Origin of the sequence: Mycobacterium sp. IS-836 (genome assembly GCF_001954275.1) — a bacterium.
Taxonomy (GTDB): Bacteria; Actinomycetota; Actinomycetes; order Mycobacteriales; family Mycobacteriaceae; genus Mycobacterium.
Genome location: NZ_MBEU01000052.1, coordinates 1 through 84,903, shown reverse-complemented (window position 1 = coordinate 84,903; position 84,903 = coordinate 1). Strand labels below are relative to the sequence as shown.

Below are 84,903 nucleotides of genomic sequence, written 5' to 3'. Positions count from 1 at the left end.
CGCGGGCTGGCAGGGCGGCGAGAAGGTGGTCGGCCTGCTCGACGAGGAGGGCTTCGCGCAGGATTCCACCACCGAGACCTTCGCCGCCATCACGCTCGAGGTCGACACCCGCCGCTGGGCCGGTGTCCCGTTCTACCTGCGAACCGGAAAGCGGTTGGGCCGCAGGGTGACCGAGATCGCCCTGGTGTTCAAACGCGCACCGCATCTGCCGTTCGACGCCACCATGACCGACGAGCTCGGCACCAACGCCATCGTCATCCGGGTGCAGCCCGACGAGGGCATCACCTTGCGGTTCGGTTCCAAGGTCCCGGGCAGCACGATGGAAGTTCGCGACGTCAACATGGATTTCTCCTACGGCTCGGCGTTCGTGGAGGATTCCCCCGAGGCATACGAACGGCTGATCCTGGACGTGCTGCTCGGTGAGCCGTCGCTGTTCCCGGTGAACGAGGAGGTCGAATTGGCTTGGGAGATACTCGATCCCGTGCTCGACTATTGGGCGACGCACGGCAAGCCCGACTCCTATGAGTCGGGCACCTGGGGGCCCGCGTCGGCGTTCGAGATGTTGCGCCGCACCGGGCGGGAATGGCGGCGTCCGTGATCATCGATCTGCTGGACACCAGCACCACCGCGGTCAACAAGAAGCTCGACGAGCTACGCGAACAGGCCGGCGTCGTCACGATGGGCCGGGTGGGGACGCTGATCATCAAGTCCGACAACGACACCATGCTCGAGGAATCGGTCGAGGCCGCCAACGCCGCCAGCCACGAACACCCGAGCCGCGTCCTGGTGGTGACCACAGGCAATGCCGACGCCGCCGAGGCGCGGTTGGACGCCCAGGTCCGGGTCGGGGGTGACGCGGGCGCCGGGGAGGTCGTGGTGCTGAGGCTGTCGGGACCGCTGGCCGATCATGCCGAGAGCGTGGTCATTCCGTTCCTGCTCCCCGACATCCCGGTGGTGGCGTGGTGGCCCGACGTCGCCCCGGCGGTGCCCGCCCAAGACCCGTTGGGCCAGTTGGCGATCCGCCGCATCACGGACGCGACCAATAGCGACGATCCGCTGTCGGCGATCCGGGGCCGGCTGCAGGGTTACACCGCCGGCGACACGGATCTGGCCTGGGCGCGCATCACCTACTGGCGGGCGTTGCTCACCTCCGCGGTGGACCAGAAACCGCACGAGGAGATCGAATCGGCGCTGGTTTCCGGTTTGCGAGCCGAGCCCGCGCTGGACGTGCTGGCGGGCTGGCTGGCGAGCAGGATCGACGGGCCGGTGCGCCGGGTTGTGGGTGACCTCAAAGTCGAGCTGGAGCGCAAGACCGAAACCATCACCCTGAGCCGGCCCCAGGAGGGCACCACGGCCACCCTGAGCCGGACGGGTCGCCCCGATGCCCTGGTTCCGTTGGCGCGCAGGGAAACCCGTGAGTGCCTCGCCGAGGACATGCGGCGGCTGGATCCCGATGAGATCTACTTCGCCGCACTCGAGGGCATCGACAAGGTGCAGTACGCATGACCCGCGTCATCGACATCGTTCCCGACGGCGACGCCCTGGTCCGGGCCGCCGGCGCCCGGCTGGTCGCCACAATCGAGGCCGCCGTGACGGCACGCGGTCGGGCCCTAATCGTCCTGACCGGCGGCGGCAACGGCATCGGGCTGCTGAAGTATCTCCGCACGCAGCAGGTCGACTGGTCGAAGGTGCACCTGTTCTGGGGCGACGAGCGCTACGTTCCCGAGGACGACGACGAGCGCAACGAGAAGCAGGCGCGCGAGGCGCTGCTCGATCACGTCGACATCCCGTCCAGCCAGGTGCATCCGATGGCCGCCAGTGACGGCGAATTCGGCAACGATCTTGCCGCGGCGGCGCTGGCCTACGAGCAGCTGCTGGCCGCCAACGCCGCCCCCGGTGAGCCGGTGCCGACCTTCGACGTCCACCTGCTGGGCATGGGTCCCGAGGGCCACATCAACTCCCTGTTCCCCGACACTCCCGCCGTTCTCGAGACCACCCGCATGGTCGTTGCGGTCGAAGACTCCCCCAAACCGCCGCCACAACGAATCACCTTGACGCTGCCCGCTATTCAGCGCTCCCGCGAGGTCTGGCTGATGGTTTCGGGCGCGGGCAAGGCCGATGCGGCGGCCGCTGCCATCGGTGGCGCGCAACCGGTCACGGTGCCTGCCGCCGGGGCCATCGGGCTGGAGACCACGCTCTGGCTGCTCGACGAGGAGGCCGCGGCCAAGCTTTCCCGCTGACGCCGGGCGCATAATGACGTTCATGGCAGACAAAACCGTGCGCAACGGGCCCGAGCGAAGCCGGATCAAGACCCTCACCCAGGCGGCGCTCAACGCCGACAAGACCGTGGAGCAGGTCGAAGACGTCCTCGATGGCCTGGGCAGAACGATGGTCGAGCTGAACAGCTCGCTGTCGGCCCTCAACGCGACGGTGGAACGCCTGGAGGGCGGCCTGGATCATCTGGAGGGCGTGCTGCACAGCCTGGACAATCTCGCCCAGCGGCTCATCGCGCTCGTGGAGCCGGTGGAGGCGATCGTCCAGCGCATCGACTACATGGTCGGGGTGGGCGAAACGGTGATGTCCCCCCTGTCGGTCACCGAGCACGCGGTGCGCGGCGTGCTGGACCGGCTGCGGAACCGGACGGTGCACTAGGTTCCGCGGTCGACCGCGTCGAAAACGTCCACCGCGTGCCCGAACGGCTCCGACGTGATCGCGTGGTCGGTCTCGGAGGGATGGTCGAGTGAGAAGTCAATGCACAGCAGCAGGCCGAGGAGGACCGCGACCGCACTGGACAGGAGTGCCTGGCCGAGGGTGCTGCCCAGGCGCAGGAAACCGGTAAGGCCTACCAGGACAACCCCGCCGAAGATCAGTCCCAACCACAGCAGCGCCGGTATCCGCGGCTTGGTCGCGATCATGCGCTGGGTGCGATGGGACGACAGCACGCTCAACTCGCTGAGGAACTGGGAATTGATCGCGCTCGGCGCGGCACCCGGCGACTGACTGCCGGCGATGCGGTACATCTGCGTTATCGCGGCGCGCGCGCTGTCGCGGGCACCGTCGCCGGGCTGCTTGGTCGAATCAGAACCCGCCACGGCGGTCGCGTACTGGCGCAGCAGTTGTTGAATTTGGGGCCGCTCCTGTTCCGGCATGGCGACGGTCTGCCGGTACAGCGTCGTCAGTGCCGACGCCTCGTTGGCGACGATGACCTGGGTGGCGGAAAACTGTTGCCAGGTCACCACCACGGTGAACCCAAGCAGGGCCCCGTAGACAAGACCGACGATCGCGACGAACGGCGACATGGCCGAATCGTGTAGTTTTCCTTCGCCGGACAGGACACGATTCCCGAACCACACGCTGACCACCGCGAGCACGATCGCGACGGCGACCACGCTGACAAGAATCAACCAAAGAGACGGCGCACCCATCGCCCGAGACCTTACTGCGCTCTCGCGACGGTGACGGCCATCCGCGCGCGCATGTCGGCAATTACCCGCTGTTGCGCAGCGCGCTGGACAGGCCGTTCATGGTCAGCAGGATGCCGCGCTGCACCAATTCGTCGTCGTCGCCCGAACGGTAGCGGCGCAGCAGTTCCACCTGAAGGTGGTTCAGCGGCTCCAGGTACGGGAACCGGTTGAACACCGAACGCGCCAGCGCCGGGTTGTCGGCGAGGAGATCGTCGTGACCGGTGATGAGCTTATGCATCGCGATAGTGCGCCGATGTTCGTCGACGATCTTGTCGAATACCCTGCGCCGCAAGGATTCGTCGGACACCAGCTCGGCATAGCGGGCCGCCAGGCCCAGGTCGCTCTTCGCCAGCACCTGCGCCATGTTCGATAGCACGCTGGCGAAGAACGGCCACCGCTCGTACAGCTCGTGCAGCGTCGCCACCCGGTCGGCTTCGCTTTCCGGACCCGCCGCGATCCACTGCTCGAACGCCGATCCCGTTCCGTACCAACCGGGCAGCATGACCCGAGACTGGCTCCACGCCAGCACCCACGGGATGGCGCGCAGGTCCGCGATCGACTCGGTGGGCTTGCGCGAGGCGGGCCGGCTGCCGATGTTCAGCGACCCGATCTCGCTGACCGGTGTCGATGCCTTGAAGTATTCGACGAAACCCGGTGTGTCATGCACCAACTCGGCGTAGGCACGCCGCGCCAGGGTCGCCACCTCGTCGAGCACCGCATACGCCGGCTCGGCCGCCTCGCCGAGACCCTCGACGTCGAGCAGTGTGGACTCCAGCGTCGCCGCCACCAGGCTCTCCAGGTTGCGCCGCGCCAACTGGGGTTCGGCGTACTTGGCGGCGATCACCTCACCCTGCTCGGTGAGGCGCAGCGAACCGTTCACCGCTCCCGGTGGTTGCGCCAGGATCGCCTGGTAGCTGGGTCCACCGCCGCGCCCGACGGTGCCGCCGCGACCGTGGAAGAGCCGCAACCGAATTCCGGTCTTGCGGGCCACCTCGACCAGGGACAGCTCCGCCCGGTACACCGCCCAGCTGGAGGAAAGGTAACCGCCGTCCTTGTTGGAGTCGGAGTAGCCGAGCATCACCTCTTGCGAGTCGCCGCGCGCGGAGACGAGCGCCCGATAGACGGGCAGTTCCAGCATCGCGTGCAGAATCGCCGCGCCGTTGTGCAGATCGTCGATCGTCTCGAACAACGGCGAAATGCCCACCGGGCAATAGGGTTCCGGCGCGGAGGCGTCCAGCAGGCCGGCTTCTTTCAGCAGGATCGCGGCCTCCAGCACGTCCGACACCGACTGGCACATCGAGATCACGTAGTTCGGCACCGCGGCGGGTCCGTAGCGCCGGACGGCGTGGGCGGCGGCGGCCATGACGCCCAGCTCGCCGCGCGCCAGGTCGGACAATTCCGCGCGCTCGCCGAGCAGCGGGCGGCGGGTGCTCAGTTCGGCGGCCAGCAGCTCGACCCGCTCGTCTTCACCCAGCGAGCCGTAGTCCGGGTGCACGCCCGCCCACGCCAGCAGCTCGCCGACCACTTCCTGGTGCACGACGGAGTTTTGCCGCATGTCGAGGCCGCACAGGTGAAAACCGAAGACGCCCACGCCTTCTCGCAACAGGGCCAGCCGGTCGTCGGCCAGCAGCGCGCTGCCGTGGGCGCGCAGCGACGCGTCGACGGTGTCGAGATCGCTGCGCAACTCGGCCGGCGTGACATACCGCGTCAGGCCCAGGTCGAGCTGGTGTTGCGGTTGCCGGTCCAGGATCTCGGCGGCCGTCGCGGTGAGCCGGCCACGGATCACCCGCACGGCACGCCGGTACGGCTCGTCGGCCCGGGCGTTCTCCGGGCAGGCGTCGGCCAGCTCGGCCAGTTCGGGGGTGACGCTGACCAGTCGCGCCGACAGCGACAGCTCCTGCTCGAGGTCGGTGAGCTCGGCCAGGTAGTGCGCCACCGCGGTGAACGCGGCGCTGCCGGTCGCCCGCCTGACCACCTCGGCGGTGACGTTCGGGTTTCCGTCGCGGTCACCGCCGATCCAGGAGCCCGGTTGCAGGATCGGGTCGACGAGCAGTTCGGCGTCCGGCCACCGAGCGCGCAGCGCGTCGCGAACCTCGCTGTTCACTTGGGGAATCACCTCGAACAATGCGGCCGGGTAGTAGCGCAGGCCGACGTCGATCTCGTCGGTGATCTGCAGCCGCGAGAGCCGGATCAGCGCGGTCTGCCACAGCGTGAGGACCTGGCGGCGCAGCTCGAGTTCGATGTCGCGGCCGTCGTCGGTCTGGGTGTGACCCTCGGCGTGCAGTCGCATCAGCCCGGTGATCCGGTGCTGGGTGACGAAGACGGTGCGCCGGCGGGTCTCGGTGGGATGAGCGGTGATGACCGGGGACACCAGCGCGCCCTTCAGGGCATCGGCCACCGTGGCCGAATTCAGTTCCGCGAGATCGAGTTTCGCGTAGGTGGCGGCGAGACTGCTGTCTTGGGGCGGCTCGCCGGCGTCGACGTGAATGGCGCGGCGGCGTTCGCGGTGGATGTCTTCGGCGACGTTGGCCAGCAGCGCAAAATGGCTGAACGCCCGGATGATCGGGATCGCGAGGTGAATGTCGAGACCGGAGAACATGGCCGCCATCTCGGCCCGGTCGATCTCGGAGCGCCGTACCCGGAAGGATTCCACCCGGGCCCGTTCCACGAGGTCGAACACCTCGTCACCGTTCTGCTCACGCACGGTGTCGCCGAGGATCGCGCCGAGCAGCCTGATGTCGGCGCGCATCGGCTCGGTCGCCTCGCGACCGATCGCGGTCCGCTGGACGGCGCCGATCGGTTCGAGCGCGGCGTCGGGAGCCTCAGCCATGCGTCCCAGTATCGGTGGGGATCGCCGGTGTGTCGCGCCGTGGATTTCCCGCCGGGCGTTGTGACGAATGGCTAGTCTGCCGAAATGCCCTCACCTCGCTGGCCGGCCGCCTTGGCCATTCCCATGATTGCCGGCGCCGCCCTGCTGGGTAGCGCGGCGACCGCGACCGCCACCACTCCCGCCGATGACGCATACCTCGCGAAGCTGCGCGCCGTCGGCCTCACCTGGCCACCCCAGACGGAAGAGGCGCTCATCGGGGAGGCACACCTCATCTGCTACGACCTCACCTGGGGTTGGACGCCGCAGGAGATCGCCGACGACATCCACGCCCACTTGGACAAGAGGGGCGTGACGTTGTTGGACATCGGGACGATGGTCAACGCCGCACACTCGATCTATTGCCCCGGCAATGTGTGCGACGCGCCCAGCCTGTGCACCTGAGCGCGTCAGCGGTACTTGATCTGCAGGGCCATGCCGATGATGCAGACCAGCCAGATGCCGGTGATGAACAGCGTCAATCGGTCCAGGTTCTTCTCGACCACGGTCGACCCGGACAGGCTCGACTGCACGCCGCCGCCGAACAGCGTGGACAGGCCGCCGCCCTTGGCGCGGTGCAGCAGGACCAGCAACACCACCAGGATGCTGGTGACCACCAGGGTGATCTGCAGGGCCAATTGCATGACGTGCAGCCTACCGGCTTCGCGCGGGCATCACGGCAGCGGCCCGCCGGCGGCGATGGCCGCCAGCGTCGCGAACTGCTCGCCGTCCAGCGACGCGCCCCCGACCAGGCCGCCGTCGACGTCGTTCTGGGCGACGATTTCGCCGATGTTCTTCGCGTTCACCGAGCCGCCGTAGAGCACCCGGACGCCCTCGGCGATCTCTGCGGAGGCGAGGGACGCCAACTCTTTGCGGATCGCCGCGCACACCTCCTGGGCGTCGCCCGCGCTGGCCACCCGGCCGGTGCCGATCGCCCATACCGGCTCGTAGGCGATGACGACCCGGCCGATCTGCTCGGCCGAAAGCCCCGCCAGCGAGCCGCGCAGCTGCTTCTCGCAGTGGCCGACGTGCTCGCCGGCCTCCCGGACCTCCAGGTGTTCGCCGATGCAGACGATCGGCGTCAGCTCGTTCTTCAGGGCGGCCGCCGCCTTGGCGGCCACCAGGTCGTCGTCCTCGTTGTGGTAGGTGCGCCGCTCGGAGTGCCCGACGATGACGAAGGAGCAGCCCAGCTTGGCCAGGAAGGCTCCGCTGATGTCGCCGGTGTAGGCGCCCGACTCGTGCTGGGACAGGTCCTGGGCGCCGTAGGTCAGCCGCAGCTTGTCGCCGTCGACCAGGGTCTGCACGCTGCGCAGGTTGGTGAACGGCGGGATCACCGTAACGTCGACCTTGTCGTAGTACTTGTCGGGCAACGCGAAGGCGATCTTCTGCACCAGCGCGATCGCCTCGAAGTGATTGAGGTTCATCTTCCAGTTGCCGGCGATCAGGGGCTTGCGGGTCACGAGGCTCCTCCACTTGGCTGGGGCCGGCCCAGTACCTCGATGCCGGGCAGCGTCTTGCCCTCCAGGTATTCCAGCGATGCGCCACCGCCGGTGGATATGTGCGAGAACGCGTCTTCGGGGATGCCGAGCGCGCGCACCGCCGCCGCGGAGTCGCCGCCGCCGACCACGCTGAACGCGCCCTTGCCGGTCGCCGCGACGATCGCCTCGGCCACGCCCTTGGTGCCCGCCGCGAACGCCGGGAACTCGAACACGCCCATCGGGCCGTTCCAGAAGACGGTCTCGGCGTTGGACAGCAGCGCGGCGAACCGTCGCACCGACTCGGGTCCGACGTCCAGGCCCATCTTGTCGTCCGGGATCCGGTCCGCGGCCACGGTCTCCGGCGGCGAGTCGGCGGCGAACTTCTCCGCCACCACGATGTCCACCGGTAGGCGCAGCACGTCGGCGTAGGTCTCACTCAACCTGCGGCACGTGCCGACCATGTCGGTCTCGAGCAGGGATGTGCCAACCGAAAGGCCCTGCGCAGCAAGGAAAGTGAAGCACATGCCGCCGCCGATTACGATGCTGTCGGCCTTGGTCGCCAGCGACTCGATGACGCCGAGCTTGTCGGACACCTTCGACCCGCCGAGCACCACCGCGTACGGGCGCTTGGTCGAGGCCGTCAGCTGCTCGAGCACCCGGATCTCCTCGGCGACCAGCGTGCCTGCGTAGTGCGGCAGCAGGGTGGCGACGTCGTACACGGAGGCCTGCTTTCGGTGCACCACCCCGAAGCCGTCGGAGACGAAAGCGCCTCCCGGCGAGACCAGTTCGGCCAGCAGCTTGGCCAGGGCGAGCCGCTCGCCGTCGTCCTTGCTGGTCTCCCGCGGGTCGAACCGCACGTTTTCCAGCAACAGGACGTCGCCGTCGGTCAACCCCTCGGCGCGGGCCAGCGCGTCGCCGCCCACCACGTCGCCGGCCAATTGCACGTGCCGGCCCAGCTGTTCGCTGAGCGCGGCGGCCACCGGCGCCAGCGACAGCGCGGGGTCGGGTCCGCCCTTGGGGCGGCCCAGGTGCGCGGCGATGACCACCTTGGCACCGGCTTCGGCCAGCGCTCGCAACGTCGGGACGGACGCGGTGATGCGGCCCGCGTCCGTGATGACGCCCGCATCGAGTGGAACGTTCAGGTCGGAGCGCACCAGCACGGCGCGACCTGAAACACCTTCCGCCAGAAGGTCTTCGAGGCTGGGAACGGACACGGTCTACAGCGACTTGCCAACCAGTGCGACCAGGTCGACGAGGCGGTTGGAGTAACCCCACTCGTTGTCGTACCACGACACCACCTTGGCCTGGTTGGCGATCACCTTGGTCAGGCCGGAGTCGAAGATCGAGCTGTGCGGGTCGGTGACGATGTCGCTGGAGACGATCGGCGCGTCGTAGTACTTCAGGATGCCCTTGAGCCGGCCCTCGGCGGCGGCCTTGAACGCCGCGTTGATCTCCTCGACGCTGGCGGACTTGGACAGGTCGGCGGTCAGGTCGGTCACCGAGCCGGTGGGAATCGGCACGCGCAGCGCGTACCCGTCGAGCTTGCCCTTCAGGTTGGGCATCACCAGGCCGATGGCCTTGGCCGCGCCGGTGGAGGTGGGCACGATGTTCAGCGCGGCGGCCCGGGCGCGACGCAGGTCCTTGTGCGGGCCGTCCTGCAGGTTCTGATCCTGCGTGTAGGCGTGGATGGTGGTCATCAGGCCCCGGTCGATGCCGAATTCGTCGTCGAGCACTTTGGCAAGCGGCGCAAGGCAGTTCGTGGTGCACGACGCGTTGGAGATGATGTTCTGGCTGCCGTCGTACTTGTCGTCGTTGACCCCGAGGACGATGGTGATGTCCTCGTCGGTCGCGGGCGCGGAGATGATCACCTTCTTCGCGCCGGCGTCCAGGTGGCCCTTGGCCTTGGCCGCGTTGGTGAACAGTCCGGTGGATTCCACGACGACGTCGACGCCGAGGTCACCCCACGGCAGCGCCGCCGGGCCCTCCCGGACCTCGAGTGCCTTGATTTTGGCGGGACCCACGACGATGGTGTCGTCGCCTTCGAGGCTGACGTCGTGGGGCAGCCGGCCGAGGATCGAGTCGAATTTGAGCAGGTGCGCCAGCGTGCTGTTGTCAGTGATGTCGTTGACGGCGATCACCTCCACGTCGGCGATGCCCTGCTCCTGTTGGGCCAGTAGGGCCCGGTAGAAGTTGCGTCCGATTCGACCGAAGCCGTTGATGCCTACTCGGACCGTCACTTGTCTCTCCCTGTCTGATCGCTGATGAAACCGCTCGCCGTCAGCCTAGATCAGTAGCGACACCGGTTGCTGGGCCTCCCCCTCGGAGGTGACCTGCGTTACCCGCGCAGGCGCCGCAGCGCCGCGGTGGCGGCATGGTAGCCGCAGAGCCCGTGGATGCCGGCTCCCGGCGGCGCGGACTGCGAGCACAGGTAGACGCCGGGAACACCGGTCGCGTACGGGTTGACGGCGATGCGCGGGCGCAGCACCACCTGCAGGCCGTCGTTGGCGCCGCCGATGATGTCGCCGCCGATGAAGTTCGGGTTGTAGGCCTGCAGGTCGGCGGCGCTCTTGCTGACGGAGGCGAGGATGCGGTCGCGAAATCCCGGGGCGAACCGCTCGATCTGGTCGACGACGGCCGCGGTGGCGTCGCCGGTGTAGCCGAACGGCACGTGCGCGTAGGCCCATATCGGGTTGACGTTGCCGGCCGACCGGGACGGGTCGGCCAGGTACTGCTGCCCGACGAGCACGAACGGCCGGCGCGCCATCTTGCCTTGCGCGCGTTGACGTTCGGTGTCCGCGATCTCGGCGAAGGTGCCGCCGAGGTGGACGGTGCCGGCGCGACCGCAGTCGGGGTTCGTCCACGGGATGTCACCCTCGATGGCGAAGTCGACCTTGAACGCCGAGGACCCCTGGCGGTAGCGGCGGTAGGACCGTCTGATGCGGCCCGGCATCACGTCGCCGTAGATCGACAGCACCGCGGCGGGGCTCAGATCCAGCATGACGATGTCGGCGTCGGGGATGTCCCTGCGGCTCGACACCGTCACCCCGGTGGTCACGCTGCCGCCGTGCGCGGCCAAAGCCGCGGCCAGCGCGCGGATGATCGACCCGGACCCGCCCTCGGCGACGGGCCAGCCGTAGCGGTGCCCGGTGGCCAGAAACATCAACCCGAGTGCGGAGGTGAGCGGCCGGTCCAGCCGGGTGAACATGTGCGCGGCGGCGCCGCCGAACAACGCGCGCGCCGGCTCGGTGCGAAACCAGCGCGCCAGCACGGTAGCCGGCAGCACCGCGCGCGGGCCGAACGCCGCGAGGCGGATCGGGTGACGCGGGATGTTCAGCACCGGGCGGAGCAGATCCTGGGCCAGCTGGTCGAACCCGGCCGCGAGATCGCCGACGGCGCGGCGCCACCGGGTGCCATCGGGCCCCATGCGGGCGGTGGTTTCGTCGATCGACTGGTACAGCACACCGGCGCTGCCGTCGTCGAGCGGGTGCGCGCAGTCGATCTCCGGCCACTTCAAGGTCAGTCCATGGCTTTGGAGGTCGATCTCCTGCCAGAACGGTGAGCCGACTGCCCACGGGTGAGACGCCGAGCAGTGGTCGTGAATCACGCCGGGCAACGTCAGCTCGCCCGAGCGCGCTCCCCCGCCGATCGTGTCGCGGGCCTCCAGCACCTGGACGTCGACACCGTGGCGGGCGAGTTGGATCGCGGCGGCCAGGCCGTTGGGACCGGCACCGACGACTACCGCCTTGGTCATGACTCCGGATGAATCACGTTTTGCGTGGTGACGTGGACCGGGAACTCGTCGCCCGGCTCGGCCCACGGCTGACGCGACAGCATGTCCTCGATGGTGACGTAGCCCGCCTCGATCAGTCCGGTCTTGGCGTCGAGGATGCGGTACCACTGTTTCTGGATGTGGATCGGTTGGCCCTCCAGGACGATCACGCGAAGGTCGCCGTCCTCGAAGTGGCAGCGCCGCTGTACGGCTTCCAGTAGCTGCTCGTTGTGCAGATGACCCTCACCGAAGTTCCACCCGACCAATGGCCCGGCGACCACCTCGCCCTCGCGAATCTTGTAGTCGGCTTCGTTGTCGATCGCGCGGGGTAACAACGCGTTGAGCACCCGGCCGTGTAGGTGCATCGCCCGGAACGCCGCGACCTTGTCGGCCATGATTTCGGCCGTCGCCGGGCCATAGAGCTTGGCCAGCTGATTCACGACGAGCGCAGAGCTTTTGACGACGGAGGTCTCGACCTTCTCCTCGATGCCCGCGCGGAAGCACCACACGCTGCAGGCCCAGTTGCCGGCGTAGTAGCGCATGGCGGGGAGGAACGAAACCTTTTCGGGGAACATGTTTCCCACGATCACGACGGCCACCACAACGATCATGAGCGCCAGCAGCAGCGGCGAGGAAAGGTCGGTGGCGCGGATCGCGCCGTAGTGCCCGAACAGGTAGAACAGCGAGAAGATGAAGAACACGTTCCACTCCAACGGGACTCCCATCGGGAGGTTGGAAATGATGTTGAGGTGGAAGATCACCATGAACCCGATGAGAAACCACCGCCACGGCTGATCGCCGGCGACGAACACCAGCACCGTGGGGACGATGAACTCCGCCGTCGTGCCGCCGACGTGGGCCATGAGTTTCGGAAGCAGGCTCGGCCGTAGGTCGTTGACGTGGTCGCGGTAGAGCAGGTGCTTGATCGGCAGGAACAGCTTGGGCCGCAACAGCGCGTTGTTGCTTGTCATCACCGACACGACGTAGGGGAAGTGGTGGTTGAGCTTGGAAGTCGCCGCCCCCCACCAGAGCAGCAGCATGATGATCTTGAACGCCGCGATTTGATCGGTAAACGGAAAGAAGAACACGAACAGCTTCAGCCAGTAATGTTCCCCGCGCGCGGCCAGGAAGATGGTCTTGTCGCGCAGGCCCAGCAGCGCCAGCGCGACGATCGTGGGGATCACCACGACGGGGTTGATCAGGCCGACATCCCCGGCGCCCGTGACCGGCCCCCCATGCCCGGGTGACAGCAGGGCCCACACCGCGCCGATCAACACGATGGCATAGAGGCCGACGTCGGCGAGAGTGCGGGAATCACCGCGGGTGAGCGGGACCTTATCCGGCCAGGCCGGCAGTCGAATCGTGTTGGGCCGCAACCAATACAGGACTCCACCGATGGGAGGCATGAACCGCCCGGTCAGCGGGCCGGATCCGCAGCCGAGGCCAAGGACCTCGAACAGCAGCGTGAAGATGACGACCTTCTGATACACGATCGGTTGCGTCCACCAATCGCCGATGCGGCCCAGGCCGCCCAGGCCCGGGGTCAGCGAGATGATGGCGGCCGGGGCGGCGACGTACACCGCGATCTTGATCAGGTAGAGCAGATACACCGCATACGGTGTTCCGAAGCCGTGTTCCGCCCAATGCCGGGTCACGACCTGCAGCCGCGTTGCCCGTGACAGGGTCGGCCACGTGTCGTGATCGACGTCCGGAAGCTCCGGTGACATGAATCCCATGGCTGGCCTCTCTGTCGCCGAAAACGGCTGCGGCAAGCGCTATTTCACCCGAACCGCTGGCGCAGCCCTTCGATCATCCCGTCCAGTGATTGCCGTTCCTGTTCTTCGCCGCGCAGCATGTGCCGGAAGTTGGCGGCGCCTTCGGCGTCGCGGTTGGACTCGCAGACGGCGATCGCCTGGTGGTACCGGTCGATTCGATGCTCACTGAGCCGCCGGCTTTGGGCGAGCAGGCGCAGGAAGTAGTCGGCCTGCCGGCGATCGGCCATCGCGGCCGCGGCCGCGGAGAAATCGGCGTCGCGTTTGCCATCGACCGGCTCGGAGCGCCCCACGCCGCGCGGGGATGGACGTGTCCGTCGGTCCAGAGCGGTGCCCGACCTGTGGGCAGCGGCCGAGCGCGACGCGCGCTCGTCGGACGAACCGGCGAAGTCCATCTGTTCTCTCAACTGGACGTTTGGCGAAGGGATGGGCCGTAACCATACCCCGCCCGACGCCGCCCGGTCCACAAGCGGATTCCGGCCGCTCACACCGGGCTCGCTACCATCGAGGAACCTCAGCGCGGCAAGGAAGCCTCAAGGAGAACCGTGAGCGACAACGACAGCGACGACATCGGCAAATTCGACCCTGGCACCACCCAGCGGTTGATGAGCGCGATGCGCCCGTTCTTGAAGACGTATTTCCGCTCTGAGGTGCACGGGCTGGACGCGTTCCCGCCCGGCGGGGCGCTGGTCGTCGCGAACCACTCCGGTGGCATGTTCCCGATGGACGTCCCGATCTTCAGCGTCGACTTCTACGAGAAGTTCGGCTACGACCGGCCGGTCTACACGCTCAGCCACGACATCCTGTTCATGGGCCCGACGGCGCCGCTGTTCCGGCGCGCCGGCTACATCCGGGCCAACCGCGAGAACGCGGCCAGGGCGCTGCGGGCCGGCGGCGTGGTCGTCGTCTTCCCCGGCGGGGACTACGACGCCTACCGGCCCACGCTGTCGGAGAACGTCATCGACTTCAACGGCCGCAAGGGCTACGTCAGCACGGCGATCGAGGCCGGCGTGCCGATCGTCCCGGCGGTGTCCATCGGCGGGCAGGAGACCCAGCTCTACCTGTCCCGCGGCACCTGGCTGGCCGAACGGCTGGGCATCAAGCGCCTGCTGCGCAGCGCCATCATGCCGGTTTCGTTCGGCTTCCCCTTCGGGTTCAGCGCCGTGATCCCGCCCAACCTCCCCCTGCCCAGCAAGCTCGTGATGCAACTGCTGGAACCAATCGACATCGCCGCGCAATTCGGCGAGGACCCGGACGTCGACGAGGTCGACGAGCACGTCCGGTCGGTCATGCAGGACGGCCTGACCACGCTCGCGTCCGGCCGCCGCTTCCCGATTCTGGGCTGAGCCATGGCATCTCGTCTCAACCAGGCCCTCGGCATCATCACCACACTGAGGCGCGCCGGGATGATCGCGCCGATGCGGCCCGACCGCTACCTGAAGATCGCCGCCGCGATGCGTCGCGAGGGCCTGGGCATCACCGTGGGTTTCGCCAGCGCCGCGCAGCGCTGCCCGGACCGTCCCGGGCTGGTCGACGAGCTGGGCACGCTGACGTGGCGCCAGCTCGACGAAAACATCGACGCGTTGGCCGCGGCGCTACAGAAGCTGCCCGGCGGCCGGGTCATCGGGATCATGTGCCGCAATCACCGGGGCTTCGTGGAATCGCTGGTGGCCGGCAACCGGATCGGCTCCGACATTCTGCTGCTGAACACGTCGTTCGCCGGGCCGGCGCTGGCCGACGTGGTCAACCGCGAAGGCGTCGACACCGTCATCTACGACGAGGAGTTCACCGCGACCGTGGACCGCGCGCTCGCCGACAAGCCGGACGCCACCCGCATCCTGGCCTGGACCGACGAACAGCACGAGTTGACCGTTGCGAAACTCGTCGCTGATCACGCCGGGCAGCGGCCCGAGCGCACCGGCCGCAAGGGCAGGATGATCCTGCTCACCTCCGGAACCACCGGAACACCCAAGGGCGCCAACCAGACTGGCGGCAACGCCGGGATCGGCACGCTCAAGGCGATCCTGGACCGCACCCCGTGGCGGGCGGAGGAGCCCATCGTGATCGTCGCGCCGATGTTTCACGCGTGGGGTTTTTCCCAGCTGGTGTTCGCCGCATCGATGGCCTGCACGGTGATCACCCGGCGCAAATTCGACCCGGAAGCCACGCTGGACCTCATCGACCGGCACCGGGCGACCGGTCTCGCGGTGGTCCCGGTGATGTTCGACCGCATCATGGACCTGCCCGACGAGGTCCGAAACCGGTACAGCTGCAAGTCATTACGGTTCGCGGCGGCTTCGGGTTCGCGGATGCGCCCCGATGTGGTGATCGCGTTCATGGACCAGTTCGGCGACGTGATTTACAACAACTACAACGCCACTGAGGCCGGCATGATCGCCACCGCGACGCCGGAAGACCTGCGCGCCGCACCGGACACCGCGGGCCGGCCCGCGGGCGGGACCGAAATCCGGATCCTGGACCCGGATTTCAACGAGGTGCCCACCGGCGAGGTGGGCAGCATCTACGTCCGCAACGACACCCAGTTCGAGGGCTACACCTCGGGCACCACCAAGGATTTCCACGCCGGGTTCATGTCGTCGGGAGACGTCGGCTACCTCGACGAGGCCGGCCGGCTGTTCGTCGTCGGCCGCGACGACGAGATGATCGTCTCCGGCGGCGAGAACGTCTACCCGATCGAGGTGGAGAAGACGCTGGCGGCGCACTCCGACGTGGCGGAGGCCGCGGTGATCGGCGTCGACGACGAGCAGTACGGCCAGCGGCTGGCGGCGTTCGTGGTGCTGACCGCGGGCGCCCAGGCCACCCCGGACACGCTCAAGCAACACGTGCGGGAGAACCTGGCCAACTACAAGGTGCCCCGCGAAATATCGGTCCTCGACGAACTCCCCCGCGGCAGCACCGGCAAGATCCTGCGGGCCGAATTGCAATCGCGGGTCAGCGGCTGATGCGGCGGATGCTGAGGAAGCCGCGGCCGCTGGCCCGCGCCGTCGTCGAATTCGTCAACGCCGCCAACGGATTACGCCCGCTCGCCCGCAAGGGCTACCCCACCGTCGCGGTGTTCTGGTTCGGCTGGCCCACGTCGGAGGTGCCGGGCGTGTACTTCACCGCGTCGCTACTCGACGCGCTGCGCCGCGGCCGCCGCGGCGACTTCGCCGGGCGCCGGGGAAAGGCGGCGCTGGCACTGACCGCCGCGTCGTGGGCGATCCTGGGGGTGATCCGCTGGCGCGGCGTCACCACCCCGGGCCCGGTGCTGGAGGCCGGGCTACGCGAACAACTGGGAGCCGACTACGCCGAGGCGCTGGCCGAGCTGCCGCAGACCGAGCCCAAGCGCCGCGGGCGGCGCAACCTGCCGCTGGGCAACACCGTGGCCCGGCGGCGCTACGTCGAGAAGACGAACGTCGTGTCCTATGGGCCGCACGGCCGGGCGAACCTCGCCGACGTCTGGCGCCGCCGCGACCTGCCCCGCGACGGCAAGGCGCCGGTGCTGGTGCAGGTGCCCGGCGGCGCCTGGGTGATCGGAATGCGCCGTCCCCAGGCCTATCCCCTGATGAGTCACCTGGCCGCCCGCGGCTGGGTGTGCGTGTCGATCGGCTACCGCGTCTCCCCGATGCACACCTGGCCCGACCACATCGTCGACGTCAAACGGGCGCTGGCCTGGGTCAAGGAGAACATCGCGCGATACGGCGGGGATCCCGACTTCGTCGCCGTCACCGGCGGCTCTGCCGGCGGTCATCTCGCCGCGCTGGCGGCGCTGACGCCCAATGACCCCAAATTCCAGCCGGGCTTCGAGGATGCCGACACCTCGGTAGTCGCCGCGGTCCCCGTGTACGGGCGCTACGACTGGTTCACCACCGAGGGCGAGGGCCGTCCCGAATTCGTCCGGTTGCTCGAAAAGTTCGTGGTGAAGCGGAAATTCGCCGACCACCGCGATATCTATGTCGACGCGTCACCGATCCGGCGGCTGCGGGCGGACGCGCCGCCGTTCTTCGTCTTGCACGGCGCCGACGACTCCCTCATTCCGGTCGGCGAGGCCCGCGACTTCGCCGAGGAACTGCGCGGTGTGTCGAAGTCGCCGGTGGCCTACGCCGAATTGCCCGGCGCCCAACATGGTTTCGACATCTTCGGTTCGCCCCGGGCGCATCAAGCCGCCGAGGCGGTGGCGCGGTTTCTGTCCTGGGTGTACGCGACCGGCTACCCGGGCCGCGACTAAGCCAGCGCCGCCGCTTTCTCGAGTTCGGTCAGCGCCGGCTCGATGGCGTCGGCCATATCGTCGATGTCGTTGGCCACTTCGGGCGTGGTCACGAAGCCGAAGTCCAGGTAGTCGGTGTAGGAGAAGCAGGTGACGTTCAGCGCGATGTCCATGACCGGCGGTCCGAGCGGAACCAGCGAGTCCAGCTTGGCGCCCGCCATGTACAGCGGGAACGGCGGACCGGGAACGTTGGACACAACCAGGTTGAGCGGAGCCAGGTTTCGCGACAGGCCGGTGGCCGTGTAGGCACGCGCGGCCAGGTGTAGCAGGCCGGGCGGGGTCGTCTCGGTCAGGCCCATGATCTGATGCGCCGACAGCGCCTTGGCCATTCCCTTGGCGCTCTGCGTGCTTTCGTGGATGGCGCGCAGCCGCTCGGCGGGGTCGTCGATGTCGGTGGCCAGGGATGCGGTCATCGAGCTGATCTTGTTGCCGATCTCGTCCTTGTTCTCGTCGGTTCGGGTCGAGACGGGAATCTGCGCGATGAGCGGTTTGGTCGGCAGCTCACCGCGTTTCTGCAAATATTCGCGCGCGGCACCGGCGACCATGGCCAGCACGACGTCGTTGAGCTTGACGTCGTAGGCGTCCTTGACGGCCTTCGCGCGGGCCAGCTCGACGCGGCAGCCGGTAACCCGCCGGTGCGGGGACACCGGCGCGTTGAACCGGGTCTTGGGCGCCTCGAAGTAGCGCGGCGGCCGGCTGGCGATGCCCAACGCGGCGACCTGCTGGCGCACCGTCTGTTCGACCAGCCGGGCGATGCGGAAAGGCGTCTTGACGCCGACGTTGATGAGCGCGCCCACCGCGCGCCGCTCCAGGCCGGGAAGCTGGAAGCCCACCAACGATCCGACCGTGTCCTGTTGCGGCGGACGGGGTTCCGGCGTGACATCCAAAAGGATTTCACCCAGCCCGGCACCCGACACCCCGTCGACGATGGCGTGGTGCATCTTGGTCAGCGTGGCGATCCGGCCGCCTTCGACGCCCTCGATCACCCACAGTTCCCACAGCGGCCGGGAGCGGTCAAGCTTGTAGGACATCAGCCGGCCCACCAGCTCCTCGAGCTCGCGGCGGCTACCCGGGGCTGGCACGCCGATGCGGCGGACGTGGAAGTCGATGTCGAGTTCCTCATCCTCGACGAACCACGGCCGGTCCAACCCGAGCGGCGCGCCGGTGACCCGCCAGCGCAACTGCGGAATCTCGGGCAGCCGCTCAATGAGCAGTTCGCGGAGGCGCTGAAAACTGTAGTCGGGCGCATCGCTGGGATCGCAGATCGCCAACGCGCCCACATGCATATGCCAGCCTGAAGTTTCGGCCGACCAGAACGCCGCATCAACACTCGATAGCCGCTTCATGCGATGACCGTAGCCCTCCCCCACCCCTTGCGCCCAGCAATCCGCTGGTTAGCTAGGCATCTTCCAAAAGGTCTGGCGTTACCGCCGACTCGGTGTCGGGGATGCCTTCGACCTTCGCCTTGCGGTCGGCCATCGAGAGCAATCGCCGAATGCGCCCCGCCACAGCATCTTTCGTCATCGGGGGGTCGGCCAGGCGGCCGAGCTCCTCGAGGGAAGCCTGCCGGTGCTCGACGCGCAACTTGCCGGCCGACGCCAAATGGTCGGGGACGCTGTCGCCGAGAATCTCCAACGCCCGCTCCACCCGGGCCGCCGCGGCGACCGCGGCCCGCGCCGAGCGGCGCAGGTTGGCGTCGTCGAAATTGGCGAGGCGGTTGGCCGTCGCGCGCACCTCGCGACGCATCCGGCGCTCCTCCCAGATCAACCGGGTGTCCTGGGCGCCCATCCGGGTCAGCAGCGCGCCGATCGCCTCGCCGTCGCGCACCACCACCCGGTCGGCGCCACGCACCTCGCGGGCCTTCGCGCTGACGCCGAGCCGGCGGGCGGCGCCCACCAAAGCCAGCGCGGCCTCCGGGCCGGGGCAGCTGACCTCCAATGCCGACGAGCGCCCGGGCTCCGTCAACGAGCCGTGCGCCAGGAAGGCTCCCCGCCACGCCGCTTCGGCGTCGGTGATGCTGCCGCCCACCACCTGTGCGGGCAGACCCCGCACCGGACGGCCCCGCATGTCGAGCAGGCCCGTCTGACGTGCCAGCGCCTCACCGTCGTTGGCCACCCGCAGCACGTACCGCGTGCTCTTGCGAATTCCGCTGGCCGACAACACATGTACGACCGCGTTGTAGCCGTACAGATCGAAGATGTCCTTGCGCAGCCGCCGCGCGATGTTGCCCAGATCCACCTCGGCCTCGACCAGGACTCGCCCGCCCACGATGTGCAACCCACCGGCGAACCGCAATAGGGAGGTGACTTCCGCCCGACGCGCGCTGACCGATTTCACGACCAGGCGGCTCAGTTCGTCCTTGACTTCGGTCGTCATCGCCACGCGTCGTCACTCCTCGTATCGCTATCGACCCGAATCTCCGCGGTGGTTCTAGACGAAGGCACTCCCGGGGCCTTGGGGCCCCCTCGGACCCCGTCCAGGGCCGCCGCGAGCTTGCCCGGGTCATGTAAAGGTCTACCAGGTGTGGCCACGTCGGCGAAGTGGACCTCGGCCTGCAGCAGCGTCGCGGTGCGGCGCAGCTGCTCGCGTTCCCGCTCACTCGGCACCCGTTCGGCGTCGATGATGATGTCGTGGACGGTGAACCCGGGCGCATGCTGGGCGAGCACGTGCAGATGCCGTTCCACCGAGAATCCGGCCGTCTCACCCGGCTCCGCGACCAGATTGAGCACCAGGGCACGCCGCGCGCTGGTCCTGCGCAGCGCCGCGGCCAGGTCCGGCACCAACACGTGCGGGATCACGCTGGTGAACCAGGAACCGGGGCCCAGCACCACCAGGTCGGCGGCCATGATGGCGTCCACCGCCTGCCGGGTCGCCGGCGGGTCGGCGGGAAGCAGCCGCACCCGGCGCACCTTCCCGGGCGTGGTGGCGATCGCCACCTGGCCGCGGATCAGCCGGAACATCCGCGGGTCGGACTCCAGACCGGACACGTCGGCCTCGATCTCCAGCGCGATCGGGCACATCGGCAGCACCCTGCCCTTGACCCCCAGGATGCGGCCGAGCTCGTCGAGCGCGGCGACCGGATCGGCTAGCACCTCGTTGAGCCCCGCCAGCATCAGGTTGCCGATCGGATGCCCGGCCAACGCGCCGCTGCCGCCGAACCGGTGCTGCAGGATGGTCGCCCACAGGCGTCCATACGGGCTGTCGGATGCCAACGCCGCCAACGCCATTCGTAAATCGCCCGGCGGGATGACATCCAGTTCGCTGCGCAACCGGCCGGACGAGCCACCATCGTCGGCGACGGTCACCACGGCGGTGACGTAGGGGGTCAACCGGCGGGCCGCGGACAGCGTGGCATGCAAGCCGTGTCCGCCCCCGAGGGCAACGATGCCCTCGCTATTCGGTGAGCTCATTCGCGGCCCAGATCCCGGTGCAGCACTCGCACCGACAGTTGCGCATTGCCCCCCAGCAGCTGCATCAACGCCTCGGCGATCGCGACGCTGCGGTGCTTACCGCCGGTGCAGCCGATGGCGACCGTCATGTACCGCTTGCCCTCCCGGCGGTAGCCGCCGACGACCAGAGATAGCAATCGATGGTAGGCGTCGAGAAACTCGGCGGCGCCGGGTTGGCTCAACACGTAATCGCGCACCGCCGGGTGCTGGCCGGTGAGCGGGCGCAGCTCGTCGACCCAGTGCGGGTTGGGCAGGAATCGCACGTCCATGACCATGTCGGCATCCATCGGCAGGCCGTACTTGAACCCGAACGACTCGACGGTGACGCTGGTGGTCCCGGCGCCGTCGCCGCCGAAGGCCCGCTCGATGTTTTCCCTCAGGCCGCGCACCGACAGTGTCGACGTGTCGATGATCAGGTCGGCGGTGGCGCGAACCGGGGCCAGCATCGCGCGCTCGGCGGCGATGCCCTCGGCCAGGGTCTGCTCCCCCTGCAAGGGATGGCTGCGGCGGTTCTGTTCGTAGCGGCGGACCAACATGTCGTCGGATGCCTCCATGAACACCACGCGCGGCGTGATGTTGCGGGTGGCCAGTTCGGTGCGCACCGAGTCCAAATCGCCGGTGAATCCCCGTGATCGAACGTCCATCACCACCGCGAGCTGGGTGATCCGCGACCCGGCCGCCAGTCCGAAGTCCACCATCCGGGTGATCAACTCGGGCGGCAGGTTGTCGGCGACGTACCAGCCGAGGTCCTCGAGCACCTTCGCCGCGGTGCCGCGTCCGGCCCCGGACAACCCGGTCACCAGGACGACGTCGATGCCTGGAGCGTTCGTCATCCTTTCAATCCTGGGGTCGCAGCGCTTCGAGGACGGCCGTGGCGGTCGCCACGCCGATACCCGGGACGGCGGTGATCTGGTCGACGGTGGCCTCCTTGAGGCGGGCTAGCGAGCCGAAATGCGTTACCAGCGCCTTACGGCGATGTTCTCCCAATCCTGGCACCGAATCGAGCGCTGAGGCGGTCATTCGCTTGGATCGCTTGCTGCGATGGTAGGCGATGGCGAACCGGTGCGCCTCGTCGCGGACCCGCTGCAGCAAATAGAGTCCCTCGCTGTTGCGCGGCATGATGACCGGATCCGGCTCGGACGGCACCCACACCTCTTCCAGCCGCTTGGCCAGGCCTATCACCGCCACGTCGGTGATGCCGAGCTCGTCGAGCACGGCGCTGGCCGCATTGACCTGGGGCGCGCCGCCGTCGACGACGTAGAGGTTGGGCGGGTAGGCGAACCGCCGCGATTTTCCTTCCGGCGAAAGCATATTCGGGTCGTTCTGCTCACTCAGGTGGCGCGCGAACCGCCGTCGGGTCACCTCGGCGATGGAGGCGACGTCGTCGGAGCGTCCCTGTCCCGCGGCTTCCCGGATCCCGAAGTGGCGGTAGTCCGATTTGCGCGGCATGCCGTCCTCGAACACCACCAACGAGCCCACCACGTCGGTGCCCTGCACGTGGCTGATGTCGACGCATTCGATCCGCAGCGGCGCGTCGGCCAGGCCCAGAGCGTCCTGAATATTCTGCAGCGCAGCGGATCTGGCGTTGAAGTCACCGGCCCGCTTCAGCTTGTGTTGCTGCAGCGCCTCTTTCGCGTTGCGCTGCACGGTTTCGGCCAGGGCGCGCTTGTCCCCCCGGCGGGGCACCCTCAAGGTGACGCGCGAGCCGCGCAGGCCGGACAGCCAGCTGGCCAACTCGTCGGCGTTCGACGGTAGGCAGGGCACCAGCACCTCGCGGGGAACCGGGTTGGTGGATTCGTCGGCGGCGCCGTCCAGCTCGGCCTGTTCGCCGTAGAACTGGGTGAGAAATTGTTCGACCAACCGCTCCTCGCCGGATTCGCCGGGGTCCCCGGACTTTTCGACGATCCAGCCGCGCTGACCGCGCACCCGTCCGCCGCGGACATGGAACACCTGCACGGCCGCTTCGAGCTCGTCGTCGGCGAAGGCGACCACGTCGGCGTCGGTGCCGTCGCCGAGCACCACGGCCTGCTTCTCCATCGCCCGCTTCAGCGCGGACAGGTCGTCGCGAAGCCGCGCGGCCCGTTCGAAATCGAGTTGATCCGCCGCGGCGTTCATCTGCTGTTCGAGCTCGCGCGCAAAACGGTCGGTTTTGCCGGACAGGAAATCGCAGAAGTCCACGACGATTTGGCGATGCTGTTCGGCGCTGACCCTGCCGATGCACGGCGCCGAGCATTTGTCGATGTAGCCGAGCAAGCACGGACGGTCGATCTGCTTGTGCCGCTTGAATACTCCGGCCGAGCAGGTTCGCGCCGGGAACACCCGGGTGAGCAGATCCAGCGTTTCCCGGATCGCCCACGCGTGGGAGTACGGCCCGAAATAGCGCACGCCCTTGCGCCGCGGGCCGCGATAAACCATCAGCCGGGGAAACTCCTCGTTGAGCGTGACGGCCAGGACCGGATAGGACTTGTCGTCGCGGTAGCGAACGTTGAACCGCGGATCGAATTCCTTGATCCAGTTGTATTCCAGCTGCAGCGCCTCGACTTCGGTGTTGACCACCGTCCACTCGACCTTGGCCGCGGTGGTCACCATCTGCCGGGTGCGCGGGTGTAGGCCGGCGACGTCGGCGAAGTATGACGTCAGCCGGCTACGCAGGCTCTTGGCCTTGCCGACGTAGATGACTCGTCCGTGCGGGTCCCGGAATCGGTAGACGCCGGGCTCGACCGGGATGGACCCGGGCGCGGGGCGATACGTCGCGGGATCTGGCACGTATCCAGGCTAGTAGCCGCTAGAAGGGTGGCGGCTCGTCGGGATCGGCGGGTGGGGCTGGGCCGGTGGGCGCCGTTTGGGTCGCCAGCCGCGCCGCCCGGTTGTGGCGGCGCTCGGTGTTGATGCGGTGGGCCCGGTTTTGCGCGCGGGTGGTGCGGCGCCTCGGCATCATGGCGCTGCGCTCACCGCAGCGGTCCGCGGCCGGCACCGCACTGGGTGCGTCGCCCGCGGGTGCGCACAGGCTGGGGAACAGCAAGGCGCTGGCGGGGGTGGTGACGTAGCTGTGCCCGTCGGGCAGCGTCCAGATCACGGTGCCGTCGGGCAGTTGTTGGTCGCGCCAGCCCCAGAACGTTTTGAGCAAATGATGAAGCCGGCACAGACATTTCAGGTTCGACGGATGCGTGGCCCCGCCCTCGGCGTAGGGCACGGTGTGGTCGATATCGCAGTGAGTGGCCGGGCGATCACAACCCGGGGCCCGGCACGTCAGATCCCGGCACCGGATGAACTCGGCCAGCTTGGCCGACGGCGTGTATTGCGGCTCGGCGCCCGCCGGAGCAATTAGCGGCCGCAGCTTGGCGGAAGTGGCCAGCTCGGTGATCAGCTCGGCGGGGATCAATCCCTCGCCCCCGAGCAGCACACCGGGCGCCGACCCTCGGCCCTCGACGGTGGCCTGCTCGGCGATCACGTGGATCACCACACCGCTCTTCGGTTCCGCCGGGTGGCAGTCGGGGCTCCCGCAGGTGCACACCAGCGTCTCGGCACCGGCGGCCAGCGCCCCAAGCGCATCGGCGCGCCGCTGCGCCTTGGTGCGCGGATCACCCTCACACACCGTGCCCGCCAACTCATCCAGGCGGCGATCCAGCGCCTGGCCCGTGGTGGCGAACACGCTGGCTTCCACCCAGGCCATCCCCGACTCGTTGGCCCGCACGTCGACATGACGATCCTCGGCGGCCTTGACCGCCCGGCGCTGCGCATCGCGATCCACCTGGACCACCACCTGATCCACCGCGGCGGCCAAACCCCCGCGGGTCAGCGACGGCCGGCGCACCAGCAGCGCCGCCACCCGCGCATCCACTATCGCCAGCACCGCGGCGTCGGTGATCAAATCGGTGCGAAACACGATCGCCTGAAACGCCCGATAGTCGATCTCCCCGGCCGCGAACAGCTCGCCCACCCGCGGCAGCCGCTCGCGCAGCGCCATCGCATAGCGCAGGTAGCTGTGACCCATCGCCACACTGCACCCCAGCGCCGCGGCCACCTGCGCGGCCACCGCCTCCCAGGTATCGGTGGCCCAGTCGGCGTGCTCCCCCGTCGCGCGGCAGCGCAACACCAACAACTCACCGACGGCAACCAACCGCTCCGCGGCCGCCCGCGCCTCGGCGCGCCCCGCCTCGCGGACCCGATCGAGCAGCACCGCCGACTCCTGCGTCGGCCGCGAAGCTTCGAGGTATTCGAACATGTGTTCGAGCATAGCAGCACCCGACGACAAGAAGCCCCCACGTTCGCCGCCCGGGGTACACAGACCGACAATCCACAGATCAAGCAGGCATCGAGATCGTCCGCAGGGCACGCCCGGCTGTCGGCTATCGGGTGTAGTAGCAGCCTCCGACGACAACCTCAGGTGGTTCGCCGGTCGATCTGCGCACGACGTTTCGACGCCCAGCCCGTCATGGGGAATCCCGGCTTGACGTCGCAGGCCGACAGCATCAAAACGACCCGCGACAACGCCGCCAGTCCGTAGTCACAAGTCCAGTCCGGACGCGTCATGGTCCACACCAAGACGCCATCGTCGGTAGTGCCGAAGAAGCTGAGTCGCATCGGCCGAAACACCCCGCTAGGGGACACACCGATAGCCTCGCCGTGGCAATTCGACACGGCGGTAAAGCCTTTCGAGATCACGTCGCGGATCTTCAAGGAGCGGTCATAGGTGTCGACCGATTCGGCGTACAGCGCCTGGCCGCTGAATCGATACGCCGATTCGGCGTGGTCCGATGATCCGCCGGGCCGCAACGGCGAACCCCTGAACAGAAGTGCCGCCGTGCATTCCGGCGGCCGAGCGCCGGTGAAGTAGTTGGTGCCCACGGCGATCGCGGCCGCCGGTCCGAGCGGAGTGGGGTCCCCGTCCGCCAGAAGGAACTCATGCGCGGATATCGCCCGGTGCGAATTCGCGGGGGCCCCTGGCTCGCCGGGAGCCCGCACCGCTCTACCCGCCACCGAGGCTGCGCAACCGCTCGCCATCACCGCGGCGATGACGAGCGCGGCAGCCGCCCGCACGTGACGTGCCATCGGGCGATGGTACAGCGCTCAGCGAGCGGCCGGGCGATATCGCGCCAGCAGCGACCGCACGGTGTCCATGGCCTCCACCGCGCGGTCCTTGTCGACGGCCTGGATCGCCATCACCGGAATGTACTCGTCGTCCGGCAAATCCACTCGCGCCCAGCGGTGACCGGCGGGAAACGACACACCGACCACATCGGACCACGGAATCAGCCTGTAGCCGAACAGGTTTCGTACCGAAATCCCGGGCGGGCCCACCCGCAGTCGCGGTCGTGCGAACAACAGGACCCCGCCCGCGATGATGAGGCCCAGCACGGCGATCGCCACCTGGTCGGAGGTCTGGAAGATCACGCCGCTGGACTTCATTTTGAGCGCCAAGCCGACCGCAATATGCACGGCCGCGATCAGAAACGCTGCGATGTAAGCGAATAACGGTGTCCGGTGGGGGCGCAGCTCGACATCCCAGGCGTCGCTGTTCGGCGGAGTCACGACCCAGCGCGCAGGTCGCGCAGGGTGAGCGCGGCGGCCAGGGCCGCGCCGGTCGCCTGGGCCCCCTTGTCCTCGGCCGATTCCGGAAGGCCGGCCCGGTCCCGCGCCTGTTCCTCGTTGTTGGTGGTGAGCACCCCGTTGCCGACCGGCGTCGAAGCGTCCAGCGAGACCCGGGTCAGGCCCTGGGTCACCGCATCGCACACATAGTCGAAATGCGGTGTCTGGCCCCGGATCACGACACCGAGCGCGACGACCGCGTCATGGCTGCGGGCGAGTTCCTGGGCAACGACGGGAATCTCGATCGCGCCGAGCACACGGACCACCGTCGGGTTGCCGACGCCCGAATCTGCTGCCACTTTGAGCGCGCCGGCCAATAACGCGTCACAGATTTCCCGGTGCCAGGTGCTCGCGACGATACCCAGGCGCACGCCTGCCGCGTCGAGCGCCGGAATCTCCGGCACACCGGCGCCACCGCTCACAAAGCACCGCCGAATTCACCTGGCAAATGGACGGATTCGTGGAAGTCGTCGAGCCCCGCCAGGTCGTGGCCCATCTTGTCGCGCTTGGTCAGCAGGTAGCGGATGTTCTCCGCGTTGGCCCGCACCGGAAGCGGCACCCGCTCGATGATGTGCAAGCCGTAGCCGTCCAGGCCGACCCGCTTGGCCGGGTTGTTGGTCAGCAACCGCATCGAGCGGACTCCCAGGTCGACGAGAATCTGCGCGCCGATGCCGTAATCCCTTGCGTCGGCTGGTAATCCAAGCTTGAGGTTGGCGTCGACCGTGTCTTCGCCGGCGTCCTGCAGCTGGTAGGCCTGCAGTTTGTGCATCAGGCCGATCCCGCGGCCCTCGTGGCCGCGCATGTAGAGCACGACGCCGCGGCCCTCGCGCGCGACCATCGCCATGGCCGCGTCGAGCTGCGGCCCGCAGTCGCAGCGGCGTGACCCGAAAACGTCGCCGGTCAGGCACTCGGAGTGCACGCGCACCAACACGTCGTCGCCCTCGCCGCTCGGCCCGGCGATATCGCCGCGCACCAGCGCCACGTGTTCGACGTCCTCGTAAATGCTGGCGTAGCCGATCGCGCGAAACTCCCCGTGCCGGGTCGGGATTCGCGCTTCGGCGATCCGCTCGATGTGCTTCTCGTGCTTGCGCCGCCACTCGATCAAGTCGGCAATGGTGATCAACGCGAGGTCGTGCTCGTCGGCGAAGACCCGCAATTCGTCGGTCTGGGCCATCGCGCCTTCGTCCTTCTGGCTGACGATCTCGCAGATGGCGCCCGCGGGTTGCAGGCCCGCCATCCGGGCCAGATCGACCGCGGCCTCGGTATGTCCGGGACGGCGCAGCACACCACCGTCCTTGGCGCGCAACGGAACCACGTGGCCAGGGCGGGTGAAATCTTCGGCCAGGCTGGTGGGATCGGCCAGTAGCCGCATCGTGGTGGCCCGGTCGGACGCCGAAATTCCGGTGCCCACACCCTTTCTTGCGTCGACAGTGACGGTGTAGGCGGTGCCGTGCTTGTCCTGGTTCACCGCGTACATCGGCAGCAGGCCGAGCCGATCGCAGATCGCGCCATCCAGCGGCACACACAGATAGCCCGAGGTATAGCGGACCATGAAGGCCACCATCTCCGGTGTCGCCTTTTCGGCGGCGAAGATCAGATCGCCCTCGTTCTCCCGCTCCTCGTCGTCGATGACGATGACGGCCTTGCCTGCCGCGATGTCGGCAACCGCCCTCTCGACGGAGTCCAACCTCGTCATCTTGGCTACCTTGCTGTCATAAGGGCCCGCATGAGGAGCCCGGCGTTGCATTCAGTATGAACCACCGCCGCCCCACAGTTATTGCCACGGCTTTTCGGCGGGACGGGGGGACTCGTCCGGTGACGCCGAGCAACTCCTTCCGGTGACGCATCCGTCAAAAACGGTGTGCCGGCCAGGCTCGTCGGCGTGCCGGTTGACCAGGCAAGACATCATCGCGGGACGCCCACCGCGGGGCGCGCAACGTAAGTCCGGCGTAAGTCGCAGTTAAGTGCCAGATGTGAGATCGAGCCGAGATACCGGAATCGGTTTCGGGCCCCTTCCGGTCGGGAATTGCAGTGTCATGACTATCAACACGCAAACCAAATCGTGGCGTCGCTTGTGTACTGGCGCCCTCGCAGCCGGTGGCGTGGCGTTGTCCACTCTCGGAGTGACCTCGGGCGTTGCCCAGGCGGTGCCTCCGTCCGCTCCTATGAATCACCATCACTGGTGCCCTGGCGACCAGTGGAACCCGGGCTGGGGCCCGTACCAGAACTGGAATAACTGCCGCGACTGGGACGACAACTACGGTCCGGCCGGTTACGGTGCTCCTCCGCCGTGGGCGCGGCCGATGCCGCCGCCCCCGCCGTGGGCGCCCTGGGCCCAGGTCGTGTGGAATCCCGATGTGGACGACTGGGGATTCTGGAACGGGCCCGCCTTCGTCCGGCTCTAAACCAGCGACAAACAACCGAGAAAGCCTTGACCGCAGCCGCACCCACGCGCTGCGGTCAAGTGCTTTGGTGAACTCACGGCAAACCAGCAGTTAATTTCCAGGGCAGGGGTGGAAGCCGATCTTAGCCGCACACGTGTGGCATAGATCACTATTCACGACCCGTAGGGGGTCCTAGCAGAAACGGAAACCCCTGCCATGTTTACCGGCATCACGACACACGCCGGCCCCCTGGTTATCGCGATCGTTGCGCTGTCCGGCGCCGCGATTTCGCGCGGCGGCGCGGCAGCGGCCGCACCAAACCAGGACGACCAGTTCCTCGCATTGCTCAATCAAGAAGGCGTCCCCGCCATTTCCGGCATACCGGAGCTCATCAAAACCGCCCATGAGGTTTGCGGCCAACTAGACAGCGGCATTCCGGTCAATACCGTGGTGGACGAGCTGGTGGACTTCGCCAACACCGCCACCCCCGGCGCCGACCCCGGCCGACTCCGTCGCACCGAGACCCGATTCCTCATTGCGTCGGCCGGCGCCTACTGCCCGAACCATCAGGTTGGCTTCACCAACCGGAATGGGTCACGACACCGGGTGAAGTTGGCCGCCTTCGTCGAAGGCGCTAATCCGACAATTCCGCCACGCCCACACGCACCGGACGCCGAGATGCTGAAGCCGCCACCGGCGGCGGCACCCGCCGCGCCGAGGCAGGCACCCCCGAAGGCTGGTCCGCCGCCGGGCGCCAGTGGCGGAGGCGGCGACCACGGTGGTGGCGGTACCGGCGGCGGTGGAGCGCCACCTGCGGCCGGACCGGGCATCATCGCGCTCGCGCCGTAATGCTCAGCCTGGGCGGCTCATCAACCGCTCGACGTATTTGGCGATGACGTCGACTTCGAGGTTCACCCGCGCGCCGACCGGGGCGCGACCGAGGGTGGTCACCTCACGGGTCGTCGGGATCAGCGAGACCTCGAACCAGTCCCGCGGCGCGGCGCCGAGCCCGGACACCGTCAGCGAAATACCGTCGACGGTGATCGAACCCTTCTCGACGACGTAGCGAGCCACCGCCTCGGGGACCTCGATCCGGACCACCTCCCAGTTCTCCGAGGGCGATCGGGAGACCACCTGACCGGTGCCGTCGACGTGGCCCTGGACGATGTGACCGCCGAGCCGGCTGTTCACCGCCGCGGCGCGCTCCAGGTTCACAGGGCTGCCCACCTCGAGTGCGCCCAGATTGGACCGGTTCAGCGTCTCGGCCATCACGTCGGCGGTGAATTGCCCGTCGCCCAGCAACTCGGCGACCGTCAGGCACACGCCGTTGACGGCGATGGAATCACCGTGGCCGGCATCGGCGGTGACGAGGGGTCCGCGAATGGTCAGACGCGCCGCATCGGCGAGGACGTCTCGGCTGGTCACCTCTCCGAGTTCCTCGACAATTCCGGTGAACATTGCACCAGGCTAATTGGCCACGGGCCCTGGCGTTCTCGAACCCGGTCCGCGGCACCCTCTACGATGCAGAGTATGCAGACCCGCCACCGTGTATTGGCCGTCCTCGCTTCCCTAAGCCTCACCACCGCCCTGATTGCCGGTTGTTCGTCGGGCTCGAAACCCAGCGGCGCGCCGCTGCCCGATGCCTCGACACTGGTCAAGCAATCCTCCGACACCACCAAGAACGTCAAGAGCGTGCACCTGGTGCTGTCGGTCCAGGGCAAGGTCCAGGGGCTGCCCATCAAGGTGCTCAACGGTGACCTCACCACCACCCCCGGCACCGCCGCGTCTGGCAATGTCCAGCTGACGTTGGCGGGCTCCGACATCGACGCGAACTTCGTCGTCTACGACTCGGTGCTGTATGCCACGCTGACGCCGAACAAGTGGAGCGATTTCGGCAAGGCCTCCGACATCTACGACGTCTCCGCAATCCTGAGTCCCGACAACGGCCTGGCCAACGTGCTGGCGAACTTCCGCGACGCCAAGGCCGAGGGCCGCGAAACGATCAACGGCCAGAACACCATTCGCATCAGCGGCAACGTCCCGGCCGACGCGGTGAACAAGATTGCGCCGCCGTTCAATGCGACGCAGGCGCTGCCGAGCACCGTGTGGATCCAGGAGAGCGGCGACCACCAGCTGGTCCAAGTCAACCTGCAGAAGAGCCAGGGCAATTCCGTCCAGATGACGCTGTCCAACTGGAACCAGCCGGTCACCGTCACGAAGCCCCCGGTCAGCTGATGGGCATGCGGGCGGGACGCGGCGTCGCGATCAGCGCGGGCAGCCTGGCGGTACTGCTGGGCGCCCTGGACACCTATGTCGTCGTCACGATCATGCGCGACATAATGCGGGACGTTCATATCCCGATCAATCAGCTGCAGCGCATCACCTGGATCGTCACGCTGTACCTGCTGGGCTACATCGCCGCCATGCCGCTGCTGGGCCGGGCCTCCGACCGGTTCGGGCGCAAACTGCTGCTGCAGACCAGCCTGGCGCTGTTCATTGTCGGCTCGGTGGTGACCGCGCTGGCCGGGCATTTCGGCGATTTCCACATGCTGGTCGCCGGCCGCACCATTCAGGGCATCGCAAGCGGTGCCTTATTGCCGGTCACCCTCGCGCTGGGCGCCGACCTGTGGGCCCAACGCAACCGCGCCGGCGTGCTCGGCGGGATCGGCGCCGCGCAGGAACTCGGCAGCGTGCTGGGTCCGCTGTATGGCATTTTCATCGTCTGGTTGTCCCACGACTGGCGCTACGTGTTCTGGATCAACGTCCCGCTGACCTTGATCGCCATGGCGATGATCCAGTTCAGCCTGCCGTCGCACGACCGCGCCGACGAGCCCGAGAAGATCGACCTGGTGGGTGGTCTGCTGCTGGCCGTTGCCTTGGGCCTGGCGGTCATCGGGCTGTACAACCCGCAACCCGACGGCAAGCAGCTGCTGCCGAGCTACGGGTTGCCCCTGGTGATCGGGGCGATCGCCGTCGGGGTGGTCTTCGTCATCTGGGAGCGCTTCTCGCGCACCCGCCTGATCGAACCGGCGGGCGTGCATTTCCGCCCGTTCCTGGCCGCGCTGGGCGCGTCGGTGACGGCGGGTGCGGCACTGATGGTGACCCTCGTCGACGTCGAGCTGTTCGGCCAGGGCGTGCTGCAAATGGACCAGAACCAGGCGGCCGGCCTGCTGCTGTGGTTCCTCATCGCGCTGCCGATCGGGGCGGTGCTGGGCGGCTGGATCGCCACCCGGATCGGCGATCGGGCGATGACCTTCATCGGCCTGCTGATCGCCGCCTACGGGTATTGGCTGATCCATTACTGGCGCGAGGATCTCTTGGAACAGCGGCACAACATCTTCGGCCTGATCACGTTGCCCGCGATGCACGCCGACCTGCTGGTGGCCGGCTTCGGACTCGGCCTGGTGATCGGGCCGCTGACGTCGGCCGCCCTGCGCGTCGTCCCGCCCGCCCAACACGGCATCGCCTCGGCCGCGGTGGTGGTGGCCCGGATGACCGGCATGCTGATCGGGATGGCCGCGCTGAGCGCCTTCGGCTTCTACTCGTTCAACCGGAAGCTGGCCCACCTGACGGCCGAGATCCCGCCCAACGCCACCCTGATGGAACGCGTGGCCGCCCAGGCGACCCTGTTCCTGAAAGCATTCGCCGAGATGTTCGGCGACATCTTCCTGATCACCGTGGGCATCTGTGTCGCGGGCGCGCTGCTGGGCCTGCTGGTCGGCGGCCGCAAGGAACACGCCGACGAAACGGAAGTCCCCGAACAAGAGGCCGTCGCGCTGGGCGAGCGCTAGCCGCTGTGCGGCACCAGGCTGATCACTAGGTCCGGACCGGCCCGGTCGACGCCGTCGAACTGCCAGCGCAGCGCCTTGGAAATGCTGGACACCCCCACGTCGTCGACGGCAGTGATGGGGCCACCCACCAGGATCGGCGCGACGTAGGCCAGGATGCGGTTGATCGCACCGGCCCGCAGGAACGCACCGGCCAGCGTCGGCCCGCCCTCCAGCAGGACATCGGTGCGGTCGGAAAGCGCCTTGAGCACCTCGGCGGGATCGTGGGTGCGAATCACCATGGTGCGCGAATCGTCGTTGAGAACCTTTGCCTCGGAAGGTATTTCGCGCATCCCGACCACGACGCGCAGCGGTTGCTTGTCCGCCAGCGAGCCGTCGGGCAGCCGGGCCGTCAGTGCCGGATCGTCGGCCAGCACGGTGCCGGTGCCGACGACGATCGCGTCGGCCATGCCGCGGCGCCGATGCAGATCCAACCGCGAGGCCTCACTGGAGATCCACTTGCTCGAACCGTCCGAGGCGGCGCTGCGCCCGTCGATGCTGCTGGCGTACTTCCACGTCAGGTGGGGCAGCCCGGTGCGTTGCCGGTGCAGCCACTCACGCAGCGGCCCGCTCGCCACCTGATCGGCCAGCACTCCGGAGCGCACCTCGACGCCCCCCGCCGACAACCGGTCCGCCCCGCCGCCCGCGATCGCGTTCGGATCCGCGACGGCGTAGACCACCGTCGCCACCTTGGCGTCGATCAGGGCGTTCACGCACGGCGGCGTCTTGCCGTAGTGGTTGCACGGCTCCAGGGTCACCACCGCTACGCCGCCGGCCGCCAAGCTCCCGGCCCGGCGCAGGGCCACCACTTCGGCGTGGTCGCCGCCGGCCGGCGCGGTGCCGCCGACGCCGACGACCCGGCCCTCGGGATCGAGGATGACGGCCCCGACCGGCGGATTCGGATAGGTGGCGCCCTTGACCTGATAGGACTGCTCGATGGCGAGGCGCATGGCCGACTCGATGCTGTCGACCCGCTCGAGGGTCATAAGCCCAGGTGCGGTGAGGCGGCACCGGCCTGACGCCGCAACGCCCGGACCGCGGCCTCTGGATCCTGGGCGCCGTACACCGCCGAACCGGCGACGAAGCAGTCGACGCCGGCCTCGGCGGCCTGCTCGATGGTCTCCTCGTTGATGCCGCCGTCGATCTCGACCAGGATCGTCAGCTCACCCGCGTCGACCATCTTGCGCACCGTCCGGACCTTGCTGAGCACCTCCGGGATGAAGCTCTGGCCGCCGAAGCCGGGCTCCACCGACATCACGAGGAAGGTGTCGAAGTGGGGCAGGATTTCGAGGTAGGGATCCAGCGGAGTCTTCGGCTTGATGCTGAGCCCGGCTTTGGCGCCGGCGGCGCGGATATCGCGGGCGACCCCGACGGGATTGTCGGTGGCCTCGGCGTGGAAGGTGACGTTGTACGCGCCCGCTTCCGCGTACGGGGGCGCCCACCGGTCCGGATTGTCGATCATCAGATGGCAATCCATCGGGATGTCCGTGTGGGTCAGCAGGCTCTCGACCACCGGCAGCCCGATCGTCAGGTTCGGCACGAAGTGGCCGTCCATCACGTCGACGTGCAGCCAGTCGGCACCCTCCACCGCGGCCGCCTCGTCGGCGAGCCGGGCGAAGTCGGCGGCCAGGATGGACGGTGCGATCAGGGGGCCCGGCACCGGTCCCGTGCTGCGTGACATGAGCGCAAGACTACTGAGCGGCGTCGCGAAGCTCACGCAAGGCGGCGCAGCGCGGCGGCGAACATCGCGTCGGTGCCGTGCCGGTGCGGCCAAAGCTGTGCGTAGGGGCCCTCTCCCAGCTGCGCGGGTTCGAACAGCGGCCGGGTTTCCAGCGCGCACACCGGCTGACGGCGCAGCGCGTCGGCGACCACGCCGACGGTTTCGGACAGGTGCGGTGAACAGGTCGCATACAGCACCACGCCGCCGGGCCGGGTCAGCGCGATCGCGGCGGCCAGCAGCTCGCGCTGCAGCTTGGTCAGCGCCGGCACGTCGGCGGGCTGACGCCGCCAGCGCGCCTCCGGCCGCCGGCGCAACGCCCCCAGCCCGGTACACGGCACGTCGACGAGGACGCGGTCGAATCCGGGTTCGAGGCCGGTGTCCCGCCCGTCGACCCGCAGCACGTCAACGCCGAGCCCGCGGGTGTTCTGCTCGACCAGCTCCGCGCGGCGCGGTGCCGGCTCGACCGCCGTGACCCCGGCCCCGGACTGCGCGCCCAGGCCCGCCAGCAGCGCGGTCTTGCCGCCCGGCCCGGCGCACAGGTCCAGCCACCGCCCCGCGTCGTCGTCGACCGGGGCCAGCGTCAGCGCGCGGGCCACCAACTGGCTGCCCTCGTCCTGAACCAGCGCGTCGCCGTCGCGCACCGGCGCCAGGCGCCCGGGGTCGCCGCCGGGAAGGTAGACCGCGTGCGGCGAATAGCGACCGACGCTGCCGCCCACCGCGTCGGCCAGTTCGGCGGCGGTGAGCACTCCGGGGCGTGCCGCCAAATGCACCTGGGGCCGTTCGTCGTCGCTGGCCAACAACGCGTCGAGTTCCGTCGCCGCCGCACCCAGCGCGTCGGCGAAGGCCTGGGCTATCCAGCGCGGGTGTGCGCGCACGAACGCGGCATGTCCGATCGGATCTCGCGAGGGATCCGGGGCCAACTCCTCGACCCAGGACTTCTCGTCCCGACCCGCGATGGTTCGCAGCACGCCGTTGACGAAACCCGCTCGCGCCGAGTCGAATTCGATGCCCGCCTGTTCGACCGTGGTGGATACCGCGGCGTGGGCGTCGACCCGGGTGCGCAGCAATTGATAGGTGCCGAGCCGCAGCAGGTCGAGCAGCACCGGGTTGATCGCGTCCGGCGACCTTCCGGCCGCCGCACCGATGATCGCGTCGAGCAGGCCCCGGGTGCGGCACGTCCCGTAGGTCAGTTCGGTGGCGAAAGCCGCGTCGCGGCCGCTGATTCCGCGTTCGCGCAGCCGCGCGGGCAGCGCCAGGTTCGCATACGCATCGCGCTCGCTGACGGCGCGCAGCACCTCGAACGCGGCGGCGCGGGCGGGGTCGAGCGGGCGGCGCCGCCGTCGCGGTTGTGGGCTCACGACGCCCGCGCGGCGGGATCGAGCCTGGCGCCGCGCGCCCAGTCCACGGCGTTCATCAGTTTCTTCCCGGGCGGCTGAATTTGGCCCAGCCGCACCGGGTCCGAGCCGGTGCCGATCCATACGCTCTTACGGTCGACGCGAATGTCGCCGGGCGGCAACGATTCTGGGGCCTCGCCGAGCTGCACCGGCCCCAGTTTGACCCGCAGGTCACCGATGAGCGTCCAGGCGCCGGGGTAGGGTGTCACGGCGCGGATGCGGCGTTCGACGACGGGCGCCGGCAGGTCCCAGCGCACCCGGGCGCCCTCGACGGTGATCTTCGGCGCGACGCTTACCCCGTCGGCCGGCTGGGGCCGCGGCGTCAGCGTCTCGTCGGCGATGCCGTCCAACGTGGTCGACAGCAGCGCCGCGCCGGAAAGGGCAAGTCGCTCAAGCAGATCGCCCGCGGTGTCGGTCGGCCGGATCGTCTCGGTGACGACGCCGTAGACCGGTCCGGAGTCCAGGCTCGGCTCGATCTGAAACGTCGTCGCCCCGGTGATCGTGTCCCCCGCCGCGATCGCGGCCTGCACCGGCGCCGCGCCGCGCCAGGCGGGCAGCAGCGAGAAGTGCAGGTTGATCCAGCCGCGCGGGGGCACCGCAAGCAGGGCGTCGCGCAGCAGTGCGCCGTAGGCCACCACCGCGCAGCACTCGGGCCCGAGGTCCGTGAGCTCCGCGACGAATTCCGGCGAGTTGGGCCGCGCCGGCCGCAGCAACGGGATGCCTCGATCGAGCGCCTCGCGGGCCACCGGTGACGGCTGCGGCGTGCCCCGCCGGCCGGAGGCGGCGTCGGGCCGGGTCAGCACGGCGACCACCTCGTGGCGGGGTGAGTCGATCAGGCCGCGCAGCGCGGGTAGCGCGGGCTCTGGGGTACCGGCGAAGACGAGACGCACGCGCACAAGTCTAGGAATGACGGGATCTCCGCAGGACATGCCCAGGTTTCACACAGTTGCATATGTATATTGTTTCTTTAAGTTACTATTTCTAGCAGTTCTTATCTTAGGAGGTCCGATGACCCTCGACACGACGACCGACGACCTGGCGTCAACACATCGCACCATGTGGGCGCTGGGCGACTATGCCCTGATGGCCGAGGAAGTGATGGCCCCACTCGGTCCAATCCTGGTGGTCGCCACCGGCATTGGGCCCGGTGACCGAGTGCTGGACGTCGCCGCCGGGTCGGGCAATATCTCGCTGCCGGCCGCCCGGGCGGGGGCCACCGTGGTGTCCACCGACCTGACGCCGGAGCTGCTGGCGCGGTCCCGGGCGCGGGCCGCGGCCGAGGGATTGACGCTCGACTACCGGGAGGCCAACGCGCACGCGCTGCCGTTCGGCGACGGCGAATTCGACACCGTGCTCTCGGCGATCGGCGTGATGTTCGCCCCGGACCACCGGCGCGCGGCCGGCGAGCTGGTCCGAGTGTGCCGGCCGGGCGGGACGATCGGCCTGATCAGCTGGACCGCGGAAGGATTCTTCGGCCGGATGCTGGCCACCATCAGGCCCTATCGCCCGAGCCTCTCGCCGGCCGTACCCCCGGCGGCGTTGTGGGGACGCGAGGACTACATCGCCGGGCTGCTGGGAGATCGAATCGGCGGCGTCGAAACCAGGCGCGGCATGTTGGCGGTGCACCGGTTCGACACCGCCTCGGCCGTCCACGACTACTTCAAGAATCACTACGGCCCGACGATCGAGGCCTACGCGAACATCGCCCACAATCGCGTGCTGACCGCCGAGCTCGACGCCCAACTCACCGAACTGGCAGAGCAATACCTCGCCGACGGCGCCATGGGGTGGGAGTACCTGCTGCTGGTCGCGGACAAGCGCTGAGACCCGGCGCCTACACGATGTCGACGTCGAGGTGCACGTCGGGTTCGCCGCCGGCGGCGGTGAACGCGGTCAGGGCCCGCACCAGCCCGTGCCGCTCCGGCGGCGGCATTTTCTCCACAATGGCCGCGATTTCGGAACGGCGGTACGCGGTGACCCGCCGAACGACCTCGCGCCCGCGCGGGGTCAGCGCGGCGAGCAATTCGCGCCGCGACGTCGGGTGCGGCAACCGATCGATCAGCCCGGCGGAGACGAGCCTGTCGACCATCCGCCCGGTGGCCGACGGCTGCACCCCCAGCAGGCCCGCCAGCGTGGCCAGGTTGACCGGGCCCCGATTGGAAAGGATGACCAGCGTCCGGAACTGCGGAATGGTGATGGACTCGTCGACCTGTCCGATGGAGCGGGCCGATACGGCCACCAGTAGCCGGGACGCGGTCAGCAACGCATCGGTGATCACATCCAGCGACTCGTCAGCCGCCGTCGCGTCCGGTGCCATCGTGCCCCCTCTCCCGGTAGCAGCGTCCAATATCGTAAGCACGGATTATTTCCTACGCACACTATCGCCATCGGGCGCGTCGATCCGTTGTCGGGTTCGGCTTCGGGTATTCGCCACTACCCGATGTGCAGCGGGTCCATCTGCACCCGGAGCGGCTGGTGGCTTTGCCGCGCGCTGAGCACGCCGACGGCGCGCCGCAGGCCGGCCGCCAGCGCCAGGCCCTGCTCACGGGGGACCCGGACCAGCATCCGGGTCACCGCCGCGCCTGCGGGGCTACCGGCCGGACGGCGCACCCCCGACGGCAGGTCGACCGGTCCGAGCAGCTCGGCCCCGTCAGGCAACCGGGCCTCGTCCAGCAACGCCGCGATGGCGCCCGCCGTCCCGTCGACGGCGGCCATGTGCACGCTCGGCGGCAGGCCGACTTCGGTTCGCGCGGTCAGCTCGGACTCCGCGTGACCCACCGGATCCCAGCGGATCAGCGATTGCACTGTGGGAATTGACGATTCGGCGACCAGCGTGACCACTCCCCCCTCGCCGCGGGGACGCACCAGCGCGGTGGCACTCATCCAGCGCCACAGGGCGTCCTCGGCCGCCCGTAGATCTTGCCGGCCCAGTAGCGCCCAGGTATCCAGCAGCAGCGCCGCGCCGTACCCGCCCGGCGCGCGGGGCTCGGCACCCGGGGTGGCGACAACCAGGGCGGGTCGGTCGGCGACGTCGGTCACGACGGCGTCGCCCGCCGAGGTGACGACCGCCGTGCCGGGGAACGCGCGGCCGAGCTCCTCGGCGGTGCGCCGAGCCCCCACGACGACCGCGCGCACCGCGTCGGATCCGCACCGCGCGCATCGCAGCGCCGGTTCGGCGCGGCCACACCAGCGGCACACGGCACCCAACCCGCGTTCCTGCAACGACAGCGGACCCGTGCAGTGCCGGCAACGGGCGATGGTGCGGCAGCGCCCGCAGGCGAGCGAGGGGACGTACCCGCGCCGCGGCACCTGAACGAGCACCGGCGCACCGGCCTCCAGCGACGCGCGGGCCGCGCCCAGCGCGATGGACGGTATGCGTGCGGTGCGGGCCGCCGGGTCGCGCTCGTCGGCATAGCCGCTGTCGTCCAAGGCCACCACCCGGGGAGTGCGGGCGCGCACCACCGGCCGGGCCGCCACGATGTCGTGCGCCCATCCGCTGCGCACCAGCGCCTGCGCCTCGGCGGTGCGGGCATAGCCCCCGATCAGCGCCGCGCATCGCGCCTGATGCGCGCGCAGCATCGCCACCTCGCGGGCATGCGGGTACGGCGCCCGCGGCTCGGCCAGGCTGTCGTCGGCGTCGGCCCAGACCATGACCAGGCCCAGGTCGGACAGGGGTGCGAACACCGCGCTGCGGGTGCCGATCACCAGCCGGGCGCTGCCCCGCAACGCGGCGAGCCAGCGCCGGTAGCGCGCGGCCGGCCCGAGGCCCGCCGACAGCGCGACCACGCAGTGTTCGTCGATCCGGGCCGTCGCGGATCGCCACAGCGCGTCCAGATCGCCCTGGTCGGGCACGATCGCCAGCACCGCGCGCCCGGCGCGGATGGTCTGCGCGGCGGCCTCGGCGAACCGGTCCGACCACGACTCGCCCGGCAACGCCTGCCACACCGCGCGCGCCGCACGCGACTCGGCCAGGGCCGCCAGGAATTGCCCGCCGCGGGCGTAGAGCTCCCACCCCGACGGGTCGACCGGTGCCGGCGGCGCCGGGTGCGGGGGCGCCGCGGTTTCCCGCTCCACCCTGGCGTGCCTGGCCGGAATGGCCAGGCGCAGCACGTCCGGCCGGGTGCCGGCGTACCGCGCGGCCACCGCGTCGACCAAGCGACGGATCTCCGCGGTCAGCACCGGCTCGGGCGACACGACACGATCGAGCCAACCCAGCTTGCCGGCGTGATCGGTGTCGTTGCGGCGCTCGAGCAGGAACGCGTCGACCAGCCGGCCGTGAAAACGCACCCGCACCCGGACCCCCGGCTGCGCATCGTCGGACTGCTCGGCCGAGACCAGGTAGTCGAATTCGCGATCCAGGTGCGGGACCGACAGCATCGGCAGCACCCTGGCGATGGGCTCCACCTCGACGGGTGTGCGCAGTTTGGCAGTCACGCTGCCCCGCGAGACGTGTTGCTACCCTTGGCTTTCAAGGTCCTCGGGGCTGTCATCGGCGGGTTGTTTTCGACCGAAAAAGAAACCGGCGGTGATCAGGATCTGGGCCGCGGCGTACGCCCACCAGATCGGCACCGCGAGCGCCTCGTTGCCCAGGATGAACCGGCCGACGCCGATCATCGCGTCCGACACGGCAAAACACACGGCCCCCACCGCGGTCCATATCGTCGGCAGCTCCGCCAGCAGTGCCGCGCACACCATGGCGGTCAGCACGACGATGTAGGCCGTGACCGCAAGCTTGTCCTTGCCCAGATGCGGCCACAGCCATGCCAGCAGTGACGTCGCCGCCACGCACATCACCGCGGCGGCGGCGAGGCGCGGCCGTGATCGCGCGTGCGCCAGGGGAAGCAGCGCGCCCAGAAAACACAGGTGCGCCAACAGGAACGCGGCCAGCCCGCCGACGAAGGACGGCCCCCACCACGGGATCGCGAGCAGCCAGTCGCCGACGGCCGACAGCAGCAGCGCCGGCATCAGCCAGCGCCGCTCGCGCACGATGGCGTGAACCACCGCGGCGACCGTCAGCAACAGCGCCATCGATGCCTTGAACGGCGGCTGCAGCACCCAATGACCGGTCAGCTCGATGCCCGGGGGTGAGCGCAATGCGATCACCGTCAGGTAGATGCCGTAGGCCAGTCCCGCCCAGCCGGCCACCACCCAACACCCGGCCACCAGGCGGGATGCGTACGGTACCTCCATGCCCGACTTGGAGAAAAAAGCCGACGAGATCGACCCCATCCTGCTGAAGGTACTGGATGCGGTTCCGTTCCGGCTATCGACCGACGACGGCATCGACGCTGCGCGCCAGCGGTTCCGCGACCTGCCGCGCCGCTCCTTCCATCCCGAATTGCGGGTCGAGGACCGGACCATCGACGGCCCGGCGGGCCCCATCGGCATCCGGATCTATTGGCCGCCAACCGATTCCGAAGCCACCCCGCCGAGCATCGGCTGGCCGGTCGTCGTGTTTTTTCATGGCGGCGGCTTCGTCGTGGGCGACCTCGACACCCACGACGGGGAGTGCCGGCAGCACGCGGTGGGCGCGGACGCGATCGTGGTGTCCGTCGACTACCGGTTGGCGCCCGAGCACCCGTACCCGGCCGCGATCGAAGACGCTTGGGCCGCAACGCTTTGGGTCGCAGAGCACGGCACCGAGATCGGCGCCGACAGTGCCCGGATGGCGGTGGCCGGCGATTCGGCGGGCGGCACCATCTCAGCGGTGATGGCCCAACGCGCCCGCGCCGGCAAGGGCGGACCGGCGTTGGTTTTTCAGCTGCTGTGGTATCCGTCCGCGATGTGGGATCCCTCGCTGCCGTCGTTCACCGAGAACGCCTCGGCGCCAATACTCGACACCCGCGCCGTCGCCGCGTTCTCCCGGTGGTATGCCGGCGAAATCGACCTGTCCGATCCGCCTCCCGGGGTAGCGCCGGGCCGGGCGAAAGACCTGGCCGGCGTGGCGCCCGCCTACATCGGTGTCGCCGGCCACGATCCGCTGCGCGACGACGGCATCCGGTACGGCGAGCTGCTGGCCGCCGCCGGTGTGCCCGTGGAGGTGCACAACGCCGAGGCGATGGTGCACGGCTACCTCGGCTACGCCGGCGTGGTCCCCGCGGCCACCGCCGCGCTGGAGCGCGGCCTCGCGGCGCTGCGCAATGCGCTGTACAGGTAAATCCCTGGCGTATGTTGTACCAATGATTGAGCCCACCATCGCCCGACCAGGCATCGATCCGACGTTCAAGGCGCTGCTCGACGCCTACCCGATGACCTTCAAGGCAACCGACGGCGTGGAGGTCGCCCGCGCGCGGCTCAAGCAGCTTCAGGTGCCGGTGGAAATGCTTCCGCAGCTGCGGGTCGAGGAGCGGACGGTCGGGCACGGCGAGCTCGGCGACATTCCCGTTCGGATCTACTGGCCGGCCGGGGTGGATACGCCGTCGCCGATCGTCGTCTTCTATCACGGCGGCGGATTCGCGCTGGGCGACCTGGACACTCACGAGCCCGTCGCCCGCGCGCACGCGGTCGGCGCCGACGCCATCGTGGTGTCCGTCGACTACCGGCTCGCGCCGGAACATCCGTTCCCCGCCGCCGTCAACGATTCCTGGGCCGCGCTGCAGTGGGTCGCCGAGCACGCCGCCGAGCTGGGCGGCGACCCGGACCGGATCGCCGTCGCCGGCGACTCGGCGGGCGGCAACCTCGCCGCGGTCATGGCGCACCTCGCGCGCGAGAACGCCGGGCCCCAGCTGGCGTTCCAGCTGCTGTGGTACCCCGTTGTCACCGCCGATCTGTCACTGCCGTCGTACACCGAGAACGCCACCGCGCCGATCCTGGACCGCGACGTCATCGACGCCTTTCTGACCTGGTACCTGCCCGACATCGACATCAGCGACCCCACGACGCTGCCGGTAACCCTCGCCCCGGCCAACGCCCCCGACCTGTCCGGTCTGCCGCCCGCCTACATCGGGACCGCCGAACACGATCCGCTGCGCGACGACGGCGCCCGCTACGCGCAGCTGCTCAACGCCGCGGGCGTGCCCGCCGAACTGAGCAACGAGCCGACCCTGGTGCACGGCTACGCCAGCTTCGCCCTCGTGATCCCCGCGGCCGCCGAGGCCACCAACCGCGGGCTGGCGGCGCTGAAGAAGGCGCTGCACCCCTAGCCTTGGCGTGAATACGCGCTGGGCGCAACGCCATACCAGCGTTTGAACGCGTGCGAAAACGTCGAGACTTCGGTGTAACCCAGCCGGGTGGACACCTCCTCGACCGTCAGCCCGACATTGCGCAGCAAGTCCACGGCCACGGTGGATCTCGCTTCGTTGAGCAGCGCGCGGAACGACGTTCCTTCCTCGGCGAGCCGCCGGCGCAGCGTTCGCGGGTGCACGTCGAGCTCCTCGGCGACGTCGGGAAGCGTGGGGAACACACCGGAATCGCGGAACAGCTTGCTGCGCACGAGCGCGGTGATCCCTCGCCGGCCCTGGCTGTTCTGCATCAGCACGTCGCACTGCGCCATGCACATTTCCAGCGTGTGCCGGTCCGCCTGCGGCAGCGGCTCGTCGAACATGGCGCGCGGAATGCGCACCCTGTTGTGCGCCCGGCCGAACGCGACGTCGTGCACGGGGACGACGTCGAGCAGCGGCCGCAGCAGTTCCTCGTCGACCGCCAGTTCGGCTGATACCTGGTCGGCGTATTTCTCCGCGACCGGCAGCACGAAAGTGTTTGTGGTCGCTAGGATTCCAGCGATGTCGCGCTCGATGAAGAAGCCCCGCACATCCGCGGGCAGGTGGTCGGCGTCGAGCTCGATCACGCACTCCTCGGCGGTTTCGAACAACGCGAGGTTGATCTGCAACGTGGTCAGCGCGAAATAGCGCATCGCGATGGAAAACAGTTCCCGAAGGGTGCCGCACGACATGACGGCAAACCCGAACAATCCCAAATGGGTAAGCGTGGACCGGCTGCCCACATCGACGCCGATGCCGGCCTCGCCCGGAAGTCGGGCGAGCACGCGGCGCACCGCCTCGATCTCGTCGAGGGCGCTGACCATGGTGTCGGGGTTGTTCAGGTCGGCAGGGCCGATGGCGGTGCCCGCCAGCACCTCGCTGGTCGGCACCCCGTGTTCGTTGGCCACCTCGCACAGCACCCGGGTCGCGTGCACGGTGTGACTCAGCGTCGGCGGTTGGTCCATGCGATGTCCTAAACTCCCAACTCCTTGTCCGATAATCTCATTACTCGGCGCCGGCGTCACCCCTACAGTTGAGTCATGGCGACCCTCACCGCTGAGCGGCCGCTGGCGGGCCCCGCCAGACGCCTGAGCTTTTGGACGATGACGCGCGAGGCCCTCACCGTCGGATTCGACGTGGGCGACGGATTCATGAGCCGGATATCCGGCAGCGATATCGTTCGATTCCGCTGCGCCAGTAGGCGTTTCGTCTCGATCAGTCACCCCGACTACGTCGATCACGTGCTACACGAGGCGCGGCTGAAATACGTCAAGTCATCCGAATACGAGCCGATACGCGCCACCGCCGGCATCAACCTGCTCACCGACGAGGGTGATTCCTGGGCGGCGCACCGCGGCCAGCTGAACCCGACCTTCGCCCGGCGCCACCTGAACGGCATCGTCGACCTGATGATCGACCCCATCGCGGCCGTCACCGACGAGCTGCCGACGGGCACCCGCTTCGACATCCACCAGACGATGGTCGAGGCGACGCTGCGCGTGGTCGCCAATTCCCTGTTCAGCCAGGACTTCGGACCGCTGGTGGAAAGCATGAACGACCTGGCGACGCGCGGGCTGCGGCATGCCGAGCGGCTGCAACGACTCGGGCTGTGGGGCCTGATGCCGCCCCCCGTCTACGACGCGCTGCACTGGCTGGCCTTCTCCGGCGTCCGCATGCCGCCGCCCCTGCGCGACATGCAGGACATCACGCTGACCCTCGACCGCGCGGTCAACGCCGTGATCGATCACCGGATGCTGCACCCGACCGACTCCGCGGACCTGCTCAACGTGCTGCTGCGCGCCGACGGTGGGCGCTGGCCCCGTCAGCGGATCCGCGACGAGGCCCTGACGTTCATGCTCGCCGGTCACGAGACCACCGCCAACGCCATGTCCTGGTTCTGGTATCTGATGGCGCAGCACCCCGACGCCCGCGACCGGATGCTCGCCGAGATCGACGACGTGCTCGGCGCTCGCCGACCTACCGCCGACGACCTGGGCAGGCTGCCGTGGACCACCGCGTGCCTGCAGGAATCGCAGCGCTACTACTCGGCAGTGTGGACCATCTCGCGGCGGGCCATCGAGGAGGACGTGATCGGCGGCCACCACATCCGTCGCGGCACCACCGTCCTCATCCCGATCCATCACATTCACCACGACCCGCGCTGGTGGCCCGACCCGGAGACGTTCGATCCCAACCGTTTTTGCACACCATCCGACCGGCCCCGCTCGGCGTACCTGCCGTTCGGCGGCGGCCGGCGCATCTGCATCGGGCAGAGTTTCGCGATGATGGAGATGGTGCTGATGGCGGCGATCATGAGTCAGCGCTTTACCTTTGACCTCGCGCCCGGCCCGCCCGTCGAACTCGAGGCGACGCTGACGCTACGACCGAAGGACGGAGTGCACGTGATCGGAAAGCCACGCGCATGAACCCCGACTACGATGCCCTGATCGTCGGCGCCGGGTTCTCCGGTATCGGCGCCGCGATCAAGCTCGACAAGGCCCGGCTGCCCAATTACCTCGTGGTCGAGGCCGGCGACGGTGTCGGCGGCACCTGGCACTGGAACACCTATCCCGGTATCGCCGTGGACATTCCGTCGTTTTCCTACCAGTACTCGTTCGAGCAGAGCCCGCGCTGGTCGCGAACCTACGCCCCGGGCCACGAGCTGAAGGCCTACGCCGAACACTGCGTGGACAAGTACGACATCCGGTCGCGGATCCGGTTCAACACCAAGGTGCTTTCCGCCGAGTTCGACGACGAGCGATCGCTGTGGCGGGTGCAGACCGACCCCGGCGGCGAAATCACCGCCAGGTTCTTGATCAGCGCCAGCGGCGTGCTGACCGTGCCGAATCTGCCCGACATCGACGGCGTGGACTCGTTCGCCGGCATCACCATGCACACCGCACGGTGGGATCACGCGCAGGACCTCACGGGCAAGCGCGTTGCGATCATCGGCACCGGCGCGTCGGCGGTGCAAGTCATCCCCGAGATCGCCCCAATCGTCAAGCAGCTCACCGTGTTTCAGCGCACCCCGATCTGGTGCTTCCCGAAGTTCGACGTCCCGCTGCCCGCACCGGCGCGCTGGGCGATGCGCATCCCCGGCGGCAAGGTCGTGCAGCGGCTGATCACCCAGGCCTTCGTCGAGGTGACCTTCCCGATCGCGGTGCAGTACTTCACCGTGTTTCCGGTGGCCAAGAGGATGGAGTCGGCCGGGCTGCGCTACCTGCGTCAGCAGGTCCACGACCCGGCGGTGCGCGAGCAACTCACGCCGCGCTACGCCGTGGGCTGTAAACGGCCGGGCTTCCACAACACGTATCTGGCCACCTTCAACCGCGACAACGTGCGGCTGGTCACGGAACCGATCGACAAGATCACCCCCGCGGCGGTGGCCACCACCGACGGCGAAAACCACGAGGTCGACGTGCTGATCCTGGCGACGGGCTTCAAGGTGATGGACACCGACAACGTCCCGACCTTCGCGGTCACCGGAAGCGGCGGCCGGTCGTTGAGCCGCTTCTGGGACGAGCATCGCCTGCAGGCCTACGAGGGCGTCAGCATTCCCGGTTTCCCCAACATGTTCATCGTATTCGGCCCCTACGGCTACGTCGGCTCGTCGTATTTCGCGCTGATCGAGACCCAGACCCACCACATCGTGCGGTGCCTGAAGCACGCGCGGCGCAAGGGCGCGACGCGGGTCGAGGTCACCGAGGAGGCCAACGACCGCTACTTCGCCGAGATGATGCGCAAGCGACACCGGCAGATCTTCTGGCAGGACAGCTGCCGGCAGGCCAACAGCTACTACTTCGACAAGAACGGCGACGTGCCGCTGCGCCCGGCCACCACGTTGCAGACCTACTGGCGCAGCCGGCGTTTCGACCTCGACGACTACCGATTCACCGGCTAGACCGCAAATTCGGTTGCGGCCTTGCATTAGGCTTCGACGCGTGGCGAAAGAGTTTTCGCGTATCGACGAGTCGCTGCGGGAGTTCATCGGCGAGCAGGCCGTGTTCTTCGTGGCCACCGCTCCGTCCGAAGGCGGCCGGATCAACCTCTCCCCCAAGGGGTATCGGGACACGTTCGCGGTGCTGGACGACCACACCGTGGCCTACCTGGACATGTTCGGCAGCGGTGTGGAAACCATCGCCCACCTGCGCGACAACGGCCGCGTCACCATCATGTTCTGCTCGTTCACCCGCAACTCGCGGATCCTGCGATTGTTCGGCACCGGCCGCGCGGTCCGGCCCGACGACGCCGAATTCGCGGGCCTGCGAACGCATTTCGGAGGCGAGCATCCGGGCGTGCGTGCCGTCATCGTGATCGATGTCGAGCGCATCGCCGACGCCTGCGGGTTCGCGGTGCCCTACTACGACCTCGTCGACGAGCGGCCGGTGCTCGACGCGCATCACGCCAAGGCGCCCGCCGAGTCCTATGTTCGCCTGGTCGAACGCAATCGGCGCAGCATCGACGGCCTGCCCGCGTTAGAGCCCGACCACCCGCTGCCTAGATAGCGCGCTTGAGCTCGTCGACCATGTTCAGCTGCTCCCACGGCAGCTCGACGTCGGTGCGGCCGAAGTGCCCGTAGGCGGCCGTCTGCGCGTAGATCGGGCGCAGCAGGTCCAGGTCGCGGATGATCGCGCCGGGCCGCAGGTCGAACACCTCGGGCACGATCTTCTCGATCTTGACCGGGTCGACGATCGCGGTGCCGAACGTCTCGATGAACAGCCCGACCGGGGCGGCCTTGCCGATGGCGTAGGCCACCTGCACCTCGACCCGCTCCGCCAGGCCGGCGGCGACGATGTTCTTTGCCACCCAGCGCATCGCGTACGCCGCCGAACGGTCCACCTTGGACGGATCCTTGCCGGAGAAGGCGCCGCCGCCGTGGCGGGCCCAGCCGCCGTAGGTGTCGACGATGATCTTGCGGCCGGTCAGGCCGGCGTCCCCCATCGGGCCGCCGAGGACGAACTTCCCCGTCGGGTTGACCAGCACCCGGGTCGCCGACGAGTCCAGCGTCTCGTGTGCAAGGTCCGCCAGCACGGTCTTCAGCACATGCTCCCGGATGTCGGGATCCAGCTTCTTCTCCAGGTCGATGCCGTCGGCGTGCTGGGTGGACACGACCACGGTGTCCAGCCGGACCGGCACGTCGTCCTCGTACTCGATGGTGACCTGCGTCTTGCCGTCCGGCCGCAGGTAGGGCAGCGTGCCATTCTTGCGGACCTCGGTCAGCCGCCGCGACAGGCGGTGCGCCAACGCGATGGGCAGCGGCATCAGCTCCGGGGTGTCGTTGATCGCGTAGCCGAACATCAGGCCCTGGTCGCCGGCCCCCTGGAGGTCCAGCGGATCCTGCTCGCCCTCGACGCGGGCCTCGTAGGCGGTGTCGACGCCCTGCGCGATGTCGGGCGACTGCGCGCCGATGCCGATGTTCACGCCGCACGACGCGCCGTCGAAGCCCTTGTCCGACGAGTCGTAGCCGATCTCCAGGATGCGCGCGCGCACCGTGTTCGTGATGTCCGCGAACGCCTCTTTCGCCGTCGTCGTCACCTCGCCCACGACGTGCACCTGCCCGGTGGTCACCAGGGTCTCGACCGCGACACGTGAGCGGGGGTCCTCCGCCAAAAGCGCGTCGAGGACCGAGTCGCTGATCGCGTCACAGATTTTGTCGGGATGTCCCTCGGTCACCGACTCACTGGTAAACAGCCGACCCTTCTCGCTCACTCTGTCATCCTTCCAGTCACCCTCACCCAAAACTTAGTTAGACAAATTATTTTAACGCCCTAGGCTCAACCGGCCCAGCCGGGCGCATGCAACCGTATCGCTAGCCCGTGTGGTGCAGAAACGCCACGATCGCATCAACGATACGACTGGCCATCAGCGTCTTGGAACCGTGCTGCAGCGCGGACTCGGCGCCGTCGGACGCCAGCAGCCAGCCGTCGTTGCTGTCCACCTCGAACGCCCTGCCGTCGCCCACGGCGTTGACGACCAACAGGTCACAGCCCTTGCGCCGCAACTTCTCTCGGGCATGAAAGAGCACATCGCCGTTGGCGTCGCCGGTCTCGGCGGCGAACCCCACGATGGCCCGCATGTTGGGCAGGTCGCCGTGGGCGCGGGCCCGCACCGCGCCGGCCAGCACGTCGTCGTTGCGCACCAGCTCGATCGTGGGGGGGTCGTCGCCACCCTTTTTGATCTTGGCGGCGGCAACCTGCGCGGGCCGGAAGTCGGCCACCGCGGCCGCCATCACCAGCACGTCGGCGTCGGGGGCGTGCTTGGACACCGCCTCCCCGAGCTGCTGCGCCGAACTGACGTGGACGACGTGGACGCCGGCGGGGTCGATGAGGCCGGCGGTGTGCCCGGCGATCAGGGTGACCTCGGCGCCGCGCTGCGCGGCGACCCGGGCGACTGCGTAGCCCTGCTTGCCGGAGCTGCGGTTGCCGACGAAACGGACGGGATCGATCGGTTCGCGGGTGCCACCGGCGGTCACCAGCAGCTTGCAGCCGGCGAGGTCGTAGGGCAACGCGTCGTGGCGCTCCAGCAGCAGGTGGGCAAGTGTGGTGATCTCCTCGGCCTCGGGCAGCCGTCCGGCCCCGCTGTCGGCGCCGGTGAGGCGCCCGGATGCGGGTTCCAGCACAACTGCCCCGCGGCGGCGCAAAGTCGCCACGTTGTCGACGGTGGCCGGGTGCAACCACATCTCGGTGTGCATCGCGGGTGCGAACAGCACCGGACATCGCGCCGTGAGCAGCGTCGCGGTCAGCAGGTCGTCGGCGCGGCCGTGCACGGCCCGGGCCAGCAGGTCGGCGGTGGCGGGTGCGACGACGACCAGGTCGGCCTGCTGCCCCAGCCGCACATGCGGCACCTCGGGAACGTCGGAGAAGACGCCGGTGTGGACCGGCTGTCCGGAAAGCGCCTCGAAAGTGGCGGCCCCGACGAAGCGCAACGCGGATTCGGTGGGGATGACGCGGACCTCATGACCGGCCTCGGCGAGCTGACGAACGACGGTGCACGCCTTGTAGGCGGCGATGCCACCGGAGACGCCGACGACGATCCGCTTGCGGTCCACAGCGCGCCCGGCCTGTTACTCGCCCTCGGTGTGTTCGAGCAGGTCGGCGTGGATCTCGCGCATCGCGATGGACAGCGGCTTTTCCTGCAGCCCGGGCTCTACCAGCGGACCCACGTACTCGAGGATGCCTTCGCCGAGCTGGTTGTAGTAGTCGTTGATCTGCCGGGCCCGTTTGGCCGCGTAGATCACCAGCGCGTACTTGCTCGAGACGCGGTCCAGCAATTCGTCGATGGGCGGGTTGGTGATGCCCAACGGGGTGTCGTAGGCGCCCTGCCCAGTTGACGACGGATCGAACTGATCCAGGGCGGGCACGGCGGCTAGCGACGCGTCGGACTGCGGAATGCTCACTTAAGAAAATCTCCTGGCGGCGTAGAAGCGGTGGGAAACTCGATGCGTGATCGGTTTGGGTCCGGCGCTGACCAGGCGACTCAATCCGGGCCAGGCGCGGTTGCCACCAGCAAGGATACCAATTCCGCGCACGCAGACTCCAATCGACTGTTGACCACGACCTCGTCGAAGTCGTCCTGTGCCGCCAGCTCGACGCGGGCGGTGTCCAGCCGGCGCTGGATCACCTCGGGCGTCTCGGTGCCGCGGCCCACGAGCCTGGACTCCAGGTCCTCCCAGCTGGGTGGCGCCAGAAACACCGCAATCGCTTCGGGCATCGCCCGCTTGACGGCCCTGGCCCCGGCCAGATCGACCTCGATGAGCACCGGGCGCCCGGACGCCGCGGCGGCGCGCACCGGCTCGGCCAAGGTGCCCGATCGGTGCAGCCCGCCGTGGATCTCGGCCCACTCCAGCAGGGCGCCCTCGTCGATGAGTTCTTGAAAGCGGGCGGGGCTCACGAAGTGGTAGTCGACGCCGTCGACCTCCCCGGGCCGCGGCGCCCGCGTCGTGGCGGAAACGCTGAAATGCAGGTTGGGGATCCGCTCACGCAGGCAGCGGACCACCGTGGACTTGCCGACCGCGGAGGGACCGGACAGCACGACCACGCGTCCGTTGCCGATCGGCTCGGGACGCGCCCCGTACTCGACGTCCGGTCCCCCGCTCGCGCTCATCGGCGCTCCTGGGTCGGTGCCCGCACAGGCCGTTCGGCCTGCATCGCGCGGCCGGGTTAGGAGCCGAACTTTTCCAGCAGGGCCTTGCGCTGACGGTCGCCGAGACCACGCAGACGGCGAGTCGGCGCGATTTCCAGCTCGGTCATGATTTCCTGCGCCTTGACCTTGCCCACCTTCGGCAAAGCCTCCAACAGCGCAGAAACCTTCATCTTGCCCAAGACTTCGTTGGTCTCGGCGTCCTTGAGCACCTGGGTCAGGCTGGTGCCACCGCGCTTCAGCCGGTCCTTGAGCTCTGCTCGCGCTCGACGTGCGGCAGCCGCCTTCTCCAACGCGGCCGCGCGCTGCTCGTCGGTCAACTGGGGAAGGGCCACGATTCCTCCGTATCTGATCAATCTCTCGATCTTGTGTCTCTGCCGGGTACTTCAGCCAGCGGAGACGACCGTACTCAGCCTTCCTGACGAAATCTAACCCGACCCCCCTGGTTATTGGGGTAAATGGGCAGGTCGACCCGCCGTGCGGGTCAGGCCGGGGGTCCCTTTGGGGGCCCGGAAACCGGCTGGACACGGCGCCATTTCGGGGCCATCGGCCCGGCGATTTTGCGCCATTTTCGGCCCTCTACCTGGGATTTTGTGGCGCCGCACCGCCGTCGGGCGCCGAGCCGCCGGGACTCGCGGCCGGCGGCGCCGACGGTCGCGAGAACTCGTGCGGCGGATCTCGCAATTTCGCATGGCGTGTCGCGCGTGTCGCGCCACGGTCAGCGGCAGGTCGGCGACCCCGCGACGGCGATTTCGGCCGCGTTTCCGCCCGCCGAAGCGCCGGTGGCCCGGCCCGGAATCGCTGCTTTCGCGGCCCCTCGGCCGCCTTCCCGGGCGCGCCGGGCGCACCCCGACCCGCCCGACCGCGCGATCGAAATGCCGGGACCCCGGCCCGAGGGCCGGCCGCGGCGGCAGCCGCATTCGTCGCCGGCCACCGGGCCGGGCCGCGGCTTTGCGCCTCGGACCCAGCAAACAAACTTGGGGCCGGTTGATACGATCGGGCCGTGCCGAGTCTGCGCATCCGTCAGGCGGCCGAGCTGCTGGGAGTCAGCGACGACACCGTCCGGCGATGGATCAACAACGGCACGCTGGCGGTGGGTCTGGACGCGGCCGGGCGCAAGGTGATCGCCAGCGAGGACCTCGCCGAGTTTGCCCGGACCAACGCGCCGACGCCGCCGCCGGATCCGCTGAGCATCGGCAGCTCCGCCCGCAACCGGTTCGTCGGCCTGGTCACCGAGGTCACCCGCGACAAGGTCATGACCCAGGTCGAAATGCAGTGCGGTCCCTTCACCGTCGTGTCGCTGATGAGCACCGCTGCCGCCGACGAGTTGAAGCTGCAGCCGGGCAGCGTCGCCGTGGCCGTCGTCAAGGCCACGACAGTCATCGTCGAAACCGCGAGACCCGGCACGGCGGTGGCGTCGGACTGAGGCAGCGCCTACAGCGTGGACAGGTACGCGACGGCGTCGAGCATCCGTTCGCCCGCCGCCCGCAGGTCCCCCACGCTCGGTCCGGCCCGCAGCACCTCGCGCGCGACCGCGGGCAGCAGCTGGCCGGGCGCCGCCCCGCCCAGGCCGGCGAGCGCCTCGGGGCGCCCGCCCTGCGCCCCTAGCCCGGGCACCAGCACCGGTCCGCCCAGCTCGCTGACGTCGGGCGCCTCGAACACTGTCGCGCCGAGCACCACGCCGACGTATCCGGGCTCGGGCACCGTGGCGGAACGGTTGACCACCGCCGCCTGGTCGACGATCAGCTGCGCCACCGTCCGGCCGTCGAAGGTGGCGCGCTGCACCGTGCCGCCCTCCGGGTTGGAGGTTGCCGCCAGCACGAACACCCCGCGGTCGTGCGCCGCGGCGGCTTCCAGCAGCGGCCGCAGCGAGCCGAAGCCCAGGTACGGCGAGGCCGTCACGGCGTCGGCGGCCAGCGGCGAATCGCCCGCCCACGCCTCGGCGTAGGCGGCCATCGTCGTCCCGATGTCGCCGCGCTTGGCGTCGGCCAGCACCAGCACTCCCGCGGAGCGCAGCGCTGCGATGGTGCGCTCGAGGACCGCGAATCCCGCGGCGCCGTAGGCCTCGAAGAACGCCACCTGCGGCTTGACGACGGCGAAGCCGGCGTAGGCCTCGATGCAGATGTCGCAGAACGCGGCCAGCCCGTCGGCGGTGGTCGGCAGGTCCCAGGCCCGCAGCAGCTCGGGATGGGGGTCGATGCCCAGGCACAGCGGCCCGCGGGCCAGCTTGGCCGCGGCCAGCCGGGCGCCGAACCCCGTCACTTTGCGCCACCCGGACCGATGACGCTGTGCAGTTCCTGCAGCGACCGCACGCCGATGTCGCCACGGATCCCCGCTTCGATGCCCTGCACGGCGGCCGACGCGCCCTGCACCGTCGTGACGCACGGGATGTTCACGGCCACCGCGGCCGAGCGGATTTCGTAACCGTCGATGCGCGGGCCGGAGTTGCCGTAGGGGGTGTTGATCACCATGTCGACCTCGCCGGCCTTGATCGCGTCGACGGCGGACGCCGCGGGCCGGTCCGGCTGCGGCGGCTCGAAGTGCTTTCGAACCTCGTCGCAAGGAATCCCGTTGCGGCGCAACATCTCCGCGGTGCCTTCGGTGGCGAGAACGCGGAAGCCCAGATCGGCCAGCCGCTTGACGGGAAACACCAGCGACCGCTTGTCGCGGTTGGCGACCGAGACGAACACGGTGCCCTCGGCCGGTAGCGATCCATAGGCGGCGGTTTGGCTCTTGGCGAAGGCGCTGCCGAAGTCGCGGTCGATCCCCATCACCTCGCCCGTCGACTTCATCTCCGGGCCCAGCAGCGAATCGATGGCCGCCCCGTCCGCGCGGCGGAACCGGTGGAACGGCAACACCGCCTCCTTGACCGCGATCGGCGCGTTCAGCGCCGCGTGGGCACCGTCCCCGTCCGGCACCAGCATTCCCTCGTCGCGCAGCTGGGAAATGGTGGCGCCCAGCATGATCCGGGCGCACGCCTTCGCGAGTGGAATCGCCGTGGCCTTCGACACGAACGGAACCGTGCGGCTGGCACGCGGGTTGGCCTCCAGGACGTAGAGCACGTCGTCCTTGAGGGCGTACTGCACGTTGAGCAGACCCACCACGCCGATGCCGTGCGCGATGGCCTCGGTGGCGCGGCGGACCTTCTCGATGTCGCTGCGGCCCAACGTCACCGGCGGCAGCGCGCAGGCCGAGTCCCCGGAGTGGATGCCGGCCTCCTCGATGTGCTCCATGATGCCGCCGATGTAGACCTCGGCGCCGTCGCACAGCGCGTCGACGTCGATCTCCACCGCGTCCTCCAGGAAACGGTCGACGAGCACCGGGTGCTCGGGCGACAGCTCGGTGGCGCGGGTGATGTAGCCGCGCAGCGTCTCCTCGTCGTAGACGATCTCCATGCCGCGCCCGCCCAGCACGTACGACGGCCGCACCAGCACCGGGTAGCCGATGTCCGCGGCGATCCGGCGGGCCTGGTCGAAAGTCGTTGCGGTGCCGTATTTCGGCGCGGGCAGCCCGGCGGTACGCAGCACGTCACCGAACGCGCCGCGGTCCTCGGCCAGGTCGATGGCCTCCGGCGGGGTGCCCACGATGGGAACCCCGGCGTCGAAGAGCCGCTGGGCCAGTCCCAGCGGCGTCTGCCCGCCGAGTTGCACGATGACCCCGACCACCCCGGGGCCGCCCGCCGCGGACTGGGATTCCGCACGGAATACTTCCAGCACGTCCTCGAAGGTCAGCGGCTCGAAGTACAGCCGGTCGGCCGTGTCGTAGTCAGTGGACACCGTCTCCGGGTTGCAGTTGACCATCACCGTTTCAAAACCGGCCTGGCTCAACGTGGTTGCCGCGTGCACACAGCTGTAGTCGAATTCGATGCCCTGGCCGATCCGGTTCGGCCCCGAACCCAGGATCAGCACCTTGGGCCTCTCGGCCTGCGGCGCCACCTCGGTCTCGGCGGCCGGGTCCAGTTCGTAGCTGCTGTAGTGGTAGGGCGTCTTGGCCTCGAACTCCGCGGCGCAAGTGTCGACCGTTTTGTACACCGGGTGGATGTCGAGGCGCTCGCGCAGGGACCGGACACCGTCCTCGCCGGCCAATTCCGGTCTCAGGGCCGCGATCTGGCGGTCGGACAGCCCGCTGTGCTTGGCCCGCCGCAGCAGGTCGACATCGAGCACCGGGGCGGCGACCAGCTCGGCGCGCAGCGTTCCCAGCTCGCCGATCTGCGCGACGAACCACGGGTCGACGCCGCTGGCCTCGGCGACCTGCTCGACCGACGCGCCCAGCCGCAGCGCCAGTTCGATGTCGTAGAGCCGGCCTTCGGTCGGAGTCTGCAGGCGGGCCAGCACCTCGGTCACTGTTCCTTCTGGGCCGTCGGGATCGGGTTTCGTCCAGAAGCCGGCACGGCCCGTTTCCAGCGACCGCATCACCTTGCCCAGCGCCTCGATGAAGTTGCGGCCCAGCGACATTGCCTCCCCGACGGATTTCATCGTCGTGGTCAGCGTTGGATCTGCGCCGGGGAATTTCTCGAACGCGAACCGCGGCGCCTTGACCACGACGTAGTCCAGTGTCGGCTCGAAGCAGGCGGGCGTTTCTTTGGTGATGTCGTTGACGATCTCGTCGAGGGTGTAGCCGATGGCCAGCTTGGCCGCGATCTTGGCGATCGGAAAGCCGGTGGCCTTGGAGGCCAGCGCACTCGATCGGGAAACCCGCGGATTCATCTCGACGACGATCAGCCGGCCGTCGCGCGGGTTGACCGCGAATTGGATGTTGCACCCGCCGGTGTCCACCCCGACCTCGCGCAGGATCGCGATGCCGAGATCGCGCATCCGCTGGTATTCGCGGTCGGTCAGCGTCATCGCCGGCGCGACGGTGACCGAGTCGCCGGTGTGCACGCCCATCGGGTCGACGTTCTCGATGGAGCACACCACCACGACGTTGTCGTGGCCGTCGCGCATCAGCTCGAGCTCGAATTCCTTCCAGCCGTAGATCGATTCCTCGATCAGCACGTTGGCGCTCGGGCTCGCGGCCAGACCGGCACCAGCCATCCGGTCGACCTCTTCGGCCGAATGCGCCATGCCCGAGCCCAGGCCGCCCATCGTGAAGCTGGGCCGCACCACCACCGGCAGGCCGAGATCCTCGACGGTCTCGCGGACCTCGTCCATCGTGAAACACACTCGGCTGCGGGCGGATTCGCCGCCGACCTTGGCGACGATATCCTTGAACCGCTGCCGGTCCTCGCCGCGCTGGATCGCCTCGAAATCCGCGCCGATCAGTTCGACGCCGTAGCGCTCCAGCACGCCGTTCTCGTACAGGGCGACGGCCGTGTTGAGCGCGGTCTGCCCGCCGAGGGTGGCCAGCAGCGCGTCGATCTTGTTGCCGCGCTCGGCCTGCTGGGCGATCACCCGCTCCACGAACGACGGGGTGATCGGTTCGACGTAGGTGTGATCGGCGTACTCCGGGTCGGTCATGATGGTGGCCGGGTTGGAGTTGACGAGGCTGACCTGCAGCCCGTCGGCGCGCAGCACCCGGCAGGCCTGGGTGCCGGAGTAGTCGAATTCGCAGGCCTGCCCGATGACGATCGGCCCCGAGCCGATCACCAGCACGTGGTTGAGGTCAGTCCGCCGCGGCACTAGCGGCTTCCTTCCATGAGGTCGACGAATTGGTCGAACAGATAATTCGCGTCGTGGGGACCCGCGGCGGCCTCCGGGTGGTATTGCACCGAAAATGCCTTTCCATCGGCGAGTTTGACGCCCTCGACCACCCCGTCGTTGGCGCAGGTGTGGCTGACGACCGCGGGCCCGAACGGCGTGTCGAACGACTGGCCCGCCTCGCCTTCCAGCGCGAACCCGTGGTTCTGCGCGGTCACCGCGACTCGGCCGGTGGCGTGGTCGATGACGGGGACGTTGATGCCGCGGTGACCGAACACCATCTTGTAGGTGGACAGGCCCAGCGCCCGGCCCAGGATCTGGTTGCCGAAACAGATTCCGAACAACGGGATTCCGGCGCCGATCACCTCCCGGGTGAGCCCGACGACGTGGTCGGCCGTGGCCGGGTCGCCGGGCCCGTTGGACAGGAACACGCCGTCCGGCTTGAGCTCGGCGATCTGCTCGAAGGTCGCCGATGCGGGCAGCACATGGCTGCGGATGCCGCGACGGGCGAAGTTGCGTGGGGTGTTGGTCTTGATCCCGAGGTCCAGCGCGGCCACGGTAAACCGCTGCGGCCCTTCGGGTTCGACGATGTAGGTGCCGTCGGTGCTGACCTCGCCGGCCAGATCGGCGCCCAGCATCGACCGCTGGCCCCGCACCCGCTCCAGCAGTTCGGCGGGCTCGGCGAGCGCGTCACCGGAGAACACCCCGGCCTTCATCGAGCCGCGGCTGCGCAGGTGCCGCACCACCGCGCGGGTGTCGATGCCGGCGATCCCGACGATGTTCTGCCGGACCAGCTCGTCGTCCAGCGTGCCGGTGGCGCGCCAGTTTGACGCACGCGGCGACGGGTCGCGCACCGCGTAGCCGGCGACCCAGATCTTGTCGCCGCGGCTCTCGGCGTCCTCCTCGTTCCAGCCGGTGTTGCCGATCTGCGGCGCCGTGGCCACCACGATCTGCCGGTGATAGCTGGGGTCGGTGAGCGTCTCCTGATAGCCGGACATGCCGGTGGAAAACACCGCCTCCCCGAGGGTTTGGCCGATCGCGCCGAACGGCGTGCCGGTGAAGACGCGGCCGTCCTCGAGCACCAGTAGGGCCTTGCTCACGCGGCTCCCTCCTGCGGGTCTGACAGCCAGGCGTCGTAGTCGGCGCGGTGGTCCGCGCGGAATCCGGTGTCGATCTCGCCGCCCGATGGCAGCCGCCAACGGATCGCCAGTATCCCAATGCGCGCCACCACCTTGGCTCCGATGGCGCGCTCCATGCGGATGGCCACGATCGACTCGTCCGGAATCCAAATCGGTTTGGCGCGAACGCGTTCCAACAGGATCCCCTCGGGGTAGCGGGTCAGCACCGCTTTGCTCCGATAGCCGAGATCGCCGGCGACGATGCGCTCGTTCCAGGCCGGTGCGACGGCGCAGCCGCAGTAGAGGCCGCGGGTCGTCAGGGTCGCGGAGCTCACCTCGTCGGGCATGTCGGGCAACTCCCCGATCACCGCCTGCTGCCGTTGGCCGCGGCGCTGCCAGGAACGCATCATCACCTGAATCACCACGGCGATCACCACCACCAGCACGGCCGCGAAGATCAGCGACCCCACCAGCGTTCCCGAATTCATGCCGGACTCTTCCCGTCGCGGGCGGTGATCTTGCCGCGCAGCAGGGTCGCAGTCACGGTGGCGGGCAAGGTCATCGCCTCGTAGGGCGTGTTGGCCGACCGGCTGGCCAGGTCGCCCCCGGCGACCGTCCAGGTGGCGTCCGGGTCCACCACGGTCAGGTTCGCCGGCTCCCCCACCTCGAGTGGCCGGCCGTGGTCGGGCAGGCCGACGATGCGCGCCGGGTTCTCGCTCATCACCCGGGCGACGTCGCGCCAGGTCAACAACCCGGGCGTCACCATCGTGCTCGCCACCACGGACAGGGCCGTCTGCAGCCCCAGCATGCCGGGGCGCGCCGCGGAGAACTCGACGCACTTTTCGTGCTCGGCGTGCGGGGCGTGATCGGTGGCCACACAGTCGATTACCCCGTCGGCGAGCGCCTGACGCAGCGCGACCGCGTCGGCGGCCTCGCGCAGCGGCGGGTTGACCCGGTTGACCCCGTCGTAGCTGGCCAGTCTTGCGTCGTCGAGGAGCAGATGATGCGGCGTGACCTCGGCGGTGATCGAAATGCCCTGCGCCTTAGCCCATTTCAGGATTTCGACGGTTCCCGCGGTAGAGGCGTGGCAGATGTGCACCCGGGCGCCGGCGTCGCGGGCCAGCAGCGCGTCGCGGGCGACGATCGATTCCTCGGCGGCCCGCGGCCATCCCGCGAGTCCCAGCAGCGCGGCCGTGGGCCCCTCGTGGGCGACCGCGCCGACCGTCAGCCGGGGCTCCTCGGCGTGCTGGGCGATCAGCACCCCCAGCCCGGTCGCATACTCCAGGGCGCGGCGCATGATCAGCGGGTCGTGCACGCAGATGCCGTCGTCGGAGAACATGCGCACCTGCGCGGCGCCGGCGGCCATCATGCCCATCTCGGTGAGCTCGGCCCCGGCCAGCCCGACGGTGACGGCGCCGACGGGATGCACGTCGACGAGGCCGACCTGCTGGCCGCGGTGCCACACGTGGTCGGTGACCACCGGGCTGTCGGCGACGGGGTTGGTGTTGGCCATCGCGAACACGGCCGTGTAGCCGCCCAAAGCCGCGGCCGCCGAACCGGTTTCGATGTCCTCGGCGTATTCGCGGCCGGGCTCGCGCAGGTGGGTGTGCAGGTCGACGAACCCGGGCAGCAGCACGTGGTCGGTGGCGTCGATGACGTCGGCGGTGTCCGGAATGGCAAGACCCGGCCCGATGTCGGCGATCTGGCCGTCATCGACCAGGACGTCGACCCGGTCACCCTCGCCGTAGGGGCGCACGCCGCGGATCAGGACGCTCATGCCGCGATCTCCTGCGCGCCCACCAGCACGTGGAACAGGACGGCCATCCGGACGTGGACACCGTTGGAAACCTGTTGCAACACAGCCGATTGCGACGAATCGGCCACCGAGGACGCGATCTCCATGCCGCGCACCATCGGCCCCGGGTGCAGCACCACGGCATGGCCGGGAAGCATCGCCTGGCGCCGATCGGAAAGCCCGTAGCGCACCGAGTACTCGCGCACCGAGGGGAAGAAGCCGCCGTTCATCCGCTCGGCCTGCACCCGCAGCATCAGCACGGCGTCGGCCGCGGGCAACTCGGCGTCGAAGTCATACGAGACGGTGGCCGGCCAGCCGTCGACGCCGACCGGCAGGAGCGTCGGCGGCGCCACCAGCACCACCTCGGCGCCCAGGGTGTCCAGCAACACGACGTTGGACCGCGCGACGCGGCTGTGCAGGATGTCGCCGACGATCACGATGCGCCGGCCCTCGATGCCGCCGAGCCGCTGGCGGATGGTCAGCGCGTCGAGCAGCGCCTGCGTCGGATGCTCGTGCGTGCCGTCGCCGGCGTTGATGACCGACGGCCCCTCGCCGTCCGCCGGCGCCGTCCAGTCGGCGAGCAGGTGGGCGGCACCGGAGGCCGGGTGCCGGATGATCAGCGCGTCGGCGCCGGCGGCCCGCAGCGTCAGCGCGGTGTCGCGCAGCGACTCGCCCTTGCCCACCGACGATCCGGCCGCGCTCACGTTGATCACGTCGGCGCTCATCCACTTCCCGGCCACCTCGAACGACACCCGGGTGCGGGTCGAGTTCTCGTAGAACATCGTGATCACGGTGCGGCCGCGCAGCGTCGGCAGCTTCTTGATCTCGCGGCCGACCAGGGCCTGCGCGAAGCGGTCCGCGTCATCGAGGATGGCGGTGGCGTCGTCGCGGCTGAGGTCGCCGGCGGTCAGCAGGTGGCGGGTCATCGGGAGATCACCACCCCGTCGCGGCCGTCGTGCTCGGCGAGTTGCACGTGCACGCTCTCGGTGCGTGAGGTCGGCACGTTCTTGCCGACATAGTCGGCGCGCAGCGGTAATTCGCGGTGGCCGCGGTCGACCAGCACCGCGAGCTGCACGGCGCGCGGCCGGCCCACGTCGCGCAGCGCGTCCAGGGCCGAGCGCACCGAGCGCCCGGAATACAGCACGTCGTCGACGAGGATCACCAGCGCGTCGTCGACGCCGCCGGCCGGGATCGACGTGGCCTCCAGCGGGCGGGGCGGCTTTTGCATCAGGTCGTCGCGGTACAGCGTGATGTCGAGGGCGCCGTGGCCGACCTCGACACCGCTGTATTCGCCGATGTTGGTGGCCAGGCGCTGGGCCAGGATCACACCGCGGGTCGGGATGCCGAGCAGCACCACCCGTGGGGCGTCGGGACTGTCGAGCGCGGTCTTTTCGATGATCTGATGCGCGATGCGCGAAATGGTGCGACCGACGTCGGCCGCAGACATCAATTCCCTGCCGCTGGCGGCATCACCCGCGGCACCCATGCGAGATCTTGACCTCCTTCTCCGCCTCTCTGGACGGATCGTTAAAGGATGTCGACTGCCCGGCAGCGTAGCATTCCGCGCTACCCTGGCGAAAATGACAGGCGCGCCTTCCCCCTCAAATCCCTCGAATTCCTCCCAGTTTCCGGTTCTCGATTTCGATGCCCTGTATCGCGGCGAAAGCCCGGCCGAGGGCCTGCCCGCCGTGGCCACGCCGCCGTGGGACACCAAGGCGCCCAAGGAGACGGTCGTCGCGTGGCAGGACGGCGGCTGGGTCCGCGGCGACGTCCTCGACGTCGGCTGCGGGCTCGGCGACAACGCCATCTACCTGGCCAAGAACGGACACCACGTCACCGGTCTGGACATCTCCCCGACCGCGCTGAAAACCGCCGAGCGGCGCGCCGCGGACGCCGGGGTCGAGGTGACGTTCGCCGTCGCCGACTCCACCACGCTCGAGGGCTACACCGACGCGTTCGACACCATTGTCGACAGCGGCATGTTCCACTGCCTCGACGACGACGCCAAGCGCAGCTACGCGGCCGCGGCGCACCGCGCCACCCGGCCGGGCGCCACCCTGCTGCTCAGTTGTTTCTCCGACGCCCAGCCGCCCGACGAGGAGCGGCCGCGGCCCGCGGTGTCCGAGCGGACGCTGCGCGACGTTCTCGGCGGCGCGGGCTGGGAGATCGAATCGCTGGAGCCTGCGACGGTGCGCCGGGAACTCGACGGCAACGACATCGAGATGGCGTTCTGGGTCGTGCGCGCGCAACGGCGCTGACCGGTCGCGGGCTGTGATGTCGAATAATCGCTAGCTCGTAGACCCGGTTATCTGTTGGCTGGACGCCATGGAGGCCGCCGCGAGCCTGCGCGACCAAGCCATGCGCGCGCTCATTTCGAGCTTGTCCCGCTTACAGCCGACGGCGCCCACGTGGTGCTCCGCCTGGAGCGCCCACGAGCTCGCCGCGCACGTCGCGGCCGCCGCCGAGGAGCGAGCCAACCTGATCGAGGAGCACCTCGCGGGTGAGCCCACAAGGGCGACGCGGTCATGGGAAGAACGCGAGCCGCCATTTCGGGCAATGCCCGACGCCGTGCTTCGAGAACGGCTGGTGCAGCACGCCGTTCGCTTCGAGTCCGCTGTGGCAGGCCTCGATGAGGACGACACGATCATGTACACGGGGTGGGCCATGACCGGCGAACGGCTTCGCATGCACAGCCATAGCGAAGCGGTGCTGCACCGATGGGATCTGGTCGGCGACGACGATGTCAGCATCCGCTCGCTCTCCGATCCGGCAATGGTTACCCATGCGCTTGCGGTGTTCGATGCGATGCCCACGTTGGCGGAAGCGCGGCGATGGCGCAGATCTGACTTGGTCTCGCGGCCAATGGTTCTGCGGAGCGCTGGTCGGCCCGGGGTGGCTGTGACACCAGGGGAAGAACTTTCGATGGCCCAGGACGGCACCGACGTAGCGATCGAGCTGCAGCCCCACGAGCTGCCGCTGCTGCTGTGGGGGCGCTGTCCGGCGCGGCTGCGCGATCCACACGCGAACGCAGAAACGATCGAGGACGTCCTTTCGCGTGCCTGCCGTCCGGCCGGCGCTTAGGCCCAGCGACCGCCACATTAGTCTCGACGGGGTGAATCTTGACGGCAATGCGGCCTCCCTCCGCGAGGCCTGCGACGCCGGCCTGCTCGCCGGCGCGTTGACGGTGGTGTGGCAGCGCGGAGAAGTGCTGCAGCTCAACGAGATCGGATACCGCGACGTCGACGCCGGCCTGTCGATGCAGCGCGACACCCTGTTTCGCATCGCGTCGATGACCAAGCCCGTCACGGTGGCCGCGGTGATGAGCCTGGTCGACGAGGGCAAGCTGGCGCTGACGGATCCGATCACGCGCTGGGCGCCCGAACTGGCTGACGTGCGGGTGCTCGACGACCCGCACGGTCCGCTGGACCGGACGCATCCGCTGGGCCGGGCCATCCTGATCGAGGACCTGCTCACCCACACCAGCGGCCTGGCCTACGGCTTCTCGGTGTCCGGGCCGATCGCCAAGGCCTACGTGCGGCTGCCGTTCAACCAGGGCCCCGACGCCTGGCTGGCCGAGCTGGCCAAGCTGCCACTGGTCCACCAGCCCGGAGACCGATTGACCTACAGCCATTCCATAGACCTGTTGGGAGTCATCGCTTCCCGCATCGAGGGGAAGCCGTTCCACCAGGTGCTCGACGAACGGGTCCTGGGCCCGGTGGGCATGCCCGACACCGGGTTCTTCGTGTCCCCCGAAGGGCGCCGGCGCGCGGCGACCATGTACCGGCTCGACGGGCAGGGACAGCTGCACCACGACGCGATGGGGCCGCCGCACATCAAGCCACCGTCCTTCCCCAACGCCGGCGGCGGGCTGTGGTCGACCGCCGACGACTACCTGCGCTTCGTGCGGATGCTGCTCGGCGAGGGGACCGTCGACGGCGTGCGGGTGCTGTCGCCGGAGTCGGCCCGCATGATGCGCACCGACCGGCTCACCGACGACCAAAAGCGGCACAACTTCCTGGGCGCGCCCTATTGGGTGGGCCGCGGCTTCGGGCTGAACCTGTCGGTGGTGACCGATCCGGCCAAGAGCGCGCCGCTGTTCGGGCCGGGCGGGCTCGGCACCTTCAGCTGGCCCGGCGCCTACGGCACCTGGTGGCAGGCCGACCCGACCGCGGACCTGATCCTGCTGTATCTGGTCCAGAACCTGCCCGACATGTCCGCGGACGTGGCCGCGGCGATCGCCGGCAACACGTCGCTGGCGAAACTCCAATCGGTGCAACCGAAATTCGTCCGCCGCACCTATCAGGCGCTCGGGCTCTGACGCGATGGTCGACTACCCGCCTGACCGCATCGCCGGGCCGCGGCTGCTGCTGCGCCCGCCCGTGCTCGACGACGCCGGCGCGCTCTACCAACGGGTCGCCCGCGACCCGAAGGTCACCAAGTACCTGAAGTGGACGCCGCACCAGGACGTGGCGGCGACACGGCGGGTGATCGCCGAGAAGCTCAACGTCAGCGACGACGAACGGACGTGGGCCATCGCGTTGCGGCACAGCGACGAAGTCATCGGACTCACCAGCTGCCGGCGCCCGGTGCCGCACTCGGTCGAGATCGGCTACTGCATCGGCCGGCGGTGGTGGGGCAAGGGATTCATGACCGAGGTGCTCGGCCTGCTGATGAACGCGCTGCAGGCCGATCGGGGCGTGTACCGCGTCTGGGCCACCTGCCATGTCGACAACGAGCGGTCGGCCCGGGTGCTGCTGCGGGCCGGGTTCGAGCTGGAGGGCCGGCTGACTCGGTACGCCGTGTACCCCACCATCGCCCCCGAGCCGCTGGACGCCCTGCTGTACGCCAAGGCCTTGCGGTAGATGTTTCTTCGGACGAAAAACGGGCATTCGACACGTGTTACGGATGCTAACGATGACGACCGATGCCCATACCGGGCCCCTGCGCACTGTGGGCCGCCACGAATGGCCCGCGGGCAGCCATGAATTGACTGGCGGCCGCCACGAAACACCGCGACCACACCGGTCACGTGGGGTGCTCTGGCTGCGATCTCGGTTCGGGTTCCTCCTCGGCGCCGCGGCGCTTGCCCTGTTCTCGGGCGCCGTCGGCGCCTTCAGCGTCGTCGAACTCCGCCCAGCCGCGCCCACCGTCAGCGCCCCGGCAGCGCCCACCCAACCGCCGGCCGGTACAGCGGCCGCAACCGTCGAGCAGGCGGCGGCCAGGGCGATTCCCAGCGTGGTCAAACTGGAGACGGCGATCGGCGATCAGACCGAGGAGGGCTCCGGGGTAGTCCTGAGCGCCGACGGATTCATTCTCACCAACAATCACGTTGTGGCAGCGCCCGATCCGCGTCAAACCGGTATGGCGGTCCAGACCGCCGCGACTTTCGCCGACGGCCGCTCCGCGCCGTTCGCCATCGTCGGCGCCGATACCTCGACCGACATCGCAGTCGTTCGCGTGCAAGGCATTTCGGGTCTGCGCCCGATCACGATGGGAACGTCGGCCGGGCTTCATGTGGGCCAAAACGTGATCGCCATCGGCGCGCCGCTCGGGCTGGACGGCACCGTCACCACCGGGGTCATCAGCGCGCTGCACCGCCCGGTGTCGGGCATCGTCGGCCCCGGTAGCGGTAATGCCGTGCTTGACGCGATCCAAACGGACGCCACGATGAGCCCCGGCAGCTCCGGAGGCGCATTGATCGACACAACCGGTGCGTTGATAGGGCTCAATTCTGCGATCGCAACGATGAACGCGACTCATCCGGGCGGTCCGACGGGCTGGATCGGCGTGGGCTTCGCCATCCCCGTCGACGAGGCCAAAGTTGTTGCCGACCAACTGATCGCGGCCGGCACGGCGCCGAACGTATCGCTGGGCCATCGCTGAGCGACGACGACGCCTTATCCCTCCTCCAGGGCCCGGCGTGCGTAGGCCCGCACGTCGGCGTCGCCGTCCTTGAGCGCGATCCCGAGCGCATCGCGGGCGGCGGGTTCGCCGGCCCACCGGGTGAGGCTGAGCACCGCGGCCTTGCGCACATCGAGGTGGGCGTCGGCGAGCGCCTCGGCCAACCGGGGGACGGCGAGTTCGGCTGATGCGCCCTTGAGCGCCCGGGCCGCGCCTTCGCGCACCTGCCAGGCAGGTGCCCGCAACGCCTTTTCGACGGCGGCGAAATCACCTTCGCCGCAGCCTAATTCGCCCAGCGCGGCCAGCGCCGCCGCGCGCACCAGCGGATCCGGGTCGCCGACAAGCACGGCCACCGCGTCGTGGCCGCCGCGCAGCGTGGCCAGGCCGGCGGCCGCCGCGATGCGGACCTCCCGGCTCTCGTCGCCGGTGGCAGCGACGACCCCGGCCACGTCGTCGACCGACACCAACGCCCGCACCGCCTCGATGCGCACCCGATGGTCGGGATCCTCGAGCGCGCGGCGATATTGGCCGGCCGCACCGGCGCGGCGCGCCGCGAGCAGATACACCGACGCCGCGCGCACCACCATGTCGCGGGAGGACAGGTGCGCGCGGGCCGTGGCCGGGTCGGGCAGCACTTCGACGAGCTCGCGAATGCCCTCGGCGGCGGTGCGGCGCACCCCGGCATCGGCGTCGTCCAGCGCGGCGAACAGCGCCGGCGCGTATCCGTCGGGCATGTGCTCGGTGAGCGTGGCCACCGCGGTTCGGCGCACCCCTGGATCCCCGTCGCGCAGGTAGGGCTGCAGGTCGGCGATCGTCGGCTCCTCCAGCGCGAGGACCTCGGCGATGCGCGGCGACGGCGGTTCGAATACCGTTGCCGACGAAACGATTCGGGAGACGGCGGTGGCCGGGGCTTGACCACCCACGAGCGGCGGCTGCTCCACCTCGTGGACCGTCTGATCCACCGGCGGCAGGCCGTCTAGCTCGGGCACCGACACGAAATACGGGGCCACCGGGCGCTTGAGGAACACCATCGCGCCGTCGGTCCCCTTGCGCAGGTTGAGGTGATAGCCCCATTGGCTGTCGTCGCGCCCGGGCAGGTCGGCGCGGTCGTGGTAGAGGCCCCACCGCGACTCGGTCCGGGTCAGCGACGACCGCGCCGCCATCTCGGCGCAGTCGCGGATGAACGACACCTCCACCGCGCGCATCAGCTCATGGGGGTTGTGGGCGCCGATCTCGGCGATCTCGCCGCGCATCCGGTCGAACGTGCGCACCGCGATGGACAGCTTGGCCGCCGTCTTCGGGGGCGCGACATAGTCGTTGACGAAGCGGCGCAGCTTGTATTCCACCTGCGGCTGCGGAGGCCCGTCCGGGTGCCGCAGCGGCCGGTAGATCAGCTCGTGGGCGTCGGCCAGCTGATCGTCCGGGAGGTCCTGTGGCGCAGGGACTTCGCCCAGCGTCGATGCGGCGTGCGTGCCGGCGAGGTCGCCGAACACGAACGCCCCGATCATGTAGTTGTGCGGCACGCAGGCCAGGTCCCCCGCGGCGTACAACCCGGGCACCGTGGTGCGTGCGTGTTCGTCGACCCAGACCCCGGACGCGGAATGGCCGCTGCACAAGCCGATTTCGGAGATATGCATCTCTACGTCATGGGTGCGGTAGTCATGCCCGCGGTTAGCGTGGAACGTGCCGCGGGTCGGCCGTTCGGTGGTGTGCAGGATGTTCTCCAGCGCGGTCAGCGTCTCGTCGGGCAGGTGCGACACCTTGAGGTAGATGGGCCCGCGCGCGGAGTCGATCTCGCTCTTGACCTCGGCCATCATCTGCCCCGACCAGTAGTCGGAGTCGACGAACCGCTCCCCCAGGGCGTTGACCTGGTAGCCGCCGAACGGATTGGCCACGTACGCGCAGGCCGGGCCGTTGTAGTCCTTGATCAGCGGATTGACTTGGAAGCACTCGATTCCCGACAGCTCCGCGCCCGCGTGGTAGGCCATCGCGTACCCGTCGCCGGCGTTGGTCGGGTTCTCATACGTGCCGTACAGGTAACCCGAGGCGGGCAGACCGAGCCGGCCGCACGCCCCCGTCGCCAGGACGACCGCCTTGGCGCCGATCGCGTAGAACTCACCGGTGCGCGTGTGCAAGGCGGCGGCGCCGACGGCCCGGCCGTCCTGCACCAGCACGCGCACCGGCATCAGGCGGTTCTCGATGCGGATCTTCTCGCGCATCGACCGCTGCCGCAGCACGCGATACAGCGCCTTCTTGACGTCCTTGCCCTCGGGCATGGGCAGCACGTACGAGCCCGAGCGGTGCACCCGGCGCACCGCGTACTCGCCGTGCTCGTCCTTCTCGAACTTCACCCCGTAGCGCTCCAGCCGCTGCACCATCGCGAACCCGCGCGACGCCGTCTGATAGACGGTGCGCTGGTTGACGATTCCGTCGTTGGCGCGGGTGATCTCCGCGACGTAATCCTCCGGTTCGGCCTTGCCGGGGATGACGGCGTTGTTGACGCCGTCCATGCCCATCGCCAGCGCGCCGGAGTGCCGCACGTGCGCCTTCTCCAGCAGCAGCACCCGCGCGCCGTGCTCCGCGGCGGACAGCGCCGCCATCGTGCCGGCGGTGCCGCCGCCGATCACCAGCACGTCACAGTCGAGGCGGACCGGCGCCAGATCCGGAATCTGCATCAGGCCGCCACCGAATGGTTCAGGGCGGCAATGATTTCCGCGCGCAATTCGTGCTCGGGGCGGCCGCTGCGCGGTTCGGGCACATCCAGCGCCGCGCGAACGGGTTCGGCGGCACGGCCCAGCACCACGATCCGGTCCCCCAGCGCCAGCGCCTCGTCCACGTCGTGCGTGACGAAGACGATCGTCGTCGGGTGGGTGCGCCAGGTTTCGATGAGCAATCGCTGCATGGCGGCGCGGGTTTGGGTGTCCAGCGCCCCGAACGGCTCGTCCATCATCACCGCGCGCGGGGCTCCGGCCAGGCCGCGGGCCAGCTGGACGCGCTGGCGCATGCCGCCCGAGAGGCTCTTGGGCAGGTAGTCGCCGAAGCCGCGGAGCTCGAGCTCGTCGATCCAGCGCTCGGCCGCCGCGCGCCGGGTGGCGCGCGGTTCGCCGCGCAGCCGCAGCGCCAGTTCGATGTTGGACCGCACGGTGCGCCACGGCAGCAACGCGTTGTCCTGGAACACCATGCCGCGGTCGCCCGAAGTGGTGGTGACCGGTACGCCGTCGGCCAGCACCCGCCCGTCGTCGGGTGACAGCAGGCCAGCCAGCGCGCGCAGCACCGTCGACTTGCCGCAGCCCGAGGGCCCGGTGAGCACCAGGATCTCCCCCGGCCGCACCGCCAGGCTCAACCCGTCGATGACCGGGGTTCCGGTGTAGGACAACCGAACCCGATCCAGCTCGAGGCTCATGCCCCGATTTGTCGCGGTCACCGCGACTGCGCCTGTGCACGCGGCAGCCAGCGCGTCACCCGCCGGCCCACCAGTTCGACGGCCGCGGCCGTCGAGAAGCCCAGCACCCCGATGGTGATGATGCCGACGAAAACCTGGGGGTAGGCCAGCACGGTGTACTCCTGCCAGGTGCGATAGCCCACCCCGAGGCGGCCGGAGATCATCTCCGCGGAGATCACGCAGATCCAGGCGACGCCCATGCCGACCGACAGACCGCCGAACACTCCGGGCAGGATGCCCGGCAGCACGACCTGCCGCAGCACCTCCCACCGGCCGCCGCCCAGGGTCCGCACCGAGTCCTCCCACAACGTGGGCAGCGCGCGCACCGCGTGCCGGGTGCTGACCATGATCGGAAAGTAGGCCGCGAGAAAGGTGATGAACACGATGCCGGCCTCGTCGGTGGGGAACAGCAGGATCGCGACCGGCACCAGCGCGATGGCGGGAATGGGCCTGGCCAGCTCCGCCAGCGGGCCGAACAGGTCGGCGAACAATCGCGAGCGGCCCAGCAGTACACCCGTCGCGACGCCGATCACCGCGGCCAGCCCGAAGCCGGTGAGGATGCGGATCAACGACTGCGCCAGGTCGAGCCAGTACTCGTAGGCGCCGAGCCGGCGGTGCAGCGCGGTCACGATCTGGGTGACGGTCGGCAATGTGTCGAATCGCAGCAGCAGCCGCACCTTGCCGGCGGTGAGCACCTGCCACACTCCGATGGCGGCTGCCACCGACGCCACCTGCAGCAGCCGCGACCGCCATAGCGAGGCGATCCGCCGCGGCCGCGCGAATGTCGGCAACGTGGCCGCCCCGACAACCGGTTCGATCAATGTCGGGCTTGCATCTAAGGTCATACCGAACCTCCCAGTGCCTCTTGGTAATTCACGGTCACGCTGCCCGGGTGCGCGGCGAGGTAGCGACGCGCCCCGGCCGGGGTGCCGAAGGGCAGGAATTTCTGGCCGTCGCGCACCCAGGCCGCCTTGTCGGCGAACCAGCGGGTGCCCAGCTCGGCGTCGGGAACGTACGCCGCCCGGACCTTGGCGCCGCGCGCGGTCGCGTCCCGGACCGCCCGCAGCAGGCCGGTCGGGTCGGCGAACGTTTGCGTCGCGTCGGATCCGTCCAGCCACAATTCGCTCGCCTGGGCGGGATCGCCGCGCAGCGCCGAGGGGTTGGCGGTGGCCGCCCGGGCCGCGTCGTAGTTCAGGCCGCGGGCCGCGAACACCGCGCGCAGCGCCTCGTCTTGGACGAACCCGGAAACGTCGAGGTCGGCGAAGTCGCCGATCGACTTCAGGTAGGGCACATCGTTTTTCAGCGCGTCGGCCAGCGACGGTTTCAGGGTGGTGTCGAACGACGTGCCGCCGGGACCGTTGTAGAGATAAACCACTTCCTGCGCAAGCCCGGCCGCTTGGGACACAATGCGGGCCGCCTCCAGCGGCTTGGCGTTGAGGAAATCGGTGGCGTCCAGCTGGGCCTGCAGGAAGGCCGCCAGCACCTCCGGATGCGCCGACGCATACGACCGCCGCACCACCACGCCGTGCAGGGTGGGTACGTTCAGCTCGGCCCCGTCGTAGAGCAGCTTGGCCTTGCCCTGGAAGACGAGCAGCCCGGGCCAGGCGACGAACTGCGAAAGTGCCTGTACCTGACCGGATTCCAGAGCGGACGCACCGATCTGAGGTTGCTGGTTGAGCACCTCGACGCCGTTGATCCGGGCCTTGTCCAGCGCGCGCACCAGGGTGCCGTGCCCGGCCGAGCCGACGCTGGCCGAGACCTTCGCACCGGCCAGGTCGGCTAGCCCGGTGGCAGGCGAATTGGGCGCGACCACCACCATGTTCAGCGCGCCCTTGGGGTTGTAGCCGGTGACGGACACCATCTCGGTGCGGGCCAGCGGATTGGCCTGCGTCTTGGAGCCGTTGATCAGCATCGGGTAGTCACCCATCGAGCCGATGTCGATCTTCTCGGCGAGCATCTGCGCGGTGATCGGGGCGCCGGTGTCGTAGTCCTGCCACCGCACCGCGTATTTGGTGCCGGTGCGGGTGGTGATGTCGGCGAGCCGGCGCTCCAGGTAGCCCTGGGCGCGCAGCAGCGTGCCCGCGGTCACGGTGTTGATGGTCTTGGACTGATAGCCCACGACGACGTTGACCACGCCGGATGACTGCGACAGCGATTCCAGCGAGCAGCCCGAGACGGCGGCGACGATAACGGCTGCCATCGAGATCAGCCGTGTGGCTTGGCGTTTCATCAGCGTAGGAGGTAGGGCATGTTGACGGTGACGGCGCCGGTCGGGCAGCGGGCCGCGCACGGGCCGCAGTACCAGCATTCGTCGACGTGCATGTAGGCCTTCCCGGTGTCGGGGTTGATGGCCAGCGCATCAAGCGGACAGATCTCCACGCACAGGGTGCAGCCGTCGATGCACAGCGATTCGTCGATCGTCACGGGCACGTCGGCGCGGTGGTTGACCAGGGTCATGGATTGCTCCTTATCAGGTTGCCGCGCATGGTGATTCGATCGCCTCGCATCCGGATGTACTCCAGGTCGACGGGCCTGCCGTCGTCGAGGCTGGTGAGCCGCTCCAGCATGAGCAGCGCGGCCCCGTCGGGCACCTGGAGCGCGGCCGCCGAGTGCGCGTCGGCGGGGATGGCTTCCAGCGCCAACGACGCCGAACCCAGCCGCTGCCCGCTCACCTGCTCGATGAGGGCGAACAGGTCGTTGGTTTCCAGGTGATGGCCCAGGATGCGGCTTCCGATGTCCGGGGCGAGGTAGGTCAGGTCGAGACTCAGCGGCAGGTCTCCGAGGTAGCGCAACCGCTCGACGAACACCGCCTCGTCGCCGGGTTGCAGCCCCAGGCGGCGGGCCACCAACGGCGGCGCCGTCACCGGCATCGCCGCCCGCACCTCGTTGCGAACTTCGCCGAGGTCTTTGAACGTTTCCTTCAGTCCCAGCAGCGCGTCGAGCCGATGGTCGTATTTGCGCTGGGCCACATGCGTGCCGACTTTGGGGCCGCGGTCGATCAGCCCCTCGTTCTTCAGGATGCCCAGCGCCTCGCGAATCGTGTTGCGCGAGACCAGGAATTCGGCCGCCAAGTCGTTTTCGGCGGGCAGCCCGTCGGCGTAGGCGCCCGCGTGAATCTGCTGACGCAACACGTCGGCGGCCCGGCGGGCACGGTTGGCCCGGGAGCCCTCGAGACGCGAGATCGGTATGGCGTCGGCCACGCCGTCACGCTAATGCCGGTCGCGGGCACATTGGGGGCCGGCGAGTGTGGCGCCGGCGGGCGGATCAGTTTATTGCGCCGGTCCGTATTTGGCCGCGACCAGGAAAAACCCTGGCGCGATCGGCTATTGCGCCACCTCGGACGAGACACCGCCTTTGCGATCCCCGTGAGTAGAACCCCCGTTGGGAGAGGTGGTTGCGCCGTTGATGGCCTTGGCATCCGAAGGCAGCTCGAAGACCGGGAACGCCGAACCCACCGCCGCCATCGCCGCGTTACGTTGCGCCTCCATGCGGGCCAGCGCCTCCGGGGTGAACACCGACAACCCGAGTTCCGGGTTGTACCCGTGAATCTCCTTCACGTCGAGCTGGGCCAGGAAGTAGACGATCTCCTTGGAGACCACCTGACCGGGGACCAGCACCGGGAAACCGGGCGGGTAGGGCACCACGAACGTGGTGGACACCAGGGTCTTGCCCTCGGCCAGACGTCGCCCGGCAGTGCCGATCAGTACGTACTCGCGGTCGGACTCCTCGTATCCCGCGTAGAAAGCCGACCGCGTGTCACCGAACGCGCAGGCGTCGACGGGACGGAAGGCGATGTCGAACTCGCTGAAGTCCGGCAGGTGCGGCAGGTCCTGGGTGATCTCCTCGACGTGGCGGTCGTGCAGCGACCAGTCGGCGGCGCTGGCGGCGTTCTGGATGTGGTCGAAATCGGTGGCGATCCGGCGCAGCACGTCGAGCAGATAATGCACGCTGGACCACGTCACGCCGATCGTGAAGATCAGCAGCACGCTGTTGATCGACGTCTTGTTGATCTGGATGCCGAACCGCTCCATCAGGATCTTCTCGCGGAAGTCGTATCCGTTCATCCCGGTCTTGCCGACGAACAGCGTGACCCGCGTCGGATCCAGCACGAACTCGTCGGAGCGCCACGCCTCGTTCCACTCGGCCTGCGCGCCCTGTACGACCTGGCGGAACGAGCTGACATGGGATGCCCGGAACTCGTCGGGCACCAGGTCCGACTCGTCGAGGATGCGGAACCACTTGCTGATCAGCCGGTCCTTGCGGACCCGGCCTCGGAAGGTCAGCGCCATGTTGTAGACCAGCCGGACCAGTTGGAATCCCTCGATGTCCACCTGCCGGCGCGCCAGGTCCAGCGACGCGAGGAGTTGCTGGTTGGGCGAGGTCGAGGTGTGTGTCAGGAACGCCTCCCCGAACGCGTCGCGGGCGCGCGCGTTGAAATCCTGGTCGCGCACGTGGATCATCGACGCCTGCCGAAGCGCCGACAACGACTTGTGCGTGGAGTGCGTCGCGTATACCCGGACCCGCGCGGCCGCGGGGTCGGGCAGCAGCCGGCGGTGCAGCCACTCGGACCGGTCGACGCCCTGCATGGAGGCGGCCCAATTGCGGTATTCCTCAGCGTATTCCGGCGACGACAGCATCTGGTAGAGGCGATCGGCGGACACCATGGCGGTGCGCTGCCGGGCCCACGGCACGGCGGTGGCGAACGCGTACCACGCCTCGTCCCACAGGAAGCAGATGTCCGGCTTGATCGCCAGCACCTCCTCCATCACGCGGCGCGGGTTGTAGACGACGCCGTCGAACGTGCAGTTGGTGAGCAACAGCATGCGCACCCGGTGCAGCTGCCCGGCCGCCTCGAGGTCCAGCAGCGTCTTCTTGATCGTCTCCAGCGACACCGCCCCGTAAATCGCGAACTGCGGCAACGGATATGCGTCGAGGTACAGCGGATACGCGCCGGCCAGCACCAGGCCGTAGTGATGCGACTTGTGGCAGTTGCGGTCGATCAGGACGATGTCGCCCGGCCGGGTCAGGGACTGCACGACGATCTTGTTGGCCGTCGAGGTTCCGTTGGTGACGAAGTAGGTGTGGTCGGCGTTCCACGTTTTCGCGGCCTTGTCCATCGCCTTCTTGATGTTGCCGTGCGGGTCCAGCAGCGAGTCCAGGCCACCCGAGGTGGTCGACGTCTCGGCCATGAAGATGTTGCGGCCGTAGAACTCTCCCATGTCCTGCAGCGACTTGGAATTGAAGATGCTGGCGCCCCGGGCGACGGGAAGGGCGTGAAACTGACCGACCGGTGCAGCCGCATAGGCCCGCAACGCGTCGAAAAACGGTGTGGCGAACCGGTTCCGCAGACCCGCGAGCACGGTGCTGTGCAGGTCGGTGACGTCGTTGAGCCGGTAGAACGTCCGGTCGTAGACATCCGGCTCGTCAATGTTGCCCGCCGCGATCGACTCGTCGGTGAGCAGGTAAAGGTCGATGTGGGGCCGCAGTTCGCGGATCCACTCGCCGCATTCGACCCAGTCGTCCGGGCAATCGGGTACCACACCGCCCGCCGCCGAATCGTTCGGCCCGAGCAGCGTGTTCATCAGCGGCACCCGGTCGCGCGACCGCAGCGGCAGGTCGTGGCGGATGATCGCGGCCTGGATCTCGCCATTGAGCGCGACGGCGGTGATGGCGTCCTCGACGCTGGGCACGACCAGCAGCTCGAACTGGACGTCGTCGGACGCGGAGCGCAGCGCCCGCAGACATTCCGCCAGGCTGTCGGGCGCGGTCATCGGGGCGTCGTCGGCGAGCAGCACGGTGTAGAACTGCTGCTGCTTGGCCCGCGCCACCAGCTCCTGGTCGGCCAGCGGGGCGGACGTGTCGAAAAGCCCTGCGCGGTCGCCGTATTCGCACAGCAGCCGCGCGGCCAGCGACACCTCCTCGGACAGCCGCACCGTGGACTTGCTCTCCAGGTGCGCGCGGAAGGTCGCCAGATTCTCCGCGCCCGGATACAGCCAGTACCGCTCGTAGGCGCCGATGCGGTCCATCAAACGCTTCACCCGCGCCATGTCATGGGCGATGTCCAGTCCCGCGAGGTCGACCTCGGCGAGGTGACGGCAGGCGTCGTCGAGCAGGTTCCACGTGTCGACGCGGGTGTACGACGGGTTGGCGACGGCCGCCAGCGCGGAGACGCGAAGTCGCCGCGGATGGGCACTGTCTCGGGTCATGTCGTCACCTTCCGCGGGATCCAGCAAGTGATCCAGCAAGTATTGTCACCCGCCTGCGGTGCGCACGGAATCTTTTCGCCCAGGATTCGGGGGCGGCGGTCAGCTGTCCGACTCGTCGTCACCCTCTATTACCCGCCGGTTGGCGCGGGTGTTGTCCACCCACTTCAGCACCGGAAGCTCCCAGCGGCGGCCCGGGAGGTCGGTGACATCGGTGAGCGAGCGCACCACGGCCTGCGTCAGGCCCATGAGGGCGGCCATCACCGGCAACAGCGGCTGCAGCGGCTTGGCCGCCGAGCGGACCGTGCTGATGCGGCGGGCCACGATCAGGCGCTCGATCGAGTGATACAGCCAGGCCCCGACGCCCAGCGCGTAGATCGAGAGCACCGACGCGACGATGGTCCAGCCGTAGGCGGCACACACCACCGCGCCCAGCACCACCGTCGCGGCCAGGCAGGCGGCGACGACGACGCGCAGCTCCAGCCGGGTCACTTCTCGGGCCCACCAAGGGCCTGGGCGGCCGCCCGGATCTGCGGCGTGACCAGCATGACCTGGCCCAGCACGCCGTTGATGAATCCCGGCGAATCGTCGGTGGAGAGCTCCTTGGCCAGCTGCACGGCCTCGTCGACGGCGACCGGCTCCGGCACGTCGTCGGCATACAGCAGCTCCCACACCGAGACCCGCAGGATGGCGCGATCCACCGCGGGCAGCCGGTCCAGGGTCCAGCCCTGCAGGTGCGAGCTGATCAGGTCGTCGATGTGCGCCATCTGGTCGCCGACGCCGCGGGCCACGGCCTGGGTGTACGCCGGCAGCGGTGCCACATCCGGTTTCGCCTCGGCCAGCGCGGTGCGGACGTCGACGACCTCGGCCGGGCTCAGGCCGCGGGCCTCGGCCTCGAACAACAGGTCGACGGCGCGTTTGCGGGCCTGATGGCGCCCTTTGACAGGCCGGGCGGGCCTGCTCACGCGTTGACGCGTCCCAGGTAGCTGCCGTCGCGCGAGTCGACCTTCAGCTTGTCTCCGGTGTTGATGAACAGCGGCACCTGGATCTGCGCGCCGGTCTCCAGGGTGGCCGGCTTGGTGCCGGCGCTGGAGCGGTCACCCTGCAGGCCCGGTTCGGTGTGGGTGACCTCGAGCTCGACCGACACCGGCAGCTCGATGTACAGCGGCGACCCGTCGTGGAACGCCACCTGCACCGGCAGGCCCTCCAGCAGGAACCGCGCATCGTCGCCGACCAGGGAATCGGGCAGGTGGTGCTGCTCGTAGTCCTGGCTGTCCATGAACACGAAGTCCGAGCCGTCGCGGTAGAGGTAGGTGGTATCGCGGCGGTCGACCGTGGCGGTCTCCACCTTCACCCCGGCGTTGTAGGTCTTGTCGACGACCTTGCCGGAGAGGACGTTCTTCAGCTTGGTGCGCACGAACGCCGGGCCCTTGCCGGGTTTGACGTGCTGGAACTCGGTGATGGTCCACAGCTGTCCGTCGATTACCAGGACAAGGCCGTTCTTGAAGTCGGCAGTGCTCGCCACGGTCGGTGAATCTCCTCATAAATGGCCGGGATGCTGTGGAACATCCTACGGCCGCAGAAATTTCGGCCGCGCGGGCCGCTCGGCTAGATCGACGTCCAGATGCCGTTGTTGAAGAAGCCCCATTGACCGACGGTCGGGTTCCACATCAGGTGAGCCTGCGGCGCCCACGCCGGTGGCGGTGGTGGCGGCGGCGCCCATGGCGGCGGGGGTCCCCAGGGTCCCCAGCCCGCCGGAGCGGGGCCCTGCCAGTCGTGGCACTGGTTCCAGTCCCAGTGGTAGTTGGTGCCCCAGGCCGGGTCCCACTGCTGGCCCGGGCACCAGTGGTTGGTGGGCGCCGGCGCCGCCTCCGCGATGCCGGCCAGGCCGAGGGCGGACACGGCCAGCCCCGCGGCCAGCGCGCCGGTGGACAGCCGAACCCACGGTCTCGCTTGCTTCACCGTCGTCATGAGAGCACCGCCAATTCCTTGGGGAAGCGGGTCAGCAGCTCCGGAGTCGGGCCGGCGCCGTCCTCCGACGGTCCATCGGCCACCACCAACGTGTCCTCGATGCGAACACCGCCACGGCCGGGCAGGTAGACGCCCGGCTCGACGGTCACGACGGAGCCCGCGCGCAGCGTGCCGGCCGAGGTGGCCCCGATGCCCGGCGCCTCGTGGATCTGCAGGCCCACGCCATGTCCCAGGCCATGGCCGAAGTTCTCCCCATAACCGGCGTCGGCGATCAGCTGGCGTGCCGCGGCGTCGACCTCGCGCAGGCCGGCGCCCGGCCGCAACGCCTCCCGGCCGGCCCGCTGCGCGTCGGCGACCAGCCGATAGATCTCCAGCTGCCAGTCGGCGGCCTTGCCCAGCACGAAGGTGCGCGTCATGTCCGAGTGATAGCCGGCGACCAGCGCGCCGAAGTCGATCTTGACGAAATCGCCGTCGGCCAGCACGGCGTCGGTCGGGCGGTGGTGCGGAATCGCGGAATTCGGGCCCGCGGCCACGATCGTCTCGAACGAGATCGCGTCGGCGCCATGGTCGAGCATCAGGCCCTCCAGCTCGCGGCTGACCTCGCGCTCCGTTCGTCCGGGCCGCAGGCCACCGCGCGCCACCAGATCCTCGAGCGCGGCATCGGCCGCCTCGCAGGCCAGCCGCAGCAGCGCCAGCTCGCCGGCGTCTTTGACCTCGCGCAGTGCCTCGACCGTGCCCGCCGCGCGCACCAGCTCGGTTTCCCCGCCGCGGGTCTCCAGCTCACCGGTGAGCGCGTCGAACCCGTCGACGGTGACCACGTTGCTTTCGAAGCCCAGCTTGCGCACGCCGCCGTCGGCGGCCTGACCGACCAGGTGACGCCCGAGCGCCCGCTCGATCGCGATTTCGAGGTCGGGTGCCTGCTCGGCCGCCTGGGTGCGATAGCGACCGTCGGTGGCCAAAATGGGCACCCGATCGTCGGCGAAGACCAGCAACGCGCCGTTCGACCCGGAGAAACCCGACAGGTAGCGCACGTTGATCAGGTCTGTGACCAGCATCGCGTCCAGCCCGCCGGCCCGGATTTGCGCTTTCAGATTTCCTCGACGCTGGGAATGTGTCACAGGTCTTGACGGTACTCGCTACGCTTTTCCCCCATGAGCAACTGGATGCTGCGCGGATTGGGGCTAGCCGCGGGAATGGTAATCGTTCGCTTGCTGCAGGGGGCGATGATCAACGCTTGGCAAGAATGGGCCGCTTGGATCAGCGTGGTGCTGCTGCTCCTGTTCATCATCGGCACGGCCATATGGGGTGTGACCGACGGCCGGGCCGACGCCACGGCCAACCGGGATCCGGACCGCCGGCAGGACCTGGCGATGACCTGGCTGCTGGCCGGCCTGGTCGCCGGGGTCGTCAGCGGGGCCGTCTCCTGGCTCATCGGCCTGTTCTACAAGGGCCTGTACACCGGGGGGCTGCTCAACGAGCTGACGACGTTCGCGGCGTTCACCGCGCTCGTCGTGTTCCTGTCCGGCATCATCGGGGTGACGATCGGCCGCTGGCGCGTGGACCGGCAGTACGAGAAAGAGCCGGAGAAACACCACGGCCTCGCCGCGAAGGAACGGGACTCCGACACCGACGTCTTCACCGCCGTTCGCGCCGACGAGGCGCCGACCGGCGAGATACCGGCGCAGGCCCAGACCGAGGAGCGGACCGCGGCGGGGGGCCCCCCCGCGCGGGACGCCCCGACCGAGTCGATCCCGACGGCCGGGCGCGAAGCGCCCACCGAGACGATCCCGACGGCCGGCGACGACGCGAAGACCGAGACGATCCGCACCGACCCGAGGCACGCCAAGCCGGGCTCGGAAAAGGAATAGCGCTCAGTCGCTGGCCAGGTAGCGCAGGGCGAGCAGGTAGCCCTGGACTCCCAGGCCGACGATCACTCCGGTCGCGACCGGGCTGATGTAGGAGTGGCGCCGGAACTCTTCGCGCGCATGCACATTGGAGATGTGCACCTCGATCAGGGGTGCGCGCAATTCGGCGCAGGCGTCGCGCAGCGCCACCGACGTATGCGTCAGCCCGCCGGCGTTGAGGATCACGGGTTCACCGGCATCGGCGGCCAGATGAATCCAGTCCAGCAGCTGGCCTTCGTTATCGCTTTGGCGCACAACGGCTTTGAGCCCGAGTTCGGCGGCCTCGCGCTCGATCAGCTCGGCCAGCTGCTCGTGGGTGGTGTCGCCGTAGACGTCGGGCTCGCGCCGGCCCAGCCGGCCGAGGTTGGGGCCGTTGAGGACATGCACCGTCACCGTCATGAGTTATCCAGTCCCGAGTAGGCGGTTACCAGCAGCCCCGGATCCGGCCCCACCAACCGGCCCGGCTTGGCCAGCCCGTCGAGGACCACAAACCGCAGCACGCCGGCCCGGGTCTTCTTGTCACCGGCCATGTATTCCAGCAGCTGCGGCAGGGCGTCGGCGTCGTAGCTGACCGGCAACCCGAGCGACGTCAGGATGGTGCGGTGCCGCTGCGCGGTGGCGTCGTCCAGCCGGCCGGCCAGCCGCGACAGCTCAGCGGCGAACACCAGTCCCACCGACACCGCGGCGCCGTGCCGCCACTGATAGCGCTCGCGGCGCTCGATCGCGTGGGCCAAAGTGTGCCCGTAGTTCAGGATTTCGCGCAGCTCCGATTCCTTCTCGTCGGCGGCGACGACCTCCGCCTTCACGGCGACGGCGCGCCGGATCAGCTCGGGCAGCACCGCACCGGCCGGATCCAGCGCGGCCTGCGGGTCCGCTTCGATGAGGTCGAGGATCACCGGGTCGGCGATGAATCCCGCCTTGACCACTTCGGCCATCCCCGCGGCGATTTCGTTGTGCGGCAACGTTTCCAGCGTCGCCAGGTCGGCGAGGACGGCCAGCGGCTGGTGAAACGCGCCGACGAGGTTCTTGCCTGCGTCGGTGTTGATGCCGGTCTTGCCGCCGACGGCCGCGTCGACCATGCCCAGCAGCGTGGTGGGCACGTGCACGATGTCGACACCGCGCAGCCAGGTGGCCGCCGCGAAACCGGCGACGTCGGTGGCCGCGCCGCCGCCGAGGCTGACCAGTGCGTCTTTGCGGCCGATCCCGATGCGGCCCAACACTTCCCAGATGAATCCCACGACGGGCAGGTCCTTGCCCGCCTCGGCGTCGGGGATTTCGATGCGATGCGCGTCAACGCCCTTGTCGGCCAAGTGACTTCGCATCACCTCCGCGGTCTCCGCCAGCACCGGTTGGTGCAGGATCGCGACGCGATGCCGGTCGGACAGCAGGTCGACCAACTCACCCAGCAGCCCGGTGCCGATCACCACCGGGTACGGCGGATCGACGGCCACCTGCACGGTGACCGGTGCGGGGGTGTCGGTCATGTTGCGGCCCTGCAGGAATCGTGGGCGGGGGCCTGCAGCTGGGAGACGATGTGGCGGACCACCGCGCCGGGATTGCGGCGGTTGGTGTTGACGCGGATGGTCGCGACGCGCCGGTACAACGGCACCCGCTTGGCCATCAGCGCGCGGAATTTCTCGGCGCGGTCCGGCCCGGCCAGCAACGGCCGGACCGTGTTGCCGCCGGTGCGCCGCACCCCTTCCCGGGCGCTGATCTCCAGGTAGACGACGGTGTGCCCGGCGAGCGCCTCGCACACCCCCGGGCTGGTGACAGCTCCCCCGCCGAGCGACAGCACGCCGTCGTGCTCGGCCAGCGCCGCACGCACCACCTCTTCCTCGATGCGGCGGAACTCCTGCTCCCCGTCGGCGGCGAAGATGTCGGCGATGGTGCGGCCGGTCCGCTGCTCGATCGCGGCGTCGGTGTCGAGCAGGCCGACGCCCAGCGCCTTGGCCAGCCGCCGCCCGATCGTGGACTTGCCGGAGCCCGGCAATCCGACGAGTACCGCCTTGGGTGCCATGCAGGCCTACCCCCCTAACAATCGAGCGTGGGCCGCCGGCGCCTCCCGATCGGCGACCGCGCGCTGGTACGCGTCTATGTTGCGGCGGGTTTCGGTCAGCGAATCGCCGCCGAACTTCTGCAGCGCCGCGCGCGCGAGCACCAGCGCCACCATGGTCTCGACGACGACTCCGGCGGCCGGCACCGCGCACACATCCGAGCGCTGGTGGATCGCGACGGCCTCGTCGCCGGTCGCCATGTCGACGGTGGCCAGCGCCCGCGGCACGGTGGAGATCGGCTTCATCGCGGCGCGCACCCGCAACGGCTGCCCGTTGGTCATGCCGCCCTCGATCCCGCCGGCCCGGTTGGTCGAGCGGACGACGCCGTCGGGACCCGGGTACATCTCGTCGTGGGCGCGGCTGCCGCGGCGGCGGGCGGTTTCGAAACCGTCGCCGATCTCGACACCCTTGATCGCCTGGATGCCCATGACCGCGGCCGCGAGCTGGCTGTCGAGCTTGTTGTCGCCGCTGGTGAACGACCCCAGCCCGACCGGTAGCCCCAGCGCCACGACTTCCACCACGCCGCCGAGGGTGTCGCCGTCCTTCTTGGCCGCCTCGATCTCGGCGATCATGGCCTGCTCGGCGGCCTTGTCGAAGGCGCGCACCGGGCTGGCGTCGATCGCGGGCAGGTCTTGTGGCCCCGGCGGCGGGCCGTCGTAGGGCGCCGACGGCCCGATCGCGATGACGTGCGAGAGCACCTCGACACCGAGGGCCTGGCGCAGAAACGCCCGCGCGACCGTCCCCGCCGCGACGCGGGCGGCGGTCTCGCGGGCGCTGGCCCGCTCCAGCACCGGCCGGGCGTCATCGAAGCCGTACTTGAGCATGCCGGCGTAGTCGGCATGGCCGGGCCGCGGCCGGGTCAGCGGTTCGTTGCGGGCGCTGTTTTCCAGTTCCGCGGGGTCGACGGGGTCGGTGGCCATCACCGTTTCCCACTTCGGCCACTCGGTGTTGCCGATCTCGATGGCGATGGGACCGCCCAGGGTCACGCCATGGCGTATCCCGGACAGGATGGTCACCTCGTCGCGCTCGAACTTCATCCGCGCGCCGCGACCATAGCCCAGCCGGCGGCGGGCCAGCTGGTCGCCGATTTCGGTGGACGTCACTTCGACGCCGGCGACCATGCCTTCCACCACGGCCACCAGCGCGCGGCCATGCGATTCCCCGGCGGTGATCCAGCGCAACACCCGTCCATCTTCCCATGGGCTCAACCCAGAAAAGCCAACCCGGCCGCGCCGCCGGCGGCCACGCACATCGACGGACCGTGCGGCACGGAACGCCTGCCACGCACCGCGCCCCACAGCGCGGTGAGCAACGGCGCGGCCAGCGCCGCGACAAACCAGACCCCCGCGCCGAAGCATCCGGTCAACCCGCCGACGCCGATCGCCAGCTTGACGTCGCCCGCCCCCATTCCCGCTGGAGCCATCAGGTGCACCAGCAGATACAGCCCGGTCAGCGCCGCCGCCCCGGCCAGCGCGGGCAGCCCGCGCCCGGCGACGGCGGCGGTCAGCAGGATCGCACCGGCCCCGGGCAGGGTCAGCAGGTTCGGCAACCGGCGCTCGCGGACGTCGTAGCAGCTCAACACCACCAGCCAGGCCAGCACCAGCGCAGCCGTCGCGATCCGCATGCGCGGCAGGCTAATCCAGCGCCTCCGCGGCGCAAGTCATCGCCTCGCGCGGCGCCGGTAGCCCAGTGAACTGCTCGACCTGCGCGAACGCCTGATGCAGCAGCATCTGCAACCCGCTGATGACGCGGCCGCCGGCGGCGGCCACCGCGGCGGCCAGCGGCGTGGGCCACGGGTCGTAGACGGCGTCCAGCAGCACCGGGATCGGGGCGAACGTGTCGGCGTACCGCGCGGCCACGTCGGCGGGGATCGTGCTGACCAGCACCTCCGCGGCTGCCACCTCGTCGGCCAGCGCTTGAACGTCGGGGCCGTCCAGCCCGCAGAACCGCGTCGCCACGCCGACCGTGGCGCCCAGCTCCACCAGCCGCGCCGCCTTCTCCGGATCGCGCGCGACGACGGTGATGCCGGGCACGCCGAGTTCGGCCAGCCCGACGACGGCCGCCGGCGCGGTGCCGCCCGATCCACAGACCAGAGCCCATCCCGAGGCCGAGCCGACCGCCCCGCTCACGCCGTCGATGTCAGTGTTGTCCGCCCGCCAGCCCCGCGGCGTGCGGACCAGTGTGTTGGCCGAGCCGACCAGGGCCGCGCGGTCGGTGTGCTCGTCGGCGAACCGCAGCGCGGCGAACTTGCCCGGCATGGTCACCGAGACGCCGACCCACTCCGGACCCAGCCCGCCGACCACGCCCGGCAGCTCGTCGGCGCCGCACTCGATGCGCTCATAGGTCCACCCGTCGAGGCCCAGTGCGTGGTACGCGGCCAGGTGCAGTTGGGGGGACTTCGAATGCGCGACCGGCGAGCCGAGCACGGCCGCCTTTCTCGGGCCCGCGCTAGCGGGGCGTGCTGTCGAGGACACCGTTGTGCTTAGCCAGCTCGATGTTGGCCAAATGCTGCTTGTAGTCCCTGGTGAACAGGGTCGTCCCCTGGGCGTCGATGGTGACGAAATACAGCCAGTCCCCCGGCTCGGGATGCTCGGCGGCGCGCAGCGCGTCGAGCCCGGGCGAACAGATCGCGGTGGCGGGCAGGCCCTGGGAGACGTAGGTGTTCCACGGCGTCTTCTGGGCCCGGTCGGCGTCGCTGGTGGCCACCTCGCGGCGGTCCAGCGGATAGTTCACCGTCGAATCGAATTCCAGCGTGTGGTGTGCGTTCAGCCGGTTGTAGATGACCTGGGCCACCTTCGGGAAGTCCTGCGAGTTGGCTTCCTGCTGTACCAGCGACGCCACCACCAGGATGTCGTAGGGCGACAGGTGCATGGCCTGGGCGGTGTCCACCAACCCGGATTTCGTGTATTCCACCGCGCCGGCGCTGATCAGTTCGCCCAGGATGTTCTCGGCCGACGCCGAGGGATCGACATTGAACGTTCCGGGCGCGATGAGGCCCTCGAGCCGGCGATGGTCGTTGCCCAGCTCGGTGACCGGTTCGACCGCCCACGCCGGGACCGACAACACCCCGGGAGCGCTGTTGCTCGCGGCGGCGCGCAGGGCGTCGACCGACAGGCAGCGCTTGGTGCCGTCGAGATCCACACAGGTGGCGCGCGAGATCAGCGTCAGGATTCCCGGCGTCACCACGTTGGTCTTCATGTCGGTGGTGTCGTCGAGCTGGCGTCCTTCCGGGATCACCAGCTTTCCGACCCTGCTGTTGGGGTCGGCCAGTCGCGCGACGGCGTTGGACGCCGGGATCTCGGTGCGCATCCGGTAGAAGCCGGGCTGGATGGAGTTGATCGCGGTGTTGCCGTGCGCGGCATTGACGAACGCCCGGACGGTGGCGACCACGCCCTGGTTGTGCAGCGTCTCCCCGACCGCGGTGGTGGAGTCGCCGTCTTGGATTTGAATCACGATGTCGTGCTTGCCATTACCGGTGTAGTCGTCGCCGGCCCCGAACACCGCGTGCCAGAGCCGAGAGCCCAGGAACACGGCCGCCACCACGACGACGACGAGCGCGCCG

The 84,903-nt window shown here is 69.1% G+C and carries 83 protein-coding genes and 1 pseudogene; 25 read left to right on the top strand and 59 right to left on the bottom strand.

Going from position 1 to position 84,903, the window contains the following annotated elements; all coding sequences use genetic code 11:
* The 4 genes and pseudogenes from A5747_RS13865 to A5747_RS13850 all read left to right on the top strand — a co-directional run.
* A pseudogene (locus A5747_RS13865) lies at positions 1-598 on the top strand (glucose-6-phosphate dehydrogenase); the annotation flags it as partial.
* The gene (opcA, locus tag A5747_RS13860) at positions 595-1,506 is read left to right on the top strand and encodes a glucose-6-phosphate dehydrogenase assembly protein OpcA (protein ID WP_076125102.1); all 912 of its coding nucleotides are present in this window, start codon (positions 595-597) and stop codon (positions 1,504-1,506) included. The pseudogene A5747_RS13865 and the gene opcA, both read left to right, overlap by 4 nt.
* Positions 1,503-2,240 carry a 6-phosphogluconolactonase gene (gene pgl / locus A5747_RS13855; RefSeq protein ID WP_076125086.1) on the top strand — a complete coding sequence of 246 codons (738 nt, stop codon included), beginning with the start codon at positions 1,503-1,505 and terminating at the stop codon, positions 2,238-2,240. The genes opcA and pgl overlap by 4 nt, the downstream gene beginning before the upstream one ends.
* Before the next feature lie 13 nt (positions 2,241-2,253).
* The gene (locus A5747_RS13850) at positions 2,254-2,652 is read left to right on the top strand and encodes an ATPase (RefSeq protein ID WP_076062946.1); all 399 of its coding nucleotides are present in this window, start codon (positions 2,254-2,256) and stop codon (positions 2,650-2,652) included.
* Here the strand turns inward: A5747_RS13850 and A5747_RS13845 are convergent.
* Together A5747_RS13845 and ppc are read right to left on the bottom strand one after the other, a co-directional pair.
* Positions 2,649-3,425: a DUF4239 domain-containing protein gene (locus tag A5747_RS13845; RefSeq protein WP_076125084.1), complete on the bottom strand. Its 777-nt coding sequence runs from the start codon at positions 3,423-3,425 to the stop codon at positions 2,649-2,651. The two genes, A5747_RS13850 and A5747_RS13845, sit on opposite strands and share 4 nt — an antisense overlap.
* 61 nt (positions 3,426-3,486) lie before the next feature.
* Entirely contained in the window at positions 3,487-6,294 is a 2,808-nt protein-coding gene (ppc, locus tag A5747_RS13840) for a phosphoenolpyruvate carboxylase (RefSeq protein WP_076125082.1), read from the bottom strand.
* A gap of 126 nt (positions 6,295-6,420) precedes the next feature.
* Here ppc and A5747_RS13835 point away from each other — a divergent pair, with 126 nt between their 5' ends.
* Positions 6,421-6,735: a DUF732 domain-containing protein gene (locus A5747_RS13835; protein WP_083667578.1), complete on the top strand. Its 315-nt coding sequence runs from the start codon at positions 6,421-6,423 to the stop codon at positions 6,733-6,735.
* 5 nt (positions 6,736-6,740) lie between these two features.
* On the opposite strand, the gene secG is transcribed toward A5747_RS13835, so the two are convergent.
* The 7 genes from secG to A5747_RS13800 form a co-directional block, all read right to left on the bottom strand.
* Positions 6,741-6,974 carry a preprotein translocase subunit SecG gene (gene secG, locus A5747_RS13830; RefSeq protein ID WP_076062956.1) on the bottom strand — a complete coding sequence of 78 codons (234 nt, stop codon included), beginning with the start codon at positions 6,972-6,974 and terminating at the stop codon, positions 6,741-6,743.
* Positions 6,975-7,004: 30 nt separating this feature from the next.
* On the bottom strand, positions 7,005-7,790 hold the full coding sequence (gene tpiA, locus A5747_RS13825; RefSeq protein ID WP_076125077.1) for a triose-phosphate isomerase: 786 nt from the start codon (positions 7,788-7,790) through the stop codon (positions 7,005-7,007).
* Positions 7,787-9,022 carry a phosphoglycerate kinase gene (gene pgk / locus A5747_RS13820; RefSeq protein ID WP_076125075.1) on the bottom strand — a complete coding sequence of 412 codons (1,236 nt, stop codon included), beginning with the start codon at positions 9,020-9,022 and terminating at the stop codon, positions 7,787-7,789. The genes tpiA and pgk overlap by 4 nt, the downstream gene beginning before the upstream one ends.
* Positions 9,023-9,025: 3 nt before the next feature.
* Positions 9,026-10,045, bottom strand: coding sequence for a type I glyceraldehyde-3-phosphate dehydrogenase (gene gap / locus A5747_RS13815; RefSeq protein ID WP_076062963.1), 1,020 nt, complete (start codon positions 10,043-10,045; stop codon positions 9,026-9,028).
* A gap of 98 nt (positions 10,046-10,143) precedes the next feature.
* The gene (locus tag A5747_RS13810; protein ID WP_076125072.1) at positions 10,144-11,559 is read right to left on the bottom strand and encodes an NAD(P)/FAD-dependent oxidoreductase; all 1,416 of its coding nucleotides are present in this window, start codon (positions 11,557-11,559) and stop codon (positions 10,144-10,146) included.
* A complete protein-coding gene (locus tag A5747_RS13805; RefSeq protein ID WP_076125070.1) occupies positions 11,556-13,313 on the bottom strand; it encodes a DUF3556 domain-containing protein in 1,758 nt (585 codons plus the stop codon). Before A5747_RS13805 ends, A5747_RS13810 begins: the two co-directional genes overlap by 4 nt.
* A gap of 44 nt (positions 13,314-13,357) precedes the next feature.
* Positions 13,358-13,744, bottom strand: coding sequence for a hypothetical protein (locus tag A5747_RS13800; protein WP_076125068.1), 387 nt, complete (start codon positions 13,742-13,744; stop codon positions 13,358-13,360).
* Between the two features lie 210 nt (positions 13,745-13,954).
* On the opposite strand from A5747_RS13800, the gene A5747_RS13795 reads away from it, so the two are divergent.
* From A5747_RS13795 to A5747_RS13785, 3 genes are read left to right on the top strand one after another with little or no spacing between them, the layout of a single operon-like run.
* Positions 13,955-14,695: a 1-acyl-sn-glycerol-3-phosphate acyltransferase gene (locus tag A5747_RS13795; RefSeq protein ID WP_139333443.1), complete on the top strand. Its 741-nt coding sequence runs from the start codon at positions 13,955-13,957 to the stop codon at positions 14,693-14,695.
* Positions 14,696-14,698: 3 nt separating this feature from the next.
* Positions 14,699-16,312: an acyl-CoA ligase FadD12 gene (fadD12, locus tag A5747_RS13790; protein ID WP_076125064.1), complete on the top strand. Its 1,614-nt coding sequence runs from the start codon at positions 14,699-14,701 to the stop codon at positions 16,310-16,312.
* Positions 16,312-17,577, top strand: a complete 1,266-nt coding sequence (locus A5747_RS13785) for an alpha/beta hydrolase (protein WP_076125062.1) — start codon at positions 16,312-16,314, stop codon at positions 17,575-17,577. Before fadD12 ends, A5747_RS13785 begins: the two co-directional genes overlap by 1 nt.
* On the opposite strand, the gene A5747_RS13780 is transcribed toward A5747_RS13785, so the two are convergent.
* The 10 genes from A5747_RS13780 to A5747_RS13735 all read right to left on the bottom strand — a co-directional run bounded on the left by A5747_RS13780 (position 17,574) and on the right by A5747_RS13735 (position 28,350).
* Complete coding sequence (locus A5747_RS13780; RefSeq protein ID WP_076125100.1) at positions 17,574-18,962, bottom strand: wax ester/triacylglycerol synthase family O-acyltransferase; 1,389 nt, start codon at positions 18,960-18,962, stop codon at positions 17,574-17,576. The two genes, A5747_RS13785 and A5747_RS13780, sit on opposite strands and share 4 nt — an antisense overlap.
* 52 nt (positions 18,963-19,014) lie before the next feature.
* Entirely contained in the window at positions 19,015-19,992 is a 978-nt protein-coding gene (gene whiA / locus A5747_RS13775) for a DNA-binding protein WhiA (protein ID WP_076125098.1), read from the bottom strand.
* Positions 19,989-21,026 carry a YvcK family protein gene (locus tag A5747_RS13770; protein WP_076125060.1) on the bottom strand — a complete coding sequence of 346 codons (1,038 nt, stop codon included), beginning with the start codon at positions 21,024-21,026 and terminating at the stop codon, positions 19,989-19,991. The genes whiA and A5747_RS13770 overlap by 4 nt, the downstream gene beginning before the upstream one ends.
* Entirely contained in the window at positions 21,023-21,898 is an 876-nt protein-coding gene (gene rapZ / locus A5747_RS13765) for an RNase adapter RapZ (protein WP_076125058.1), read from the bottom strand. Before rapZ ends, A5747_RS13770 begins: the two co-directional genes overlap by 4 nt.
* 4 nt (positions 21,899-21,902) lie before the next feature.
* Positions 21,903-23,831: an excinuclease ABC subunit UvrC gene (uvrC, locus tag A5747_RS13760; RefSeq protein WP_076125056.1), complete on the bottom strand. Its 1,929-nt coding sequence runs from the start codon at positions 23,829-23,831 to the stop codon at positions 21,903-21,905.
* Between the two features lie 19 nt (positions 23,832-23,850).
* Complete coding sequence (locus tag A5747_RS13755; RefSeq protein WP_083700422.1) at positions 23,851-25,290, bottom strand: HNH endonuclease signature motif containing protein; 1,440 nt, start codon at positions 25,288-25,290, stop codon at positions 23,851-23,853.
* 158 nt (positions 25,291-25,448) lie between these two features.
* Positions 25,449-26,117: a hypothetical protein gene (locus A5747_RS13750; RefSeq protein ID WP_076125052.1), complete on the bottom strand. Its 669-nt coding sequence runs from the start codon at positions 26,115-26,117 to the stop codon at positions 25,449-25,451.
* A gap of 18 nt (positions 26,118-26,135) precedes the next feature.
* On the bottom strand, positions 26,136-26,597 hold the full coding sequence (locus A5747_RS13745; protein WP_076125050.1) for a PH domain-containing protein: 462 nt from the start codon (positions 26,595-26,597) through the stop codon (positions 26,136-26,138).
* Positions 26,594-27,076 carry a 6,7-dimethyl-8-ribityllumazine synthase gene (gene ribH / locus A5747_RS13740; protein WP_076125048.1) on the bottom strand — a complete coding sequence of 161 codons (483 nt, stop codon included), beginning with the start codon at positions 27,074-27,076 and terminating at the stop codon, positions 26,594-26,596. The genes A5747_RS13745 and ribH overlap by 4 nt, the downstream gene beginning before the upstream one ends.
* Complete coding sequence (locus A5747_RS13735) at positions 27,073-28,350, bottom strand: bifunctional 3,4-dihydroxy-2-butanone-4-phosphate synthase/GTP cyclohydrolase II (RefSeq protein WP_076062989.1); 1,278 nt, start codon at positions 28,348-28,350, stop codon at positions 27,073-27,075. The genes ribH and A5747_RS13735 overlap by 4 nt, the downstream gene beginning before the upstream one ends.
* A 427-nt stretch (positions 28,351-28,777) precedes the next feature.
* Between A5747_RS13735 and A5747_RS13730 the strand changes: the two genes are divergently transcribed.
* Both A5747_RS13730 and A5747_RS13725 read left to right on the top strand, forming a co-directional pair.
* Positions 28,778-29,059 carry a hypothetical protein gene (locus A5747_RS13730; protein ID WP_233148043.1) on the top strand — a complete coding sequence of 94 codons (282 nt, stop codon included), beginning with the start codon at positions 28,778-28,780 and terminating at the stop codon, positions 29,057-29,059.
* 195 nt (positions 29,060-29,254) lie between these two features.
* Positions 29,255-29,887: a DUF732 domain-containing protein gene (locus A5747_RS13725; protein ID WP_076125044.1), complete on the top strand. Its 633-nt coding sequence runs from the start codon at positions 29,255-29,257 to the stop codon at positions 29,885-29,887.
* Positions 29,888-29,890: 3 nt separating this feature from the next.
* Here the strand turns inward: A5747_RS13725 and A5747_RS13720 are convergent, their stop codons facing one another.
* Positions 29,891-30,496, bottom strand: coding sequence for a riboflavin synthase (locus tag A5747_RS13720; RefSeq protein WP_076125042.1), 606 nt, complete (start codon positions 30,494-30,496; stop codon positions 29,891-29,893).
* A 72-nt stretch (positions 30,497-30,568) separates the two neighbouring features.
* Between A5747_RS13720 and A5747_RS13715 the strand changes: the two genes are divergently transcribed.
* Positions 30,569-31,273, top strand: a complete 705-nt coding sequence (locus A5747_RS13715; RefSeq protein WP_076125040.1) for an LppX_LprAFG lipoprotein — start codon at positions 30,569-30,571, stop codon at positions 31,271-31,273.
* A 5-nt stretch (positions 31,274-31,278) separates the two neighbouring features.
* The gene (locus A5747_RS13710; protein ID WP_139333441.1) at positions 31,279-32,829 is read left to right on the top strand and encodes an MFS transporter; all 1,551 of its coding nucleotides are present in this window, start codon (positions 31,279-31,281) and stop codon (positions 32,827-32,829) included.
* Here A5747_RS13710 and ribD read toward each other — a convergent pair.
* Genes ribD through fmt form a run of 4 tightly spaced genes read right to left on the bottom strand, consistent with a single transcriptional unit; the run spans position 32,826 to position 36,869 of the window.
* Positions 32,826-33,851: a bifunctional diaminohydroxyphosphoribosylaminopyrimidine deaminase/5-amino-6-(5-phosphoribosylamino)uracil reductase RibD gene (ribD, locus tag A5747_RS13705; RefSeq protein WP_076125036.1), complete on the bottom strand. Its 1,026-nt coding sequence runs from the start codon at positions 33,849-33,851 to the stop codon at positions 32,826-32,828. The two genes, A5747_RS13710 and ribD, sit on opposite strands and share 4 nt — an antisense overlap.
* Positions 33,848-34,546, bottom strand: coding sequence for a ribulose-phosphate 3-epimerase (rpe, locus tag A5747_RS13700; RefSeq protein ID WP_076125034.1), 699 nt, complete (start codon positions 34,544-34,546; stop codon positions 33,848-33,850). The genes ribD and rpe overlap by 4 nt, the downstream gene beginning before the upstream one ends.
* A 32-nt stretch (positions 34,547-34,578) precedes the next feature.
* Entirely contained in the window at positions 34,579-35,943 is a 1,365-nt protein-coding gene (locus A5747_RS13695) for an RsmB/NOP family class I SAM-dependent RNA methyltransferase (protein ID WP_076125032.1), read from the bottom strand.
* On the bottom strand, positions 35,940-36,869 hold the full coding sequence (gene fmt / locus A5747_RS13690; protein WP_076125096.1) for a methionyl-tRNA formyltransferase: 930 nt from the start codon (positions 36,867-36,869) through the stop codon (positions 35,940-35,942). Before fmt ends, A5747_RS13695 begins: the two co-directional genes overlap by 4 nt.
* Before the next feature lie 118 nt (positions 36,870-36,987).
* On the opposite strand from fmt, the gene A5747_RS13685 reads away from it, so the two are divergent.
* On the top strand, positions 36,988-37,803 hold the full coding sequence (locus tag A5747_RS13685; protein WP_076125031.1) for a class I SAM-dependent methyltransferase: 816 nt from the start codon (positions 36,988-36,990) through the stop codon (positions 37,801-37,803).
* 10 nt (positions 37,804-37,813) lie between these two features.
* Here A5747_RS13685 and A5747_RS13680 read toward each other — a convergent pair whose 3' ends face one another.
* The 3 genes from A5747_RS13680 to A5747_RS13670 form a co-directional block, all read right to left on the bottom strand.
* A complete protein-coding gene (locus A5747_RS13680; protein WP_076125029.1) occupies positions 37,814-38,296 on the bottom strand; it encodes a MarR family winged helix-turn-helix transcriptional regulator in 483 nt (160 codons plus the stop codon).
* Between the two features lie 116 nt (positions 38,297-38,412).
* Positions 38,413-40,356: a primosomal protein N' gene (locus A5747_RS13675; protein ID WP_076125094.1), complete on the bottom strand. Its 1,944-nt coding sequence runs from the start codon at positions 40,354-40,356 to the stop codon at positions 38,413-38,415.
* A gap of 78 nt (positions 40,357-40,434) precedes the next feature.
* The gene (locus tag A5747_RS13670) at positions 40,435-41,169 is read right to left on the bottom strand and encodes a lysoplasmalogenase (RefSeq protein ID WP_076125026.1); all 735 of its coding nucleotides are present in this window, start codon (positions 41,167-41,169) and stop codon (positions 40,435-40,437) included.
* Between A5747_RS13670 and A5747_RS13665 the strand changes: the two genes are divergently transcribed.
* Together A5747_RS13665 and A5747_RS13660 are read left to right on the top strand one after the other, a co-directional pair.
* The gene (locus A5747_RS13665; protein WP_076125024.1) at positions 41,168-42,136 is read left to right on the top strand and encodes an alpha/beta hydrolase; all 969 of its coding nucleotides are present in this window, start codon (positions 41,168-41,170) and stop codon (positions 42,134-42,136) included. The two genes, A5747_RS13670 and A5747_RS13665, sit on opposite strands and share 2 nt — an antisense overlap.
* 22 nt (positions 42,137-42,158) lie before the next feature.
* Entirely contained in the window at positions 42,159-43,121 is a 963-nt protein-coding gene (locus A5747_RS13660) for an alpha/beta hydrolase (RefSeq protein ID WP_076125022.1), read from the top strand.
* Here the strand turns inward: A5747_RS13660 and A5747_RS13655 are convergent.
* Positions 43,118-44,143 (bottom strand): AraC family transcriptional regulator, encoded by a 1,026-nt coding sequence (locus tag A5747_RS13655; protein WP_076125020.1) that lies wholly within the window; start codon positions 44,141-44,143, stop codon positions 43,118-43,120. The two genes, A5747_RS13660 and A5747_RS13655, sit on opposite strands and share 4 nt — an antisense overlap.
* A 75-nt stretch (positions 44,144-44,218) precedes the next feature.
* Here A5747_RS13655 and A5747_RS13650 point away from each other — a divergent pair, with 75 nt between their 5' ends.
* Genes A5747_RS13650 through A5747_RS13640 form a run of 3 tightly spaced genes read left to right on the top strand, consistent with a single transcriptional unit; the run spans position 44,219 to position 47,683 of the window.
* The gene (locus A5747_RS13650; RefSeq protein WP_076125018.1) at positions 44,219-45,604 is read left to right on the top strand and encodes a cytochrome P450; all 1,386 of its coding nucleotides are present in this window, start codon (positions 44,219-44,221) and stop codon (positions 45,602-45,604) included.
* Positions 45,601-47,079 carry an NAD(P)/FAD-dependent oxidoreductase gene (locus A5747_RS13645; RefSeq protein WP_076125016.1) on the top strand — a complete coding sequence of 493 codons (1,479 nt, stop codon included), beginning with the start codon at positions 45,601-45,603 and terminating at the stop codon, positions 47,077-47,079. The genes A5747_RS13650 and A5747_RS13645 overlap by 4 nt, the downstream gene beginning before the upstream one ends.
* A 40-nt stretch (positions 47,080-47,119) precedes the next feature.
* Positions 47,120-47,683 carry a pyridoxamine 5'-phosphate oxidase family protein gene (locus tag A5747_RS13640; RefSeq protein ID WP_076125014.1) on the top strand — a complete coding sequence of 188 codons (564 nt, stop codon included), beginning with the start codon at positions 47,120-47,122 and terminating at the stop codon, positions 47,681-47,683.
* Here A5747_RS13640 and metK read toward each other — a convergent pair.
* From metK to mihF, 5 genes are all read right to left on the bottom strand, one after another.
* Positions 47,676-48,887, bottom strand: coding sequence for a methionine adenosyltransferase (gene metK, locus A5747_RS13635; protein ID WP_076125012.1), 1,212 nt, complete (start codon positions 48,885-48,887; stop codon positions 47,676-47,678). The genes A5747_RS13640 and metK overlap by 8 nt on opposite strands.
* A 100-nt stretch (positions 48,888-48,987) precedes the next feature.
* Positions 48,988-50,226 carry a bifunctional phosphopantothenoylcysteine decarboxylase/phosphopantothenate--cysteine ligase CoaBC gene (gene coaBC / locus A5747_RS13630; RefSeq protein WP_076125009.1) on the bottom strand — a complete coding sequence of 413 codons (1,239 nt, stop codon included), beginning with the start codon at positions 50,224-50,226 and terminating at the stop codon, positions 48,988-48,990.
* Between the two features lie 15 nt (positions 50,227-50,241).
* On the bottom strand, positions 50,242-50,574 hold the full coding sequence (gene rpoZ / locus A5747_RS13625) for a DNA-directed RNA polymerase subunit omega (RefSeq protein ID WP_076125007.1): 333 nt from the start codon (positions 50,572-50,574) through the stop codon (positions 50,242-50,244).
* Between the two features lie 80 nt (positions 50,575-50,654).
* Entirely contained in the window at positions 50,655-51,281 is a 627-nt protein-coding gene (gene gmk / locus A5747_RS13620; protein ID WP_076125005.1) for a guanylate kinase, read from the bottom strand.
* Positions 51,282-51,337: 56 nt separating this feature from the next.
* On the bottom strand, positions 51,338-51,652 hold the full coding sequence (gene mihF / locus A5747_RS13615; RefSeq protein WP_076063029.1) for an integration host factor, actinobacterial type: 315 nt from the start codon (positions 51,650-51,652) through the stop codon (positions 51,338-51,340).
* 668 nt (positions 51,653-52,320) lie between these two features.
* Between mihF and A5747_RS13610 the strand changes: the two genes are divergently transcribed.
* The gene (locus tag A5747_RS13610) at positions 52,321-52,743 is read left to right on the top strand and encodes a molybdopterin-binding protein (protein WP_076125003.1); all 423 of its coding nucleotides are present in this window, start codon (positions 52,321-52,323) and stop codon (positions 52,741-52,743) included.
* A gap of 8 nt (positions 52,744-52,751) precedes the next feature.
* Here A5747_RS13610 and pyrF read toward each other — a convergent pair whose 3' ends face one another.
* Genes pyrF through pyrR form a run of 7 tightly spaced genes read right to left on the bottom strand, consistent with a single transcriptional unit; the run spans position 52,752 to position 61,352 of the window.
* Positions 52,752-53,579: an orotidine-5'-phosphate decarboxylase gene (gene pyrF, locus A5747_RS13605; RefSeq protein WP_076125001.1), complete on the bottom strand. Its 828-nt coding sequence runs from the start codon at positions 53,577-53,579 to the stop codon at positions 52,752-52,754.
* Positions 53,576-56,935 (bottom strand): carbamoyl-phosphate synthase large subunit, encoded by a 3,360-nt coding sequence (gene carB / locus A5747_RS13600; RefSeq protein WP_076124999.1) that lies wholly within the window; start codon positions 56,933-56,935, stop codon positions 53,576-53,578. The genes pyrF and carB overlap by 4 nt, the downstream gene beginning before the upstream one ends.
* Positions 56,935-58,053, bottom strand: coding sequence for a glutamine-hydrolyzing carbamoyl-phosphate synthase small subunit (gene carA, locus A5747_RS13595; protein ID WP_175611379.1), 1,119 nt, complete (start codon positions 58,051-58,053; stop codon positions 56,935-56,937). Before carA ends, carB begins: the two co-directional genes overlap by 1 nt.
* Positions 58,050-58,559, bottom strand: a complete 510-nt coding sequence (locus A5747_RS13590) for a transporter (RefSeq protein ID WP_076124996.1) — start codon at positions 58,557-58,559, stop codon at positions 58,050-58,052. The genes carA and A5747_RS13590 overlap by 4 nt, the downstream gene beginning before the upstream one ends.
* On the bottom strand, positions 58,556-59,848 hold the full coding sequence (locus A5747_RS13585; protein WP_076124993.1) for a dihydroorotase: 1,293 nt from the start codon (positions 59,846-59,848) through the stop codon (positions 58,556-58,558). The genes A5747_RS13590 and A5747_RS13585 overlap by 4 nt, the downstream gene beginning before the upstream one ends.
* Positions 59,845-60,792, bottom strand: coding sequence for an aspartate carbamoyltransferase catalytic subunit (locus tag A5747_RS13580; RefSeq protein ID WP_076064758.1), 948 nt, complete (start codon positions 60,790-60,792; stop codon positions 59,845-59,847). Before A5747_RS13580 ends, A5747_RS13585 begins: the two co-directional genes overlap by 4 nt.
* A complete protein-coding gene (gene pyrR / locus A5747_RS13575; RefSeq protein ID WP_076124991.1) occupies positions 60,789-61,352 on the bottom strand; it encodes a bifunctional pyr operon transcriptional regulator/uracil phosphoribosyltransferase PyrR in 564 nt (187 codons plus the stop codon). The genes A5747_RS13580 and pyrR overlap by 4 nt, the downstream gene beginning before the upstream one ends.
* A 94-nt stretch (positions 61,353-61,446) precedes the next feature.
* Here pyrR and A5747_RS13570 point away from each other — a divergent pair, with 94 nt between their 5' ends.
* From A5747_RS13570 to A5747_RS13550, 5 genes are all read left to right on the top strand, one after another.
* The gene (locus A5747_RS13570) at positions 61,447-62,124 is read left to right on the top strand and encodes a class I SAM-dependent methyltransferase (protein ID WP_076124988.1); all 678 of its coding nucleotides are present in this window, start codon (positions 61,447-61,449) and stop codon (positions 62,122-62,124) included.
* Positions 62,125-62,191: 67 nt separating this feature from the next.
* A complete protein-coding gene (locus A5747_RS13565) occupies positions 62,192-62,947 on the top strand; it encodes a maleylpyruvate isomerase N-terminal domain-containing protein (RefSeq protein ID WP_076124986.1) in 756 nt (251 codons plus the stop codon).
* A gap of 31 nt (positions 62,948-62,978) precedes the next feature.
* On the top strand, positions 62,979-64,184 hold the full coding sequence (locus A5747_RS13560) for a serine hydrolase (RefSeq protein WP_076124984.1): 1,206 nt from the start codon (positions 62,979-62,981) through the stop codon (positions 64,182-64,184).
* 4 nt (positions 64,185-64,188) lie between these two features.
* Entirely contained in the window at positions 64,189-64,728 is a 540-nt protein-coding gene (locus tag A5747_RS13555; RefSeq protein WP_076124982.1) for a GNAT family N-acetyltransferase, read from the top strand.
* Positions 64,729-64,780: 52 nt separating this feature from the next.
* Positions 64,781-65,749: a S1C family serine protease gene (locus A5747_RS13550; protein WP_076124979.1), complete on the top strand. Its 969-nt coding sequence runs from the start codon at positions 64,781-64,783 to the stop codon at positions 65,747-65,749.
* A 14-nt stretch (positions 65,750-65,763) separates the two neighbouring features.
* On the opposite strand, the gene A5747_RS13545 is transcribed toward A5747_RS13550, so the two are convergent.
* From A5747_RS13545 to A5747_RS13490, 12 genes are all read right to left on the bottom strand, one after another.
* The gene (locus tag A5747_RS13545; RefSeq protein WP_076124976.1) at positions 65,764-68,442 is read right to left on the bottom strand and encodes a fumarate reductase/succinate dehydrogenase flavoprotein subunit; all 2,679 of its coding nucleotides are present in this window, start codon (positions 68,440-68,442) and stop codon (positions 65,764-65,766) included.
* Entirely contained in the window at positions 68,442-69,170 is a 729-nt protein-coding gene (locus A5747_RS13540; protein WP_076124974.1) for an ABC transporter ATP-binding protein, read from the bottom strand. The genes A5747_RS13545 and A5747_RS13540 overlap by 1 nt, the downstream gene beginning before the upstream one ends.
* A gap of 17 nt (positions 69,171-69,187) precedes the next feature.
* Positions 69,188-70,054 carry an ABC transporter permease gene (locus tag A5747_RS13535; RefSeq protein WP_076124971.1) on the bottom strand — a complete coding sequence of 289 codons (867 nt, stop codon included), beginning with the start codon at positions 70,052-70,054 and terminating at the stop codon, positions 69,188-69,190.
* Positions 70,051-71,439 carry an ABC transporter substrate-binding protein gene (locus A5747_RS13530; protein ID WP_076124969.1) on the bottom strand — a complete coding sequence of 463 codons (1,389 nt, stop codon included), beginning with the start codon at positions 71,437-71,439 and terminating at the stop codon, positions 70,051-70,053. Before A5747_RS13530 ends, A5747_RS13535 begins: the two co-directional genes overlap by 4 nt.
* Complete coding sequence (locus A5747_RS13525) at positions 71,439-71,666, bottom strand: ferredoxin family protein (protein ID WP_076124966.1); 228 nt, start codon at positions 71,664-71,666, stop codon at positions 71,439-71,441. The genes A5747_RS13530 and A5747_RS13525 overlap by 1 nt, the downstream gene beginning before the upstream one ends.
* Complete coding sequence (locus tag A5747_RS13520) at positions 71,663-72,397, bottom strand: GntR family transcriptional regulator (RefSeq protein WP_369805098.1); 735 nt, start codon at positions 72,395-72,397, stop codon at positions 71,663-71,665. Before A5747_RS13520 ends, A5747_RS13525 begins: the two co-directional genes overlap by 4 nt.
* A 135-nt stretch (positions 72,398-72,532) precedes the next feature.
* Positions 72,533-75,415, bottom strand: coding sequence for an aminotransferase class I/II-fold pyridoxal phosphate-dependent enzyme (locus A5747_RS13515; RefSeq protein WP_076125090.1), 2,883 nt, complete (start codon positions 75,413-75,415; stop codon positions 72,533-72,535).
* Between the two features lie 99 nt (positions 75,416-75,514).
* Positions 75,515-75,904: an antitermination protein NusB gene (locus tag A5747_RS13510; RefSeq protein ID WP_076124962.1), complete on the bottom strand. Its 390-nt coding sequence runs from the start codon at positions 75,902-75,904 to the stop codon at positions 75,515-75,517.
* Entirely contained in the window at positions 75,901-76,377 is a 477-nt protein-coding gene (nusB, locus tag A5747_RS13505; protein ID WP_076124960.1) for a transcription antitermination factor NusB, read from the bottom strand. Before nusB ends, A5747_RS13510 begins: the two co-directional genes overlap by 4 nt.
* Positions 76,374-76,937: an elongation factor P gene (gene efp, locus A5747_RS13500; RefSeq protein WP_076124957.1), complete on the bottom strand. Its 564-nt coding sequence runs from the start codon at positions 76,935-76,937 to the stop codon at positions 76,374-76,376. Before efp ends, nusB begins: the two co-directional genes overlap by 4 nt.
* Positions 76,938-77,020: 83 nt before the next feature.
* Positions 77,021-77,383, bottom strand: a complete 363-nt coding sequence (locus A5747_RS13495) for a hypothetical protein (RefSeq protein ID WP_076124955.1) — start codon at positions 77,381-77,383, stop codon at positions 77,021-77,023.
* Positions 77,380-78,501, bottom strand: a complete 1,122-nt coding sequence (locus A5747_RS13490; protein ID WP_076124953.1) for a Xaa-Pro peptidase family protein — start codon at positions 78,499-78,501, stop codon at positions 77,380-77,382. The genes A5747_RS13495 and A5747_RS13490 overlap by 4 nt, the downstream gene beginning before the upstream one ends.
* Before the next feature lie 33 nt (positions 78,502-78,534).
* On the opposite strand from A5747_RS13490, the gene A5747_RS13485 reads away from it, so the two are divergent.
* Positions 78,535-79,251: a B-4DMT family transporter gene (locus A5747_RS13485; RefSeq protein WP_076124950.1), complete on the top strand. Its 717-nt coding sequence runs from the start codon at positions 78,535-78,537 to the stop codon at positions 79,249-79,251.
* Positions 79,252-79,254: 3 nt separating this feature from the next.
* Here A5747_RS13485 and aroQ read toward each other — a convergent pair whose 3' ends face one another.
* The 7 genes from aroQ to mltG all read right to left on the bottom strand — a co-directional run.
* Positions 79,255-79,686, bottom strand: a complete 432-nt coding sequence (gene aroQ / locus A5747_RS13480) for a type II 3-dehydroquinate dehydratase (protein ID WP_076064777.1) — start codon at positions 79,684-79,686, stop codon at positions 79,255-79,257.
* Complete coding sequence (gene aroB / locus A5747_RS13475; RefSeq protein WP_076124947.1) at positions 79,683-80,771, bottom strand: 3-dehydroquinate synthase; 1,089 nt, start codon at positions 80,769-80,771, stop codon at positions 79,683-79,685. Before aroB ends, aroQ begins: the two co-directional genes overlap by 4 nt.
* On the bottom strand, positions 80,768-81,304 hold the full coding sequence (locus A5747_RS13470) for a shikimate kinase (RefSeq protein ID WP_076124945.1): 537 nt from the start codon (positions 81,302-81,304) through the stop codon (positions 80,768-80,770). Before A5747_RS13470 ends, aroB begins: the two co-directional genes overlap by 4 nt.
* Positions 81,305-81,310: 6 nt before the next feature.
* On the bottom strand, positions 81,311-82,525 hold the full coding sequence (gene aroC, locus A5747_RS13465) for a chorismate synthase (protein ID WP_076124942.1): 1,215 nt from the start codon (positions 82,523-82,525) through the stop codon (positions 81,311-81,313).
* Positions 82,526-82,545: 20 nt separating this feature from the next.
* Positions 82,546-82,965, bottom strand: coding sequence for an A24 family peptidase (locus tag A5747_RS13460; RefSeq protein WP_076124940.1), 420 nt, complete (start codon positions 82,963-82,965; stop codon positions 82,546-82,548).
* A 10-nt stretch (positions 82,966-82,975) separates the two neighbouring features.
* Entirely contained in the window at positions 82,976-83,815 is an 840-nt protein-coding gene (locus A5747_RS13455; RefSeq protein WP_076124937.1) for a shikimate dehydrogenase, read from the bottom strand.
* Positions 83,790-84,903 (bottom strand): endolytic transglycosylase MltG (mltG, locus tag A5747_RS13450; RefSeq protein ID WP_142245579.1); only part of this gene is annotated, 1,114 nt, incomplete at its 5' end. The genes mltG and A5747_RS13455, both read right to left, overlap by 26 nt.

Bases quoted from the DNA above. Each gene is read 5' to 3' on its own strand.
- A5747_RS13585 (WP_076124993.1), bottom strand. From the start codon at position 59,848: ATGAGCGTCCTGATCCGCGGCGTGCGCCCCTACGGCGAGGGTGACCGG.
- A5747_RS13710 (WP_139333441.1), top strand. From the start codon at position 31,279: ATGCGGGCGGGACGCGGCGTCGCGATCAGCGCGGGCAGCCTGGCGGTA.
- pyrR (WP_076124991.1), bottom strand. From the start codon at position 61,352: ATGGGTGCCGCGGGTGATGCCGCCAGCGGCAGGGAATTGATGTCTGCG.
- A5747_RS13805 (WP_076125070.1), bottom strand. From the start codon at position 13,313: ATGGGATTCATGTCACCGGAGCTTCCGGACGTCGATCACGACACGTGG.
- A5747_RS13800 (WP_076125068.1), bottom strand. From the start codon at position 13,744: ATGGACTTCGCCGGTTCGTCCGACGAGCGCGCGTCGCGCTCGGCCGCT.
- A5747_RS13660 (WP_076125022.1), top strand. From the start codon at position 42,159: ATGATTGAGCCCACCATCGCCCGACCAGGCATCGATCCGACGTTCAAG.
- A5747_RS13645 (WP_076125016.1), top strand. From the start codon at position 45,601: ATGAACCCCGACTACGATGCCCTGATCGTCGGCGCCGGGTTCTCCGGT.
- A5747_RS13655 (WP_076125020.1), bottom strand. From the start codon at position 44,143: ATGGACCAACCGCCGACGCTGAGTCACACCGTGCACGCGACCCGGGTG.
- A5747_RS13570 (WP_076124988.1), top strand. From the start codon at position 61,447: ATGACAGGCGCGCCTTCCCCCTCAAATCCCTCGAATTCCTCCCAGTTT.
- A5747_RS13515 (WP_076125090.1), bottom strand. From the start codon at position 75,415: ATGACCCGAGACAGTGCCCATCCGCGGCGACTTCGCGTCTCCGCGCTG.
- A5747_RS13590 (WP_076124996.1), bottom strand. From the start codon at position 58,559: ATGAATTCGGGAACGCTGGTGGGGTCGCTGATCTTCGCGGCCGTGCTG.
- A5747_RS13545 (WP_076124976.1), bottom strand. From the start codon at position 68,442: ATGCAGATTCCGGATCTGGCGCCGGTCCGCCTCGACTGTGACGTGCTG.
- A5747_RS13845 (WP_076125084.1), bottom strand. From the start codon at position 3,425: ATGGGTGCGCCGTCTCTTTGGTTGATTCTTGTCAGCGTGGTCGCCGTC.
- A5747_RS13540 (WP_076124974.1), bottom strand. From the start codon at position 69,170: ATGAGCCTCGAGCTGGATCGGGTTCGGTTGTCCTACACCGGAACCCCG.
- aroB (WP_076124947.1), bottom strand. From the start codon at position 80,771: ATGACCGACACCCCCGCACCGGTCACCGTGCAGGTGGCCGTCGATCCG.
- whiA (WP_076125098.1), bottom strand. From the start codon at position 19,992: ATGACGACCGAAGTCAAGGACGAACTGAGCCGCCTGGTCGTGAAATCG.
- pgl (WP_076125086.1), top strand. From the start codon at position 1,503: ATGACCCGCGTCATCGACATCGTTCCCGACGGCGACGCCCTGGTCCGG.
- A5747_RS13780 (WP_076125100.1), bottom strand. From the start codon at position 18,962: ATGAAGCGGCTATCGAGTGTTGATGCGGCGTTCTGGTCGGCCGAAACT.
- A5747_RS13535 (WP_076124971.1), bottom strand. From the start codon at position 70,054: ATGACCTTAGATGCAAGCCCGACATTGATCGAACCGGTTGTCGGGGCG.
- ribD (WP_076125036.1), bottom strand. From the start codon at position 33,851: ATGACCCTCGAGCGGGTCGACAGCATCGAGTCGGCCATGCGCCTCGCC.
- A5747_RS13525 (WP_076124966.1), bottom strand. From the start codon at position 71,666: ATGACCCTGGTCAACCACCGCGCCGACGTGCCCGTGACGATCGACGAA.
- A5747_RS13665 (WP_076125024.1), top strand. From the start codon at position 41,168: ATGCCCGACTTGGAGAAAAAAGCCGACGAGATCGACCCCATCCTGCTG.
- A5747_RS13770 (WP_076125060.1), bottom strand. From the start codon at position 21,026: ATGAGCTCACCGAATAGCGAGGGCATCGTTGCCCTCGGGGGCGGACAC.
- A5747_RS13485 (WP_076124950.1), top strand. From the start codon at position 78,535: ATGAGCAACTGGATGCTGCGCGGATTGGGGCTAGCCGCGGGAATGGTA.
- A5747_RS13580 (WP_076064758.1), bottom strand. From the start codon at position 60,792: ATGACCCGCCACCTGCTGACCGCCGGCGACCTCAGCCGCGACGACGCC.
- A5747_RS13735 (WP_076062989.1), bottom strand. From the start codon at position 28,350: ATGACGAGGTTGGACTCCGTCGAGAGGGCGGTTGCCGACATCGCGGCA.
- A5747_RS13725 (WP_076125044.1), top strand. From the start codon at position 29,255: ATGTTTACCGGCATCACGACACACGCCGGCCCCCTGGTTATCGCGATC.
- A5747_RS13785 (WP_076125062.1), top strand. From the start codon at position 16,312: ATGCGGCGGATGCTGAGGAAGCCGCGGCCGCTGGCCCGCGCCGTCGTC.
- A5747_RS13715 (WP_076125040.1), top strand. From the start codon at position 30,569: ATGCAGACCCGCCACCGTGTATTGGCCGTCCTCGCTTCCCTAAGCCTC.
- A5747_RS13810 (WP_076125072.1), bottom strand. From the start codon at position 11,559: ATGACCAAGGCGGTAGTCGTCGGTGCCGGTCCCAACGGCCTGGCCGCC.
- A5747_RS13850 (WP_076062946.1), top strand. From the start codon at position 2,254: ATGACGTTCATGGCAGACAAAACCGTGCGCAACGGGCCCGAGCGAAGC.
- A5747_RS13670 (WP_076125026.1), bottom strand. From the start codon at position 41,169: ATGGAGGTACCGTACGCATCCCGCCTGGTGGCCGGGTGTTGGGTGGTG.
- A5747_RS13550 (WP_076124979.1), top strand. From the start codon at position 64,781: ATGACGACCGATGCCCATACCGGGCCCCTGCGCACTGTGGGCCGCCAC.
- gmk (WP_076125005.1), bottom strand. From the start codon at position 51,281: ATGAGCGCGAGCGGGGGACCGGACGTCGAGTACGGGGCGCGTCCCGAG.
- A5747_RS13720 (WP_076125042.1), bottom strand. From the start codon at position 30,496: ATGTTCACCGGAATTGTCGAGGAACTCGGAGAGGTGACCAGCCGAGAC.
- A5747_RS13460 (WP_076124940.1), bottom strand. From the start codon at position 82,965: ATGCGGATCGCGACGGCTGCGCTGGTGCTGGCCTGGCTGGTGGTGTTG.
- A5747_RS13530 (WP_076124969.1), bottom strand. From the start codon at position 71,439: ATGAAACGCCAAGCCACACGGCTGATCTCGATGGCAGCCGTTATCGTC.
- A5747_RS13685 (WP_076125031.1), top strand. From the start codon at position 36,988: ATGACCCTCGACACGACGACCGACGACCTGGCGTCAACACATCGCACC.
- A5747_RS13565 (WP_076124986.1), top strand. From the start codon at position 62,192: ATGGAGGCCGCCGCGAGCCTGCGCGACCAAGCCATGCGCGCGCTCATT.
- A5747_RS13555 (WP_076124982.1), top strand. From the start codon at position 64,189: ATGGTCGACTACCCGCCTGACCGCATCGCCGGGCCGCGGCTGCTGCTG.
- A5747_RS13650 (WP_076125018.1), top strand. From the start codon at position 44,219: ATGGCGACCCTCACCGCTGAGCGGCCGCTGGCGGGCCCCGCCAGACGC.
- aroQ (WP_076064777.1), bottom strand. From the start codon at position 79,686: ATGACGGTGACGGTGCATGTCCTCAACGGCCCCAACCTCGGCCGGCTG.
- fadD12 (WP_076125064.1), top strand. From the start codon at position 14,699: ATGGCATCTCGTCTCAACCAGGCCCTCGGCATCATCACCACACTGAGG.
- A5747_RS13755 (WP_083700422.1), bottom strand. From the start codon at position 25,290: ATGTTCGAATACCTCGAAGCTTCGCGGCCGACGCAGGAGTCGGCGGTG.
- A5747_RS13470 (WP_076124945.1), bottom strand. From the start codon at position 81,304: ATGGCACCCAAGGCGGTACTCGTCGGATTGCCGGGCTCCGGCAAGTCC.
- A5747_RS13750 (WP_076125052.1), bottom strand. From the start codon at position 26,117: ATGGCACGTCACGTGCGGGCGGCTGCCGCGCTCGTCATCGCCGCGGTG.
- A5747_RS13675 (WP_076125094.1), bottom strand. From the start codon at position 40,356: ATGCTGTCGGTCCCGCACCTGGATCGCGAATTCGACTACCTGGTCTCG.
- secG (WP_076062956.1), bottom strand. From the start codon at position 6,974: ATGCAATTGGCCCTGCAGATCACCCTGGTGGTCACCAGCATCCTGGTG.
- A5747_RS13680 (WP_076125029.1), bottom strand. From the start codon at position 38,296: ATGGCACCGGACGCGACGGCGGCTGACGAGTCGCTGGATGTGATCACC.
- A5747_RS13795 (WP_139333443.1), top strand. From the start codon at position 13,955: ATGAGCGCGATGCGCCCGTTCTTGAAGACGTATTTCCGCTCTGAGGTG.
- rpe (WP_076125034.1), bottom strand. From the start codon at position 34,546: ATGTCACGCAGCACGGGACCGGTGCCGGGCCCCCTGATCGCACCGTCC.
- A5747_RS13495 (WP_076124955.1), bottom strand. From the start codon at position 77,383: ATGACGACGGTGAAGCAAGCGAGACCGTGGGTTCGGCTGTCCACCGGC.
- ppc (WP_076125082.1), bottom strand. From the start codon at position 6,294: ATGGCTGAGGCTCCCGACGCCGCGCTCGAACCGATCGGCGCCGTCCAG.
- rapZ (WP_076125058.1), bottom strand. From the start codon at position 21,898: ATGACGAACGCTCCAGGCATCGACGTCGTCCTGGTGACCGGGTTGTCC.